This is a genomic window from Ktedonobacterales bacterium (genome assembly GCA_036557285.1).
Taxonomy (GTDB): Bacteria; Chloroflexota; Ktedonobacteria; order Ktedonobacterales; family DATBGS01; genus DATBHW01.
In genome coordinates this window covers 1-115,343 of the sequence record DATBHW010000012.1, presented here as the reverse complement: position 1 = coordinate 115,343, position 115,343 = coordinate 1, and the positions used below count along the sequence as shown (strand labels likewise).

102 protein-coding genes (1 of these 102 running past the window's edge) are annotated in these 115,343 nt (G+C 60.2%); 23 read left to right on the top strand and 79 right to left on the bottom strand.

Annotation, left to right across the window (positions count from 1 at the left end):
• The 5 genes from VH599_04855 to VH599_04835 all read right to left on the bottom strand — a co-directional run.
• Nucleotides 1-710, bottom strand: the 5' portion of a protein-coding gene (locus VH599_04855) for an ArsA family ATPase (protein ID HEY7347627.1). Its footprint begins 316 nt before the window's first position; the window shows 710 of its 1,026 coding nt (coding positions 1-710); its start codon is at nucleotides 708-710; its stop codon lies beyond the left edge, outside the window.
• On the bottom strand, nucleotides 710-1,729 hold the full coding sequence (locus VH599_04850) for an ArsA family ATPase (GenBank protein ID HEY7347626.1): 1,020 nt from the start codon (nucleotides 1,727-1,729) through the stop codon (nucleotides 710-712). The genes VH599_04855 and VH599_04850 overlap by 1 nt, the downstream gene beginning before the upstream one ends.
• Nucleotides 1,730-1,762: 33 nt before the next feature.
• Nucleotides 1,763-2,089, bottom strand: coding sequence for a hypothetical protein (locus VH599_04845; GenBank protein HEY7347625.1), 327 nt, complete (start codon nucleotides 2,087-2,089; stop codon nucleotides 1,763-1,765).
• 88 nt (nucleotides 2,090-2,177) lie between these two features.
• Complete coding sequence (locus VH599_04840) at nucleotides 2,178-3,944, bottom strand: carbon starvation CstA family protein (protein HEY7347624.1); 1,767 nt, start codon at nucleotides 3,942-3,944, stop codon at nucleotides 2,178-2,180.
• Between the two features lie 675 nt (nucleotides 3,945-4,619).
• Nucleotides 4,620-5,078, bottom strand: a complete 459-nt coding sequence (locus VH599_04835) for an NAD-binding protein (GenBank protein HEY7347623.1) — start codon at nucleotides 5,076-5,078, stop codon at nucleotides 4,620-4,622.
• 191 nt (nucleotides 5,079-5,269) lie between these two features.
• On the opposite strand from VH599_04835, the gene VH599_04830 reads away from it, so the two are divergent.
• Nucleotides 5,270-5,965, top strand: coding sequence for a hemolysin III family protein (locus VH599_04830; protein ID HEY7347622.1), 696 nt, complete (start codon nucleotides 5,270-5,272; stop codon nucleotides 5,963-5,965).
• Nucleotides 5,966-6,498: 533 nt separating this feature from the next.
• Here the strand turns inward: VH599_04830 and VH599_04825 are convergent.
• Nucleotides 6,499-6,759 carry a hypothetical protein gene (locus VH599_04825; GenBank protein HEY7347621.1) on the bottom strand — a complete coding sequence of 87 codons (261 nt, stop codon included), beginning with the start codon at nucleotides 6,757-6,759 and terminating at the stop codon, nucleotides 6,499-6,501.
• A gap of 404 nt (nucleotides 6,760-7,163) precedes the next feature.
• On the opposite strand from VH599_04825, the gene VH599_04820 reads away from it, so the two are divergent.
• Nucleotides 7,164-7,457: a hypothetical protein gene (locus tag VH599_04820; GenBank protein ID HEY7347620.1), complete on the top strand. Its 294-nt coding sequence runs from the start codon at nucleotides 7,164-7,166 to the stop codon at nucleotides 7,455-7,457.
• An 80-nt stretch (nucleotides 7,458-7,537) separates the two neighbouring features.
• Here the strand turns inward: VH599_04820 and VH599_04815 are convergent, their stop codons facing one another.
• The 14 genes from VH599_04815 to VH599_04750 form a co-directional block, all read right to left on the bottom strand.
• Nucleotides 7,538-8,008 (bottom strand): nucleoside 2-deoxyribosyltransferase, encoded by a 471-nt coding sequence (locus VH599_04815; GenBank protein HEY7347619.1) that lies wholly within the window; start codon nucleotides 8,006-8,008, stop codon nucleotides 7,538-7,540.
• Between the two features lie 20 nt (nucleotides 8,009-8,028).
• Nucleotides 8,029-8,835, bottom strand: coding sequence for a hypothetical protein (locus VH599_04810; protein HEY7347618.1), 807 nt, complete (start codon nucleotides 8,833-8,835; stop codon nucleotides 8,029-8,031).
• 54 nt (nucleotides 8,836-8,889) lie between these two features.
• Nucleotides 8,890-9,156 (bottom strand): YgiT-type zinc finger protein, encoded by a 267-nt coding sequence (locus tag VH599_04805; protein ID HEY7347617.1) that lies wholly within the window; start codon nucleotides 9,154-9,156, stop codon nucleotides 8,890-8,892.
• 11 nt (nucleotides 9,157-9,167) lie between these two features.
• On the bottom strand, nucleotides 9,168-9,971 hold the full coding sequence (locus VH599_04800) for an enoyl-CoA hydratase-related protein (protein ID HEY7347616.1): 804 nt from the start codon (nucleotides 9,969-9,971) through the stop codon (nucleotides 9,168-9,170).
• Nucleotides 9,972-10,046: 75 nt separating this feature from the next.
• Entirely contained in the window at nucleotides 10,047-11,207 is a 1,161-nt protein-coding gene (locus VH599_04795; protein HEY7347615.1) for a hypothetical protein, read from the bottom strand.
• Between the two features lie 121 nt (nucleotides 11,208-11,328).
• Nucleotides 11,329-11,511, bottom strand: a complete 183-nt coding sequence (locus VH599_04790) for a hypothetical protein (GenBank protein HEY7347614.1) — start codon at nucleotides 11,509-11,511, stop codon at nucleotides 11,329-11,331.
• On the bottom strand, nucleotides 11,498-11,761 hold the full coding sequence (locus tag VH599_04785) for a hypothetical protein (protein ID HEY7347613.1): 264 nt from the start codon (nucleotides 11,759-11,761) through the stop codon (nucleotides 11,498-11,500). Before VH599_04785 ends, VH599_04790 begins: the two co-directional genes overlap by 14 nt.
• 9 nt (nucleotides 11,762-11,770) lie before the next feature.
• The gene (locus VH599_04780; protein ID HEY7347612.1) at nucleotides 11,771-12,067 is read right to left on the bottom strand and encodes a hypothetical protein; all 297 of its coding nucleotides are present in this window, start codon (nucleotides 12,065-12,067) and stop codon (nucleotides 11,771-11,773) included.
• Nucleotides 12,054-12,377 (bottom strand): hypothetical protein, encoded by a 324-nt coding sequence (locus tag VH599_04775; protein ID HEY7347611.1) that lies wholly within the window; start codon nucleotides 12,375-12,377, stop codon nucleotides 12,054-12,056. The genes VH599_04780 and VH599_04775 overlap by 14 nt, the downstream gene beginning before the upstream one ends.
• A gap of 9 nt (nucleotides 12,378-12,386) precedes the next feature.
• The gene (locus VH599_04770) at nucleotides 12,387-12,671 is read right to left on the bottom strand and encodes a hypothetical protein (protein ID HEY7347610.1); all 285 of its coding nucleotides are present in this window, start codon (nucleotides 12,669-12,671) and stop codon (nucleotides 12,387-12,389) included.
• Complete coding sequence (locus tag VH599_04765; GenBank protein ID HEY7347609.1) at nucleotides 12,658-12,948, bottom strand: hypothetical protein; 291 nt, start codon at nucleotides 12,946-12,948, stop codon at nucleotides 12,658-12,660. Before VH599_04765 ends, VH599_04770 begins: the two co-directional genes overlap by 14 nt.
• Nucleotides 12,949-12,991: 43 nt before the next feature.
• Entirely contained in the window at nucleotides 12,992-14,323 is a 1,332-nt protein-coding gene (locus VH599_04760) for an AMP-binding protein (GenBank protein HEY7347608.1), read from the bottom strand.
• A 70-nt stretch (nucleotides 14,324-14,393) separates the two neighbouring features.
• Nucleotides 14,394-14,894: a DinB family protein gene (locus VH599_04755; protein HEY7347607.1), complete on the bottom strand. Its 501-nt coding sequence runs from the start codon at nucleotides 14,892-14,894 to the stop codon at nucleotides 14,394-14,396.
• Nucleotides 14,895-15,047: 153 nt separating this feature from the next.
• Nucleotides 15,048-15,473: an NUDIX domain-containing protein gene (locus VH599_04750; GenBank protein ID HEY7347606.1), complete on the bottom strand. Its 426-nt coding sequence runs from the start codon at nucleotides 15,471-15,473 to the stop codon at nucleotides 15,048-15,050.
• Nucleotides 15,474-15,592: 119 nt separating this feature from the next.
• Between VH599_04750 and VH599_04745 the strand changes: the two genes are divergently transcribed.
• From VH599_04745 to VH599_04735, 3 genes are all read left to right on the top strand, one after another.
• Nucleotides 15,593-16,006: a PPOX class F420-dependent oxidoreductase gene (locus VH599_04745; GenBank protein HEY7347605.1), complete on the top strand. Its 414-nt coding sequence runs from the start codon at nucleotides 15,593-15,595 to the stop codon at nucleotides 16,004-16,006.
• Nucleotides 16,007-16,153: 147 nt separating this feature from the next.
• The gene (locus VH599_04740; GenBank protein ID HEY7347604.1) at nucleotides 16,154-17,488 is read left to right on the top strand and encodes a GH1 family beta-glucosidase; all 1,335 of its coding nucleotides are present in this window, start codon (nucleotides 16,154-16,156) and stop codon (nucleotides 17,486-17,488) included.
• A gap of 811 nt (nucleotides 17,489-18,299) precedes the next feature.
• Nucleotides 18,300-18,896: a hypothetical protein gene (locus tag VH599_04735; GenBank protein ID HEY7347603.1), complete on the top strand. Its 597-nt coding sequence runs from the start codon at nucleotides 18,300-18,302 to the stop codon at nucleotides 18,894-18,896.
• Between the two features lie 74 nt (nucleotides 18,897-18,970).
• On the opposite strand, the gene VH599_04730 is transcribed toward VH599_04735, so the two are convergent.
• On the bottom strand, nucleotides 18,971-20,257 hold the full coding sequence (locus VH599_04730) for a sigma-70 family RNA polymerase sigma factor (GenBank protein HEY7347602.1): 1,287 nt from the start codon (nucleotides 20,255-20,257) through the stop codon (nucleotides 18,971-18,973).
• Nucleotides 20,258-20,515: 258 nt separating this feature from the next.
• On the opposite strand from VH599_04730, the gene VH599_04725 reads away from it, so the two are divergent.
• From VH599_04725 to VH599_04715, 3 genes are all read left to right on the top strand, one after another.
• Nucleotides 20,516-20,956 (top strand): HIT family protein, encoded by a 441-nt coding sequence (locus tag VH599_04725; protein ID HEY7347601.1) that lies wholly within the window; start codon nucleotides 20,516-20,518, stop codon nucleotides 20,954-20,956.
• Nucleotides 20,957-21,047: 91 nt separating this feature from the next.
• The gene (locus VH599_04720; protein ID HEY7347600.1) at nucleotides 21,048-22,166 is read left to right on the top strand and encodes an acyl-CoA dehydrogenase family protein; all 1,119 of its coding nucleotides are present in this window, start codon (nucleotides 21,048-21,050) and stop codon (nucleotides 22,164-22,166) included.
• Nucleotides 22,167-22,285: 119 nt separating this feature from the next.
• Nucleotides 22,286-23,467 carry an acyl-CoA dehydrogenase family protein gene (locus VH599_04715; protein HEY7347599.1) on the top strand — a complete coding sequence of 394 codons (1,182 nt, stop codon included), beginning with the start codon at nucleotides 22,286-22,288 and terminating at the stop codon, nucleotides 23,465-23,467.
• On the opposite strand, the gene VH599_04710 is transcribed toward VH599_04715, so the two are convergent.
• Entirely contained in the window at nucleotides 23,464-24,198 is a 735-nt protein-coding gene (locus tag VH599_04710; protein HEY7347598.1) for a hypothetical protein, read from the bottom strand. The two genes, VH599_04715 and VH599_04710, sit on opposite strands and share 4 nt — an antisense overlap.
• A 195-nt stretch (nucleotides 24,199-24,393) precedes the next feature.
• On the opposite strand from VH599_04710, the gene VH599_04705 reads away from it, so the two are divergent.
• Both VH599_04705 and VH599_04700 read left to right on the top strand, forming a co-directional pair.
• Complete coding sequence (locus tag VH599_04705) at nucleotides 24,394-25,155, top strand: dihydrofolate reductase family protein (GenBank protein ID HEY7347597.1); 762 nt, start codon at nucleotides 24,394-24,396, stop codon at nucleotides 25,153-25,155.
• A 171-nt stretch (nucleotides 25,156-25,326) separates the two neighbouring features.
• Nucleotides 25,327-26,541, top strand: a complete 1,215-nt coding sequence (locus VH599_04700; protein ID HEY7347596.1) for an MFS transporter — start codon at nucleotides 25,327-25,329, stop codon at nucleotides 26,539-26,541.
• Here the strand turns inward: VH599_04700 and odhB are convergent.
• The 3 genes from odhB to VH599_04685 form a co-directional block, all read right to left on the bottom strand.
• Nucleotides 26,495-27,817: a 2-oxoglutarate dehydrogenase complex dihydrolipoyllysine-residue succinyltransferase gene (gene odhB, locus VH599_04695; protein HEY7347595.1), complete on the bottom strand. Its 1,323-nt coding sequence runs from the start codon at nucleotides 27,815-27,817 to the stop codon at nucleotides 26,495-26,497. The two genes, VH599_04700 and odhB, sit on opposite strands and share 47 nt — an antisense overlap.
• Entirely contained in the window at nucleotides 27,807-30,638 is a 2,832-nt protein-coding gene (locus tag VH599_04690; protein HEY7347594.1) for a 2-oxoglutarate dehydrogenase E1 component, read from the bottom strand. Before VH599_04690 ends, odhB begins: the two co-directional genes overlap by 11 nt.
• Before the next feature lie 177 nt (nucleotides 30,639-30,815).
• Nucleotides 30,816-32,027 (bottom strand): zinc-dependent alcohol dehydrogenase, encoded by a 1,212-nt coding sequence (locus tag VH599_04685; protein ID HEY7347593.1) that lies wholly within the window; start codon nucleotides 32,025-32,027, stop codon nucleotides 30,816-30,818.
• Between the two features lie 235 nt (nucleotides 32,028-32,262).
• Between VH599_04685 and VH599_04680 the strand changes: the two genes are divergently transcribed.
• The 3 genes from VH599_04680 to VH599_04670 all read left to right on the top strand — a co-directional run bounded on the left by VH599_04680 (nucleotide 32,263) and on the right by VH599_04670 (nucleotide 35,566).
• Entirely contained in the window at nucleotides 32,263-34,176 is a 1,914-nt protein-coding gene (locus tag VH599_04680; GenBank protein ID HEY7347592.1) for an acyl-CoA dehydrogenase family protein, read from the top strand.
• Between the two features lie 138 nt (nucleotides 34,177-34,314).
• Nucleotides 34,315-34,626 carry a hypothetical protein gene (locus VH599_04675; protein HEY7347591.1) on the top strand — a complete coding sequence of 104 codons (312 nt, stop codon included), beginning with the start codon at nucleotides 34,315-34,317 and terminating at the stop codon, nucleotides 34,624-34,626.
• Between the two features lie 157 nt (nucleotides 34,627-34,783).
• Entirely contained in the window at nucleotides 34,784-35,566 is a 783-nt protein-coding gene (locus tag VH599_04670) for a rhomboid family intramembrane serine protease (GenBank protein ID HEY7347590.1), read from the top strand.
• Between the two features lie 274 nt (nucleotides 35,567-35,840).
• Here VH599_04670 and VH599_04665 read toward each other — a convergent pair whose 3' ends face one another.
• From VH599_04665 to VH599_04550, 24 genes are all read right to left on the bottom strand, one after another.
• On the bottom strand, nucleotides 35,841-39,308 hold the full coding sequence (locus VH599_04665) for a DUF499 domain-containing protein (protein HEY7347589.1): 3,468 nt from the start codon (nucleotides 39,306-39,308) through the stop codon (nucleotides 35,841-35,843).
• A gap of 14 nt (nucleotides 39,309-39,322) precedes the next feature.
• Nucleotides 39,323-42,388, bottom strand: coding sequence for a DUF1156 domain-containing protein (locus VH599_04660; GenBank protein HEY7347588.1), 3,066 nt, complete (start codon nucleotides 42,386-42,388; stop codon nucleotides 39,323-39,325).
• Nucleotides 42,389-42,416: 28 nt separating this feature from the next.
• Nucleotides 42,417-42,590, bottom strand: a complete 174-nt coding sequence (locus VH599_04655; protein ID HEY7347587.1) for a hypothetical protein — start codon at nucleotides 42,588-42,590, stop codon at nucleotides 42,417-42,419.
• On the bottom strand, nucleotides 42,587-43,225 hold the full coding sequence (locus tag VH599_04650; GenBank protein HEY7347586.1) for a transposase: 639 nt from the start codon (nucleotides 43,223-43,225) through the stop codon (nucleotides 42,587-42,589). Before VH599_04650 ends, VH599_04655 begins: the two co-directional genes overlap by 4 nt.
• Nucleotides 43,222-43,410, bottom strand: a complete 189-nt coding sequence (locus VH599_04645) for a hypothetical protein (protein ID HEY7347585.1) — start codon at nucleotides 43,408-43,410, stop codon at nucleotides 43,222-43,224. Before VH599_04645 ends, VH599_04650 begins: the two co-directional genes overlap by 4 nt.
• 141 nt (nucleotides 43,411-43,551) lie before the next feature.
• A complete protein-coding gene (locus VH599_04640) occupies nucleotides 43,552-47,001 on the bottom strand; it encodes a helicase-related protein (GenBank protein HEY7347584.1) in 3,450 nt (1,149 codons plus the stop codon).
• 218 nt (nucleotides 47,002-47,219) lie between these two features.
• Nucleotides 47,220-47,543, bottom strand: a complete 324-nt coding sequence (locus VH599_04635; GenBank protein HEY7347583.1) for a DUF4258 domain-containing protein — start codon at nucleotides 47,541-47,543, stop codon at nucleotides 47,220-47,222.
• Nucleotides 47,544-47,619: 76 nt separating this feature from the next.
• Complete coding sequence (locus VH599_04630; protein HEY7347582.1) at nucleotides 47,620-48,126, bottom strand: DUF4352 domain-containing protein; 507 nt, start codon at nucleotides 48,124-48,126, stop codon at nucleotides 47,620-47,622.
• Between the two features lie 191 nt (nucleotides 48,127-48,317).
• Nucleotides 48,318-52,346, bottom strand: a complete 4,029-nt coding sequence (locus VH599_04625; GenBank protein ID HEY7347581.1) for a UvrD-helicase domain-containing protein — start codon at nucleotides 52,344-52,346, stop codon at nucleotides 48,318-48,320.
• A gap of 15 nt (nucleotides 52,347-52,361) precedes the next feature.
• Complete coding sequence (locus VH599_04620; GenBank protein ID HEY7347580.1) at nucleotides 52,362-53,021, bottom strand: hypothetical protein; 660 nt, start codon at nucleotides 53,019-53,021, stop codon at nucleotides 52,362-52,364.
• The gene (locus tag VH599_04615) at nucleotides 53,014-53,817 is read right to left on the bottom strand and encodes a sigma-70 family RNA polymerase sigma factor (GenBank protein HEY7347579.1); all 804 of its coding nucleotides are present in this window, start codon (nucleotides 53,815-53,817) and stop codon (nucleotides 53,014-53,016) included. The genes VH599_04620 and VH599_04615 overlap by 8 nt, the downstream gene beginning before the upstream one ends.
• 127 nt (nucleotides 53,818-53,944) lie before the next feature.
• Nucleotides 53,945-54,697 carry a hypothetical protein gene (locus tag VH599_04610; protein HEY7347578.1) on the bottom strand — a complete coding sequence of 251 codons (753 nt, stop codon included), beginning with the start codon at nucleotides 54,695-54,697 and terminating at the stop codon, nucleotides 53,945-53,947.
• The gene (locus tag VH599_04605; GenBank protein HEY7347577.1) at nucleotides 54,664-57,729 is read right to left on the bottom strand and encodes a helicase-related protein; all 3,066 of its coding nucleotides are present in this window, start codon (nucleotides 57,727-57,729) and stop codon (nucleotides 54,664-54,666) included. The genes VH599_04610 and VH599_04605 overlap by 34 nt, the downstream gene beginning before the upstream one ends.
• On the bottom strand, nucleotides 57,726-58,538 hold the full coding sequence (locus VH599_04600; GenBank protein HEY7347576.1) for a hypothetical protein: 813 nt from the start codon (nucleotides 58,536-58,538) through the stop codon (nucleotides 57,726-57,728). The genes VH599_04605 and VH599_04600 overlap by 4 nt, the downstream gene beginning before the upstream one ends.
• Nucleotides 58,539-58,558: 20 nt before the next feature.
• The gene (locus VH599_04595) at nucleotides 58,559-60,832 is read right to left on the bottom strand and encodes a hypothetical protein (protein ID HEY7347575.1); all 2,274 of its coding nucleotides are present in this window, start codon (nucleotides 60,830-60,832) and stop codon (nucleotides 58,559-58,561) included.
• A gap of 920 nt (nucleotides 60,833-61,752) precedes the next feature.
• The gene (locus tag VH599_04590; GenBank protein HEY7347574.1) at nucleotides 61,753-62,046 is read right to left on the bottom strand and encodes an antibiotic biosynthesis monooxygenase family protein; all 294 of its coding nucleotides are present in this window, start codon (nucleotides 62,044-62,046) and stop codon (nucleotides 61,753-61,755) included.
• A 118-nt stretch (nucleotides 62,047-62,164) separates the two neighbouring features.
• Entirely contained in the window at nucleotides 62,165-63,181 is a 1,017-nt protein-coding gene (locus tag VH599_04585) for a hypothetical protein (GenBank protein ID HEY7347573.1), read from the bottom strand.
• A 104-nt stretch (nucleotides 63,182-63,285) separates the two neighbouring features.
• A complete protein-coding gene (locus tag VH599_04580) occupies nucleotides 63,286-65,442 on the bottom strand; it encodes a protein kinase (GenBank protein HEY7347572.1) in 2,157 nt (718 codons plus the stop codon).
• Nucleotides 65,443-65,574: 132 nt separating this feature from the next.
• Nucleotides 65,575-67,851, bottom strand: a complete 2,277-nt coding sequence (locus VH599_04575) for a protein kinase (protein HEY7347571.1) — start codon at nucleotides 67,849-67,851, stop codon at nucleotides 65,575-65,577.
• 105 nt (nucleotides 67,852-67,956) lie between these two features.
• Nucleotides 67,957-69,438, bottom strand: coding sequence for an aldehyde dehydrogenase family protein (locus tag VH599_04570; GenBank protein ID HEY7347570.1), 1,482 nt, complete (start codon nucleotides 69,436-69,438; stop codon nucleotides 67,957-67,959).
• Between the two features lie 39 nt (nucleotides 69,439-69,477).
• Complete coding sequence (locus VH599_04565) at nucleotides 69,478-70,374, bottom strand: helix-turn-helix domain-containing protein (GenBank protein ID HEY7347569.1); 897 nt, start codon at nucleotides 70,372-70,374, stop codon at nucleotides 69,478-69,480.
• A 20-nt stretch (nucleotides 70,375-70,394) separates the two neighbouring features.
• A complete protein-coding gene (gene fdhD / locus VH599_04560) occupies nucleotides 70,395-71,312 on the bottom strand; it encodes a formate dehydrogenase accessory sulfurtransferase FdhD (GenBank protein HEY7347568.1) in 918 nt (305 codons plus the stop codon).
• 117 nt (nucleotides 71,313-71,429) lie between these two features.
• A complete protein-coding gene (locus tag VH599_04555; protein ID HEY7347567.1) occupies nucleotides 71,430-71,951 on the bottom strand; it encodes a hypothetical protein in 522 nt (173 codons plus the stop codon).
• Between the two features lie 891 nt (nucleotides 71,952-72,842).
• Complete coding sequence (locus tag VH599_04550; protein ID HEY7347566.1) at nucleotides 72,843-73,343, bottom strand: GNAT family N-acetyltransferase; 501 nt, start codon at nucleotides 73,341-73,343, stop codon at nucleotides 72,843-72,845.
• 141 nt (nucleotides 73,344-73,484) lie between these two features.
• Between VH599_04550 and VH599_04545 the strand changes: the two genes are divergently transcribed.
• Both VH599_04545 and VH599_04540 read left to right on the top strand, forming a co-directional pair.
• Nucleotides 73,485-74,474 carry a beta-ketoacyl-ACP synthase III gene (locus VH599_04545; protein HEY7347565.1) on the top strand — a complete coding sequence of 330 codons (990 nt, stop codon included), beginning with the start codon at nucleotides 73,485-73,487 and terminating at the stop codon, nucleotides 74,472-74,474.
• Between the two features lie 34 nt (nucleotides 74,475-74,508).
• A complete protein-coding gene (locus VH599_04540) occupies nucleotides 74,509-75,045 on the top strand; it encodes a GNAT family protein (protein HEY7347564.1) in 537 nt (178 codons plus the stop codon).
• 47 nt (nucleotides 75,046-75,092) lie between these two features.
• Here the strand turns inward: VH599_04540 and VH599_04535 are convergent, their stop codons facing one another.
• The 12 genes from VH599_04535 to VH599_04480 all read right to left on the bottom strand — a co-directional run bounded on the left by VH599_04535 (nucleotide 75,093) and on the right by VH599_04480 (nucleotide 86,795).
• Nucleotides 75,093-75,836, bottom strand: a complete 744-nt coding sequence (locus VH599_04535) for a DedA family protein (protein HEY7347563.1) — start codon at nucleotides 75,834-75,836, stop codon at nucleotides 75,093-75,095.
• Nucleotides 75,837-76,083: 247 nt separating this feature from the next.
• The gene (locus tag VH599_04530) at nucleotides 76,084-76,905 is read right to left on the bottom strand and encodes a methyltransferase domain-containing protein (GenBank protein HEY7347562.1); all 822 of its coding nucleotides are present in this window, start codon (nucleotides 76,903-76,905) and stop codon (nucleotides 76,084-76,086) included.
• A gap of 69 nt (nucleotides 76,906-76,974) precedes the next feature.
• Nucleotides 76,975-78,210 (bottom strand): acetyl-CoA C-acetyltransferase, encoded by a 1,236-nt coding sequence (locus VH599_04525; GenBank protein HEY7347561.1) that lies wholly within the window; start codon nucleotides 78,208-78,210, stop codon nucleotides 76,975-76,977.
• Nucleotides 78,211-78,329: 119 nt separating this feature from the next.
• A complete protein-coding gene (locus tag VH599_04520) occupies nucleotides 78,330-79,862 on the bottom strand; it encodes an FAD-dependent oxidoreductase (protein HEY7347560.1) in 1,533 nt (510 codons plus the stop codon).
• A 116-nt stretch (nucleotides 79,863-79,978) separates the two neighbouring features.
• Nucleotides 79,979-80,365 (bottom strand): VOC family protein, encoded by a 387-nt coding sequence (locus VH599_04515; protein HEY7347559.1) that lies wholly within the window; start codon nucleotides 80,363-80,365, stop codon nucleotides 79,979-79,981.
• Nucleotides 80,366-80,387: 22 nt separating this feature from the next.
• Entirely contained in the window at nucleotides 80,388-80,855 is a 468-nt protein-coding gene (locus VH599_04510) for a DUF6265 family protein (GenBank protein HEY7347558.1), read from the bottom strand.
• 19 nt (nucleotides 80,856-80,874) lie between these two features.
• Nucleotides 80,875-82,176: a dihydrolipoamide acetyltransferase family protein gene (locus VH599_04505; protein ID HEY7347557.1), complete on the bottom strand. Its 1,302-nt coding sequence runs from the start codon at nucleotides 82,174-82,176 to the stop codon at nucleotides 80,875-80,877.
• 77 nt (nucleotides 82,177-82,253) lie between these two features.
• Nucleotides 82,254-83,231 (bottom strand): alpha-ketoacid dehydrogenase subunit beta, encoded by a 978-nt coding sequence (locus tag VH599_04500; protein ID HEY7347556.1) that lies wholly within the window; start codon nucleotides 83,229-83,231, stop codon nucleotides 82,254-82,256.
• Nucleotides 83,232-83,251: 20 nt separating this feature from the next.
• On the bottom strand, nucleotides 83,252-84,310 hold the full coding sequence (gene pdhA / locus VH599_04495) for a pyruvate dehydrogenase (acetyl-transferring) E1 component subunit alpha (GenBank protein HEY7347555.1): 1,059 nt from the start codon (nucleotides 84,308-84,310) through the stop codon (nucleotides 83,252-83,254).
• Between the two features lie 132 nt (nucleotides 84,311-84,442).
• A complete protein-coding gene (locus VH599_04490; protein HEY7347554.1) occupies nucleotides 84,443-85,912 on the bottom strand; it encodes a HAMP domain-containing sensor histidine kinase in 1,470 nt (489 codons plus the stop codon).
• Between the two features lie 23 nt (nucleotides 85,913-85,935).
• Entirely contained in the window at nucleotides 85,936-86,382 is a 447-nt protein-coding gene (locus VH599_04485; protein HEY7347553.1) for a response regulator, read from the bottom strand.
• 5 nt (nucleotides 86,383-86,387) lie between these two features.
• On the bottom strand, nucleotides 86,388-86,795 hold the full coding sequence (locus VH599_04480) for a response regulator (protein HEY7347552.1): 408 nt from the start codon (nucleotides 86,793-86,795) through the stop codon (nucleotides 86,388-86,390).
• A 439-nt stretch (nucleotides 86,796-87,234) separates the two neighbouring features.
• Between VH599_04480 and VH599_04475 the strand changes: the two genes are divergently transcribed.
• Nucleotides 87,235-87,693, top strand: a complete 459-nt coding sequence (locus tag VH599_04475) for a VOC family protein (GenBank protein HEY7347551.1) — start codon at nucleotides 87,235-87,237, stop codon at nucleotides 87,691-87,693.
• A gap of 200 nt (nucleotides 87,694-87,893) precedes the next feature.
• Here the strand turns inward: VH599_04475 and VH599_04470 are convergent, their stop codons facing one another.
• The gene (locus tag VH599_04470; protein ID HEY7347550.1) at nucleotides 87,894-88,445 is read right to left on the bottom strand and encodes a hypothetical protein; all 552 of its coding nucleotides are present in this window, start codon (nucleotides 88,443-88,445) and stop codon (nucleotides 87,894-87,896) included.
• A 75-nt stretch (nucleotides 88,446-88,520) separates the two neighbouring features.
• Between VH599_04470 and VH599_04465 the strand changes: the two genes are divergently transcribed.
• A complete protein-coding gene (locus VH599_04465) occupies nucleotides 88,521-89,414 on the top strand; it encodes a methyltransferase domain-containing protein (GenBank protein HEY7347549.1) in 894 nt (297 codons plus the stop codon).
• Here the strand turns inward: VH599_04465 and VH599_04460 are convergent.
• Together VH599_04460 and VH599_04455 are read right to left on the bottom strand one after the other, a co-directional pair.
• Nucleotides 89,387-89,641: a hypothetical protein gene (locus tag VH599_04460; GenBank protein HEY7347548.1), complete on the bottom strand. Its 255-nt coding sequence runs from the start codon at nucleotides 89,639-89,641 to the stop codon at nucleotides 89,387-89,389. The two genes, VH599_04465 and VH599_04460, sit on opposite strands and share 28 nt — an antisense overlap.
• Before the next feature lie 21 nt (nucleotides 89,642-89,662).
• The gene (locus VH599_04455) at nucleotides 89,663-90,637 is read right to left on the bottom strand and encodes a GNAT family N-acetyltransferase (GenBank protein HEY7347547.1); all 975 of its coding nucleotides are present in this window, start codon (nucleotides 90,635-90,637) and stop codon (nucleotides 89,663-89,665) included.
• 526 nt (nucleotides 90,638-91,163) lie between these two features.
• Here VH599_04455 and metG point away from each other — a divergent pair.
• Complete coding sequence (gene metG / locus VH599_04450; protein HEY7347546.1) at nucleotides 91,164-92,768, top strand: methionine--tRNA ligase; 1,605 nt, start codon at nucleotides 91,164-91,166, stop codon at nucleotides 92,766-92,768.
• A 174-nt stretch (nucleotides 92,769-92,942) separates the two neighbouring features.
• Here metG and VH599_04445 read toward each other — a convergent pair whose 3' ends face one another.
• From VH599_04445 to pepF, 7 genes are all read right to left on the bottom strand, one after another.
• On the bottom strand, nucleotides 92,943-93,845 hold the full coding sequence (locus tag VH599_04445; protein ID HEY7347545.1) for a HEAT repeat domain-containing protein: 903 nt from the start codon (nucleotides 93,843-93,845) through the stop codon (nucleotides 92,943-92,945).
• A gap of 236 nt (nucleotides 93,846-94,081) precedes the next feature.
• On the bottom strand, nucleotides 94,082-94,705 hold the full coding sequence (locus VH599_04440; GenBank protein ID HEY7347544.1) for a DUF6585 family protein: 624 nt from the start codon (nucleotides 94,703-94,705) through the stop codon (nucleotides 94,082-94,084).
• A 282-nt stretch (nucleotides 94,706-94,987) separates the two neighbouring features.
• The gene (locus tag VH599_04435; protein ID HEY7347543.1) at nucleotides 94,988-95,473 is read right to left on the bottom strand and encodes a VOC family protein; all 486 of its coding nucleotides are present in this window, start codon (nucleotides 95,471-95,473) and stop codon (nucleotides 94,988-94,990) included.
• Nucleotides 95,474-95,658: 185 nt separating this feature from the next.
• A complete protein-coding gene (locus VH599_04430; protein HEY7347542.1) occupies nucleotides 95,659-96,147 on the bottom strand; it encodes an SRPBCC domain-containing protein in 489 nt (162 codons plus the stop codon).
• Between the two features lie 164 nt (nucleotides 96,148-96,311).
• Complete coding sequence (locus VH599_04425; GenBank protein HEY7347541.1) at nucleotides 96,312-98,081, bottom strand: proline--tRNA ligase; 1,770 nt, start codon at nucleotides 98,079-98,081, stop codon at nucleotides 96,312-96,314.
• A gap of 325 nt (nucleotides 98,082-98,406) precedes the next feature.
• Complete coding sequence (locus VH599_04420; GenBank protein ID HEY7347540.1) at nucleotides 98,407-98,634, bottom strand: hypothetical protein; 228 nt, start codon at nucleotides 98,632-98,634, stop codon at nucleotides 98,407-98,409.
• A gap of 148 nt (nucleotides 98,635-98,782) precedes the next feature.
• The gene (gene pepF, locus VH599_04415) at nucleotides 98,783-100,579 is read right to left on the bottom strand and encodes an oligoendopeptidase F (GenBank protein HEY7347539.1); all 1,797 of its coding nucleotides are present in this window, start codon (nucleotides 100,577-100,579) and stop codon (nucleotides 98,783-98,785) included.
• A gap of 383 nt (nucleotides 100,580-100,962) precedes the next feature.
• Here pepF and VH599_04410 point away from each other — a divergent pair, with 383 nt between their 5' ends.
• Nucleotides 100,963-102,159, top strand: a complete 1,197-nt coding sequence (locus VH599_04410) for a transposase (protein ID HEY7347538.1) — start codon at nucleotides 100,963-100,965, stop codon at nucleotides 102,157-102,159.
• 34 nt (nucleotides 102,160-102,193) lie between these two features.
• Here VH599_04410 and VH599_04405 read toward each other — a convergent pair whose 3' ends face one another.
• The 6 genes from VH599_04405 to VH599_04380 all read right to left on the bottom strand — a co-directional run bounded on the left by VH599_04405 (nucleotide 102,194) and on the right by VH599_04380 (nucleotide 109,241).
• Nucleotides 102,194-103,462, bottom strand: a complete 1,269-nt coding sequence (locus VH599_04405) for a M20/M25/M40 family metallo-hydrolase (GenBank protein ID HEY7347537.1) — start codon at nucleotides 103,460-103,462, stop codon at nucleotides 102,194-102,196.
• Nucleotides 103,463-103,493: 31 nt separating this feature from the next.
• On the bottom strand, nucleotides 103,494-104,162 hold the full coding sequence (locus VH599_04400; protein ID HEY7347536.1) for a GrpB family protein: 669 nt from the start codon (nucleotides 104,160-104,162) through the stop codon (nucleotides 103,494-103,496).
• A gap of 39 nt (nucleotides 104,163-104,201) precedes the next feature.
• Complete coding sequence (locus tag VH599_04395; GenBank protein ID HEY7347535.1) at nucleotides 104,202-104,741, bottom strand: alpha/beta hydrolase; 540 nt, start codon at nucleotides 104,739-104,741, stop codon at nucleotides 104,202-104,204.
• 33 nt (nucleotides 104,742-104,774) lie between these two features.
• Complete coding sequence (locus tag VH599_04390) at nucleotides 104,775-105,887, bottom strand: alanine--glyoxylate aminotransferase family protein (protein ID HEY7347534.1); 1,113 nt, start codon at nucleotides 105,885-105,887, stop codon at nucleotides 104,775-104,777.
• Nucleotides 105,888-106,236: 349 nt separating this feature from the next.
• Nucleotides 106,237-107,598 (bottom strand): glutamine synthetase family protein, encoded by a 1,362-nt coding sequence (locus VH599_04385; GenBank protein HEY7347533.1) that lies wholly within the window; start codon nucleotides 107,596-107,598, stop codon nucleotides 106,237-106,239.
• Between the two features lie 107 nt (nucleotides 107,599-107,705).
• Nucleotides 107,706-109,241 (bottom strand): amino acid permease, encoded by a 1,536-nt coding sequence (locus tag VH599_04380; GenBank protein HEY7347532.1) that lies wholly within the window; start codon nucleotides 109,239-109,241, stop codon nucleotides 107,706-107,708.
• A 390-nt stretch (nucleotides 109,242-109,631) separates the two neighbouring features.
• Between VH599_04380 and VH599_04375 the strand changes: the two genes are divergently transcribed.
• From VH599_04375 to VH599_04365, 3 genes are all read left to right on the top strand, one after another.
• Nucleotides 109,632-110,207, top strand: a complete 576-nt coding sequence (locus tag VH599_04375; GenBank protein ID HEY7347531.1) for an AAA family ATPase — start codon at nucleotides 109,632-109,634, stop codon at nucleotides 110,205-110,207.
• 5 nt (nucleotides 110,208-110,212) lie between these two features.
• Entirely contained in the window at nucleotides 110,213-111,778 is a 1,566-nt protein-coding gene (locus tag VH599_04370; protein HEY7347530.1) for an FAD-dependent thymidylate synthase, read from the top strand.
• 131 nt (nucleotides 111,779-111,909) lie between these two features.
• On the top strand, nucleotides 111,910-112,470 hold the full coding sequence (locus VH599_04365; GenBank protein HEY7347529.1) for a hypothetical protein: 561 nt from the start codon (nucleotides 111,910-111,912) through the stop codon (nucleotides 112,468-112,470).
• 22 nt (nucleotides 112,471-112,492) lie between these two features.
• Here the strand turns inward: VH599_04365 and VH599_04360 are convergent, their stop codons facing one another.
• Entirely contained in the window at nucleotides 112,493-113,200 is a 708-nt protein-coding gene (locus VH599_04360; protein ID HEY7347528.1) for a CBS domain-containing protein, read from the bottom strand.
• An 86-nt stretch (nucleotides 113,201-113,286) separates the two neighbouring features.
• Nucleotides 113,287-113,835: a GNAT family protein gene (locus VH599_04355; GenBank protein ID HEY7347527.1), complete on the bottom strand. Its 549-nt coding sequence runs from the start codon at nucleotides 113,833-113,835 to the stop codon at nucleotides 113,287-113,289.
• Nucleotides 113,836-113,943: 108 nt separating this feature from the next.
• On the opposite strand from VH599_04355, the gene fabF reads away from it, so the two are divergent.
• Complete coding sequence (gene fabF, locus VH599_04350) at nucleotides 113,944-115,224, top strand: beta-ketoacyl-ACP synthase II (GenBank protein HEY7347526.1); 1,281 nt, start codon at nucleotides 113,944-113,946, stop codon at nucleotides 115,222-115,224.
• Nucleotides 115,225-115,343 lie beyond the last annotated feature (119 nt).

The following is a 115,343-nucleotide window of genomic DNA, read 5'->3' as shown; positions in this document are numbered from 1 at the left end:
GTCACAAAGAAGAAGGCCGTCTGCTCCGGGTCAATCAGCAAATCCTTCACCTGCAAGAAGCGCTCGTTCATATTGATCAGGTCAGCCATCAGCGGGTCTTTCTTAACCTCATCCATCACACGCTCCTTGCGGAACGAAAGCTGCACCCGCAGCGAAAGAGCTTGCTTGCGGCTCTCGATCATCCGTCCCAGCCAGAGGCCATAAATCTTGCTGAGGCCAATCAGCCGGACCGCGTTGGCGACGGCGGCGGTATCAAAGACGATGACATCATAATTGCCGCGCTCGCCCAACATGATGTCCATCATCTTATCAAACATCGCGCTCTCCTCGAACGCCGGATTCGTCACAGCAATATCCACAAACGGCTTCGCGTCTATGGGAATATCGGCCCACTTCAAGAACTCCCGCACCCGACGCCCAATATTCTCCCGATAGCGACCCACCACTTCATGCGTCTCCACCTCAACCGCGAAGAGGCCAGAAACGCCCTTCACCGGAGCCACCGAGCCACCGGAAAGGGGCTGCCCAAAGACGCTGCTGAGCGAATGCACCGGATTGAGCGACGCCAGCAGCGCGCGCTTGCCTTGTTCGGCAAATCTGATAGCAATCGCGGCGGCGCTCACCGTCTTACCCACCCCACCCTTGCCGCCAGTGAAGATAAACCGCAGCCCTGGTTTCTCGTCGAGCAACTGTGTGAGTGTGTGTTGCATCAGACCGTTCCCCCTGGCGTCTGCTTGCCCATGAGATACCCCGCCACTTCCTCAAGCATCGTCAATCCCTTGGGTTCTCGTGGGAACATCGGCATCGTCGCCACCACCGTATCGCCGAATACCCGCTGAATCTGCTGGACATACTGCTGCTGCATCAGGATACGCTTGCGCGTGAAGTCACTCAGCCCGGCAGTGTCAAGCATCTCCACCGGATAGACCTGATTGACGACCAGGCCGGAAAGCGTAATGCCCAGGTCTCTGAACATCTGGAGCGCCCGCTCAGTATCCAGAATCGCCATCCGCTCAGGAATCAGCACCATGAAAAAGGCCGTTCGCTGGCGATCCGTAATCATATCGGTGAACGTCTTGATTTTGGAGCGGATCGTCGTAAGCTCTTTCAGCACCATATCTTCGGTGGCTTTGGCCCCCTTGAGCGAAGCCGCCACCGCGTCATATTCGGCAACTTTGGTGCGCGCCTCCGTGATCTTATCCACCCAGCGCGAGAGAATGTCGGCCATCGCCACCATGCGCACGCCATGCCCAAAGGGGGGCATATCAAAGACATAGAGATCGCAATCGCGCTGAGCCACCAGTTCCGCCATCGCATCATACGTTGCCGATTCGTACATGGCTGGCTCGGCAGACGTTGAATCAATGTACTCGTCAATCTCTTTGGGTACCGCGTCCAGGCCATACATATCCATGATCTTCCGCCTGACCTGGGCCTGGTAATCGGCAACCCGCCGGTCAGCATCAATCTCCACCACATGCAGCCTGGGCAGGAGTTCAATCACCCCCTTGCCATAAAAGTCATGCTCGAAAATATCGGAGAGCGAAGCCTGCGGATCAGTGCTGAAGCAGAGGGTCCGTTTCCCCTCGCTCTGCGCCATATGATAGGCCAGGCTGGCGCTCGATGTCGTCTTGCCCAGCCCGCCTTTGCCAGCAAAAATCACGATCTCCGGCGTCCCATGCTGCCGGAAAAACTTGCTCAGCCCTCCAGCCCCAATCAACTCGGCCATGAGAGCCTCCTGACTAGCAATGGTGATCAGTCTTTAATAAATGGCGTCCGTGAAGTCTCGCTCACGGAACACCCGCTGCTTCCAACTTTCGACATTGGGGACAGCGTAAGGGAGCAGTTGCAGCGAATAATAGGGGGGCAGCACCGGGATACCCAGCATATCGCCCAGCGTGATGAACATAAAGAGATGTTCCATGTACATGCGCGTGCGCAGGGTAGCCGTCACCTGCCCGTGTGACGCCATGCCATACAGCACCCCCTTGAAGACGCTGCGCCATCCCCCTTTTTGGGGCGCGCTGGCCTCTGGAACCCCCGGTTCCCCCAGACCTTCGTGAATACGACCTTCCTCATCTTCTGGCATAGCAAGACGCTCCTTAGAAGAAGAGGTGGCTGGCGGCTATTGCCAGCCACCTGAACAGCCACTGTCTGATACGGGGAATGCGCCACTTTCAGTCGCCAGTGGCAATGCCTGGGGCCGCCGCCGGAGCCTGCGACGCCGGGCGGGACCGCATGTAGGATTGATACACTAGCCAGGCCATCCGCAGACCCAGCGCAAACAAGACAATACCCACCACGAAGAAGACGCCGTTGAACACCAGCGCCACATTGGTTGCGGTCTGGCTGAGTACCTTGCCGCTGAGTGGGGTGCCTGCGGTGGTGGAAACCAGCGGCTTGCCCTGAATCACCGCGTACAGGAAGTAGTACGCCTCGAAGCCAATCGCCGCCAGCGTTGTAACCGTCATAAACACCGCCGGAATCAGTGTGTACAGGCTGGGCGCGCGCGTGCGCACCAGATGAATGCTGATAAGCCAGAGCGCCAGAGCAGCCATCAACTGGTTCGCGCCGCCGAAGTAGAGCCAGAGATTCCACCAGCTTCCCGTGATCGCAAAGGCCAGGGGAATCACCAGACCGACGCTGGTAGCGATGTGCTTCTGGCCGAAGACGCGGAACCCGCCTTCACCGGTTACCTCTGCCGAGACCAGCCGCCAGAAGCGTGTCACCAGCGATTGTACCGTGATCGCAAACAGAATCAGCGCCACGCCAAAGTAGACTTGCAGGAAACCGGCAGCCGACGCCCCACCCAGGAACGGCTGGGTCAGGCTCACCGCGCCAACTACCCACGATCCCACACTGCCCAGGCTGCCAGCATTGGCAACCACCACATACGCCGCCAGAGAGGCCAGCGCCAGCAGCCCTTCGGAGAGCATCGCCCCCGCGCCGATGGGGTGCGCGTCGGTCTCGATGTCAAGCTGCTTCGACGTGCTGGAACTGCTCACCAGACTATGCCAGCCGGAGATCGCGCCACACGCGATGGCAACAAACAGAATCGGCCAGATGGGGCCAAGCCCGGTGGCATACGCGCCTACCCAGGCGCTCTGATGAATCGTGATGTTTGTCAGCGGCGACACCAGCGCGCCGATCAGAATCAGGATCACCGCGATAAACGTGGGGAAGAAGGAGACATAGTTGATCGGCTGAATGAACCTGGGCAGCGGCAGGATCGAACCCAGGTACAGGACGATGCAGCAGACCACCGCCCAGAACGGAATGGACCAGTCTCCAAGCGACGTGGTGAAGCTGGCGGGAATCTGAAGGTAGTTGCCAGCGACCAGGCTGAGTATAAGCAAGATCAGCGAGATCACGGTCACTACGCCAATGTTCATCTTCGCCCGGTAGAGCAGTTGCCCGGCTATCACCCCCGTGATGAGAACGCCCAGCGTAGCAACAGGTGTGCCGGGGAATATCTTCCAGAACAGCGCGATCAGGAAGATAAACGTAGCCGAAACGATCAGCAGGTACACCAGGATAAAACCAAGCAGAGTTTTGCGGCCACCAGCCCCGGTGAACTCGTAGCTGATCGGCCCGAACGAGCGCCCCTGATTGCGAATGGAGACCATGATCGCGCCATAGTCCTGCAACCAGCCGATGAAGAAATTGCCAACCACAATCCAGATTAATGCGGGGAGCCAACCAAACTGAAGCGCAATGAAGGGGCCAAGGACGGGGCCGAGCGCAGCAACGCTCTTGAATTGATACCCCCACAGGACATACTTGCTGACGGGGAAGAACTCCACGCCATCCGTGTACATATGCGCGGGCGTGGTGCGCTTGCTATCAGGCTTCCAGACCTTGCGGTCATACCACTTGCCATAAAACTGATAGGCGATAAAGTACCCTATCAGCGCCAAAAGGACAAACCAGAAAGGTGACGACATGACTGCATCCCTCCCATGCTTGTGGAAATTGTTCGTACCATAGGGCTATTAGGCACGCACTATGCAGCGCCATACCGTCCTCACGACCATCTATCCCAACCAGATGCTTGTGAAATGATTCACCGTATCCCTTCGCGGTGGCGCACGAGCATGATGATCGCTTACGCAAGAGGAGTAAAACCACCCGCCTGCCGTTTTCTCGGCAAGCAGGAGTGCGCGCGCAAGAGGGGGGGAGATAAGAAGGGAAGGGCAGAAGGTATCAGGGCCGCAGAATCCCCGCGTTGGCCCGCAGCGCGTCCCAGCGCCCGAAAAGAAGCGGCAATATCCTGCTTGTGCAATCTGTACCCCTGGCATGGCTGGCCCCAATATGGTGTATCAAATTGCGCCATCCCGACGGCAGAAAAGAGGGGTTGAAAAGTTACAGAGCATCTCGTGCCTGCTACCTTGCCTCAAGCATACCATACTGGAAGAGGTTTGGCAAGCCAGCCATGCCAGGGTTCTACCAAATCTGAGGTGTTGGCCCGCAGGGCCAACGTACCGACAGGCCAACGTTGAGCCGCCAAGATGGCGGCGCTACAAGTGGCGTTTGCCCTGCGGGCCAATACACCAGCAGGCCAGCGTTGAGCCGCCAGGGTGGGGCGAAGCGGCCTTCAGCCGCCGACCCGCAGCCCTCAATCACTGCGGCAGCACCTTTAGAAAGTGCGGAATCTCAATTTCGATCCGCGTAATGATCGTGAACCCGTGACCTTGAAACGTCTCTTTGAGCAGCGGGTCTTCCAGGCCGCAGAGGACCAGCGGCGTCTGATACATCACCCGCGCCGTCTGACTGATCAGCAGATTCTCAGTATCGTGATTCGTCACGGCTATCAGAACCCTGGCCGTCTTGATCTCCGCCCGCTCCAAAATCTCGGCCTGCGTACCGTCGCCCAGGATCGTCATCCCGCTGAAATCATTACCCAATCGCTCGAAATCCAGAGGGTTGGGGGCGATAACGGTCACGTGATAGCCCTGCTTGTCCAGGAGCGTGGCGAGCCAGGCTCCCAGGTGTCCGGCCCCGACAATTATGACCCGAATCGGTTCCTCGGTGGTCATCCCTTCCTCCATTTCATCTCCTGGCTGGAATGAGTCGTGCATCTGGCTCTTTCAGTGCCATTCGCTCCCGCTGTAACACTGTGGCGCTTTTTCATCTCCTATCTTGCATGGCAGCATACAAGAAAATGCCCAGGCAAGACAAGCTGCGCATTCTGCATAGACTATAGGAAGCAGCGCACAGCGTCTCTATCCGATAGACCTGCTCATACCCTCTATAGAAAGCGAGCATAGAAGTGATTACAGAACAGACCAGCAGCCGCAGCGCAGAAACACATCCTCCTGTGCCGCCCAGGCCGCTGCTGCGCGGCTGGTCACACGCCCTGGCGACAATCGGCGCTGTCTGCCTGACTATCGCCCTCTGCTGGCAGAGTCGCCATGACCCGCCGCGCCTGCTTTCTATGGCCGTGTATGGCATAGCCCTCTGCCAATTATACGCCGTCAGCGCCCTCTATCATATCGGCTCCTGGGATAAGACGCAGCGGCGCAGACTCCGCGCGCTCGACCACGCCAACATCTTCATCTTCATCGCGGGAACCTATACCCCCCTCTGCCTGAACATCCTGTCTGGCTGGCTGCGTGTCGTCCTGCTCGTCGTCATCTGGCTGCTCGCTGCGGCGGGCGTCGGGCTGACGCTTTCCAGGCTCCGCGCGCCGCGCAAAGTCAGCACAGCCCTCTACATCGGCATGGGCTGGGTAGCCGTCTTCGCCCTGCCCGCCTTCCTCAGCCTGTTGGGATGGCAGGCAGTGGGCGCGCTCGTCCTGGGTGGCCTCCTCTATACCATCGGCGGCGTCATCTACGCCCGGCGCTGGCCCAATCCCTTCCCGCGCGTCTTCGGCTATCACGAACTCTTTCACCTCTTCGTCATCGCCGCTGGCCTCGCCTTCACCGTCGTCATCTGGACCCACGCGCTCACCTTCCCACGCGCCTAGCTTGCAGCGCCAGCCGCATCTCCTGGCTCGCTGGGTGGCGCTGGAAGAGGTTAGATTGTAGTTTCCTTGCAGTTAGCTTCCCGTTGGGGATTCGTGTGAGGCCAGGCGGGGAGCCACTTGCGGGGGTGGGATTGCTTAGATTGCTTTGCTTCCCAGCGGCTGGCGCTTCGTCGGTTTGGCTGGCTTGTGAGGATGGAGGTGGATGCTGGCTCTCTCTTTGTTTGCTGCATTGAAACACCTCTATACCACACAGATACTCAGAGAACAGATACCGTCTGTATCAGGCATGGCGCAGCCCCCCAGGCATCCCTCGGAGAAGCCCCCGATGCCAACCCAGGGAATCTAAGCAATCTAAGCAATCCAACCCCGCCAGCCCAGGCAGAGAGCGACCTGGCGGCTGATGGCGTTGGAAAGGAAACCGCAAGGAAACCGCAAGCTAACCCCCCACCTGTACCCGCGCCTTCCGGGCAACCGGCCACTGGTAGCGCCGCCTTCCAGGCGGCCATCGCTGCGCCAGCGCGAGCGTGCGCCCTTCAGGCCAACGTACCAGCAGGCCAGCGTCCAGCCGCCTGAGCGTCACTTGTAGCGCCGCCTTCCAGGCGGCTATCGCTGCGCCAAAGCGAGCGTTCGCCCTTCAGGCCAACGTACCGACAGGCCAACGTCCAGCCGCCAGAGACGGCGGCGCTACAAGTGGCGTGCGCCCTGCAAGCCAACGGACCGGCAGGCCAACGTTGAGCCGCCAGGATGGCGGCGCTACAAGTGACGTTCAGGCGGATGTCGTACTGCTCACCCATAGACTCTGTAGACTCTGTAGACTCTATAGGCGCACGCAGTGGGCTGAACAGTGAAGCGCGTCACACGTTTTCTGTCTGCTCCCTCACAGACAGATCGCCGCCCGCATGGGAAACTAAGCTCATGGATACGCGCTGCGCAGCCGCGAACATTGGCTTTGTAGATACACCGTATTATTGCTTTATCCAATTTTCTTTATGAGTATGAGGAGGATGTTCATGAACATCCCATCGCGCAAGTTCGTCCCCTGCCTCCAGTTTCTGGCCGGAGGCACGCTTATCCTGCTGCTCGCGGCCTGCGGAGTCGCGCAGACCGCCAGTGCTGACAACCCTACGCCAATGCCATCGCCAACAGCGATCCCGACACATACCCCAACGCCCTCAGTGAAGCTGACGCTCACCAACGCATGTCCCGATGGGTTCGGCCCAACGCCGATAACCGCGAGCGGATCTGCATGCGCACGCTGGCGGGGGCATCGCTCAGGATTCACGTCACCTTTTGTCGGGGCAATGTAGACGAGAGCGACGCCCTCAAGGGTACCTTCACCGCCGACCAGATGGGCTACCATGAATGGGACTGGACGCCCAAAGCCGCCTGCGACAATCCTCCAGGGCATAGTGGGTTCTGGCAAGGAACCGCCGAGGTCACTGCCACCCTGGACGGGCAGACCGTCACAGACAGAATAGACTTTCTGGTCTGAGTAGGTATGGGCAAAGCCGCCACCACAGTAACCATCCTGTAGTCACTGTGGTGGCGGCTCATTTTTCGCGCTGCGGCGCATCAACCCCCAGGCAGGCTGCCGCTTTCATAATAGCCCTTCAGCGCCGCCAGCAGCGCCGCCTCATCCCGGGCCACGTAGGTCAGCGCCCCCTGGATCATCGCGTTGAGCTTTGTTCCAGGGAACGCCCCGCGCCGGTCCGTATGCAAGCCAATCAGCAGCTTCTTCACGAGCAGCAGCGCCTGCTGGCCCCAGGCGATACCAAGCTCCACGCACGCGCCCTCATCCGGCACGCGCCCATCCAGCAGAAACAGCAGCACATCGGCGGCCAGCAGCCGCTCCACATCCAGTTGAAAGACCGCCTGGCTCCATTCCTCGCCCGTCATCCGGTCATAGGGTGGTGCGCCGTGTTCCGCGCCATCGCGTTGCGGCAAAAACACCTCATAGCCCAGCGCCTCGATCTTCCGCGTCAACTGCTCGTTGAACGCTCGTTCCCCCACCGAAAACAGCGGGCCAGCAAAATAGACCAGCATCTCTTCATCTCCAATCAGCTTCAGGGTGTGGGCGTCGGCGTTGGCGGAGCGCCAGGCGGAGTCGGCGGGCCAGAAAGCAGCGGGACCAGCGTATCCAGGTCCGTCAACGCCTCAGCCGTCAACTGCTCCATCATCGTCGGGCTGGCAGTGCCGGAGAACAGGACTGTTTCGTGGCTTGTTGTGCGCACCACGACAGAGCTATACGCCCCGTGAGTCGTGAGCCAGCCAGGATGCCCGCCGATCTCCACCGTCGTGGCGTCAGCCGTCGGGCGCAGATCAATCGGGTTCCAGCGATACAGAATGAAGACCGACGCGCCGGAATACCACCACGTATAGGCATAGCGCGACGGGCTGCTGGGGGTGGCGTATTTTCCGCCGTTCCCTGACTGGCAGACCTTGAGGGGAAACGTCAGCGGCCCATAGGCTGAGCCAGGGTCGCCACAATCGCCTCCAGGCAGCGTGGCTCCGCCGCCCGTCCAGGTGTGTGTCTCGGCGTCAACCTCCACCGTCACCAGGTCAAAGAACGTCCCGGCGGGGTCAAGCTGCACGACGGCCATCCCGAAGGCCGGGCCACTCGCCAGCCAGGTCGTGGCCGCCGGAAGCTGCGGAGCGCCTCCATTGTGTATCACCCTCCCCGCCTGAGCGTAAGCATTTGCCAGGTCCACCGATTGACTGATGCCGGTTGGCGCGGACCAGACAAACCTCCAGGGCGGGGGATGATGCCCAAGGAGCATCGGCTGCGCGCCAGGCGCGCAGCCCGCCAGCGCGAGCATGCCGATCAGCGCGCAGAGCGCGTGCTGGAGACGGAAACCAGAGCAGCATCGCATCGCCAGATGTCCTTTCCTGGCATACGCCATTTCAGCCAATCGAGCCGGTCTTGTTCAGGCGACGTGGTAGACCACACCTGTGCGGGTCAGCCCTGCTGCATGATGCTGGCGAACCTTTTCAACAGCCTCGTCCAGCTTCTCCGTAGCCCGCGTATCGAGCAGCCGCTCGCCACAATACGTGCATTCGCCAGCCATCACCGTCACCGTGACCACATCACCACCCACCGGAACGATCTGATCGACCTGGCGCACGACATAGGTATTTTCTCGCCCACAGCGGGGGCAAACGATGCCCTCTAGCATCTCTTCTAAGGTCGCCATTTCATTCTCCTTCATCTGCCTTGGAAGACGGGCGGGCGCTTCTCGCGGAAGGCAAGGGCTGCTTCACGGGCATCGTCCGTCTCAAAGCAGCGCAGAATCCCCTCGATCTCATTCTGGAAGGCGCGCTCCAGGTCCGGCACGAGCGGCAGATTCAGCAGCCGTTTGCTTTCGCGCAGGGCCAGCGGCGCGCGGCTCAGCATCTTATCTATCAGCGCCTGCACAGCGGCATCCAACTCTTCCGGCTCGGCCATGCGATGCGTCAGCCCCATGCTCTGGGCCAGCGCCGCCTCGAAGACATCCGCCATCAGAATAATCTCACGCGCCATCCCCAACCCTACCAGGCGCGGCAGCAGCACCGTCGTCCCGCCTGTCACCACCATCCCCACGCGGGCTTCCACACAGCCAAAGCGCGCGCGCGGCGTAGCAACCCGAAAATCGCAAGCCAGCGCCAGCTCGAAGCCGCCGCCCAGCGCGTAGCCATCCACCGCCGCAATCGTCGGCTTATCGCCCAGGAAGAGCAGGCGTGTCAGCCGTTGCAGGTCCATAATCACCGCCAGAAACGTTTCGGCGGTAATGCGTTCGGCCTCCTTCAGATCATCCCCCGCGCAGAAGTTGCCGCCCGCCCCCGACAGCACAATCACCGACACGTCCGGGTCGTTCTGAGCGCGCTCTAGCGCCTGGCGCAGCCCCGTCACCAGCCCCACGCTCATCGCGTTCATCGCGGCGGGCCGGTTCATCATCACCCGCGCAATCTTATCGGCAACCGTATACAGCACAACGGGTTCTCCGCCTGCCGGTCTGTTCTCTTCGCTCATAAGCCCAACCCTCTCTTTATCTGAATTACTCGCCCAGGCCCGTGTCGCTAGTTCCCCTGGTGTTCGCCCGCGCGCTTATCCAGGCCCGGCGCGGCTTTCGGCTCGTAACCCTACACGCTGCTTCCGGCGGCGCCACAGCGCAGCAAACAGTATTCCCTCAACCAGCAGCACCAGGGCAAAGGCAAAGACAAAAGCATCATGCAAGCTAACGATGGTAAAAAAGTAGTTCGGCGCGTAGCTATAGTACCAGGACAACTCCAGCGCCAATACCGGCAGCCACAGCAGCCAGCGCGACACACGCCAGCGGTCTGCCAGGGCTTCCACACCGAAACACGCGGCGGCGATCACCACCGGAAAGGCATAGATGACGACCCGCTCCACATCCACCGAAACAAACACCTGCGCGCTGGCAAGCGCCAGCAGCGCCCAGTGGGCATGCGTGCGCCAGAAACCGAGCGCGTAGACCGCCAGCGGCAGCAAAATGCCCCACGCGCCGATAGTGGCCTGCGTTAGCCGGAAGAACAGCGTCCCCGTCTGCACAGAAACAACCGCCCAATAGACCAGCATTTGCAGCAGACTGTGTGGCTGATTGCCTGGGATAAGCAGGCGCAGCCCCACGACGACGCTCAACACCCCAACCAGGCTTGCGAGTGACCAGCGGAGCAGGGCGCGATCACGATGCTGCCAACTCCAGATAATAGCAAAGGCCGCGCCAAAGATGGCTGTCTCTTTATCGAAAGCCATCACGACGAGCGAAAGCACCAGCCAGAAGCCGCGCCGATGCACAACGCATCCCAGCGCCAGCGCCAGCAGCGCAAACGCGAGCGGGTCCGCCAGCATATCATTGTAGAGTGTAAAGCCGACGGCAGGCGTCAGGCAGACGAAAGCAAAGCCGCCTGCAACCGCAGCCCCCGCCGGAAGGCCCAGGCCGCGCAAAAACCACATCAGCCCCAGTGTCGCCCCGGCGATGCCCACCACGCTCAGCAGCCAGAAGCCCGTGAGAATTGGGACCGGCAGAAAGTGAACGAGAAGCGGCGTCAGGATGCGCCAGCAAAACGGCGGCTGATGCGCCAGAGGATCGGCTGAGCCAAAGGGCTGTACGGCCATAGCGACATAGCGATAATGGTCCCTAAGCACAGAATGTGGGTCTGGGTAAGGCAGAATACCCTGCCAGGCAACAAAGGCGGCCAACGCAATCAGCGTCAGCAGCGGCCAGCTATAACGAGCGACAGACATACGAACACTTCTAATAAATATCATGCCCACCAATGCGCTCCCAGATGATATGCGCTTCACCAGGGGTACGCTCTTTGCCCAGGTCAAAGAGCGCCCGCTTATCAGGCCCAAAGCGAAACTCCTAGAGTTTCTTGCTTTGATTGCGTTTAATGCCCAGATGCGCGGGGAATTCACGAGGAAAAGCGCGCTTTTCTTTCCAGGCACGGACAAACTCTCGCCTGGCCTTCCTGAACGCATCCTTATCTGCCTGGCTCAAACGCTCGTAAGCCGTCTTGAACGCCTCCTCTTCCTCATGCGTCGGCATTCATCACTTCTTCTCGCTTTACCCGGCGTTTGGGTTGCTTCTCCCAAATCGCTTCATATTCTTCGTGAGAAGTGGCAACATCCAGGGCGTCCAAGAGCGCCTCAAACTCTTCATCGGTATGCGGCCCATAGATGGTAGTATAGCCCGTCTTCTCATCAATCAGGCGCTGGAAGGTTTCGGCCAGTTCGGCTTGCTCCTCTGGAGGAAGGGCTTCAAGCTGGCTCATTACCTGCTGCAAGGCATCTATCATCGCTGCCTCCTAATAAATATCATGCCCATCAATGCGCTCCCAGATGATATGGACTTCGCCAGGCAGAACTTCCTCACCGTAGCGCCACAGCGCCCGCTGGTCCCCTCCAAAGGTGATAGACCAGGCATCCTTGCTTTCGATGAAGTGTAAACGCAGAGGCGCCGGTGGAACAAGGTCAGGCTGCTTCTTTTTTGCAACCAGCCAGGCGACCAGATCGTCACGAGCTTTGAGAAACGCTGCTTTCTTTTGTACGTGCAGACGCTGGTACGCTTGTCTGAAGCGTTCCTCAACCTCAAATGTCGGCATCGGAGGCGTTCTTCTCGCGCTCATAGAGTTCGACAGCTTCTGGCCCGGACCAACTTTCCAGCGCCTCATCAAACTCCTTATCGCTGTAGTAGATGCCGCGATAGTCCGGCGCTAGATACGGCTTGCTCACTTTTCGTTCGGCCAGGAAGGCGTCAAACTCCTCCCTGGACATCCGAGAGACGCGCTGCTGCTCCGCTTGATAGCTTCGATATTTGAGGAAGAGTGCCTGAACATCTTCCGCGAATTTGGCTTGCTCCACCGGGGAAAGGGTCTCAAGCTGGCTCACCACCTGCTGCAATGCGTCTATCATCGCTGCCTCCTAGTAAATATCATGCCCACCAATGCGCTCCCAGATGATATGGACTTCGCCAGGCTTACGCTCTGGCCCATAGCGAAAAAGCGCCCGGCCATCTGGAGCAAAATGGAACTCGTACATTCCTTCGATAGAGAGAAAACGACGAATACCCAAACGGGCTGGCGCTGGCCGGTGAGCCTTGAGGGCTGCCACCCAATCTCTTCGCGCCCGATTGAAAAGAGCCTGCCTGTCGGCTCTCAATCGCTTGTATTCATTGGTAAACCGCTCAGTCTCCTCATGAGTCGGCACGAGTTGGCCCCCCATCAGCCGAATGTGCAACGGCTTCAAGATGGGCGTCGAACTCTTCGTCGCTGTAAATCACCCCGGTGGTTTTCCGGCTGCCTGTGTCTTCTGGCTCTTCGGCCAATTCTCTGGCCCATTCGGCATACAACCGCCGTTCCCATGCCGGTTTTGCCAGCCAATGCTGCAAATCTTCAGCCAGAAGGGCTTGCTCCTCTGGAGGAAGGGCTTCAAGTCGGCTCACCACCTGCTGCAATGCGTCTATCATCGCTGCCTCGCTTCCCATCTTTACTCGTTTTTTCTTCTGGAACCATCATAGCATATTTCACTTACGCTTGATAGGTTTTTAGCACCCGCCGCGCCTTGCCCTCTGTGCGCGGCAGGACGCCATAGGGGATCAGTTCTGGCTCGGCGCGGAAGCTGAGACGCTGGCGCAGCGCCTGCGCGATACGCTGTGGCAAATCTCCGGCCATCTCTGGGGTCAGACCCTCTGCCAGTTCCACCTGCACGCGCAGATATTGATGCGGGGGCGCGTGATCAACGATGATCAGGAACTCGCCTGAAAGCTGGTCCGAAAGACGCGCCAGCACGTTGCCCACGCCGGTAGGGAAGACATTGACGCCGCGCACATGCAGCATATCATCGCTGCGGCCCAGGATACGAAAGCGAAAGCTTGTCCGGCCACAGGCGCATGGCCCCGTCCCCAGGATACGCACCACATCGCGGGCGCGGTAACGCACCAGCGGCTGCGCCTCTTTATAGAGATGGGTATAGACCAGTTCGCCCTCGGCCCCGTCGCTGATGGGCAAGGGCGCGCCGCTCTCCGGCTCAATCAACTCCACCGCCACATAGCCCTGCGCGTGGAAATGCAAGCCCTGGCGCTCCTCGCATTCCGATCCCATGATGCTCAAGACATCAGCCATCCCGAAATTGGCGTCCATTGCCCGCAGGCCCCAGACTTCTTCCATACGGGCGCGCACGCTCGGCTCGCTCATCCCCGGCTCCGCGCCAAAGAAGCCCAGGCGCAGACCCAGCTCGCGCGGCTCCAGCCCCTGCGCCCGCGCCGCCTCGGCCAGCGGCAGCATATAGGACGGCGTGGCGCTGATCGCGTTGATACTCAGTTCGCGGATTGTCTGAATCAACAGGGCTGTTTCGCCCACGCCAAAGGGTACAATGGTGGCCCCCGTCGTCTCCAGGCTGTCGTGATCGGAATAGCCGCCGACCCACAGCCGATAGTTCAGGCAGTGCGCCACCCGATGCCCAGGCCGCAAGCCCGACGCCCAATAGGCCCGCGCGCCGCATTCGGTCATCACGTCGCGGTCACGCCGCGTCAGCGCCACGTACAGCGCCCGGCCCGTCGTACCCGACGTTTTGTGCGCCCGAATCACCTGATCCGACGCAGCCGCCAGATAACTGCCGAACGGCGGCTGCTCTTTCTGGCTGCGTCTGCACTCGTCCTTTTCAGTAAAGGGAGCCAGCGGCAGATCGGCCAGATCGCGGATGGCTTCGCGCCCCACGCCCGCCTCGGCAAACTTCGCCTGATAGAAAGGTGAACGCGCCCAGACCGCATCAAGCTGCGCCTGCAAGCGTTCGTTCTCCAGCCGCCGCAGCGCCGCTGGCTCCATTGTCTCAATCGCCTCATCCCAGAATCGCCGCTCCACCAGGATAGCCCTCCTTCGTGTGCCAGTGTGCCTTTTAGTCTAGCGCATCTGTCCAGAGGATGGCAGGCGATTAGCCCTCATGCGCGCGGCGAATCTGGCGAATCTCCTCGCAGTGCCAGAGCGCGTGATCGGCCTGGCTCTCGATGATCTCGCCAGCAGTCATCTGCTCGGGTTCTGGCTGATAGGGCGCGGCAAAGCGAATCGAACGCTCCCAGGCGTTGGGCAAGTGCCGCACCAGTTGCACAACATGCGCCCGATTCGCCCGAAAAAGCGCGATGGCAGGCGCAATCGCCCGGCCCGCGTAATCCAGCGACGCGGCCCAGGCGTTATCCGGTGTGTACCAGTCATGCCGATAGAGGCAGCCAGAATTAGCCAGGGCTGCCTTCAGCGCCATCGCCCAGAGATCGTCGCCATCGGCGATATGATGCACGATCTGCCGGATGCTCCATTCCCCGGCAGGTTGCTTCAGGTCCAGTTCTTGCTCAGAGATTCCCGCCAGCGCGGCATCCAATTCATCTACGCCACGCGCATAGCGGGCCAGGCTTTCTTCCAACGAATGCTGCTTTTCCATGAATCCTCCCTTTACTCGCTCTTTCCATTACGCTCTGCCGCTTCCGCTTCTTCTCTCAGCGAACGTACCGCATCCTCATAGAGCGAGGCGGAACCATGCGGCTTGAGTGCTGCAAGCGTATCATTCACCTGCTCACCTTCTGGTAGCGCCTGGTTAGTGGCTGGAGTTGAAGATGGCGGCCAGATAATCACCATGCCCAAGGATCAGTGTGACCTCGGTTGGTGAACTCACCCAGAAATAGTGAAAGATCAGGCCGTTGTCTTCGCCCTTGCCGCTCACTACATGGTCCCACTCGTCGGGCGCATCGGCCACCGACAGCCAGAAGAAATGGCGTTCTTGCAGGTGATCCTCATACTGTCGCAGATCGACGGCAAGTTCGCGTTCGACCACACACGCTTTGAGGCCCGTCTCTTCAAGAACTTCGCGCTTCATTCCCTCAAGCGGCGTCTCATCTGGTTCGATACCGCCGCCCGGAACCTGTATCCCCGCCTCTGGATCATCCTCATGAAACACCAGCAGTTGTCTGACGCCATCCTTCTCTCTGATCACATAGATATAGGCTCGCCGTCTCGTTCGCATCGGGCCGCTCCAAATCTGATACACTCATGTCCAACGCTCAACAAGAGAAACGGCTGGCATTATATCCCAGAAAGAAGCCATAATGATAAGAAGATGCCTGGAGAAGAGGAGAAGCACCGATGGAAACCGAAACAAGCGAAGCCGAAGGGCTGGACTCGCTGCAAGGCAATCATCTCTTATTGACCACTTTCCGCAAGAGCGGCGACGCAGTACCTACGCCCGTTTGGTATGGCCGCACAGGCGATCACCTGTACGTCTTCAGCCTCGCCAAAGCCGGAAAAGTGAAGCGCATCCGCAACAGTGGGAACGTGCAGATTGCCGCCTGTACCGGCATTGGCCGAATCACCGGCCCCACGATGGAGGCAAAAGCGCGCGTTCTGCCAAAAGAAGAGGAGATTACTGCCCGGCGGGCGCTGCGGCGCAAGTACCCGGTTGCCTTCCGCTTCAGTGAGGTCTTTTCTAATGGGCTGCTTCGGCGCAAATGGGCGTTTCTGGACATCACGCTTTTCAATACCCTCAGCGGGTCGTCATGAAGTGTCGCTCGCGCCGCGCCAGCCCTGGGAAGTATACTAGCGAATGCCAAAGAGATCAAGGAACTTTGCACTAAGGGGACAAGATGAATGGGGTTGCCTCGCTGCTGGATAAGCAGCATACTCTTTCAAGACAGGCAGGATGAACGCATGACCGAATTGCTTCAGTTTCCCGCAGGCTTTGCCTGGGGCGCGGCTACCGCCGCATACCAGATCGAGGGCGCTGTTCACGAAGATGGCCGGGGGCCATCCATCTGGGACACCTTCGCCCATGCGCCAGGGGCCACGCTGAACGGTGACACGGGCGATGTCGCCTGCGACCATTACCATCGCTGGCCCCAGGATATTGCCCTGATGCGCGAGCTAGGGCTACAAGCCTATCGCTTCTCTATCGCCTGGCCGCGCATCCTGCCCGGTGGGCGAGGCCAGGTCAATGTCGCGGGACTGGATTTCTATGATCGGCTGGTGGATGGCCTGCTGGCCGCTGGCATTGATCCGTATGTGACGCTCTATCACTGGGACTTGCCCCAGCCCCTGCAAGAGCAGGGCGGCTGGCTGAACCGCGACACCAGCAAAGCCTTTGCCGACTACGCGCAGGTCGTGGCGGCGCGGCTAGGTGATCGCGTCCATCATTGGATTACGCATAACGAGCCGCTGGTGGTCGCCTACTTTGGGCATTGGATGGGGTTTCATCCGCCAGGCAGGCACGACCCCGCCGCAGCCACTCAGGCGGCCCATCATCTGCTGCTCTCGCATGGGCTGGCGCTGCCTGCCCTGCGCGCCGCCGGAGACAGCCAGACGCAGGTGGGCATCACGCTTGTGCTGCAACCCGTCTATCCGGCCAGCAGCAGCGAGGCAGACCTGGCCGTCGCTCGCCGCGAAGAGATCATCTGGCTGAAGTGGTTTATGGACCCGCTCTTCAAGGGCGCGTATCCGCTTGAGGAGATGGAGGCGCATGGCCTGCCGCAACCAACTATCGAAGCAGGCGATATGGAACGCATCTCCCAGCCGACGGATTTTCTTGGCGTGAACTACTATACCCGCATTATCGCCAGAGGCTCGACAAACTCCGGCGATATAGAAGAACAGGACGAACATACTACGATGGGCTGGGAAGTCTTTCCCGATGGCCTGCGCGTGCTGTTGGAGCGTGTGCAGCATGACTACGCGCCCAAAGCGGTCTACATCACTGAAAACGGCGCGGCTTTCCAGGATACGCTGCGCGAAGATGGCACAGTTGAGGATGAGCGGCGGCGGCGCTATCTTCAGCAGCATTTCGGCGCGGCCCACCAGGCCATACAAGCGGGTGTGCCTCTGCGCGGCTATTTCGTCTGGTCCTTGCTCGATAATTTCGAGTGGACCTTCGGCTACTCGCAGCGTTTCGGCATCGTCTATACCGACTACGCCACGCAGCAGCGCCACATCAAAAAGAGCGGCTATTTCTACCGCGATGTGATCGCCCGTAACGGCGTGCCTCGCGGCTGAGCGTCCAGGTAGCAGGGCAAAGCTCCCAGGAGTCAAGGATGAATATTTAGGAAAGTATAGAATTAAGATTCCGAGAATGCAGAGATTGATCCAAAAGTCAAGAACTTTTGGATCAATCTCTGCTATATTATTAGCATATGGTTCACAAGCTCTCAGAGCGAATTTCCTGACCACTGAGGTAGCATGTAAAGATCACGGAGGGGTAAATCATGCAAAGAACCTTTTCGCACAGGGCTGCTGTGTTTGGGCGGCTGGCAATCGCGCTGGCAATCGGATTGGTTATGCTCGTGCTTCAAGTACACCCTGCCTCTGCGTATCACCTTTTGGGTGGGCGATGGCCTAATCAGCCTCATTCTGGATGTTGTGCCGACATCTATATCACATACTCTGGTAGTTTTATCTCTTCTGCGGACAGAACTGGTTGGGACAATGGCAGATTTGCCTGGAATAATACCGCTTCAGCTAACATTTTCTTTTTCAAGACGAGCAGTTGTTGCACGATAGTGGCTTATGATACAAACCAGCCCGGCAGGAACATGAATGGCTGGACGGTACTCTCTCCCTGCGACTCCTGCAACTACAACTTTGCAGACCTGTACCTAAACTACGCCTTCACAAAGGACTATCCAGGTCCAGAGATTCAGTCTGTTGCTGCTCATGAGCTAGGTCATCTTGCTGGCTTAGCCCATTCAAGTGGATGCGTCCTCATGAATCCAGATACAGGTATCCGATGGGAGTCATGCGGCATCAACCTACCTCGGACGGATGATGTAAACGGGGTCAATGCTCTCTATTAGATAAGGAGGGTGTGATGAGTAAGACACGATTCTGGCGCGTGCGCGAAAAGGCCGCCCTCAAAAGGTTGGGAGGGCTACTGCTGATCGGCCTTGTAGCGGCGAGCGCAGTTATAGTAAGCGGATGCTCTTCATCCTCCCGACCTGGACAGACGGTGAAGATAAGCGCAAGCTGGGCTGTGACTTATCATGACTTGAAGAGTCTGAAGCAAGGATCAGATATAGCAGCAGTCGGCTCTATCTCTGAAGTAGCAAATGTCACCAGGGAGGGGCCGGGGCGAGGGGATGTGACAACAGACTTTGTGTTTAGCATCAGCAAAGTCATCCTCGATCCAGGGCAGCGCGTAAAGGGTTCGAGCCTCACTATCCATCAGGTGGGTGGCGTTATGGGGGATACACTTTATGAGGTCGAAGATGATCCTCTCTTTCAGGTGGGAGAACACCTCATTCTCTTCTTGCATGAATACAGCCCAGGCCATTACTATGTGGCGGGCGGGCCAACCGGGCGATTCGAGATACGCAATAACATGGTCACGCCGGTGAACGATGAGGGGGTGAAGTTCAGCGCCCCCATGACCGAAGCCGACTTTATCGCGGCTATTCAGAGCGCGTAACACTCACAGCAATCTGCTCTAACAGGCAGCCATACCCTGCGGGCATTGTACATGTAGCACCAGGGACGGCTGCGCTACAAGCAGCGTTCAGCCTGGAAGACCGCGAGAACCGCCAGCGTCTGGCGATGAGCCAGCACCGTCAGGCGCGCGGCGCTGGTGAAGTCAGCTATCTGAAAACGAATCGCAGGCTGCCCCGCGTATTCCACCAGCAGTTCCGGTTCACTCCCCCAGTGGGGGTGGTCCAGCATAAATTGCTGGGTTCGCGCGTCCGACCAATACACCAGATCGCTGGCCGCGAAGACGCCAATATCGTCGTTCGGACCGCTAGAACACTGGGGACACTTCCACCAGACCCAGAACTGATAGGGGTGCCGGGACAACCCATCTGGCAGCGCCGCTCCTCCCGCAATCCCTGCCGCCTGGCTCTTATCCAACAACTGGAGCGAGGCTGGTGTCCCACAATGCGGGCAGAGCCGCTTTCCTGAGAGCAGCGCCTGCGTGAGCCGTCGGGTCATGGTCTGCATCGTGCGCTTCCAGGCCGGGCGAAACGAGTGTAACCCCTCCAGTTGAACCAACCCCTTGCTATGCACATTGTTATTGTCAACATCACACAGGCCATTGAGCCGCTCACAATCAGGGCAGCGCATGTGCAAGTTCGTACCCCCATCCGGTTGTGGCAGAAACATCCCCGCGAGCCGACGCCGACCACACAGCGTACACCATAACCGCGTTTCGCGCCAGCCGCCCGCGCTTTCCTCGTCAAGAGTCAGACCCAACGCTTCCGCATCCTGGCGCAAGGGGCCATTGACCGCCTGACGCAACTGCTGGCGCGCCCGGTGCAGGCGCGCCTCCAGGGCGCTGATTGAAAGCCCCAGCCGCCCGGCGACTTCACGCTGCGGCAGTTCCAGCAGATAACACAGTTCCACCACTTCGCGGGCGCTCCCCGAAAGCAACCCCAGCGCCCGATCAAGCAGCAGCGCCATGTCCTGGCGGCTGAGCGCCTCAAGCGGGTCGGGGGCGTGGGTATCGGGAATATTCATTAAAAAAGCCGCCTCCGTCTCCCCGCTCTCTCCAGCATCATTCTGATCCAGTGCGAGCGGCGCAAACCGGCGCTGCTGATCCCTCCATTCTTTGCGCGCGTAGCGGCGGCAGATGTTGCGGCAAATCTCGTCAAGCCAGGCGTGAAAACCTTCAGGAGTATGGAGGCGATCCAGATGTTTCCACGCTTCCAACAGCGTTTCTTGCACGACATCCTCGATGGCATCAGGAGCAACACCCCGCAGTTGTGCCAGGCGATGCAGGCGAGGGCGAGCCGTCCTCAGCCACTCCTCGATTTCTCCACTGATGGTGTTCTGTAGCATTGCTGTCGTCTCCTTTTCAGTATCTTATCACCAAAAGGGCCGCATTCCTTGCGCATTTTTTTATCGGGCGCTGGCGCTTGCAGCGCCTCCTGGAAGGCGGCCCACCGCTGCGCTCTGGCACGCGCTTCTCGAAAACACGAAAAAACACTACGAAAAAATGCACAAGGGAAGGTGAAGATGAAGTGATAGGGGAGCGGAACAACAGGCCAGGACGTTCCTGGCGAAAGCGAAGAAAGCAAGAGAGCAAAGGAGCAGCATATGGAAGCGTGTCCCATCTGCGCTAAACAGCAGGATTCAGTGATCGGCGGGCCAATCTATGAAGATGATCTGCTGTTCGCCCATCACGTCACCAACGACCAGGGGGAAACGTTCCTGGGCTATGTCAGAGCAGAAACCAAACGACATGTCCCCAGTTTCGCCGAATTAACCCAGACCGAAGCGCAGGCCATCGGCCTGCTCGTCACGCGCCTCAGCCGCGCCCTGAAAAACTGCGCCGGTGCAGACCACGTGTATGTCTTCTTCTACGGAGATCACGTCCCGCACCTGCACCTGCACATCTTCGCGCGGTATCCGGGGACGCCCGAAGAATACTGGCGGGAGCGCGTGGATGAGTGGTCTGGCTCACCCAAAGGGGGCGTCGAAGAGGTCACAGCCTTCTGTGACCGGCTGCGCTCTGCCCTGGCAACTGCCCGCTCCTAAGTGGGGGAGCCTACCAAAAGCGGGACCATGCTGGTATAATGAGGGCAAGAGCAGAACGCTTCAGCAAGATTCTGCCAGCAGAGGAGCCAGCATGATTGATTTTGCCCCCACCGAAGAACAAACGGCCATTCGTGATCTGGCGCATCAGATCGCGGTGGAGCAGTTCCGCCGCCTGGAGCGCGCCGCCGATGAAGCGTGCGAGATGCCCGACGACCTGCGCCGCCTGCTGGCGGATACCGGACTCCTCATCCCCTTTCCAGAGGAGTACGGCGGCGCGGGCGTCCAGAGCGCCGTCACGCACGCGCTGATCGCCGAAGAACTGGCCTATGGTGATGGCGGTCTGGCGCTGTATGTCATCGGCTCGACGCTAGCCGGGCTAGCTGTGTTGATCGCCGGAACCACAGAGCAGCACAACGCGCTGCTGCCGCGCTGCTGTGCCGATGGCGGCGCGGGCGCGCCTGGTGCGCTGGGCTGGAGCGAACCGGCCAGCGGCTTTGTCGTGCGCGAGACAACGACCTTGCTGGGCCAGGGTGCTTCCCCTGGCACACTCGAAGTGTCGGGTACGAAACGCGGCGTTGTGCATGGCAAGACCGATGGCCTGCGCGTCGTCACAGCGCGAGAGATGGCGACGCCCGGCCTCGCGGGGCTGCGCCTGGTCGTGCTGCCCGATAACGCGGAAGGCGTCGCCGCCAAACCTGAGTCTCAGCCGCTTGGCCTGCGCGCCGCGCCACGCGCCAGGCTGCATCTGCATCACGTTGCGCTCACAGCTCATGATGTGCTGGGCGGCCTCGATACAGGCGCGGCTGGTGCAGGCGCGCAGCGGTTTATCGCGCTGGCAAACGTCCTGCTCGGCGGGCTGGCGGTAGGCACAGCCCATGCCGCGCTGGAGTACGCCGCCGACTACGCCAAAGGGCGCGTTCAGTTCGGCAAGCCCATCTCCTCTTTCCAGGCTATTGCCTTCATGGCGGCGGAAATGGCAATGGATACCGACGCCGCGCGGCTGCTCGTCTGGCGGGCCGCTCAGGCCTGGGACACTGGCGAAGACGCGGGCGCGCTGCGGCTGGCCGAGCGAGCGCGGATGCAGGCCGTGAAGGTCGCGCAGCGCGTCACTACCGACGCCGTACAGATTTTGGGCGGCGCGGGCTTTTTGCAAGATCATCCCGTTGAACTCTGGATGCGCGATGCCGAAGCGCTGGCTGCGCTGGGCTAGCATTTCAATACCCTCAGCGGGTCGTCATGAGGCACATCTCTCGCCGCGCCAGCCCTGGGTTATGGTACCAGCGCATGCCGCAAAAGTCAAGAGATGCTGCACTAACAGGAGGTTGCGCCATGATTGACTTTCAACTCAGCAAAGCCGAGCAGGCTGCGCGCGAAGAAGCCCACGAGATCGCCGAAAAAGACTTGCGCCCCTTCTCGCTCGAATGTGATCGCACCGAATCTATCCCCGATGAGTTTTTCTGGCGAATGAAGCGCCGCGCTGCCACGCGCACGCCCACGCCACAAGGCGAAAGCCAGCAGAGCCGCCGCTGGGCAGTGCTGGGCGTGCTGAACAGCGAAGAAACGGCCTGGGGCGATGCCGGGCTGGCAACCGGCATTCCAGGCCCAGGGCTGGCCGCGCCGCCAATTCTGGCCTTTGGCTCCGACGAGCAGCGCAAACGCTTCCTGAGCATCTACGAAGACGAGCAGCCGCGCTGGGGCGCGCTGGCCCTCAGCGAGCCAGGCGTCGGCTCGGATGTCTCTTCGATTGCCACGCTGGCAAAGCAGGATGGCGACGACTGGGTGCTGAACGGCACGAAACACTTCATCACCAACGGAGCGCGCGCCGATCTGGTTGTGGTCTTCGCTACCATCAACCCGGAGTTTGGCCGCGCGGGCATCCGCCCTTTCGTCGTACCCAAAGGCACGCCGGGCTTCACCGTCGGACGCATCGAAAAGAAGATGGGCCTGCGCGCTTCGCAGACCGCCCAGCTTTTCTTTACCGACTGTCGCATCCCCGGTGATCATCTGCTGGCCGGGCGCGCTTTCGAGTCAATGGCGGGCTTCAAGGCCGCAATGGGGACGCTCGACGCCACCCGCCCGATGGTCGGCTCGCTGGCGGTGGGCATCGCCCGCGCCGCGCACGAAGTCGCCACCGCCTGGGTGTGCGACGAACTGCCCCAGGGCTACCCCTTCGCTCGCAAGGACGCCGTTGTCGAGGAACTGGAAGATCTGGGCGCGCGCATTGACGCGGCGCGGCTGCTCTGCTGGCGTGCCGCCTGGATGGCCGATCACAACCTGCCAAACTCCAAAGAAGCCTCGATGGCGAAAGCCTACGCCGGGCAACTGGTCATGCAAGTCACCAGCGCAGCGGCGCGCATCATGGGTCCGGCAGAGGATTGCGAGTGCAAGCAGCTAGTCGAAAAATGGTTCCGCGACGCCAAAGTCTTCGACATCTTCGAGGGGACCGCGCAGGTGCAGCGCCTGGTTATCTCGCGCCGCATGTTTGGCGATGCTGGCCCCAAACGCGATTAGGTGGCAAGACCGTAAAACGTATAGAAGAGGGTAATCGGCGCGTCCGTCACTAAGTTTTGATAAGGGAAACAGCTTGCATAAGCCTCAGCCGTTTGCAGGCGCTCAACTTTTTCCAGAAAACGCGCCGTCACCTCTTCATTCATACGGTTTCCATGACGCAAGAACTGGCCCCATAACTTGCGAGCAAGCAGGTGGGGATGGTCAACCTGTGCCGACGCGCCATATTCAGGTGGGAACAGACGGCAATATTCTTTGCGATTATAGAGCCATGTTCCCCCCTGGACGCGCTCGGCGTCGGGAAGTTCCTGGTGAATATGGTGGAACATAGCCTGTAACTCGCCCATACGCGCCTGCTGGCGGTGGTGGCTGAGTGGACCATAGCCGGAGGCATCCCAGTTGCTAAAGTGCATTCGCGCGACTTTCAGATCAGCGTAGAACTCATAGGAAAAACAGCCCCAATGCGGGGCTGGTTCATGCTCTGGAATCAGTCCTTGAGCAGCACGCTCCATATAGAAACGATAGGCAGCAGCGGTTTCGGCAGAGTCAACCTCGATGGTTTCCAGAAATTGCTGCCAGACCGGATTACTGGTGTCGAGGCTCCAGTCCAGGCCCATGATGCGATACAGCGCCGTCTGGCGCAGGAGCGACTCGTGATATGGCTGTCTGGAAAGCTGTGTCATGTTGCGCGCAAAAGTGAACTGAATGTCGAAGAACGCCTGGGGGTAGGGCATGCTCATTCCATCCTTTCGGTGAGCAAGGCAATACACAAGCTGATTCGTACAAGACAGATAATGTATCACACAAAGCGTAAGGAGTCAAGCGTCAGTCACTTATGGATACTATCCGAACGCTCTTTGAGCGCATGCCACAATCCGCAGCCGCTTTTCCTGCCGCGCTCGCCGCGATGTATGACGGCGGGCTGACATTTGACGCGCGCTGATCGCCCCTTGCTCATCGTCAATTTCGTCAGCACACTCGATGGGGTCGTCTCCTATACTCTGCCGGGGCGTTCGGGCGGCGGCGAGATCGGTGGCTTCAACGAAGCCGATGCCTTCACGATGGGCCTACTGCGGGCGCATGCCGACGCGGTGCTGTGCGGCGCAGGCTCCATGAACGCCGACACCGGACACGTGCGCACGCCCGGCTTTGTCTATCCTCCCGCACGCCAGCTTTATGCCGAACTGCGCCAGCGCCTGGGCAAAAACCGCCCGGAGCCGCTCACCGTCGTTGTCAGCGCCAGCGGCCACGTCAACCTGACCGAAGCCAACTTTCATACGCCCGGCGTCGAAACGTGGATCGTCACCACCGACGCCGGGGCCGAGCGGCTGCGCGCCGACCCCAACGCCCAGGCCGTCACCTCTATTCACAGCCTGGGAAGTGAAGCTCGCCTCGCGCCAGAGGCTATCCTGCGCCTGCTGGGCAATGAGTTTGGCCTGCGCATCGTTCTCAACGAGGGCGGCCCCAACATCCTCAGCAGCTTTCAGAATGCCAACTGCGTTGATGAGCTTTTCCTGACGCTCGCGCCGCAGCTTGCCGGGCGCGACGCCGATCATTCGCGTCCCTCGCTCATTGATCAGCACGCCTTCCTGCCCGAAACCGCGCCCTGGGGACATCTCCTCACTCTCAAACAGGCGGGCGATCATCTTTTCCTGCGCTACGCGTTCAGTCGTTCCGATAAACAGCCCTGAGCGCGCCTGTTTCGGCAAGATAATCGCGCGACGAGGTAATCCCGGCTGGAATTGTCCCAACGAACAGGATAGAATCTGATCTTTTGTCCTGCGCGAGCAAGCCACTCATCAGCTATACTTCTATGAGTGGTTCCATCAGCTTGCGTCACTCTAGTTCAGGAGGGGTTGCGCATGATGCGCCGGTCCGTTTTGCGGATGCGCAGCACATTGGGTGCGCTGCCATCCACGTTCTGGGCATTGTGGGGCGGGACGTTCATCAACCGGATGGGGATGCTGGTCTTGCCTTTTCTCACCATTTACCTCACTTCAGCGCGTCATCTCACCGCAGACCGCGTGGGGCTGCTCGCGGCGCTGCCAGGGGTGGGCGGTGTCATTGCTTCGGTACTGATGAGCGTGCTTGCTGATCGCGTTGATCGCAAGCAGCTTCTGGCGCTGACACTGCTGGCCTCGGCGGCATTGCTGCTCTTCGTGCCGTTTCTCTCATCGCTTTTATGGTTGGCTGCGATTGTGTTTGCCTGGAGCGTTGTCAGCGAGATGCAGCGCCCTCTCTCGAACACTCTGGTGACTGATGTTGTTCCGGCAGATCAGCGCAAGCAGGCGATTTCGCTTCTGCGCATTGCGATCAACATTGGGACAGCCGTAAGCGCGGCGCTGGGTGGGCTGATCGCGGCAATCGCGTATCTCCCGCTGTTCATCGCAGATGCCGCAACGACAGTGATCTTTGCCCTGCTGACGCTGGCCCGATTGCCTGTGTCAAAGCGGCCCGCGCCTGAAGACCACCCGCGCGCTTATTTCATGCAGGCGCTGACGCCTTTTCGAGACGGCGCGTTCCGGCGGCTGTGGCTGGCAGGCTTTTTGGGAGTGGTCGTCTACAGCCAGATCACCACCACGTTTGCGATCTATCTGCTTCATCGAGGCGGCAGCCCTCCCCTCTATGGCGGCCTGATGGCCCTGAACGGGATACTGATTACCCTGGTAGAGTTTCCGCTGGTGACGGCGATTGCTCATCTTCCTGCCGCGCGCGTCATGGCGCTAGGATGCCTGGCCTACGCTGGCGCAGCCGCGCTGTGTGGCCTGATCAGTGTACCTGTATGGCTGGTTCTGCCGGTGCTGGCTTTCACAGGGGGCGAAATGCTCTTTTCGCCAGCATTTGGCGTCGTTGGGGCCGACCTGGCGCCGCTTGAGCAGCGGGGAGCATATATGGGCTGGCTGTGGACCGCCAGCAGCCTGGGCTACGTGGTTGGCCCGATCCTGGGGGGCGAGTTACTGCATCTGTCACCGCTCTTGTGCTGGGGAACTCTCCTGCTCATCGGAGTTATAGGGGCAGTGCTGGCCTGGCTTACCCCTCAAGCAAGAGCGTTTCGGGGTCTTCCAGCAGTTCCTTGATGCGCACCAGGAATTGCACCGCCTCGCGCCCATCAACGATGCGATGATCATACGAGACGGCCAGATACATCATGGGCCTGATAACCACCTGCCCATTGAAGGCAATAGGCCGTTCCTCGATCTTGTGCATGCCCAGGATGCCCACCTGCGGCCCGTTGAGGATTGGCGTGGACATCAGCGAGCCAAAAACTCCGCCGTTCGTAATCGTGAACGTTCCACCCTGAAGATCGGAAAGCGTCAGCGTATTCTCGCGGGCGCGTTTGGCAAGATCAGCGATCTCGCGCTCGATCTCCGCAAAGCTCTTGCAGTCTGCATCGCGCACCACCGGCACGACCAGCCCCTCTTCAGCGCCGACAGCAATGCCAATATCGTAATAATATTTCAGCAGCATCTCATCGCCCTGAATCTCCGCGTTCAGACGCGGGAAGGCTTTGAGCGAGCCAACCACCGCTTTTGTGAAGAACGACATAAAACCCAGCGAGACGCCATGCCGCTCCTTGAAACTGTCCTTGCGCCGCTTGCGTACCTCCATAATCGCGCTCATATCAACCTCGTTAAAGGTCGTTAGCATCGCGGCGTTGTTCTGCGTTTGCACCAGCCGCTGAGCAATCGTCTGGCGGCGGCGCGACATGCGCACCCGCTCCTCGCGGCCACGCGGCGCGGCTGGAGTCGGCACAGCCCCTGCGAGGGCAGGCGCAGAGGGGGCGGATGGAGTCCGCGCAGGCGGACCTGGTGGCGGCACGCCCCCAGGCGCGGTTTCAACCGCCTGCGGGGCAGGGCTGGCGGCGTGCTGCTCCAGATAGCCCAGCACATCCTCTTTGGTCACGCGCCCATGCTCTGGCCTGACCCGCGTCAGATCAATGTTATGCTCGGCAGCGATGCGCCGCGCCAGAGGCGTAGCCGTTCCCGCTTCAGATGGCGCTAGATCAGGCTCAACCGGCGTTTCCGGCTTGCCCGGCGCTGCCTCAGCCTGCGCCGACACACGCTCGCCCGCCGCTGCCGAAGGAGCGGGCTGAGCAGCGGCAGCGCCGTCAGCCGCGCCTTCGGCGATCACCGCTAATACATCGCCGATGCCCACCGTCTCGCCCTCCTGCTTCACAATTTGTTGAAGGACGCCGCTCTGCTCAGCGAAAATCTCTTGATTGACCTTATCGGTTTCCAGTTCCACCAGCACATCTCCCTGGGAGACGCGATCACCTTCCTGCTTGCGCCACGCCGCAACGGTGGCCTCAACAATTGATTCTCCCAGGGCTGGCACGCGAATCTCAACTGACATGGCGGCCTCCACGCTGCCTGACCGGCGCTTTCAATGCTTGCGTGATAATACGCTGCTGCTCAGCCTGGTGCAGTTCCATTAGACCCTCGGCTGGGCTGGCGCGCTCCGGGCGGCTGATAACGCTGACCTTCACGCCACGATTGACGAGAGCTTGCAGCTTCGGCGCGACAAACGTCCACGCGCCCATATTCTCTGGCTCTTCCTGCGTCCAGACCAACTCGCGCAGGCGCGGGTATCCGGCCAGAACCTGCGCCAGTTCTTCCTCCGGGAACGGATAGAGCGATTCCACGCGCACGATTGCCACCTCTTCCGCTTCGGCGCGCTCCTGGCTGGTCAGCAGATCAATCGAGACTTTGCCAGCGCAGGCTACCACGCGCGTGACGCTTTCCACGTGATCGCGCGCCAGTTCGTCATCAATCACTGGCTGAAACTCGCCTTCCGTCAACTCTTCCAGACGCGACGCCGAATGCGGATGGCGCAGCAGGCTCTTGGGCGTCATAATGATCAGCGGGCGCGGATCATAGCTCAGATACGCCGCGTGCAGCCGCAGCAGATGATAATACTGCGCCGAAGTGGAGCAGTTGGCGACCCGCAGGTTATCCTCAGCGGCAAGCTGAAGATAACGCTCCAGCCGCGCGCTGGAATGCTCTGGCCCCTGCCCCTCGTAGCCATGCGGCAGCAGCAGCGTCAGCGACGGCTCCTGCCGCCACTTGGCGCGAGCCGAGGCGATAAACTGATCGATCATCACCTGGCCGGAGTTGGCGAAATCGCCAAACTGCGCTTCCCACAGCACCAGCGCGCCTTCGGGGGCGTGAATGCTGTAGCCATACTCAAAGCCCAGCACGCCCGCCTCAGAAAGCGGGCTGTTATAGATGGCAAACGAGGCACGATCTGTAGAAAGATGCTGAAGCGGGATGTAGGTCTTGCCTGTCTGCTCATCGTGCAGCACCGCATGCCGATGGCTGAACGTACCACGCTCGGTATCCTGCCCCGTCAGCCGAATGGGGATGCCCTCCGCCAGAATGGACGCGAAGGCCAGCGCCTCGGCCTGCCCCCAATCAATGCCGCCCTCCTCCAGCGCGTGGCGATAACGCTGAAGCAGCCGCTCCAACTTGGCGTTCGGCGTGAAGCCTTCCGGGCGCTTCAGCAGTTCTTCGGTCCAGCGCGTCACTTGCTCTGCCGACACAGGTGGCAGCATCTTGAAGCCGCCGTAGCGCCCGTTGGTTTCGGCGGCCCCAACAGTAGTCGCCTCGATATGCCCCTGCTCGGCTTCATGTTTGGCTTTGTCCATGCGGGCCAGGGCCGCCTTCATCATCTCTTCGGCGGCTTCGTGGTCAATGGTGCCTTCCTGCTCCAGCTTCTGCGCATAAAGCGCACGCACCGTCGGATGCGCGCGGATGACCTCATACATCTGCGGCTGCGTAAAAGCCGGTTCGTCGCCTTCGTTATGCCCCCAGCGCCGGTAGCCCACCAGCTCCACCAGAATATCTTTATGGAAGCGGCTCCGCCAGCCATACGCCAGCCGCGCCGCCGTCAGGCAGGCTTCGGGATCATCCGCGTTGACATGCACAATCGGAACCTCAAAGCCCTTGGCAAGATCGCTGGCAAAGTGCGTGGAACGCCCCTCTTCAGCTTCCGTCGTAAACCCAAGCTGGTTATTGGTGATGATATGAATTGTGCCGCCGGTATAATAGCCGGGCAGCCGCCAGAGGTTCAGCGTTTCCGCCACAATACCCTCGCCGGGGAAAGCCGCATCACCGTGAATCAGGATGGGCAGCGCGCGGTCCACATGCTGCGTCGGGAAGCCCGGTTGATCGCGGTCCTCCTGCGCGGCGCGGGCCATCCCCTCCACCACCGGATTCACAAACTCAAGATGGCTGGGGTTAGAGGCCAGCAAAAGCTGAATGCCAGCGGCGCTCTCGCGGTGCAGCCGCTCGGCCCCCAGGTGATACTTCACGTCGCCCGTCCAGCCTCCATCTGCCATCTCCGAAGCAGGCGTGCGCTCCTCGTACCTGGGGTGCATAAACTCCGAGAGAATAGCCATGTAGGGCTTTTCGAGGATATGCGCCAGCACATTGAGGCGGCCCCGATGCGCCATACCCATCGCAACCTCGCGCGTACCCGTGTCCATTGCCTGCCCGATGATCTCATCCAGCATCGGCACAAGCGCGTCCACGCCTTCAATTGAAAAACGCTTCTGGCCGGGAAACGTCTGGTGCAGATAACGCTCAAAGGCTTCGACCTCTGCCAGCCGCTCCAGCAGTTCGCGCTTCGCTGCCGGATCAAGCTCCTGGCGATAGAGCGCCAGCCCCACCGCATCGCGCAGCCAACCGCGCTCGTCGGGGCTTTTGACCTGATCGAACTCGTAACTGATCGTGCCAGAATACATCGCGCGCACCCGATTGATCGCTTCCAGCGCATTGCGCGCGCCCTCAGCGGCATGCCCGCCGACCACATCCGGCGGCAGCGCGGCCAGATTGGCTTCGGTCAGCCCATACGTCTCCAACAGGAGCGCCGGATCGCCCAGAGGCGGCGTACCCAGCGGGTCCAGGTGCGCGCCCAGGTGGCCGCGCGCGCGGATGCCATGCGCCAGCGCCGTTGCTCCGATCACATGTTGAATAGTAAATGCTGGCGGCTCCGAGGGAGCCGCGACAAAAATAGTCGGCGGCGCGGCTGGCGCTTCCGCGCCTTCGGCAGACCAGCCCTCGAAAACCGCTCGCGTCTCCGGGTCCACCGAAGCTGGATCGCGCTGGTAGCGTTCGTAGAGTTCCAGCACATAGCCCGCATTTGGCCCGTAAAACGACGCTAATTCATTAACCATTGGAAAGGTGATGCCCCTCCGCGAGACGTTTCTATTGTCTGTCTCGTCTCGAATGCTCTCTCTTCATTATATTCCAAAGAGGGTAGTACAGACCAGGAGCCGCGTTTCGCACTCTGCTAAAACGCGGCTCCTGATCAGAGCTACTCAACTAGCGCCCTGGTTGGCTGCAACAGGGTATCAGGCGGGCTGAAGCTCCACCTTGACCCATCCCTCTTTATGCTCGTCAAATGCCTTATAGGCTTCAACGGCGGAATGCAGCGGCTTTTGCTGGCTGATGATCTGGCTCGGCTTGATGGTGCCGTTGCGCACCAGATCAACCAGCCTGGGGAGATACTTGCGGTGGTGGCAATTCCCCATATTTACCGTCAGGTTCCGGTTCATCGCCAGACCGATTGGGAAGAAGCGGTCCGTCTGGGGATAGATGCCGATAATCGAAAGCGTACCTGCTTTCGCCAGCCCTTGCACCGCCCACTCCAGCGCCAGCGGGGGCGCGTCGCCGGGTCGCCAGTTGCCGTTGCTGGGGTGAACCACAGGCGCAATCTCCTGTACCTCTTGCTGGAACTCCTGCGCGCGCTGCTGCATCTGTCCGGCAGCGGGGCCGCTGTGCGGGCGGCTCGCGTCCACGCCAACGGCATCTATCGCGCGGTCAACGCCAATGCCAGCGGTGAGATCACGGATGACCTGCACCGGATTTTCCGCATCAAAATTGATGGCCTCGGCCCCCTGCCGACGCGCCACATCGAGCCGAGACGGGTTGTTGTCAATTGCCAGGATACGCCCAGCCCCTAAAAGCCTGGCACTGGCAATGGCGCACTGGCCGACAGGCCCGCAGCCAAAAACCGCTACGCTGTTCCCAGGGGCAATCTCAGCCAATTTGGCCCCAAAGTAGCCGGTAGGAAAGATGTCCGAGAGGATAATCGCATCCTCGTCGCTCACCTCATCCGGCAGCTTGACCAGCCCCACGTTCGCATAGGGAATGCGCGCCCGTTCCGCCTGAAGGCCATTGAACGCCCCCGATTCTTTCGGCCCGCCAAAGAAGGCTCCGCCCGCCTGGGGTCCGTTCGGGTTGGCTTTGTCGCACATGGCAAAGTAGCCCACCCGACAGTACGAGCAAACACCGCAAGCAATTGTCGCGGCAATAACCACCCGCTCGCCGCGCTTGAGGTTACGCACTTCTGGCCCAAAATCCTCGACCACACCTACCCCTTCATGGCCTAGAATCGTGCCAGGGACCATCCCTGGCATTGTCCCGCGCACCATATGCAGATCAGTCCCACAGATGGCGCTCGCAGTCAGGCGAACAATCGCGTCGGTTGGCTCCTTCAATGTAGGTTCAGGGACATCATCCAGGCGAATATCCCCAACTCCATGAAAGACAACGGCTTTCATGTCATGTAAGCTCCTCTTCTCTGTATGGTTCAACCTCTGGTTCAACATGAGCATCTGTACACGACTCTTTCTCGTGCAACTTTTGCGCCAGGAGCGCCCAGCCGCGTTAGCCAGCAACACCCGGAAGCCGCACGCGCTATGCTATACTCGAAGAAAGAACGTATCCCCTGAGTGCAGCGGCCAAGCAGCGCGATGCAAGATAGACTTGCTCAACTGCCAGGAAAGAAGGCTTGCCATGACCGCATCCGGCGCCCCCAGCCGACCAGAGACTATGTTGTCTACCCAGGCGGCTCCAGCCGCCACACCCGGAACGGGTGAGCCGACCATGCCCGATACACGCGGCGTGAACTATTACGATGCCGACCCACATCTGGCCTTCTTGCTGCGCCGGATGCTGCCGCCCGCTGACTTTGCCCGCGCAGAGCCACACCTGCGCGCCCTGGGCAAGCTGGCAGGCGAACGCCTGGACTCGCTCGCCGCCGAGGCCAACAAGCACTTGCCCCAACTCATCAACTTCGACAAGCGCGGCCAGCGGGTGGACGAGATCGTCTTTCACCCGGCCTATCACGAACTGGGGCGCGTCTTCTATGAGCAGTTCGGCATCGCCGCCATGTCCTACCGCGATGGCGTGCTGGGCTGGCCGGAGCGCGCGAGCGACCAACGGGAGCGAGAGTGGCCGAACCCGGAGAGGCCAAGCGCTCCGGGCCGAAGGCCGGAGCGCGGGCCGCATCTGGTAAAGTTCGCGCTCGCCTACATCGGCAATCAGGCCGAAAGTGGTATCTTCTGCCCCCTCTCCATGACCGACACCCTCTCGCGCGTCCTGCTCATGTATGCCCCTCCCGACGTACAGGCGCGCTATCTGCCGCGCCTGACCGCTACCCGCTACGAAGACCTCTTCACGGGCGCGGAGTTCCTGACCGAAAAACACGGCGGCTCCGATGTCGGCGGTGGCACGCGCACCATTGCCCGCGAAACGCCTGATGGCTGGCGGCTGAGCGGCGATAAGTGGTTTTGCAGCAACGCCTGCGCCGATGTCATCCTGACACTGGCCCGTCCAGAGGGCGCGCCCGCCGGAACCAAAGGGCTGGGCCTTTTCCTGGTCCCGCGCGTCCTGCCCGATGGCACACGCAACAGCTACACCATCAACCGGCTAAAAGACAAGCTAGGCACGCGCTCGATGGCTTCCGGCGAAGTCACCTTCAACGACACCTTTGCCCATCTCATCAGCGGCCCTGGCAAAGGCTTCATTCAGATGACCGAGATGCTCAACCTTACCCGCGTCTGGACGGGCCTGGGCGCGCTCTCCTTGATGCGCCGCGCCCTGCTGGAATCGCAGACGCACGCCGCTGGCCGCCTGGCCTGGGGCCAGCCGCTGGACAGCTTCCCGCTGATGCGGCAGATGCTGCTGGACCTGACATTGGAAGTAGAAAGCTGCGCGGCGCTGCAATTCTTCGCCGTCCAGACACTTCAGCGCGTTGATGACGGCGACCAATCAGCGCAGCCTCTGCTGCGTATCCTGACGCCGCTGGTGAAATACTACATCTCCAAGCGTTCGCAGTGGGTCGCGCAGGAAGGCATGGAGGTGCGCGGCGGCAACGGCTATATCGAGGATTGGCCCAACGCCCGCATCGTCCGCGACGCCGATGTCAACGCCATTTGGGAAGGCTCCAGCAATATCGTCGCCCTCGACGTTGCCCGCGCCATGACCCGCGAAGGCGCGGGTAGCTCAGGCGTAACCCTCTTTGCCGCGCTCGATGAGAAACTGGCCGCGCTCCGCGAGCCAGCCGTTGCCCGCGCCGCCGCGCTCACCCGCCGCGCCCTGGACCGCCTGGGAACGAGGTTTGCCAAAACCGCCGCGCTGGACGCCAACGCCCGGCAGCTTCCCTTGCGCGGTCTGGTAGACCGCCTGGGCCAACTGGCTTGTATCACTCTCCTGCTGGACGAGGCCGAGACGCAGGCCGCCCAGGACCACAGCTACCGCCAGCTTTTCCTGGCCGCGCGCTTCCTGCGCCGGGCCATCTATCCACATCCTGATGGCCCCGGCTTCGACACGGACCGCGCCGCCTTCGATTACTTCCGCGCCATCATGGACTGGTCGCCTATCCCTGCCAGCGCCGCAGAAGAGCTTCTGGCCCTGTGTGAATCATAGCCCTTGCAGAGCTTGCGGTATCTGCTGGCACATGACGTGCGACCAAAAAGTTCAACGTCGGTGGGCCGACAAGAACCCACCACTGTGAACAGATGCGAGCGCGCCTTTTGGGTGCGCGCAGGGAAGGAGTTATGTCTTATGAGCGCAACGAGTCCAGCGCAAAGCCAGAACATCGGCTCGCCCATTAGCAACGAGGTGTATAACCTCATCACCGTACTCCAGACCAAAATGCAAGGACTGGAGGCATATCGCAAGTACGCGCAGGACGGCGGGAGCGCCCAACTCTGGCAATATCTGACTCAGGGAGATTCACAGGCGGTGCAATACTTGATGCAAGAACTGGAGCGGATCGTGCAGACAGGGCAGCACCGCCTGCGCCAGCCAGGCCAGATGGGACAACAGCCGCAGATGGGGCAGCAGCCGCAGATGGGCGGCGCTCCCATATCCTGAGGAGTCGGCAAGCGCCGGAATCCCTTAAGGCCAGATGTGCTAGAATTACTCCAGAAATAGTTCCCCCTGTTCATGGCAAGTTATGCCGATGAGCAGGGGGAGTCTTGTCGTCAAATCAGCCGGAGAGCGATGACCACCTCTCCCTCCCAGCAGATTTATGAAACCTCAGGATTTCCTCTCAAAAAAAGAGGCAGCACCTGTTCCAAGAGGAGGGGAGCGGCGCTATCTGCCGCTGCTCACACTCTCCTTCTTGCTCATCACCGCCATTGGAGCCGTTCTCCAACTCCTCTTTCCCGAAGTGTTCCTGGCCCTGCGGCGCGATCCTGCCGCGCTGGAAGCGGGCGAGGGGTGGCGCATTCTATCGCCCCTGCTGGTACTTGATGGAGAGGTCTTCTGGCACTTCGTCTACGATGCCCTGGGCCTTTTCCTCGTAGGCGCTCTGGTCGAGCGGCTGCTGGGGCGAGGCCGCTGGCTCATCCTCTTCTTTGCCGCCGCGCTAGCCGGTAATATCGCTGGTTATGCCTGGAACCCCTACGGCGCTGGCGCGTCCACCGCGCTTTGCGGGCTGATCGGCGGCTTAGTAATCTGGCAAATCAAGCGCAGCGACTTCTACCTGCTCGCCTCCCTGTACGCGCTGGGCCTCGCCTCCGTCCTGGCCCTGGAAGCCATCATCGCTGTGTTCATCGCCAACGCGTTGTTCGGTATCGTCGTCGCTGCGCTGGCCTGCGGGCTGCTCATCAACCTCCTGCTGCGCCTGCTCAGGCGCAAGCCCGACACCTCTGCCAGCGCCTATTTCGTCTTCGCAGTGGTCCTTCTCTCCGCGCTGGCGCTGGTTGTCCTGCGCGACCTGCATGGCGTGGCCCTTCTCACCGGACTTGGCGTGGCTGCCCTACTCCGCTGGCGCAAGCCCATATTCCGCCGCCTGCCTTTTGCAAGGTGAAGGTTTTTTCTGCCGTCTGCTTCCCTCACAGGCGAAAAGATGGCATTGAGCCAGTCAAACACCCTCTGGTGAAACACGGCGCGAGCGCCACACGCGCAATATTCCCACGCGCCCTCTTATGCTATGCTAAAGGCACGTACTCAACAATACATGTACGCGCCCGCTTTGCGTTGTCATCAGAACCATTATGAGAGGATCGTATGCTTCTGGAAGTTGAGGTCTATAAGAAGCTTGTTAATGGCGAGCAGTGGGGAAGGTGGAAGGGCTATCAATCTTAGCTCAGGCGCAACTGCGGGCTGATGCCGACAAGGATGGTATTGAGCTGTTCTACTTGTTCAGGCGTGAGCGCCTCGCCTTCGGCGCTGATGGTGATCCGAAACTCAAAGTTCATGTCTGGGAAGCTGTTTCTGATCTCCTGCGCAGCCTGCGGGAGATCAGCGAGGGCTTTGAGATTGAGCCTGGCTTCGACAGCGATGCGCGTCTTCTTGGGCTGGACGTGCTGCTTGATAATCTCGGTATCGGGCTGTTTTTCAATGCCCTCCGGCAGCAGGATTTTGCCCTCAGATGCCGCCTGCTTTGCCGCGCGGATAAACACCGCGTCTGGAATGGTGACGCCCCGCGCACGTTCAATCGCCGCTTTGATGTCTGCCAGTTTTGCCTGACCGCCTTGCAGCAGGCTCGTGACCGAGGCGTCGATGAAAGCGCCGGTATCAAGCGTCGTGATCTCACGCGGGCGCACCAGGATGGCGGCGCGCTCGGCTGGCGCAGCAGTGACAAGCTGAGCAGTGTCAAGCGAGAAGGTGTTCTGGCGCTCTCCATCCAGCAGCGCGTCGCGCAGGATAGGCCAGGGGACTGGCGTTCCCTCTTTCGCTGTCAGGGCTTCGAGCAGGCGGCCAATCGTAGTGCTGCCAGCGGCCCAGGCTTCTGGCAGGGCTACCGGGCCGAGCGCGCCACCCTTCAGCGCCTGGGGGGCAGGAAGCACTTTCACGCCATCGAGCGCGAGGTCAGGGGGCAGTGATTCGTGATAATAGCTCTCGCCGCTCATCTGGAGCAGGAGCAAACCATCTTTCACGGCGGTACGCAGCGCCTGATCGAGCGTCTGCGTGCTGTCGAGCCTGGGGGCAAGGCGGCCAGCAAAATAAGCGTTGATCTGCTCTGGCGTGAGTCCTCCATTGGGCGGCGTCGGCCAGAGGTCGCCCAGCGCGCCGGGCACGAGCAGGCCAGGGTCCAGGCTGGTGAGCGTGGCATGTTTGATCGGCACAATCTCCAGTTCTTCTCGGTGCAGGTCTTCCTCGGAGGGAGTCTGGCGCCAGATGGTGCGGACGCTGCCATCCGAGCGGACCAGCCGCAAGACCAGCGCGCCGCTCTGCGCGCCTTGCCGCAGCGATTCATCCAGTACCCGGCGTCGCAGCAGCCGGGGCAGGCGGGTAAACTGCCCAAAGGAGCGCGCCAGGTCAATGACCCTCAGTTCCGTTTGCCCGGCGCGCCAGAGATTAAAGTAGCTGTCGGGCAAGAGCAGGTCCGGGTCAATCTTTTCGGGGGCCAGCCGCTCGCTCTCGCGCAGCGTATGGATGATGCGCTCAAAGGGCGCGGCGTTTTGCTTGTCCGGGATGATCTTGAGCAGTTCGCCCCTGATCGTGCCTCCCTCATCGGCGGCCACCAGCACCGACCAGGTAGCCTGGACGGAGCCAGGAATGAGCCTCTCCGCATCTTGTAGCTCTTTTTGCAGCTTCTTTTGCTGGGCCTCGGAGAGCCGCGCGGCATCATCGCTTTTTTGCACCAGTTGCCAGGCCAGCGCCCGTTTGATCTGGTTGCGCAGGCCGCTCAGGCTGGAGCTTTCGGGAGCCAGCGCCACCAGCGCGTTCTTGTAGGTGCGCGGGTTGTTGGGGCCGCTGGTGGTGCCAAAGAAAGCGTTGACCTCTGCCGAGACGGGCTGCTCCGGGGTGACGGCGCATTCCGGGCCAAGGACGAGATAGCGAACATCGGGCCTGTCCTCCACGTCGCGGGGAGAGCGCGGCAAGACATGCGCCGGAATATCATTCGGGCGCTCGGTGAGCGTTTTGGCGTTCGATACCCGCTTGTGAATCTCGTCTTCGATGTCGCTGCCTTTCACCCGGTCCATCGCGGCAGCGTGCATCTGGTTCAGGTTGGGCGTCAGGTCAAGCTGCCAGAAGTGATCGTCACCTTCCACCAGGAACCAGGAGAGGCCGCGCCAGCCCTTGAGTCCTTCGATCAGACTGATCTGATCCACGCCGGAATAGGCCAGCAGACCCAGCAGATCAGGCGTTTCGGCGCGCTTGCCGCGTGGCTGGGAATGCAGAAAGGTGGCAATGACCGCCTGCTCGATCTGCCGCTCATGCAGCGCGGGATATTGCCCCTGCGCAGTGCGCGCCCGCGTGGTCTCGCCTTCCAGAATAGGCCGCCAGTTTTCGCCGTCGTCGGTGGCTTTGACCAGTTCGGCGAGCGCGGGCGAAAGGGTGGTCGGTTCGCCGCGATAGTTGAGAAAGGCGCCGGGAGCGATCAATGGGCTGGAGTCGTGGCCTGCGGCTTCCTTTAAGGCCAACCCCAGCAGACGCAGCGCGCCGCGCGTGCGCTGAAACTTGGAGAGCAGCGTCCATTTCTGGATGAGGACATCCAGCAGTTCAGGATGAAACGGATACGAGTCGCGGAAGCGGCGCTCGGCCTGCTGATCCTTCTGGCTGTCGCGCACAGGGATATTCTGGAGCGCGGCGGAAATGGAATTGGCAATGGTCTGGCGCTCTTCCTCGGAGGGAATCTGCTCGAAAAAGCGGCGGCGCAGCACTTCGGGCAGGTCGTCGCGCCCTACCGGCTCGATATTCTCTTCAACGCGGCCAAAGATATTTTCCAGTTCGCGCAAGATAATGATGCCGGTGGCGTCGTGCTGTTCGGTTTCGGAGGAAACGAGCGATGCCACCAACGCGCACTTCGAGGTGCGTCCTACCGCCTGCGTGAGCCGCTGAAAGAAGTCCTTGAGCGTGCCGAGCGTGCTGGCGCGAGCGTTATACGCATCGCGGCAATACATGAGGGTTTCGTCAATGAGGATCAGCGTGCCGCTGCCGTCGCGCTTCTGGGGCAGGGCCAGCAGTTCAGCCAGCCGCTCCTCGCCAGGGGCGCTGTACTCCTGCGGGTTGTCGTTGACCATCGCATAGCCAGCCGCACCGCCAAGCTGAAAGGCCAGGATGCCCCAGGGCGTGTAGGCGGTGCGACTGTTGCCCTCCGCGTCGTAAACCGTCAGCCCTTCCTGAAAGTTGAACTTATCGAACGGCAGCAGCGCGACCCGCGCGCGCGGCAACTGCGACACGTCGGCAAAGGTGAGGAATGTGGCGACGGTGGGGTGGTCGTGCAGTTTCGCGCCTTCGGCGGCAGGCGCGTGCGGACGCCGGGCGCCCGCACTCTCGCCTGCGGCTCGCGCGCCCTGTTCGGCCAGATGCAGCAGGGCGATGAGGGTATGCGTTTTGCCGCCGCCATAGGCGACCTGCATGCGGATGACCGGCTTGCCATCGGACAGATCGCTCAGCCGCCGCGTGACCTGGCGCACCAGCAGCTTCATCTGGCCGGAGGGATAGGTGCGCGAAAAGAAATCCTGCGGCTGCTGGTAGATGGGCGGCGCGCTGCCCTGGCGCACCAGATTCAGGTCGGCGGCAAACTCGAAAAGTTCCAGCCGCCCGCTGCGCACGTCTTCGCGCAGAATACAGCGTTCATGCCAGGCAGGAATGGACATAGCAGGATTCCTTTCTATTCGGCCAGATCAGTTTCTGGCAAAGTAAGCTGAAGCATCGCTTCGGCGGCCATGACGACAGCACCCTTGCGGCGGCCCCAACTGACCAGCGCCTCCAGCAGGGTGCGTTCGCGGCTCTTGGGGTCGCTCATCTCCAGGATGCTCTGCGCCATCGCCCAGAAGGCTTCGTTGTCCGGCCCCAGGCCGTGCGTGGTGATGTACTGGTTGAGAGCGTCGGTCTGACCAGCCGACCAGAGCGCCATCAGCCGGTGGAGCATATCAACCATAGGCAGCGCGCCGTTGGGCAGCGGTTCGCCCAGGCCAGCCCCGCCCCTGCCGACGGGGACGCCAGAGCTACGCTCCACCCCGGCGCGCTCCTCGAAGGTGAGCAGGCGCAGGTCATTGCCGGACATTTTGGCAGTGCGGGCCTCGCCCTCGTCCTCGCCCGCCTCTTCGTCGCCGGGGGGCGCGGCGCTGGCGTCCCCGCCGACAGGGGCGGGGGAACCGGCTCGCCTGGCGCCGCCTCTGGCGAGGATGCCGCGCTGGCCGCGCAGGTCGTCCAGGTTGAGGCCATAGCCGCCAGCCAGCAGGATACACTCGCCCATCGGGGCCGGACCCAGCCCGAAGCTGTGCCGGTGCATGAGGTAATAGCGCGTGGTTTCGTCGAGCGTGCCGGTACTGGCCCCGTGCAGGATGCGCCCCAGGGCAAAGTCGGTGACGAGCCGCCGCACCTCGCGCAGAAACTCGCCGACGGTGAAGTGGCTGCCGTCCAGGCGGCGCACCTCGCGGTAGCTGCTGTAGCTTTCCAGCGCCGGACCCACCGCCGCCCAGATGAAGTCGGGGCCGGAAATGCCCTGGTCCCAGAAGTAGCGCAGGCGCTCGGTGATGCGCTCCTGCATGCGGCGCATGACATCGCCGTAGCGCCCGGCGCCCGCCTCTTCCGGCCTCTTGCGGCACACCAGCCAGATCGATGACGCCAGCGCCGCCGAGTTCAGGGCGCGGGTGCGATTGCCCATTTCGGTATCAATCGGCCAGGAAGCGGTGACTGTCCAGCCAGCGGCAATCATGGCGCTGACCAGCGTTTCCCACGCCTGTACATCCTTATGGGCGAAGACGACAACCATGATGCCATCGGGTCGCAGGGCTTGCTGGGCGCGGGCAAATGCCTTTGCCATGCCCGATTCATAGTTGAGACGAGCAGCCTGCTCATCTTTCTCAAACAGGCCAGCGTTCTGAACCAATTCGCCTTGCTTGGGTACAACCTCTGCGCCGAAGACGCTACCAAATTGGCCGTTCAGGCTGCGCTTGAGCCAGACATAGAAGAAATCAGAAAGATCAGCATAGGGAACAGCATCATAATAAGGAGGGTCAGTAATGATAGCATCATATGTTTCTCTGTCAGTTAGATCGGTAGCTGAGCCTTGACGTACCTCCGAGGTGCCATCGTTTGCTGCCTCAAGGGCATGCTCAATAAATCTAGCAACCCACTCAAGTTGGCCTGGAAAGCCGCCAGAAGTTCTGGCTGTTGGATTGAGTTCGGCAAAATCCCAACTAATGGTTAACCGAACTCCAGATAACGTATTGGCGATCTTCTGATAACCAACATCCCAGTGGGTAAGAGTGCTTCCACGATCCGCAATGCGATCAATTACCAACGCAAGATATGCCCTAATTGCCTCAACCAAGCCAGTGCTATATCCCGTTTCTTCCATAGCCAAAGAGGCTTGCTCAGTCCAATAAACCAAAGTAAGCAGCATTAATAGGGCACGATCTGTGAATATATCATTGAAGTGATTGAAACCATACCTAACTATAATGACTCCTTGATTCCGTGAGGAAAGATAGGCTAAGCCAATTGATTCTCTTGGACGACCAAGCGGAATGCGCGATTCTGCTAATGGTAATTGTTCAGTTGCCATTCGTGCTGAAGCCAAATCATCTTCGGTAGGTTGGCGATATTCTTTGCTTTGATTGCCTTCTATAACAACTGCTGTCATCTGTGCGCCCATGCGGTGTTGCTGTCCTTGCTGACGTAGATACTCGGTGGGAAGTTGAGTACCGCAGCGCGGGCAAGTAGCTTTTGCTACGGTCATTGTAGGTTGTCCAGGCTCTTCCTTCTCATCAGGTTCCCATATCTCGAAGCGTACTGGGCCTGATTTACCATCAGGGATGAGGCGTAAGGCGGCACGATGTCCCTCTGCTTTACTTAACCAGAGCGTCTTGAGCAGCGGAACCTCTGTCCCGCAGTTGGGGTCAGGGCAGGGAACGGTACGCGCCCAGAGGTAGGTCAGCGGGTTTTTGCCATTGACGGCGGGATAGAATGGCGCAAGCTCCTGGCGGGCGTGGTCCAGCACCCAGCCTCCCCAGGCGCGCAGGTGGTCGGCCAGGTTGCCCAGGCGCTGCATCTCTTGCTCTTGCCAGAGGGTCTGCTCGATGGCGGCGTTGGCCGCCGGGACGGCGGCGCTGCGCTCGGGAGGGCGGCTGCTTTCGGTCAACGGTAACGCTGGCGGGACGGTGGCGCTGCGCTCGGTACGGGCGCGCTTTGTGCTGGGATTCGCGCTTGCCGGGCGAGTGGCCGACTCCAGATATTTCACTACCTCTGGCGGAATAGGCCAGGTCTGGCCCGCCAGCTTCTGCGGATATTCCAGCGTGCAGCGCAAGAGCAGCCAGGCCACCGGGTTATAGTCAATGGCGGTCACGTCGCAGCCCAGCCGCATGGCCTCAAAGGGGATGGCTCCGCCGCCAGCGAACATATCCAGCACTTTGGGGGCGCGCCCGCCAAACGCCCGGCGAATCTCCTCGCGGAACCTGTGGAGTTCCGGCCCGTTCTCCGTTCCCCAGCGGGTGATGCTTTCGATGCGCTTGCAGAGTTCGGCGCGGCTGGCGTCGTCGCCAGGGTCGGGCAGCAGCGAGGCAATCACGCTGGCCCGCGAGGCGGCCAGCGGGCGGCGCGCGGGCCAGATGTGCAGCGTGGAGATATGGCCGTGTCGCACGTTCTTCTCGTGCTTGGAATCTTCGGAGACCTTCTTCAGCGGGAAGGCTTCTTCAATCAGACGGCGGGTTGGCGTGGTTCCCTCGCTCATGGCGGTATGCTCCTTTGGGCTGGCGATTCTATTGGCGCGGCGTTGAGACGCCGGGACGGCGGCGCTCCGCTCGATAGGGTTGCTCCTTAGTGTTGATGGTTACGCTGGCCGGGCGTTGAGTCGGTTTCCAGTCGGGCCGCTGCGAGCGGAGCGCCGCAGTCCCGGCGGCAAAACGCCTGGTTAGGGCGAACGCTGCTGTCATAGCAAAACAGGCGCTTCCACCCAGGGCCAATGCTCCAGGTTGGCTTTCATCGGGTTTTGCACGATATATGTGACAACTTGCCAGAAGTCTCGCTCATCGCGGATCAGACGATCATAGTATTCGCGTTCCCAAAAGACGCCTTTGCTGCCGAGCAGCTTCTGGGCTTTATGTGCTGTATAGGATTTCCAAGAGTGCAGAATATCTGGCAGGCTCGCGTCGCCCAGTTGCTCCATCAGAATGTGTACATGATTGGGCATGATACACCACGCATGGAGACGATAGCGTGTTCCATCGAAGAAGCGTAATGCGCCAGCCACGTACTCGGCAATCACCGCATTGCGTAAAGAACACGCGCCCGCGCCGGTATCGAGAAAGCGCTGGATGCGTGCCCGGCAGAAGGCTTCCAGTCGCTGTTTTTCTCCAGGCGTAACCTGCCGACCCTGTGCCTGTATGCGGGCGAGCAGCGTCTGGCGTTCAGCTTCATAGGCTTCACGGACCTCTCGTGGCAGGGAGTCGGCCAGGCGGAACGTGATGAAGTAAGCTGCCCCGCGCTGTTCCCAATGAGGGATATATCCGCGTGTTCGTTTGTTGATCGCCTCCGGGTCGGGCGGGTCGGCTGGCGCTGTGTCATTCATAGGTCTACTCCTTTGGGTCGGCATTCAGGCTGGCTTAAGGCCGAGACGCTGCGAGCGGAGCGCCGCCGTCCCGGCGGCTCAATGCTGCGCACGCGCGAATGCTGCTCCTCATAGCGTTCCGCTGCGAGCGGAGCGCCGCCGGGCCGCCGACTCAATGCTGCGCTCGCGCGAATGCTGCTCCTCATAGCATTCCGCCGCGAGCGGAGCGCCGCCGTCCCGGCGGCCCGGCGGCGCTCTGCTTAGTAGGATTGCTCCTTTCGGCCAACGGTAACGATAGGCGGGCGTGCTGCCGAGACATCTTTCTTCTTTCTTCGTATTCCGACTTCCTATGCTTCTTTGGGCTGGGCCAGGATGGCGGCGGCGGCGATGGTCACGCCGCCTTTGGCCTGGGCGATGCCCCGCGCTGCCGGGTTCTGAATGACACGCAGTTCTGGCGCGGGCGTTTCGCAGTGAAAGACGACATAGAGCCAGTAACGCTCGCCGTGATTCTGGGCCTGCGCCCACTCGTTGGGCGTCAGTTCCACCTCGCCAGCGCGGGCGCGGCCCTTCACTTCGATCAAGCGCGGCGGCTCGTCGGGGCGCGTGGAGCGCAGATCAAAGCCCAGCTTGAGCGTCGGGTCATGGACATCCTCAACCACGCCGCCGTGTCGCTCCTCGTAATGCTGCGCCGTCTGCATGGCGATGCGCTCCACCTCATCGCTGCGGCGGCGCTCGGCCTCCTCCGGGGCCATCGGCAGCACCAGGGCGCGGGCGTAGACCTGCATCGTACCCATCTCAATGGTGTCCGGCTCGGTCTGCGCGGCGTGCAGCGCGGCGTCCTTCTCCTGTTCCAGCCGGTTCATCTCGTCAACGCAGCGATGGAGCCTGGTGCGCGCCGCTGGCTCGTTGCGGGCCACCGCCTCCTTCAGCCGGGAATAGTGTGTGGAAAGCTCGGCCTCGCGCAGATTATAGGCGGCGGTAAGCTGGCGTTTGCGCTCCGGCACGCGGGCCGCCGCCTCGGCGCGCAACTGCTCCAGCCGGGGCAGCGCCTTCTGGGTATACAGATATTCCTCCACCGGCGTCATGTCTTCGGCGGCCCGCAGCAGGGCTTGCGGCAGTTCGCCGGAATGCGCGTCTTCCGGCGGATTGGCGGGCAACAGCGTCATCAACTGATGGGCAGGCACCTCTTCGCAGCGTCCATCGGCCCAGCGACGGATGCCAATCAGCACCTCGGCCAGGGGTTGATGCTCCGCGCCGTTGGTCGGGCTGGTGTCGGGAGCCGGGCGGGTCTGGATGATGGGCACTTTTGCCAGCGCGAAGAAATAGGGTTCGCTGGCGTCGGGGTCGAAGAAGACCGCGCCCCGCTCCGCTTCTGCCGCGCAGCGGAACATGCACAGGTCCAGCACGGCGTCAAAGACGGCCTCGCCTGGATGCAGATAGGCGGCCTCCGGTCTGGCGGCGGCGGGCGGCATCGCCAGTTCGCGCCGGAAGGTCAGTCTGTCGCGCAGGTCGGCGGGATAGCTGGCCTCCAGCGCGTGCAGCACGCCTTCGTGGGCCTGCTCCAGCCAGAAGATGCCGTTGGGGTCGCCGCCCAGGTTCATGCCCAGCCGGGCGCAGGCCGCCTCGAAAAAGGCGCGCACATAGGCGGGCATCATGCGTTTGATCTCGGCGGCCTCCAGGTCGGCGCGGATGCCATCCAGCAGGGCGCGCACCTCCGAACATTCCACGCGGTTGCGCTCGGCCTCCAGTTCCTGGCGCACGCGGTTGGCATCCAGCGCCGATTCCACCTGCGCCACCGCCTCATCCACTTCGCCCAGCAAGACGGCGCGCTCGATGATCTTTTGCAGCGGCTGGCCGGAGAACTGATTGCTAATCAGGTCAAAGACTTTATCGCTGCCCAGTTCCCTGCGGATATTTTCCAGCTTATCCAGCAGCACCTCCAGCACGCGGCCCTCGCGGGTGTCTTTGGCAATGACGTTGATGAGCAGCACATCATGGGTCTGCTTGTAGCGATGCACGCGGCCCATGCGCTGCTCCAGCCGCGCCGGGTTCCAGGGAATGTCGTAGTTGATGAGCAGCCAGCAGAATTGCAGGTTGATGCCTTCGCCAGCGGCATCGGTTGCCACCAGATAGCGCGCGCCGTTCGGGTCGCGGAAGAACTCCACCTGCTGCTCGCGCTCCTCGAAGTTCAGCCCGCCGTGAATGCTGGCGATGTGGCCTTCGTGGCCCATGCCGCGCAGCCGCTCGATCAGAAAGTCCATCGTGTCGCGGTGTTCGGTGAAGATCAGCACCTTGGTATTGGGATGCGTCTCCAGGGCGCGGCGCAGTTCCTCAAACTTGCTTTCGTGCCTGCCGGTATAGACACCGCGCGCCATCGCGCAGAGCTTTTCGACTTCGGCCAGTTCCAGCCGCAGATCATCCACCGTGCGCGAGGCGGTGGCCCCGGCCACCTCCTGTTCGGCTTGCTCGTTCTCTTCCAGGCCGTCCACCGGCTCTTCTTCGTCGCCCGTCTTGGTATCCAGCGTGCTTTCAACCTGAAGCTGTTCTTGCTGCCTGGCAAATGCCGCAGCGGTCAGTCTGCCAGCTTGCAGTTCGCGCAGTTCCTGGCCCAGCTTTTCGGCGCGGCGCTCCAGCGAGCGCAGAATAGCGTAGCTGGAGCTTGCCAGGCGGCGCTGCAACATGCTCATTGCCAGCCCGGCGGCGGCGCGGTTGGTGTTCCTTGCCAGATTGAAATAGGTCTGGCAGTAGGCGGTGACGGCATCGTAGAGTTCCTGTTCTGGTGGCGTCAGCGGATAGGCCGCCGGTTCTGTCTTGCGGCGCTTGTAGAGCGGCGCGCCATGTTGATCGATCATCTCCTCTTTCATGCGCCGCAGCAGGTGATGCCGCTTTTGCTCCGGCAGCATGCGGTCAAAGGCGGCGCGCGAAGACAGCAGCACCGGCTCCAACAAGCGCCAGAGGAAGTAATAGGGTTCATCCTTTCCCATATGCGGCGTAGCCGACAGCAGCAGCAGATGGCGGCCCTGCCCGGCGATCAACTCGGCCACGTCATAGCGCCTGGATGTATGTATCGTCAGGTCGGCATCGCGCCAGGCCGAGAGCTTATGCGCCTCGTCAAAAACCACCAGATCATAGGGCGGCGCGGCTTCCAGATGGCTGCGCATCGGCTCGCGCCAGAGGGTATCCACGCTGACAATCGCCAGGTTGTTGTGCGGGTCCAGAAAGGGATTTTCCTCGCGGGCATCGGCGCTAGAAAGGATGCGGAAGCGCAGGCGGAAGAGGTTCGTCAGTTCGCGTCGCCAGTTGCCCACCAGTCCGGCGGGCGGCACAATCAGCACGCGGCGCACCAGTCGTCGCAGCAGCATCTCGCGGATATACAACCCGGCCATGATCGTCTTGCCCGCGCCAGCATCGTCTGCCAGCAAGAAACGCAGCCGACTCTCTTTGAGCAAATGGCGATAGACGGCTAGAAATTGATGTGGCAGCAAATCAATCAGCGAGGTTTCGGTCGCAAAGATGGGGTTAAACAGATAGGCGTGTTGCAGGCGATAGCCCTCAGCCACCATGCGCACCAGTTCGGGGTCGGCGCGAAAGACGCTGGAGCCGCTTTCAATGACCTGGAAGCGTTTCTCAGCGTCTGTGAGTGCGTAGATGGATTGCTCAATCGCGCCGGTTTTCTGATCCTTGAACCAGAGCTTGAGGGTATTGCCCATCGGACTCCACTGATGGACTACCCACTCGCGCCCCAGGAGCGTATCAAACAGGCGTGTTCCCTCGTGCAACTGTTCTACGAGCGCCATGAAACCCCTCCTTCACCAACCTGGAAAAGCTCGCGCCTCGGCGTCTTGCCGGGTGTAGCAGCAGAGTGGTGGCAATCCCGCGCCGCTGGGGTCGTAAGAAGGCAACACTGGCCTGCTATGCCGGGCCACCACGAGGCACACATGATAGTGAGGTAACAACTGAGCAAGGCCATTATAATCGTCCTCCCGCTGGAACGCAATAGTCTATCGCAATACGATTAACTGCTCTCCTGTGAGAGACGGTACTTGAGCTTGCGCTGGATGGAGCGTAATGCCTTGCGCTGCCGATAGACCGTGATAAGCTGGCCGTCGTTGCTCATCAGCGCGACGGTGCCTTCCAGCCTGGAAACCCAACTGGCCTGACGATCTGCTGCGGGAAGATCGCGGCGGCCCAGAAAATAGAAAGTCACGCCGGTGCGCTGAATACGCCGACCATAGGTCAGCACATATTCCAGAGCTTCTGGAGCGATATTGCGCCGGGCAGCCTGCCGGGCCGCATGCAGGGAATATTTGCCAGGCGGCTCTAAGGTTTGCTGTGGCATAGATGATCTCCCTGAGCTAACCCTACAGCGCGCTGGTGGGTTTCATCACCTACCAGCGCGCTGTCTTTTTGTTCTGCTAGATGGTCAGATCCCAGGTGGCTGCTGCGTTGCTGAACGGTTCCTCAAAGGTGAACTCGAAGGCTTTGAGGTTCTTGGGCACATCGTACACTGTCTGCCCTCTGGTTGTCTTGCCAGGCTGGACATCACCATCTGGCTCATGGATGCCAGTGAGAACCACGATCTCGGTATCGTACTTCTGACCAGTGCTATCAGAAAGTGCAAACTGGAGGAGGGATGAGATGGTGTGGCTCTGGCTGTCCGTGTTCTGGAAGCTGGCATCGATCACGAGATAGACGCCCTTGGGCACATTGAACTCGCCATCACCTTTATTTGTCTTCACACTGTTGATGGTGACAACCCAATAGCTGACTTTGACGTGTTCACCCACTTTGAATGGCTTGGGCGTCGGCGCGGCGGTCACAGTGCCATTGACAACGGTTGCCGGGGTGGCGGCTTCTCCGCAAGCCAGGATCACCCCTGCTGTCAGAATCAGAGCCAGGATGCCAAGAAATTTTTTGCTCAACTGTTGTGCTCCTTGGAGACGGGGATGAGAACCCCATTCCGCTCTTTGCTTCATAAGAAGTGCTGCACTGGATCCAGTTGGACAGTTCCCTCTGCCCTTATTTGACCTATACAGCAGGAGCGAGCAAAAACGGAAAAGAAAGGCGAGCCAGCACACACATGAGGAGGGTGTCTGATGCCGACAGCGGAGAGTCAGTCAGCATCAGGATCGGCGGGGCAGACATAACAGAATGGGCAGGCGAGGCAGCGTCGCTCTTCGGGGTTGATGGGAAAGGCGCCCGCTTCGATACCGGCGGCAGCTTCATCGAGCTTGTCTAGCCGAGAGCGCCGCCTGCGGGTAGAGTCGAGGTATTTCATCGCATCCTCGCGCGCCTTCTCGGTCATATCAAGCACATCGCTTTGTGGATTGGTTCCAGGCATGGGCGCAACGTCCGCCAAAACATCACCAAGGTAGGCAACCTCAATGCGTACCGGCGCCTGCTGATTCTGCTGCCAATGGGAGAGATAATACAGCGGCAGATGCAAATCCTTCTCATCCTCCGTGCTGGAGCGGCGCGCATGAACGCGCGTCAGTACCGTTGGCACTATTTGAGAGTTAGTAGTCGTCGGGTCGCCAGCCACGCGATCAGCCTTTACCTGCACAATGCAGCGGTTGAGCGTCACGGGCAAATCCTGGGCAAGACTGACGAGGTATAAGGAAGGGGATGCCGACGCAGCAGTAAGCTTCTTCCATTCAGCACGAAGGAGATGGCGCGCGTGCTGCCAGTAGAACTGGTCATAGGCGTGCCCTGCTGCGCCCTCCTCTTCCCAGCAGAGGCGCAAACGCTGTTCTACCTCATCCCAGGCAGCTTGTGGCTGCGCAGTGTGGACTTCGCGGAGTTCGCTTCGCCCCCGGCGAAGATAGCGGTGGAAACGCACGGCAGCATCCTGTGCAGGATCAAGCAAACCATAGCGGCGCGCATATTTATACTGGCGCGGACACTTTTGATAGAGTTCCAAATCATAGAGGGGATACGCCTTTTTAGCAGGAGGGTCTGCTGCCATCGCGGGGATGGTTATCCGCAGTCCGCCATCCTCATCCTCCTCAGCGTCCTCTTGCGCCGAAGTCTCCAATGCAACTTTTTCGGCCAGGGCAGCCAATTCTTCAACCATATAGAGGGGCTGTATCTGCCCTTCCGGCAATGCCCCCTCCACCAGATCAAGCAGATCGGAGGGTTGAGCCACTCTGCCATGATAGCTGGTAGCCCGCGTCAGGACCACCACATCTTGCGCGCGTGTCAGGCCCACGTAGAAGAGGCAGCGTTCCTCTTCTTTCGCCGCTTCCAGGGCATCTTGTTCAAGGAAGCCAGGGGGATTGGCCTCTGATGGAAAGGCGGTGGAGGGGAATTGTCCATGCGCCAGCATAGGCAGATAGACAATAGGAAACTCCAGCCCCTTACTGGCATGAACCGTTAAGATACGGACAGCATCCTCTTCGCCTACAGGGATAGAGAGATGCAGGTCGGTCAGGTGGAGCGCGCGGAGATAATACAGAAAACAGGCAGCAGCAGGAGCGTTTGCAGACGGCGCAGTGGTTGTCTCACTTGCCTGATCAGGGGCAAGTGTTCTTGATGCGGCGGGTTTCTGCGCGCGTGTTACTGCGCGGCTCAGGCGGGCGCGGAAATCTGGCTCGCGTTTCCAGCGGGCATCAAAGCGTGTGACTATGCGTATCAATTCGCCCAGCACGGCCAGCGCGGCCTGAGCGCGCTCCTGGCTTGCTGCTGCGGGCAGGACTGATTCCTCAGACGAGGACGAGATCAGCCCATCGGCTACACGCACAAGCTGCCAGACATAGCCACCAGGTCGAAGAAGTATACTTGCCAGGTTACTGCCAAGATGCGATTCGTCAAGGCTGGATTGGTAGCGCAGCTTGTGCGCCAACTCGCCCAGCCCTGCCAGCGATGTTCGCGTCGTTGGGCTGAGTTGGACAATTTCTGCCAGGAGAGCCGTGTCACTCAGCGCGCCTGGCAATGTCTGGTGCCTGGAAACCAGCGCATGGATCACGGCGGCGATCTCCTGGTTGGTGGGAGCTGGATACCCCAGTCCTGCAATGAGTTCTCGTGCGCGCAAGAGGCCGCGCACATCTGATCCTGTAGCCAGGGAGAGCAGCGCCAGCGCATCTTTCACTTCGGAACGCTCGAAGAAATGCCCCATCTGGCTGACGGGTATGCCCTCTGCCGCCAGCGCAGCCGCCATCCGGTGCGTTTGTTTGTGGGTTCGACAGAGAATGGCCTGGTCTTTGAAGGCAACGTTTTGCTGTCGGTGGCGTCGGATCGTTTCAATAATGCCAGCCTCTTCGTGCGCTTCGTTGATAAAACTGTCGCAGCGGAAAACGGCTGGATAGCTCCCTTCCTGCCGATGCGCTTCCAGAGCGCCAAGATAATCAGCATGCGGCTCCCCAACGTCCCCATCCTTTTGGGGAGATGGCGAGTACGCAGCCATGCGCGCGGCCATTTCTGAGCCAAGCTGGACAATCGCTGGAACCGAGCGATAGCAGCGGCGCAGGGGATAGATACCCAGGGTAGGATAGAATGCTTTGAGCCGGGTGAGGTTGGTGGGCGCCGCGCCCCGCCAACGATAGATAGACTGGTTACGGTCGCCCACCACCCAGAGTCCCCGGCCACTTTCTCCGGCGATGAGCAGCAGCAGCGCAGCCTGAGCGAAGTTGGTATCCTGAAATTCATCCACCAGGATTTCGGGGTAACGCTGGCGGATCTCGGATAGCACATCCGGGTTAGCAGCCAACAATTCTACCGCTCGCTGGATGAGTCCGCCAAAGTCCACCAATCCTCGTTCCCGCAGTGCTCGATCCCAAACGGCATAAGCGTTTGCCCGCTCGCTCGCCCTGGCAATTTGTTCCGGCGTGAAGGTTCCTGGGGGCGGCTGGAGTTTGGCTTTCCCGCTCTTCTTTTTTCTGGATTGGTTCGGCTCTTCTTCGCCTGCTGGTTCGACTGGTGGAGGTGGCATAAGCGGCATTCGCTCCACCAGATCGAGATACTTGTCAGGAGTTATCAGTCTATCGCGCGCCTGGGAGAAATTATCCAGCAGTTCGCCCAGGTGCCGTGTGGGGACACTCAACGAGCGGTAGTAGTGCAGTGGGAGTTCGCCCAGCAAATCTTCCATGAGTAAGAAAGCATCCGTTTTATCAAGGATGCGGAAATCTGGCTCCAGCTTGCGCTCGCCAGGGCCGCAGGGCACGCGAGAAGCGTACCCACGTAAGAGGGCAGCGGCAAACGCATGGATGGTCATTACCGGCATACGCTCGCCCGGCAGATGCGCGCGCTCCAGCCGTTCGCGCATCTCGCCCGCCGCGCGGTTCGAGAAGGTCAAGGCCAGCACGCGCTCTGGAGGGATGCGCTGTTTTTCGATGAGATACGCGACGCGCCCGACCAGTGTAGCCGTTTTGCCAGTCCCTGGCCCGGCTACCACCAGGGCCGGTCCGATAGCCTGAGCGGCTTCCCGCTGAAACTCATCGAGTTGGGCGATAATGTCGGTGGTACTGCTCGCTGCGGGCTGGTTCTCAGCTAGAGCAGGTAATAGCTGGCTAGCGCGCCCGGTCTCCAACCTGAGGCCGGCTGTTAAGACAGCATCTATCAGGCGCTGCTGCGCAAGCAGGGGTGAAATACCAAAGTGCGCGGCAAGCCAGGCAGCATCACATGTTGGGCGTGTCGCAAAGAGGCGTCGTACCTCGGCTCGTGGAGCAAGCAGCTCAGCAGCGAAGGCATTGGCCTCCAGTTCCCGGTAGACGCGCGGTGAATATTCCTCGACCCGGTGGTCGAGGTGGCGAAGATTGCTGGGGTCAGCTTGTTCGTTTACCTCGGCCTCAGTGCAGGCGGGGTGAAAGGTGGTTTGTTCTCCTCGGTGCAGCGTGAAGTGCGCCAGTTCATGAGCAATGGCAAAGGCACGCTTTTCAGGTGTGAGATCGGGATGCAGCCAGATTTCACCGCCAATCTCTGGATTGTTCCATCTCCATAATTGCAACCGCGAGTAGGCCCCACCGAGCATTCTGCGGCAATACATGCCCTCGTTTAATTCGAGACCTAAAAGATCGCAGAGTTGTTCGACTAACCCGTTGGCCTGGGGCGCTTTTGTTTCTCTTCCCTGGGTTATGCTGCCCTCGAATGCGCCAACTCGCTGGCGCAGAGTAATGGCAGCCTGGCAGATGACTTCAATGCGTTCCATACAAGGTTTCTCACTTCAGGCGTCTGATAGGTCTCGCGCAACGATCTCAGCCCATTCTTGTTTTTGTTCAGTTGTGAGCCGGGGGCTTGTCTGGATGGCTTCTAGAAAAGCTTCTTGTTCTTGCTGAGGAGCCTGATCGGCATAGAAAAATCCCCCGGCTTGTGCTGGGGTAGCTCCCTGGAGAAAGCCGATGATCGCTTCGGGAACAACCTGGAGGATTTTGCTCGCTCGCTGAATGAAGGTACGGGGAATGGTACTGGCTGCAACAGCGTGGGCCTCCAGCTTTGCCAGGACATCCCGGCTGATGCCCAGTGCCTCAGCCAATTTTGGTGGCAGATAGCCAACTGAGAGGCCCTGCTGTACTAATCCTTCGATGGCAGCATGTTGGAAGGAGGCGGATTCCGCCTGGATGAGGGCGCGTACTTTTTGCTCGGCAGCAGTGAATTCAGGGGAAGGCACAGGATCAGGTTCTTCTTCTGCTGCTCCTATGGTATGGAAGAAGAGGGCAAACTCCATTAATTCTGTGGCAAACTGTGGGTAACGCTGTATATACTCTGCGATTTTGGGGGATTTTCCTGCGTAGTACTCGTCCTCATATTGGGCAGTAATATGATCCAGTTCATATTGCCGCTGGTAGTCTGCGCCGGTAGGCTGATCGTGTTGTGAGTTAGCCACGTGACTCCTCCTCGCCCCCTAGATATGTGCGCAGTTCGTCCACGATTCTTTTGAGATGCTCACGCACCGTTTTGTCGGTGATGTGAAGCAGATTGGCAATTTCCTGCTGCGTATAACCAGCATAAAAGTATCTGTAGAACATCTGTCGTGATTTAGGATCAAGCTGTGCCAGGAACTCCTCTATATCTATACGTACTTCTTCCTCCCCGAAGGGCTGACTGTGCGAATCAGTCAGACTGAGCAGCCCAGTGGTGCTTTCCTCATCTCGGCTGACGTCTATGCTGTCCTGTTCAGTGATGGGTACGCGCGTCGGGTCTTTAACCCCTTTGCGCTGCCACACTCCTTCTTGTTCTAAGAATGTATGCGCGACATGATGTATGATCCACTTGAGCTTCTTGCGAAAGCCCTTGAGCAAGAAGGTGTCTGGAGCATTGGCAAGTTCTCTCCAGAGCGCGAGATAACACTCTGATGCTAAATCCTTAGCGACTTCTTGATTGATGCCACCAGGGGTCTGGCTGTCGAATATCTTGATCCAGAATTGAATCGTTTTCCGCACGTGGGGGATGATCACATCAAAAATACGTTCTGCGTCTCGTCTGGCCCCCGCGCGCAACCGTTCGCGCAGGCAGCGGCTCAGTACCTCAAGGAGCAACGCGCCTGCCCCGAATGTCTCTACGCGCTGCCAATAGGCGGCTGTGCCAGCGGCTGGCAGTGCCTGAAATTGCTGCTCAAAGTCAGCCTGCCGTGCTGCTAAATAGTCGTCCTGCTCGCCTTCCACGACTCGCTCCTTCATCATTGCTGCCACAGGCTGCCACTCCAGGCGGCGAAGGAAGGTTCCGGGGCTGCTGGAGGCGCGGCCACTGTGCTGTGAGGCAATGTCGAGTATAGGAGGCGAGCAGAACAGTGTCAATAGAACCTCTGTACTAAGTATTTTGTTTCTCGTCAGAGAGCAGCAGGGTGAGCAGGTTCATCTCGCGCGACATCAGGGTATGCCCGGCCTGAAAGGTCTTGGCCCGCAGCGCCTGCAAGTCCTGGCTGGTGATGAGCAGGAACGGGAAGCGGCTATACCAACTTCCAATGGGCAGTAAGGTATCAATGGGATAGCTGTCCCGAACGTAATGAATCAGCGCGCTGCGCAGGAGCGCGGCTTGCTCGTCCTCTTCCCGCTCGGCCAGTTCCTGACAATACGCGGCAATCGGCCCTTTTGCCACAAACATCGCCAGGGGAACGACATGATAACCGCGCTGTATCCCGCCACGATGTTCCAGTCGCTGCGAACGCTCGGCGTCCTCCACTTCCTTGAGCAACTGACGAAATGCTTTCGCACCATCAACCACGCTTTGTGAATACTCACGGGGGTGGTTGAGCACATGACAGAGGGCCTTACGCGTTTGCTCATTGGCAACGGCAGCAATCTCGCGCGAGATGCCCAGATGATGGGTGGTCTCAACCGCCGCATCTACTGGCACTATCAGCAGATTCCCCAGGACATACGCCTCTTCCACCAGCTCATCGCTGAGCATCCACTGCTCCAGGCGTCCCTCGGAGGCCCCCTGATAGAGCGAAAGGTAGGAGCCAGGTCCAGGAGGCAGGCGAATCTCAGCGTGGTCCATCAGGCGGCTGATGGCTTTGTGCAAGGTCGTCAGCGCCCAGTCATTGCTGCGCGCTCCGCGCATCTGCTGGCGCAAAGCGCGCTCGAAGGCAGCAACATCATGGTGGTAGGCTTGCCCGGCGCCAGAGACCGATTTCCCCCGATGGGGATCAGGCTCACTGCTCGATCTCGCAGTGGCGCCGCGCCAGCAATGCGGGTCATCACACACATCTTGAGGAGGCTTAGCATGGTCATCAGGCTCATCAGTCCTTCGCGCAGACAGCTCTCTCGTCGATCTGGATGGATGACCACGCGATCAGACAGGTAGAAGGTCACGTGTTTCTCTCCCAGGTCGTAGGAGCCACCGCGCCCGCGATAGAGAACCTGGATAATCTCCATCAAGTTGGTTTCGATATTGAAACGCGCTACGTCCACCAGGATATGCCTGGCTTTGGAGAAGGTCAGCCCCCGGCTGGCCGAAGACGTCATGAACACGATGGCGAAACGGTCACGGTCCTCCGCTCGCTCGATAAAAGCGCGCTCGCTCTCTGAGCTATCGGCGTGAATCTCGACGTAGTGTTCGTGCCTGGTAAAGGTTTTCCCGACCTGCTCTTGCTGCTTGCGGATAGCTTCAATGATGCCTTGCAGCCGCCCTTTATCCTGGACATACACGATGATTTGCTCTTCGTTGTCCCGCTTCTCCAGGAGTGAGCAAACATCCTGAACGATGCACTGATCGATGCGCCGCTGCGTCCTCCAGCTTGAAAGCAGTTCACGCTGTTCGGTGCGTGTCAGCTCATCCGACAGTTCCAGGGTATCCAGGCAGACCTGATAGCGCAGATGCAGCGTGCTGGCTGGATAGGAGTTGCTGTTGACCAGATAGGCATCGTCCGCGCCCTCCTGCTCGAAGCTGAAGGGAAGCAGCGAAACGGCTTCCGCAGCCTGATCCTGATGGTGGGGCGTTGTGGTCAGGTAGATTTTCCGGGCGTCCGGCTCGCGCTGGTCGAGCGCGAAATGCGCACGCGCCACCTCGACGCCGGTAATGGAGGCATCGGAAACGATGATGGTCGTGCGAAAGCCATACTGCTCCAGGCGCAGCTCCTTCAGCCATTCGGCCACGCGCCGGAAGAACTCGTAGCCAGAGTCATCCCCCGTAATCTCATCAATCATGATAATGATATGCCGGGTCGTCGCTGCCAGCGCGCACATCTGGTCAGGGAGAAAGCGGTTATCCTTACGGCTGTAGGCGCTGCCAAAGATTTCGCGGAGGTGTTCCAGCGTGTCGCGGCCCTGGTCGTCGCGTTTGAGGGCCTGAATAGCCAGTGCAGCGGCAAGGGCATTGGGCTGTGTGGTACTTAGCGCGGCGCCAATGGCAGTACAAATACTCTTCACGACTCCAGCCCCCTGCATGCCTTTGTCGCGCAGCGTATCCTCAGCCACCTGCGCCAATCGCCTCTGCCCACCAGCGGCGGGATTCTGGTTCAGACGCTCGACCGCTTCGCTGGAAAGAAACTGCACCCCACGAGGTTGAAGCGGCAGGCGCGCCGAAGCGCCGACATACTCGACGGTGGGCCGACCACCGGCACTGCGGATCAAAGCGGCGTTGGCGCTCAGCCCAAGAAACTGATCGCTGTAAAATGCTTCTGCGCCATTGCTTGCCTCCTGGGGCGCTGCTTTGAATTTTTCCAGAATATCACGATTGACGGCTTTGCGCGGGCTGGCGTAGAGCAGGAGATAACCTTCCTCGTGGCAGCGTTTTTTCAGATAGGTGGCAATCGTCGTTGTCTTGCCGATGCCGGGGTTGCCAGTCAAGAAGAGGTAGCGGCGTCCAGATTCCAGGGCACGCCAGACCAGTTCGGCATGCGCCGCGCGCGTATCCGGGACGCCGCTTTTGCTGTGTCGCACCAGGTCTGCCGGGGCTAGATCATAGCGGCGCAGGGTTGCCTCTGGGGGGAGCATGGTTGTGTTCTGAAACAATCCGGCCAGAGTCTCGGTGTGTTCGATACCGCCGCTGGCGGGAAGCTGCTCGGTCAGCTTCTGCATAAACGTCTTGCCATCCTGAAAGAGCAGCGCCGTTTTGCGTTGAATGACCTGAAAGACCCGCTTGCGTGCCTCTTCCAGACGTGCTGCTTGCTCCAGTTCAGGCTGGTCATATTTTCCCCGGCGGTAGGTTTCGGCGCATGCCTCCAGCACTTCCTCCTGATCTGGGCGCAGGGTCATACTGCTGATGCCGCGCCCAGAATAGCCAACGACGTGAAAGGAGAGGGGCGCATCAGGTTGCAGCAGGTTGGAACGACGAACAAAGTGATAAAAGCTCTGGGCATAGCTGGCGGCCTGGATCAGCTTGGAGCTTTCCTTATCGCTGCTAGCAAAGGCCGTAAAATACGGCACAAGCTGCCGGGTGAACAGCGGGCCAGTTTCGGCGCCCGTCTCGATGGCAAGCCGGGAAAAGGCTCCTTTTTCCGCGAGATAGCTGACATCGCGTTCCAGCATGCGCAGCAGTTCCCCGCCAATCGTCAGGTCGGTGGCGAGGTGGCGGCTTCCGGCTGTAGCGATAGAGGTGTCTATCACGAGAATATCATGGCGCGTGTTGTGAGCATGCTGCACCCAGAGCAGCAGGTCTGCATTGAGGAAGCCGCCACCCTTCCGCTCCGCCTCCCAGATGGCGCTGAGCGGTACGCCAAGCTGCTCCAACCAGCAGGTATATTGCTCGTCCCGTGCTTGCTCTGAAGGTTCCTCCAACCGATTGCGTCCCTGAAGCGAGCACTGCCAATAGCGCACCTGTAGCTCGCGCCTGGCACGTTCTTGTTTGCGTGTCCCTTCGCCTGCCTGGGCGACCAGCGCATCCAGGTACTCATTCAAGAAAGTCAGGCCAGAGACGTGGCCTTTGAACAGGTAGTAGCGCGCCAGTACCCGCCCGGCATCGCGCACGCTCAGGGATGGCACCCGGCGGACAAAGCGATCAATAACCTGGGGGAGCGGATAGCTCTCTCGCTGTGCCCGATAGAACTCCAGGGCTGGTGGTGGCGTGGGAAGCGTCCCCAGCGCGCGAATGACCCCCAGCATAAATCCGGCCTCAAAAAGACGCCCGGCGTCCTCAACCAGTGGATCAATCATTGCACGCCTCGTTTCTCTGGCGCAGCCAGGATGTCGTTGCGCACCATCGTCAGGAAAGATAGGAAATTAAAGCGCAAGGCGCGATTGGCATGCGGCTGAGCGGCAGCGGCGCCAACCGATTCATCCCCGATGATGGCTTCATAGGGATTGAGCTTGATAGCAATTGGCCCCCGCTCCTGCTTCTCGTAGCGCGAGAGGTGAAAGAGGGTAAGGTAGAGCACCAGCAGGTTTTTCAGGGGATTCTTCCCCCCTTCATCATGGATCAAGGCTGCCCGCAGATCACGCTCGTTGAGAACGCCGCCGTAGATATTGAGCAGGGTCGCGTAGGAGACGACCCCATTGTATTTATCTGCCCTATCCCGGCTGGCGACGTTGGTGTGTCCGCTGAATAGGTTGAGGAACACGACCATTTGCTGCGCCTGGCTGCGGTCATCCACCACCTGGGTGAGTTCGGCCAGATCCTGGATATAGAGGGTATCGGCCCCCAGATCGCGGGCCAGCTTCATTGCGTGGTACTGATCGCGGAAGACGGGATAAATGTGCAGCCCTGGCTTTTCCTGAAGGCAGCGGGTGATGATCTGGCGCGAGAGGAAGAACAGCCTGTCATCATCCTGGCCTGCCACCGCGCGGTCCTGTCCCTTGCGGGTGATGTGCAGGGTGCTGCTGTAGGGCGCTTGCGCCACATACAGGATATGGCGATACCCGGCTTGATAGAGATGATGCATCTGGTCCAGGATGATGGTCGGGTTGGTATAGAGGTCCTGGGCCGGATAGGTTCCGCTGAAGGTAGCGCGCCGCTGCACTCGCATACGGCGCTCATCCAGACGATCTATGCCGACAACCTCGCCATAGACGGTGGAAAGCCGCTCCTGGGTGTCTGGACTGCTCTGGCGCAGGCTGTCGCTTTCGCGGCTGGAAACAACCACCAGCGCGAGGCGCGGCAGGACATCGGGAGGCGCCTGCTGGAGCGTGAACACTTTTGGCAAGGGCGCGTACAAAGAGGTGGCGGCATTGCGGCCTTGTAGATGTCAACCGTTGATTGGAGCAGCCCCTGGGCGCTTGCCAGGTAATCAACGCCGAGCATCTGGGCAAGTACCTTGCTCAGGTCAGCCAGAAAGCTTTCTGGGTCGCCATCTTTGCCTTCTTGCTCGCTGATGCGGTGCATCCGGGCAAGGCTGATGAACAACCGCGTCGGGTCTGGTCCAAAGGAGGCCAGCAGTCGGATGCCCAGATAGGCCAGCAGGGTGACGACGTAGCGATAGACAAACCAATCCGTAGTCGAGGAGGCATGGGCTGACAGGAGCTTTCCATTATGATTGATCTGAGCAGCGCATTGGAGCATCAATCCAGGGCGTGGTGGGCTATTTGGGGTGCTGGTCAAATCTGCTTGGCCCAGTGGCTCCGAAGGGACGGAAAGAAAGACGGGGAGGATGGTCCACCCGTCGGCATCGTATCCAATGTCACAGGTTTCTACCTGACCCTCGGCCTCAAAGCAGTGCAACGCATCAAAAGCGATCTGCGCCCGGAGTGTCAGAAGCGTGTGGCTGGTCACTTGAGGCTCGCCCACTTCCAGATAGGCAAGATACTCTTTGCGATCTGAGGCAAACACCTGCCGCAAGAGCCGCCCTTCGTCCAGAAGCGTAGTCGGAGTGCTTTCCAGGATGCCCTCGCGGACGCTGAGCGCGACATCCCAACGCTGGCTGGTGGCTTGCGTGGTCTGCCTCACCACACCACGCAGGGCAGCCGCCAGCGCATTCACCTCTCCACGCGCTGACAGACAGGTGTTGGCAAGGCTGACAAAGAGGCGCTCAACCGCTGCTTGCCCATCAGGTGAGGCGGTATCACGCTGCAAGACAGGAAGAACTTCTTGCTCCAGCGCCGCGATGGGGTCATAGCTGGAGTCGCCGAAGCGGGAGAAGATGAGGTGGTACAGAATCGCCAGGCGCACCAGATGCTCAGGCTGAGCCTGATAACGTTTTTGCAGCAGCGCCAGGTGGTAGTCAAACGATGATAGGTTGTCATAACGGGCAACCTTTCCGTTCAGCTTGAGCTTCATGCCAAACACGTAGGTATGGGTGCCCTGGTTGGTGATTTCGCCCAGCGATCCATCCACCAGGGGGAACACGGGCAAATCTGAAAACGCCGTGGCCTGGGCAAACACAGAGCGCAGATCCATCGTCTGGCCTCGATACGTCACCTCATAAATCGTGTCCGCTTTATCTTCGCGGCGCAGGTACGCTTGAAGGAGCCGGAGACGGCGCAGCAGTTCGCGCAGCGCGGGCCGCATCCGGTTGCGCTCGTCCATCTGCTCCTCCAGGAAGCCGAGATAGGAGAGGCAGGCTTCTTTTTTTAACTGCCCAACTGTTTCGGTGGCAATGATGCGCACGAGTCTGGTGAGTTCGGAGGTTGGCGAGGCGGCCTGCTCTTTGATGCGCTCGTGCAGTTCTTCGTAATCGGATGGCTCGAGTACCTGTTCCAGCTTGATACGTACCGCCTCGGCCAATTGCTCGATCACATCATCAGGCTCTTGAATCGTCATGGTCAGCTTGTGCCAGGACAACAGCGGGCTGTGCCCTGTTGAAGGAATGGCTCCCTTGCCAGGAAGCAGTTGATGTGCAGTTGTGCCGTCTGCTGGACGGATGAAAGTGAGCCGCTTGCGGCTGGCGCTGAAGGGGCGTTTCAACTCTGCGGGAATCTCCTGGGCAAGGGCGCCAAAAGGAGGAATCTGCTGGAGTGCGCCCATGCGCTGGCGCGCCAGGTCTTGAACCGAGAGGTGCTGAAGGCCCGCCAGTGCTTCCAAATGCTGTGCCAGCCTGCCTTGAATCTGCTGGAGCAGATGGCGCAGCTCATCTCGCGCTTCAGGCGCCATGTGCAGCGTGGAGCTACGCGCACTTCCCTGGGGCGCTGGCGTCAGCAGGTCTGTATCCCGCCAGGGTTTGGCGAGCACTTTCTGCGTGATGCTGTCAACATCGAGCATCAGACGCCCAGCGGTTTTATGCCAGGCAAAGGGATTATGGCTCTCCAGAGCTGCCAGCACAGCCTTGAGGAGAGGCACATGATGGGTTTGTGCGAGATCGTCCATGCGTTGATCCAGAATGTTCAAAGGCTCCTCCTGCCCTGCTTATCAGGCGTGCTCTTATACCAAATCATGATCTGAGGAATGGCTCCCTCTATTTCTCTCATACAGCACAGCAAGGGAAAAACAGAAATACGCCGATGAGGGCTGTGTTAGAGAGGGATTATCACATTACAGGGTCTCAGGCCACCCAACGCTTGTACTGATCTAGAATGGGACGATGGATGGCTCCCACGGTGAAGAGCACCTGCCGACCGTCAGGCAAGGGCGGTGCTGCTTGGCTCACGCGTGCGCAGAGCCTCGTCACGTCTTCGGTGAGGCGGCGATCAGTGAACGGGCGCAAGGTGACTCGCACCGCCTGCTGGTCAATCGTCACCAGACTGGGCAACTGGAAGAACGGCCAGAGCCGCTGCCAGGTCGCCTGGGCGTAGATCGGCGGAAAATAGCGGTCCCGTGTCTACATGACCAGATTGGTCAGCGCCAGCTTACGGACGGTCATGTGGTGATCTTTGCAGGATCCAATTCATACATGGTCCGCTCCGTGGCGTTCAGGTCTTCTAATGTGCGCCACAGGTCACAGTGTTGGTGGGGCATAGCAGGAGTTCAGGCCACCTGTTACTGTGCCTCCAGCCACCGTCTCTGCTGCACCCGCAGTTGGGATTGGACGCGCAGCAGGTCCACCAGGGCGTTCCAGTGCCCTTGGTTCCTGGCCTCTGCGATAATAGGCGGTATCATAACACGTCAGCGAGGCAAAGGACAGCCCAAAATTCCGAGTCAAGCTACGAGTTTTCTACGACTTTTAGTGGTCCGGGCCATTCACACTCATTCCCACGCAACTGCCGCGCACCGAATGGGAGCAGCACAGTCCCGCAGAAGTACGCGACCTGATGGCCCCGCCACGCTAACCCGCTTAGGCGCGCCATGCCGCCTGGGAAGCTCCCATCTGGTTACACCAGCGTCTCGCCCGTGTAATACTCTACCTGGCCCGCGCCTGGCCCCTGAGCGCCAGCGCCCGTTTCCCGCCCGTGATGCGCCTGGAACATGCCGCTCTTGCTGTAGGCTTCCATCGCCTCCCGCGACTCCCAGCGCGAAACCGCCTCCAGAGTGTCCTCATTAGTCCACAGTTCCAGGCCCAGGAAACCAGGGAACCCCTTCAGATCAGGCGCGTTCCTCCTGAAACCCTCTGCCATCCGCTGCATTGGCTCCTTCGGGAGCTTGACTCGTGTCACCGCAATAAACATGCGCTTTTATCCCTTCTGGTGCAGATCGTTCTGCTTTACGGACGCGCCGCCGACGCCTGAGCAAGACACTGGCACATGCGGCGGCCATTATAGCCCTGCACCTATCGTACCATCTCGGCTAGGGCAGCGGCTCGATGCTGACGAGCCTCTTGCTGTGCGGCAGATAGTACAGGCGATAGCGCACCCCTGCGGCCAGCGCCTTGTAGGCAGTTCCGCTCACCATAAACCGTTGTCTACCCAGCACATAATGGTACGTGACGCCTTCACCGTCGGAGTCTTCTACCGCCTCCACATATCCCTCCAGCAGCGCCACGCGGCCTTCCAGCAGGTCCAACCAGCGTTGATAGGTCATAACAAGGAATAGAACCAGGAACCCGCCCAGCACTAAAAAGCTCCACGGGGCAGTGTGCAGCAGCGAATCAAGCTGCCAGATCGAGCCGACCACGATAAGCCCCATCACCACCAATAAGACTACCAGCCTGCCCACCAGCCGGACCCGCTGCCGATTCGATGCCCGCCCCTGGCGATTGGTGTCCAATTCATCCAGGCTGAAGTTATTCGTCTGCGACAGCGCCAGCAGCAGACCCGCCTGGGGGCCGCCTGACTCGAAGAGCATCTGTCGCTCGGCAGAAAGGACACGGCGCGAGCGCGGCAGATAGTAGAAGCGATACATCCCCGGCGTCAGGCGAACCACCTTGCCGCCGTCAATACCGCGCAGGGTGCGCCCGGAGGCTCGCGCGACATACCCGCCCCTGGCGGAAAAGGCGATCTGGCCGTCTTCCTGCACAATGTACCCTTCCGTCAGATCGCGCCGCAGGCGAAGCTTGCGCAGCAGATCGCGCACGGGAACCAGCAGGAACGCTGACGCAGCCGCGAGCAAGAAGAGGAGCAATACCAGGAGTATCAGACGTTCGATCAGCGTGGTATCGCTGCGCAGCAGTTCCCCGCCGATATTCACCAGAATGGACAGGTCCAGCGGCACAACCACCGCGCCGACCACCGCCAGCGCAATCAGCGAACCCACCAGCGACGGCGGCTTCAGGTACCCGCGCTGCCAGGGGGTCATCTGCCCATAGCGATTGGCGTCTATGGATGCCTGATCGCTGAGCAGACCGATCCAATCGCCAGATGCCATCTTTCGGCCCCCTCCCCCTGAATATCGGCGGCTGCCACTTGTAGCGCCGCCTTCCAGGCGGCCAGCCGCTCGCCAGCGCGCACGCCGCTGCACCGAAGCTACCGCTAGGGCTGCTGATACGCAACGACATTCTTTCCGGTCAGGGCATCCCAAATCATCACCGCTCCATCATAACTTGCCGAAGCGACACGCTCGCTATTAGACGACCAGGCTACTGCGCGGATAACGCTTGTATGCCCAGTGTAGGTGAAGAGCGGCTTATTGTTGCCCATCGCCCATACCTGTACAGTATAACTTTCATTCCCCGAAGCCAGATAGCGGCCATTGGGCGACCAGGCAATCGCATCGACCACACCGTCGGAACTTGTGTAGGTAAAGTGATTGCCGCCTGTCAGAGCATCCCAGACCTGAACTTGACGGGAGGAATCGGACGATGCAATTCGCTTGCTATTGGGGGACCAGGCGATGACTTCTATCACCCCCTTGTCGTCATGATAGACATGGGCAGCTTTCTTCGTCTTGCTGTCCCAGACCTGCACCGTTTGATCGCCTCTGGAGGAGGCGATATACTTGCCATCTGGCGACCACGCCACCATCCTTACTGGATCGCCACCCGACTGGTAGACAACGGGATCGCCTCCAGTCAGCGCATCAACAACCTGCATTGTCCCATCCTGGCTCGCCAGGGCAAGGTGTTTACTATCGGAGGCCCAGGAGAGCGCGTTAATATGAGCAGAGGAGGCACTGAAGCTTTTGACAAGGTTTCCGCTCGCTCGCCAGATTTGCACCTTACCTGCATCGCCCGCTACGGCGATATACTGACCATCTGGCGACCAATCCAGAGTGATGACCGCAGCGAGGTTCGTGCTAAAATTAGTCGGCTGATTGCAGGAGTGGGCTATTTGACAGATGGCAATCTTGCCATCGGCTCCACCGGAGGCGATCTGGTGGCCGTCGGGCGACCAGGACAGCGCGTAGACTGGTACGAAATCAGAGGTAACTGGCGTGTAAGTGTTGGGGGTATAATCGTACCCGTCCCCGTTCGGGAACGGGTCTGATGGATATGTAGACGTATATGTATTGGTATGATTTATGAGGCCAAACAAGGCCGGGCAAAGAACACAGCTTGCCAGCACGATAATCATCACCCACCCCCAGTTCTTGCTTTTCTGCTTAGTTGGGGGCGGTTGCAGCACTGGCCCGCCCTGAACAGGCTGGAAGGCGTTCTGGCCCTGCCAGGAAGGGGGCGCAGGGGCCAGGCGCGGATAGCCGCCTGTAGCTTGCGCGCTCGCAGGCGTGATATACACACCCGACTGAGCCAGGCCAGCGTCTTCAGTGCGCCAGGGCGCCTGATCGCTCGCCATACGCTCCAGGTCATGCCGGACAAGCTCCATCGTGGCCGGGCGTCTGGCCGTATCCAGATCAACCATGCGCTGGATCAGGGTTGAAAGCCCGGCGGGACGGGGCATGGTCAGCGGCTTGAAGCGAAAGGGCGTTTCGGACGGGTCGTTGCCGGTAAGCAGATGATGCAGCAGCGCGCCCAGGCTGAAGACATCCGAGCGCGGCGTCGTCTGCGCCTTGCCATATTGCTCCGGCGCGGCATACCCTGGCGATCCAAAGGCCATCGTATCTTTCTGCTGCCCTGGCTTGAACAGGCGCGCAATCCCAAAGTCAATCAGGTACACCTGCCCGTCAGGTGTGCGCATCACGTTGGATGGCTTCAGGTCACGAAAGACAATCGGCGGCTGGCGGCTATGCAGATAGCCCAGCACCTTCGTCAGTTGCAGGCCAATCTGGAGCGCCTCGGCTACTGGCAGGCGTCCGCCCTGCTGCGCCAGATAGTCATCCAACGACTGGCCCTCGATGAACTCCATCACCAGACACCAGCGCCCGGCTTCCTCGAACTGCTCGTAGATGCGCGGCAGGTTGGGATGCGACAGCCGGGCCAGCAGCAAAGCTTCCTGGTGGACCGCTTCGGTGGCCTCGCGCTGTTCCTCCGAGGTCAGGCCGCCCGCGCTCATCTCTTTGACGGCGACCAGCCGGTTCCCTAACGCGGTATCTTCAGCCTTATAGACCGCGCCAAAACCCCCCACGCCAATCTGGCGCAGCAGCCGATAACGCTGCCGGATCAGGCGCTGCCCCATTGGCGCACTCATCGCTGCGGGCGTGGGATCAGCGAGGGAATGTCCACAGGCGAAACAGGTTTTCTCTTCCGGCGGATTCATCGCCCCACACTGGGGGCAAAACAGAGAAGCGGCCATGATCTTCCATGCTCCTTGGAAACCTACTCAGCCCTGATCGGCTACAACCGATCTGCCAATCAATATTGTAGGGCTATCGAGCAAGCCTGTCAAACGAGCAGAAGAGATGGACGCTCGCAAAAAGCGACGACGCTATATCGCTTGCCAGACCTGCACAGTGGTCGGCTGGCCGCCAGAGGCGATATACTTCCCATCAGGCGACCAGGCCAGCGCCGAGCCGTCTCCCTGATAGGTGAAAAGCTGCGCTCCCGTCGCGGGATTCAGCAGAGAGGCACTGCCGCCGCCCGCAGCCAGCCGCTTCCCATCGGGCGACCACGCCAGCGAAGTTGCAGGCGTTTCCATCTTTGCGCTCCAGAGCCGCGCTCCGTTCAAGCGATTCCAGTATTGCACCGTCGTATCGGGAAGGTCTGCGCCAGATGCAATCTGATTGCCAACGGGCGCCCAGGCCACAGCAAGGACAGCGGCGGTGTGGCGTCGGTATGTGAGAATCTTGCCGCCTGTGGAAATATTCCAGACGACAGCCACTTTCGCGCCGTCGCCAGAGACAAGGTGGATGTTATCCGAGGACCACGCCAGCGCGTTGACCCATCCGGGCGCGTTGAGGTTGTGGACGCGCTTCCAGGTCGTTGTATTCCACACCTGCACCGTATAATCCCAGCTTCCGGCTGCCAGATGCTTGCCGTCAGGCGACCAGGCCAGGGCCATGACCCAGTGTCCAAAATCAAAGCTGTGCAGGGTCTTGCCGGTAATCGCGTCCCAAACCTTCAGCGTTTGATCCTTGCCCCCTGAAGCGATCAATTTGCCGGAGGGCGACCAGGCGACAGCCATTACCTCGCGGCTGTGGCCCTTGTAGGTCAGCGGCTGCTCCCCACTGAAGGCATCCCAAACCTGGGCGGTGTGGTCATCGCTTGCCGAGGCGATACGTTTGCCATCGGGCGACCAGGAAACGCCGCGCAGAAAGCCGGAATGGCCGTGATAGGTGAAAAGCGTCGTGCCCAGGGAAGCAGGCTTCGGCGTCGGGGTGCGGGCAGGCTTTGGCGTCACCCTGGGCGTGTTGGTGGTGGCCGGGCCGACCGAGCCAGGCGCAGCGCCACGCGGCTGGCTGATCTGCATCCAGGTCAGCGCGCCAGCAATCACCGTCAGGCCCGCCACGCCTCCAATGAGGATAGTGCGCCGCGAAATAAGCGGGCGAGGCTCCTCCAGCGGCTGGAACAGCGGCGCTGGATCACGTGTGGCGGGCGGCATCCAGTTGACTTCGCGCCAGGAGGCTCCCCGCGTTACCTTGTCGAACGGGGGCGGAGGCTCGCCAGCAGGAGGAGCGCCAGGGCCAGAGAACGACGGCTTCGGCGTGACCACGATAGGTTCCGGGTTCATGGGCCATCTTGCTGGATTCGCCGAAGGCGAAACCGCGCTGGAAGGCGGCGGGGCCAGTATAATCGGCAGAACCGGCGCGGCTGGCACATCCAACACAGCAGGCGCGTCTGGCTCGTCTGGCGCGGCTTGCATAGCGGACATGGTTTGTGTGGATTCAGCCAGTTCCTCATCCTCTGGCTCAGGCGGTTCAATCACTCGTGGGGCCATAAACAGCAGCACCGGCACCGCCTGGCAGGCTTCATCAAAAGCAGCGGCAAACGACTGGGCGCTGGGGAACCGATCCGCCGGGTCTTTGGAGAGCGCCCCCATGATGACCGCTTCTATCGCCGGGGAGATCGTTCGCACACGTCCATGCAGGGAAAGCGGCTCGGTAAAGAGATGCTTTGCCATCACTTCCTTGGCTGACCCCTCGAAGGGAGGCACGCCGCACAGCCACTCGTAAATAATAGCCGCCAGGGCATATTGATCGCTGGCCGGGCGGGCCTGCCCTTCAATCTGTTCCGGGGCCATGTAGGTTGCCGTCCCAACAATTTCCTGGGCCATCTGATAGCTCGAACTCTGCAAGGCCGCCCCAATGCCAAAGTCGCTGAGCAAGACCTCGTTGCGCGCGTCAAGCAGCATATTTTCTGGTCTGACATCTCGATGAACCAGATGCTGGCCGTGAGCATAGTGCAGGGCATCGGCCACCTGCCACACGTAGGGCAGAATCGCGCCCGGAGCCTGGGGATCGCCCCTGGGAAACCGGCTGCGCAGGGCGCCGTTGGGGGCGTAGTCCATCGCCAGAAACGGCACGCCCTCCTCAACGGCATACCCGAAGATGCGCGCGATATGCGGATGATTCAGGCGCGCCACGCGGAGGGCCTCCTCTTGAAAACGCTCCGCATCCTCGCCCTCCAGGCGTTTATGAAATACCTTGACGGCGGCCTGCGTGCCTTCTTGCGCGTGTTCGCCTAGATAGACTTCCGCCAAAGCGCCCTTGCCTATCAAACGAATCAACCGATAATCACCAAGCTGTTGCCCGATACGATCAGCCATGCTGAAGCCGCTCCCACAGCGCAGATTCCCCCGACACCCATCTACCGCTTGCGCCGCGTATTGTAGCGCGGCCCAACTGACCCGTCAAGCCGCATGGCCTTTTCGTCAGGCATCAATCTGTGCGCGTTGCAGCTTGCCGCTGTAGTCAATATAGATGCTCTTCCATTCGGTGAACGTCTCGATAGCGCCCAGCCCAGCCTCGCGGTGGCCGTTGCCGGTGCCGCGCGTCCCGCCGAAGGGCAGTTGAATCTCCGCGCCGATGGTTCCGGCGTTGATGTAGAGAATGCCGCTGGTCACATCGCGCATCGCCCGCTGCACAGCGTTGATGTCCTGGGTATAGAGCGAACTGGACAGGCCATAGGCCACACCGTTATTGACCTGAATGGCTTCTTCCAGGCTGGCAACCTCGATTATCGAGGTGCAGGGACCGAAAATCTCTTCCTGGGCCACGCGCATCTCTGGCCGGACATTGCTGTACAGCGTGGGGCGATAGAAGCTGCCTTTCGCCAATTCGCCCTCGCGGGCAATCGCGCCGCCAACCAGGACCGCTGCGCCCTCCTGACGAGCAATCTGAGTATAGCTATCAATGCGCTTGATCGCCGCCTCGTTAATCACCGGGCCAACATCCGTCGTTGGCAGCAGGCCATCGCCCAGCCGCAGCGCCGAAGCGCGGGCGACCAGCCGCTCCTCCAGTTCACGGCGGACGCCCCTATGCGCGATGACGCGGCTGGCGGCGGTGCAGCGTTGGCCGCTGGTGCCAAAGGCGCTCCAGAGGATGCCATCAACCGCCAGGTCCAGGTCGGCGTCGTCCATCACCATGATCGCGTTCTTGCCGCCAAGCTCCAGCGAAACGCGCTTGATGCGTCTGGCCGCCTCGACGTTCACCTCGCGCCCCGTCTCGTTGGAGCCGGTGAAGGTAATCACATCCACGTCAGGGTGCTGCACAATAGGCATCCCGACGTTCGGGCCAGAGCCATGCACCAGATTGACCACGCCCTCCGGCACGCCCGCCTCGGTTAAAAGCTCGACAAACTTTGTCGCGCACAACGGCGTATCTTTGGCAGGCTTAAAGACGATGGTATTGCCGCAGATCAGCGCCGCCAGCATCTTCCACGAAGGAATAGCGATGGGAAAGTTCCAGGGAGTGATCACGCCGACCACGCCAATTGGATCGCGCACAGCCATGCCCGATTTATTGGGGAGTTCCACAGGCGTCACGAAGCCAAAGAGCCGCCGACCCTCGCCGCCCATGTAAAAGGCCATGTCAATGCCCTCTTGCACGTCGCCGCCCGCCTCTTTCAAGACCTTGCCCATCTCCATTGTCATCAGCCGGGCGATCTCGTCTTTGTGCGCCGCCAGCAATTGGCCGAAGCGAAAGAGGATTTCGCCCCGCTTGGGCGCGGGATACACGCGCCAGGAAGTGAAAGCGGCGCGCGCAGCGGCAGCGGCGTCATTCACGTCTTCCGCGCCGCTGTCGGGGAAGAGTCCCAGCAGTTCGCCGTTGGCCGGATTGCGGTTCTCAAAGGTGCGCCCGGAGCGCGCCTCCACCCAGCGGCCCTTGATATAGTTTTTGTAGGTATCAGGCATGGCTCGTATCCTCACTCGTCAGATTGCTGTGTATACATCTCATGGCTCGTCGTCCCTGGCTGGCGCGAGCGGCGCGTTCGGCTGCTCTGCTTCCACCACTGGCGCAGGAAGCGCAGGCTCGATGATCGGCGGGGAGACTGGCTCGTCGTTCTGATCGGAACGCTGGACCGCAATGATGCGCACTGGCTCGTCAAAGCCCTTGAGTTCGGCCTGTCCCCAGGGGCGATAGCGCAGGCCATCAACCCGGCGGGCCAGATGCGTGATAATTTCGCTGACCAGAATCTCGCCCGGACCGGCCAGGCTGCACAACCGCGCCGCCAGATTAAGCGCCGCGCCCCGATAGCCGTTCTCGACTGGCACCGCTTCGCCAGCGTCCAGGCCAATGCCGACAGGCAGCGGAAACAGCGGGTCGGCTCTGGTTGCCTGGATAAAATGTTCCTGCATCTCCATCGCCGCTTGAAGCGCCTGACGGACAGAGCTAAAGCAGGCCAGCGCCTCATCTCCACGTAATTCAATCAAATGGCCGTGTCGGAGCATGACCCCTTCGCGCACCAGGGTGGCAAAGCGGGTGGTTAGCCGCGCGGCGGCCTCATCGCCATGCTCCAGAGTGAAGCGAGTATAGCCGCGCACATCAGCAATCAGAAAGATCAGGATGGCGGGCAGCCCCTTGGCTGTGGGCGCATGTCCGGCGGGCGCAGACGCGGCCAGCGGCGCAGCGGCAAAAAACTTCGCGCGTTCACGGTCATCAAGCCCTAGAAAATCAGCCAGGCGCTCAATCTCCTGGGGAGTCACCTGGATATTCACCCCGGACTCCAGCCGCGCAAGAGCATCGGCGGTGGTTCTGGCCCACTTCGCCAGCTTTTCTGAAGTCAGCCCACTGGTCAGGCGATATTGGCGAAACAAATCCCCGAAGTTCTGCTTGGGCGGTGTACTCATCGCTCGCTCCTCTACGGCCCTCAATGATCTGTTATGCTGACGCGCCAGGGATGGGTGTAGACGTTGAAGCTGGAGCCGCGCAAGAAACCCACCAGCGTGATGTTGCTCGCCAGTGCCAGATCAACGGCCAGGCTGCTGGGCGCGGAAACAGCGGCAACCAGCGGAATACCCGCCGCCAGCGCCTTCAAGACAATCTCAAACGAAAGTCGCCCGCTGACCAGCAAGACATGCTCGGCCAGAGGCAGCGCGGCATCCAGCAGCGCGCGGCCCACCAGTTTATCAACAGCGTTATGGCGGCCCACATCCTCGCGCAGCGCCAGTAAATTGCCAGCGGCATCGAAGAGTCCGGCGGCGTGCAGCCCGCCCGTATGCTCGAAGACCTGTTGCCCGGCGCGCAGGCGATCAGACAGCGTGCAGAGAACAGCCGGTTCCATGCGCAGCGGGCCATCAGGCAGCGGCGGCAGTGCCGCGCAGGCAGCGGCGACGCTGTTCTTGCCGCAAACGCCGCAGCTCGCGTTGACCGCAAACTGGCGCGTGTAGCCTTCCTCCTGGACGCGGCGCTGAAGATCAACGCCTGGCGCGGCGAGAACTTCTAGAACGTTATCGGAGGGCAGGCCATCCGGGTCGCTGCCAGGCGCAAAGCCAGCCAATTCACGCGGGCCGCGAATCAGCCCTTCGCTGTAGAGGAAACCGGCGGCCAGCTCCTCATCGTGTCCTGGCGTGCGCATAATGACCGCCAGCGTCGCCCCTGGCTGGTCGGGTGCGCCTTCGACGGGGGGCGCTTGAATGTCGAGCGGCTCTTCGGCAGTGACCTCATCATGGGTCAGGTTGGAGGCTGTGCCTGACCAGCGAACCACCTCGACGCTCACCTGACGCAGCGGGTCAAGTGGCGAACGGATGGGAGCGGTCAGCGCCTCATCAGACATCATATCGGTCATGGGCGCACCTGTCTTCGATGTGATGAAAGCGAATCTTTCTGTGTAGTATAGCACAAGCGCCTGTACCCGGCAGCTTGTCCGAGTACAGGCGCTTGTGAAGGACACAAGAAAACCTTTTTACGATTGTTTTGTCGCATCGCTGGCGCAGATAATCTGAAGCTGCTTGAGGATGCGGGGGTGCTGCGCCAGACGCTCGCGCACCATCGCGCGCTCTGAAAAGCGGAATGAGCGGCAGCCATCGGCGCAAGTAACCATGTTCCTGGAAGGGTCGGCCTGACAGCGGCCAATCACGTACAGCCCGCTCCGTACCTCATAGAAGCGACAGCAGCCGCAGTGCTTTTTAACACCTCTTAGCCTGCTGGCAAGCCTCCGGCCTAATGCAAAGAACAGCGAAAAGCCGCCCAGGCCGAGCAGCGCGCTGGCGAGCAAGAAGAACAGGCCAGCCTCACTTGATCTACCAGAGATCAATTCCAAAATATAGCCAGCGCCCAGGGCCAGCCCAAAGCCAATGATGATGAGATTCGTGCGCAGATTCACAGGTTCAGGCGCGTTCCAGCGGCCCTTGCTTGGCAGATAGCGAGGGAGCCGGTCAGAAGCGCGACGTTGCGGAGAATGTTTGAGAAAGCGCCACCCGGTCATACTATGCCTCCTGCTCTCTAGGAGCATTACGTGATGGTCAGCTCGTCATTGGTCTTTAGTTATATAACATGCTTTATTGAAAAAGTCAATAGTTCTATTCAGAATATTGATATGATGCTCAAGTTTCAGAAACCAACCCATGAAGGCGATGGCTCTACCGCATATTTTGATCCAGGGGGGGATGCCTGGCGCGCTGCCAACTGGACAGGCCAGGGGGTTTGTAGGTGACGCTTGGTGGCGCAGCGCGCCAGGCGAGGGAACTGTGAGAGGGAACTGTCCAGTCTGATGCGAGAATAGAATATTTGTTCTACCTTGTCAAGAGACGAGCGGCGTTACATCAAAATACTGGCCCTTGTTCGCCTGCTAACCATGCCTATGCTGGCTTTCCTCGACGGTTGCAAGCGCCGAGGCGTCCTCCGATGGTGGGTTTGTTTCCCATTTCCTTCACATTAGTTTCCCGCTGATGATTCGCATGAGGCCAGGTGTAGAGCCACCTGCGGAATTAGTTTGATTTGCTTCATTAGTTTCCCAGCAGGTGGCTCTGCGCTGCCTTTTGGTGGAGGTGGATGATGATGACATCCTTGTATGAGCTATTGAAACAATTCTCTGCTACCCAGAGAACAGGAGATAGGACAACAACAACACAGACCACAGCAGAGGAGAGTGAGCCTATCTCAGATACGACTCTTTCTCCTGTGGCATCCTCAGAGGCAGCAACGGCAGACGCCGCCTCTGGGAAACTAATGAAGCAAATCAAACTAATTCCCTCAGCCCAGGCAGGGAGCGGCCTCGCGGCTGATGACGTTGTGAAGGAAATGGGAAGAAAATGGGAAACAAATCCCTGGCTTCGCTGGCATCGGGCGCGAGGCTTTGCACTCGCTCACTCCTCACTCATGACCGCATCTGCTGATCTCGTTCCTTTCCAAAATGCGCGGCTTCCAGGTCCAGAGCCAGATGCGTCAGCCCATCGGTCTGCTCATACTCTCGGAAACCGCAGTGCTGATAAAACCCTATCGCATCGTCCCAGCCGATATTCGTTTCCAGCACCAGCCGCCGAAACCCTCGCTCGCGCGCAATCTGCACCAGCCGCGCCATCAGAGCCAGGGCGATGCCTTTTCTTCTCAATTCACGGACAACAGACATGCGCACGATGCGCCCCGTCTGCCCGCCCTCGCTCAGAAGCGCCCCGGTCCCAATCACCTGCCCATCCATTTCTGCAACGATGAAGGTCTGGCCTGAAGCGATATAGTGCGTCAGGATGTCATCAATGTCCGGGTTGCGCGTTTCGTCAATGAAGCCGAAATGGGCGCCAAGGCCGTCGAGAATCGTCCGGCGCGCAGCTTCCTGGTCGGCTGCGATAAAGGGTCGGATACGTAGTCTGGTATCACGCATGTAGATAGTATATCGTGTCCTGGCACGACGCGGAAAGCCCCGCCTGCTTTCCTTAACAACGCCAGGCTGCAAGTGGTGTGGTACAATAGGCGAAAAGCAAGCGCGTACCCAACCGGAGCGCGAGAAAGCCAGGCGCCAGCGATGCCACACCTTTCTGCCCACATCAGCGGCTGGGGCTACTATGTCCCCGAACGCATCCTGACCAACGCCGATCTGGAGAAGATGGTCAATACCAGCGATGAGTGGATCATCACCCGCACCGGCATCCGCGAGCGGCATATCGCCGCGCCTGGCGAAACGTCCTCGATAATGGCAGCGCACGCGGCGCGCAAGGCGCTTGCCCAGGCGGGTCTGGAAGCGACAGACCTCGATCTGATTCTGCTGGGTACCTGCACCGCCGATTATCGCACACCCTCCACAGCTTGCCTGGTTCAGCATGCCCTCGGCGCTCGCTGTGGCGCGCTTGATCTTCAGGCGGGCTGCCCCGGCTTTCTCTACGCGCTCTCCATCGGCGATCAGTTTATTCGCGCCGGTTCCTCGCGCCATGTGCTGGTGATCGGTGTCGAGCATCTGACGCCCTACGTTGATTATACTGACCGCTCGATGTGCGCCCTCTTTGGCGACGGCGCGGGCGCGGTGATTCTTTCGGCCAGCAACGAGCCTGGCGGGATTCGTGGCTTCACGCTCGGCTCGGATGGCGCGCGCCCCGAAGTCCTGTGGGCGCCTGCGGGCGGTGGCGCGCGCCCCATCGGCCACGAAGAACTTGATCTCGGCTTGCAGTACGTGCGCATGCAGGGCCAGGAAGTCTTTAAGTTCGCCACACAGATCAGCGGCCCGGCGATAGAAACGGTGCTGGCCCAGGCCGGGTTATGCCTGGAGGATATTGACCTCTTCATCCCCCACCAGGCTAACCTGCGCATCATCGAAGCCATCGCCAGGCGGCTGCATATCCCTATAGAGAAAATGGTCGTCACGGTAGATCGCTTCGGTAACAATTCAGCGGCATCAATTCCCATCGCGCTCTGCGAAGCCGCTGCCGATGGACGCATCAAGACTGGCTCGCGGCTGATGCTGATCAGCTTTGGCGCGGGCCTCACCTGGAGCGCCGTACTGGTCGAATGGACCGCCTGAATGTCATCTATCCTCTTGTTAGAAACAGGGAACCATGATTCGTGTCACCACACGCCTGATATTGCGAGAATTTGTGCCAGAGGACTGGCCTGCTGTCCTGGCCTATCAGTCCGAGCCAGCCTATTTGCGCTATAATAGCTGGGCTGAACGCGCCGCCGCCGACGTACAGGCGTTTGTCCAGAGGTTCATTGACTGGCAGCGCGAAGAGCCGCGCTATCGCTATCAATTCGCCGTCACCCTTCCAGAGATGGGGGAGCTTATCGGCAATTGTGGGCTGCGGCTGGAGTATCCTGGCGCGCAGGAGGGCGCCATCGGCTATGAACTCGCGCCCCAGCACTGGGGTCAGGGCTACGCCACTGAAGCCGCCCGATCCATGCTGACCCTCGGATTTGGAGAATTAAGGCTGCACCGCATCTCGGCCAGCTGTGTTGCTGATAACGTTGGCTCTGTCCACGTGCTGGAGAAGCTGGGTATGCGGCGCGAGGGCCATTTTCGGGACAAAGAATGGTTCAAAGGCCGCTGGTGGGACGCCTATACCTATGCCATCCTGGCGCACGAGTGGCAGCCGTGATGGCTATACACCCAGGCTGCGTGCTTCAGGCTCGGGGGGTTGACCGCTCATGTGAGCGGCGAGACCTGTTCCGGCTCCTCACTGGTCGCGGCAGACGCAGAGCCTGCCCGTTTTGCTTTGCGCGCCCTGAGCTTGTGCCGTACAATCAAGTAGATCACCGGCCCAACGACAACGGCCAGCGCAGCGAAGCCAAGCCATCTGCCGATACCTTCGACCTCACTGAAATCTTTGAGGAAATGGCCCGCGTAATAGGCCAGCAGCCCCATCAGCGTTGCCCAGCAGATGCCGCCCGCGGCATTATAGAGAAGGAACTTGGGCCAGGTCATCTTATTGACGCCCGCCAGGAACGCTGCCCAGGCGCGCAAGACGGCAACGAAGCGCCCGAAGAAGACCGTCTTATCGCCATGTTTGACAAAAAACTGCTCGGCGGAGTCCAGATGATGCTCTTTTAAGAAGAAATACTTGCCAAAGCGCAGCGCGAAGGGACGCCCGCCATAGCGCCCGGCCAGATAGCCCAGGTTATCGCCGATGATCGCGCCACTGGCGGCGGCCACCAGCACCCAGAAGATGAGAAGATGGCTGCCAGGCAGGCCAGCAGTGAACGAGGCGAACAGCAGCATCGTCTCGCCAGGGAAAGGGATGCCGGAACTCTCGATCATAATGAACAGGACCACCGCCGCGTAGCCAAAATAGCCCAGCGCGTGTTGTATAGTCTCCAGCACATCTATCGCGCCCAGCACACTGCCGTGAGCGCCCACGAGAGAAAGCTGCGCGAGTAAGAAAGCGAACACAAATCCCCCTTTTGCTACGACCCCTGGCGTCTCCCACTGACAGGACCACTTGTATTCTACGGGCCATCGTTCAGAAGCGCAAGCGCCTGAGCGTGAACTTCACCACATTTATACGCTCCAGCGGGCATACAAGTTCCCACGGGATGCGCAAGGAGGTAGTAACAAGGAACTGACATGAAACATCCCTCAATGTTTCTTAGCAATCCGATCATATGCCGCCAACTCCTTTGAGGGAACGTCTGCCTGCTCATTTCTTTCCTATCGTGGCAAGCCAGCTGCGCCAGGCAACTTTTTGCTGCCTCTCCACCTGCAATCCTGCCTGATTGAAAAGCGCCTGCAAGCGAGCGCGGCTGTGAACCCGCTTCTGACGAAACATGCGTACTATCCAGTCTGGAAAGGACATATCCACCAGGATCAAGTACCCCCCTGGTCGGAGCACTCGTGCTATCTCACGTATGCCTGCTGCCTGATCCTGCCAGTGGTGGAAAGAGATGGTGCTCAAGGCCAGGTCTACCGAGGCGTCCTGGAGCGGCAACGCTTCCGCCATGCCTGGAAAGAAGGTAGCGTTGGGAGTCAGGCGTTTTGCCAGCTCTATCATGCCGTTTGCCGGGTCTACTCCAATCAAGTGCGCCTCCGGCCAGCAGGTTCTGGCCTGACGCAACAGCTTTCCTGTTCCGCAGCCCACGTCAAGGACGCTGGCAGGCTGATGAACGATACCGGCTGCCAGAGCAAGCGTTGCGTGATGCGCCGGATCAAAAAAGGCTCGTTGCATCCAGGACTGTTCATAGGTGCTTGACCAATGATCGAAATGCTCGATGTCTTTTTCACGCGACATTGTTGTCATAGGTGTGCCTCCTTTCTCCTCTGTACGGTTTGTGCCGTCCTCCTGTTGCAGCAATGTTCCCACCACTTGTAGCGCCAGCTTCAAGCGGATAACGGCCTGCCAGGGTGTTTCCCCAGGCAGAACCCCGCCGCCGGGCAGATTCCACCTGTCAATATCGCGTCTATGACAGAGCAGGACGCGCCGCTGCGCATCCTGAATGATAGCGAATGCGCCGATAGTGAACATAGCCGCTGCTTTCCAGAAGGGGCTGTATCCCTGGCGCCAGGGATACAGCCCCTTCGCAGAAACGCGCAATTAGACGCGCTCGATAATCGTAGCGACACCCTGCCCGCCGCCGATGCAGAGCGTGATAAGCGCGGTGCTGAGGTTGCGCCGCTCAAGCTCATCGAGGACGGCCCCAAACAGCATCGCCCCCGTCGCGCCCAGCGGATGGCCCAGGGCGATAGCGCCGCCGTTAACGTTCACCTTCTCGTGGTCAATTTCCAGCTTGCGCATCGTCTGCAAGGGGACCGTTGCAAACGCCTCGTTGATCTCCCACAAATCAATGTCGTGTGCGGTCATCTTCGCCAGCGCCAACGCCTTCTTTGACGCCGGGGTTGGCGCGGTCAGCATGATGATCGGCTCGCTGCCAGCCGTCGCCATAGCGATAATCTTGCCGCGCGGCTTCAGGCCATGCGCCTTCACGTAATCCTCTGAGGCCAGCAATACGGCTGCCGCACCGTCCACAATGCCGCTGGAATTACCTGCCGTGTGAACATGATTGATCTTTCCAGCCTGCGGATAACGCTGCAAAGCAATCTCGTCCATCGTCTCGCCGTTGAAGCCATACGGCGTAGCTCCTAACATCGCAAACGATGGCTCAAGCTGCGCCAGACCTTCCAGCGTGGTATTCGCGCGTGGATGCTCATCAACCGCCAGCGCCACCACGCCGCTGTCAGGGTCCGTAACCGGGAAGAGGCTCCGCTTGAAATATCCCTCCTGCTGGGCGCGCGCGGCGCGGCGCTGCGATTCCAGCGCAAAGCTATCTACATCGTCGCGGCTAAAGCCTTCGAGCGTAGCGATCAGATCGGCGCTGATGCCCTGTGGCACCTGGAAATGCTTGCGGCGCAAGCGCAGGTTATTGCCATCAATGCCCGCGCCATCGGACCCCATCGGGTTGCGCGACATGCTCTCCACGCCGCCGCCCACCACCAACTGCTGCATGCCCGCCATAATGCCCATCGCCGCAAAGTTGATCGCCTGAAGGCCAGAGCCGCAGAAGCGATTGAGCGTGACGCCGGTTGTTTCCAGCGGCCAATCGGCGGCCAGCACAGCGGCACGCGCAATATCGGCCCCTTGCTCGTTCGCCTGGGAGACGCAGCCCATCACTACATCGTCAATATCGTTTTTGTCAATACGAGCCAGTTCTGCCACGCGGTTCAAGGTCTGCGCCAGCAGTTCCTGGGGATGAATGCCGCTCAGCGCGCCTTTGCCTGGCTTGCCACGTCCACGCGGCGTGCGAGCGGTATCAAGAATGTAAGCGGTTCCCATTGGTTGCGCCTCCTTCATTCAGTGCAACGAACGTATTCGGCGGCGACAATGCCACCTGGGCGGCGAACGATACTACTTATTATTATAAGCCATGATGGAGAAGCCTGGGCCAGGCATTGTTACGCGCCCGCCTTTGCCAGTGCTGCCCCAAGCACATGAATTGCCCGGCCCAGCGCCGCTTCCGCCCCTTCCAGCAGCGTCTCGCTCAGCGTCGGGTGGGCATAGAGAATCTCGGTGAGGTCGGTGAGTGTCGCGCCCATCTCGATTGCCAGGGTGGCCTGGCCGATCAGATCGGAGGCGCGCGGCCCCACCAGCGTCACGCCCAGCAGCGCCTCGTTTTCCGCGTCGGCAGTCACCAGCGCCAGGCCCGCGTTCGTTCCCAGCGTGAGCGCCCGGCCATTGGCCGCCAGCGGAAAGCGCCCTGTCATCGTCCGATAGCCCGCCTCCTGCGCCGCCTGGGGCGAGAGGCCGACGCTGGCAATCTCCGGCACAGTCAGCGCCACCAGCGGCGTGACCATCGGCGCGTACTGCACACGCGCGCCATTCATAGCCTCGGCGGCAATTTTGGCCTGCTTGATTGCCACCGAAGCCAGCGCCGGTTGTACCGCCGATAGGGGGAGAGAGGCGTGTACCGCCAGCGTCTCTGCTGGCGGGGGCGGGGAGGCGTGTACCGCCAGCGTCCCTGCTGGCAGGGGCAGGGAAGAGCGCACGTCGCCAGCAGCATATACCCGCTCATTGGTCGTGCGACCAGAGCTATCCACAACAGGGTCGCCAGCCTGCTCGCACTCTATGCCAGCAGCGCGCAGATGCAGTTCATCGCCGGGCAGCGGCTCCACGCCCAGCGAGACGACCAGCGGCAGCGGCGCGCGCTGCTCCTCTGGCTTCTCGCCAGTCGTATAGACGAAGGCATCCTCGCGTGAACCAACCGGGCGCGCATTGGCGACAATCTGCACACCCAGCCCGCGCAGCCCGGCCTGTACCAGACGCAGCGCCGCCGGGTCCACGCCATCCAGCAGCGCCTCGCCCGGCAGCAGCAGCGTGACCCTCGTTCCCAGGCGCGCAAAGAGCGTGGCAAGCTCCAGCGCGATATAATCGTTGCCAATGATGCTCAGTGTCGCCGGAAACTCTGCCAGGGCCAGCGCCTGCTCTGGCGAGAGTATCTTCACGCCATCGCTGGGCAGCGCGGCTGGCAAGCGATGCTTTGCGCCAGTAGCGATCAGGCAGTGCTCGAAGATAAAGCGATGCGAGCCGTATTCGCCCTCGACGCGCATCTCCTTGTCATTGATAAACCAGCCCCGGCCCGACACCATCTCGACCTTGTTGCCCGCCAGCAGCCGCGCCACGCCTTCGCTCAGCCGATCAACCACGCCCTGCTTCCAGGCGGCCATCTGCGCCCAATCGAAGCTCACCGGCCCGGCGCTGATGCCCATCTCTTCCAGGCTCGCTCGCGTCTGATGATAGCGTTCGGAAGCCGCCAGCAGCGCCTTGAGCGGGATGCAGCCGCGATGCAGGCAAACGCCACCCGGCGGCCCTGGGTCTACTAACGTGACGCGCCGCCCCAACTGCGCGGCGCGAATCGCCCCGACATAGCCCGCCGGGCCAGCGCCCAACACCAGCACATCCACAGCCGTAGCAACATCTCCGACAACCATAAGCTCGACACTTTCTGCTCTCAAGTCTCTCACAATGCCTGCCGTCATGATAGCATCTGCGAGGCGTTTGCACAAAATGTGGCTTCAATCAAGCTAAGAGAGACGAGAGGGCAGGCTTACCCTCTGCTCAGTGGCTCGAACAGTTCGATGGGGTTCCCTGAAGGGTCATCCAGCAGAATCTGTTTGCCGCCAACGCCGTTCACGATGTCGTTGCGAAAGTGAACGCCTTCCTGGCGCAGCGCCTCGACAATGGCAGCCAGATCGGAGACTTGAAGCGAGATGCGGTTCCAGCCCCCAGGTTCGGGCTTCGTGCCATCTGGCATGGCCTGCCCGCCGCCACCTATCTCACTGGGCGCGCTGAGCAAGAGACGCAGATCGCCTCTGGAGAGTATGGCGAAGGTAGGGGCAGGGTGCATCTCTTCCTGGAAGTCGAGATGCTGAGAGTAAAACGCGATGGCGGCGTCAACGTCGTGTACAATGTAGCGAACGCTTACTGTAGACATAGCGAATCCTTTCAATCGAGCATTACATCGCCCAGCCCGCGTGCCGGGTGAAGATAAACTGATCGTCAGCCGTGACCGCCGCTCCCTCATGCTCGAAGTAAACAACCAGGGCATCCTCACCTTCCCGGCGATAAATCAGCCAGCGGGGATCAGGCACATTGCGCTCAAAAAACACCGCTTCCCCATCCGCATAGTGCACCAGCACAAACTCCAACGACGAGTCTTTTTCTTCCCAGCCGATCAGATCAGCGTGGAAGTGCTTGAAGCGCATAACCAGGAACGCTCCTTCGGGGGCCAGCGTGATAAGCTCGTAAAAGCCTATCTGGTTGTCTCGCAGCAAGCGAAACATGCCCATGAGTGTTCCCCCGGCCAGCGTACTCCAGTATTCTTCAATAGAAGCATTGCCGTGATAGCCGGACCAGCTACCGGGCAGCCAGGCCAGGTCAGCAGCCGTCGCGCCCGTAAGGCCAGCAGTTGGATAACGACTCATAACCTCTCCCCTGGCCGACTTAATAGCTGTTCAGCAGCAGCAGTGACGGATGCTCCACCAGTTCCTGGAAGCGCGCCATGAAGGCGGAAGAGCCAGCCCCATCAATCAAACGATGATCGAACGAGAGCGACAGCGGCAGCGTGGGTCGCGCAATGATCGCTCCTTGCCGGGCGACGGGCCGCTCGCGCAGCGCGCCCACCGCCAGGATAGCTGCCTCCGGTGGATTGATGATCGGCACGCCTGTGCCGCCGCTGCCACCAAAGCTGCCCACATTGTTCAGCGTGAACGTGCTGCCGCTCGACTCCTGAAGTGTCAGCTTGCGATTGCGCCCGGCCTCCACCAGCCGATTGATCTCGCGGGCCAGGTCCAGCAGCGTGCGCCGGTCTGCGTCGCGCACAACCGAGATGAGCAGACCATCCGGCGTATCTGTTGCCAGTCCGATGTGGTAGAAACGCTTGTAAACGATCTCGCGGCGCTGCTCGTCCAGGCTGGCGTTGAAGATCGGGAACTCTTTCAGCGCCTGCACCACGATCTTGACCAGCAGCGGCAGATAGGTCAGGCGGATGCCCTGTTTCTCGGCCTGCGGCTTCAGTTCTTCGCGCAGCGCCATCAGCGCCTCGCCATCAGCCTCGCCAAAAGCGGTAGCGTGCGGAATCGTTCGCCAGGCAAGCTCCATGCGCTCCGCTATGCGACGGCGCAGCCCAACCAGCGGTTCGCGCTGCTCGCCACCCGGCTCAGCCAGCGCGGGGGGCAGCGCAGGCGCAGCAGGCGCGCCAGCGGCAGCCGGAGCGGTGACCCCGTTCGTCGCGGCGGGTGCAGGCGCAGAGGCAGCAGCGCCTCGCGCAGCAAACTGGCGTACATCCTCCATCGTCACGCGCCCGCCAGGGCCGGTGCCCTGCACCTGATCAATGTCAATGCCCATCTCAAAGGCCATCTTGCGCGCGGCAGGCGCAGCCAATGCGTGGCGTTTGGCGGTCGAAACCGCCTCTACGGGCGTGCCGCCGCTAAGTTGGCTCAGGCCAACTTCCCCAGCCTCTGCCCCGTTGTTACGCGGCGCGCGCTCGGCTTTTGGGCCTGCCTGCGCCCCCTGCGGCTCCAGTGTAATCAGCACTTCGCCCACGTGGGCAATCGCGCCAGGCTGGAAAAGAATCTCCAGCACCTTGCCAGTGACCGGCGCGCCAATTTCCGCGACGGATTTATCCGTCTGAATCTCCACCATCGGCTGGTCCAGCTTCACCTGATCGCCGGGCTTGACCATCCAGCGCAGGATTTCTGCTTCGTGAATACCCTCAGCCACATCTGGAAGCTTGAACTCTATCATGGCTTATAGCTCCGTTGCTCGCTCATCATCAATGGCGCCACCCGCCAGTTGCGTGTACCGTTGCGTCCCTGGCGGCGTCAGTCGGCCAGCGCCCGCTCCAGCGCATCGGTGACACGCGCAACGTTCGGGACATAGAAATCTTCATGCCCAGGCACAGGATAAGGTACGTCGTAGCCTGTCACGCGCTCAACCGGCTTGAGCAGCGAATACAGGCAACGCTCGTTAATGATCGCCGTCAGTTCCGCGCCGATACCGCCCGCGCGCGGCGCTTCGTGGACGATAACAGCCCGCCCTGTCTTCTCGACAGAAGCCGTAATCGTCGCCTCGTCCAGCGGCCAGATCGTGCGCAGATCAATCACCTCAACACTCTTGCCGCTGCGCTCTTCAATCTGCTTTGCCGCTTCCAGCGCCACCGTCACCATCGCGCCATAGGCAATCACCGAAGCGTCACTGCCCTCGCGCACCACATTCGCCTGACCCAGCGGAAGCGTGTAGCGTTCTTCGGGCACCTCCTGGCGGAAGGAGCGATACAGCTTCATATGCTCCAGAAAGATGACCGGATCAGGATCGTCTATGGCCGAGGCCAGCAGCCCCTTGGCATCATAGGGACTGGAGGGCAGCACGACCTTGATCCCTGGCGTCTGCAAGAACACGCCTTCCAGGCTGTCCGGGTGCAGTTCCGGTGTGCGCACGCCCCCGCCAAAGGGCGAGCGCACAACCAGCGGACAGCCAAACGCGCCCGCGCTGCGAAAGCGCATGCGCGCCGCCTGGGTCACAAGCTGGCTCATGCTCAGGAAGAGGAAACCGGCAAATTGAATCTCGGCCACCGGGCGCAGGCCATAGGCCGCCATGCCCACCGAACTGCCGATGATTGCCGATTCCGAAAGCGGCGTATCAAAGACGCGCCGCTCGCCAAAACGCTTTTGCAACTGATCGGTGACGCGAAAGACGCCACCGTTTGGGCCAATATCCTGTCCCAGCAGGACCACCCGCTCATCGCGCTCCAGTTCGAGCGCCAGCGCCTGATTCAGCGCCTCAACCATTGTTGATTGCATGGCTCTTTATGCTCCGCTCGTTACTTCGCCAGATAATGCTGTAGCATAGCGCGCTCTTCTTCCAGGCGCGGGAAGGGCTTGGCATACGCCCAGTTGAACATCTCTTCGGGCGAGGGCAAAGGCATCGCCTCGGCCTCGTCAACCGCAGCGTTAATCTCCGCTTCGACCTCTTCCACCAGCGCGCTCTCCTTCTTGTCATCCATCAGCTTGCGCCCGACCAGATAGCGTTTGAAGCGCGCGATGGGGTCTTTCGCCTTCCAGACTTCGATCTCGGCGGGATCGCGGTAGCGCGTCGGATCATCGGCAGTCGTATGCGCACCGATGCGATAGGTCAGCAGTTCGATCAGCGTCGGGCCGTCGCCTGCGCGGGCGCGGTCAACAGACTCGCTCATCGCGCTGTAGACCGCCAGAACATCGTTACCATCCACCAGACGCGACGGCACACCAAAGCCAGCGCCGCGCGCCGCGATAGTTGGAGCGGCGGTCTGCTTGTGGCGTGGCACGCTGATAGCCCAACCGTTATTTTGCACCACCAGCACCACCGGCGCTTTATACACGCCTGCCCAGTTCAGCGCCTCGTTGAAATCGCCCTCCGAGGTTGCGCCATCGCCGCACGCGCCAACCGCCACGATGGGATCGCCCTTGATTTTGGCGGCCATCGCAATCCCCACGGCATGCAAGAGCTGCGTACCGATAACGATCTGGATGGGCAGGCAGTGCGTCTCAACCGGATAGCTCGGATGCGTGCAGCCCCGGAAAGAAAAAATCTTCGTGGCAAGCGGCACGCCCTTCACCAGATGCGAAGCAATCTCTCGATACGATGTAACCAGCCAGTCCTCTGGCCGCAGCGGCGCAGCCAGCCCAATGGCTGACGCTTCCTGCCCGACGAGCGAGCCAAACGTCGTCGCCCGGCCCTGGCGCTGAAGCGCGATAATCTTATCGGAAAGCTTGCGCGCCAGCCACATCCAGCGGAACATAGCCAGCAATCGCTCATTGGAAAGATCGGGAACAGGGCCAACAATCTTCCCTTCAGGGTCAAGGATTTGGAAAGCGGTTTCCTGTGAATAGGTTGTGACCACAGCAACCTCCTTGTGAATATGCGCGCAACACGGCGGCACGAAGCGATTGATAAGCAGAGGAGTCCTCTCTTACCCGCAGTCTAGCCCCCGAAGCGCCCCTCTGTCAATGCGCTGGTTTAGCAGTTGAAGCCATCAGGAAAAGGCCGCTGAACCCGACGCCGCTGGGTGGGGTTCGTGCGCCACTTGCGCTGGCGAAAGCGGCAAACGGACAACGAAAGTCGAGCCTTCACCCTCCACACCGCTGCTCTCTACCCGGATAGTCCCCTCCATGCTCTCAGTCATCACCCGGCACAGATACAACCCCAGCCCGCTGCCGACTACTGACGAAGCCAGGTCACGCGGCAAGCGCACAAACCGATTGAAAAGCAGTGGAACTTGCTCTGGTGGAATCCCCAGGCCGAAGTCGCGCACCCGAATCTCCACCAGAAATCGCGCGCGCCTGTTCCCATGCCGCCGACGCGAGCCAGGCCCGGTCTGAGCCAGAACCCGCGCCGCTACCTGGACCGGCGACCCTGGCGGCGAATACTTGAGCGCGTTAGAGAGTAAGTTCGTCAATATCTGCTGGAAGCGCACCGGCTCCCCCCAGATAGCGATCCCTTCTGGAATCGCCACCTGTATATCCTGCCCCCCACGATGCGTCTCGCGCGGGTCAATCAGCGTCAGGGCCGTGTCCAGAGCCTCGCGTACCGGCACTGCCGTTGGTGTGTATGAATCGGTTTTGCCATCAATCCGGCGCACCTCCAGAATACTGGACAGCAGCGCGACCAGCGAAGAACCTGTGCGGCTAGCCTTTTCCAGGGCCAGCGCCAGTTCCGCATCCGACAACTGCGGCTGCGCCTCCCGCAGATATTCCACATAGCCGTGAAGCGCCATGATCGGCGTGCGCAGTTCATGATTGACATGCGTAATAAATTGATCTTTCAGTTCATCCAGCCGCTCGGCTTGATAGACCCGTTCGTAAGCCGCGCCCAGTGTTCGCAGCGTCTGGCGATACGTCAGCCAGTTTGCAATCAAGAACGCCGCAATCAACCATTCAAGGATGAGCGCGGCCACGATGATGCTCACGAGTTGCTCTTCGATGATCGCTTCCAGCCCCGCGTGGCGCGGCGCCTGGTAAAGCATGAACACCGTCAAAATGTTGACCAGCAGCGTCGCTCCCACTACCGTCCACAGGTTGCCCAGCACTCCGACAAGGACAATCACACACCCAAAGATCATCAACTCACTCAAGGTATAGGGGTCTAAACCCTCCTCGACAAACACCTGAAACAGAACAAGGAAGAGAATCCCCACACTACCTGTCGTGATCATCATCATGGTAGCAAGCGTCGTTCGCCCCCGCCGCAAGGCTATTGTCCCCAAAAGAAAGAAAAGCGTTATCACCAGTGTCGCGCCATAGAGTACCCACGCTGGCGTGGTGAACCCGAAATCCTCGAAGACCAGCCGCAAAGTGAAAACAACGCTGGTAAGCCCAAATACCACCGTCGAAAGAGGCAGCATAGCCCCTAAAAGGCGCTGGCGGCGCTGGCGCTCGTAGGTCTGGTAGACTGTAAACTCTGCGGCAGAAAGGGGGAGAAACCGACGCGAAGCGAGATTCTTCATGGTATCCGCTCCTTGGGGGATTTTTATGATTCGGGCAGTTCTTCTTCCAGCAGCGCCTGCATGCGCTGGAGCCGATCTGCTTCGCTGAAGGTAATGGCTTGCTGAATCGCCGCCACAAGTTCCTGCGGAGTAACGGGCTTAATTACATACAGATCAGCGCCCGCCGCCAGCCCGGCAAACTGGTCCTTTTGCTGGGCCAGCGCCGTCAGCACAATGAGCGGAGTAGCCGCCGTCTCCGGGTCGCCGCGCAGCGCCCGCACCAGTTGGTAGCCATCCAGTCCAGGCATCTTAATGTCAATCACCACACACTGCGGGCGCAGCGCGTAGAACTGCTCCAGCCCTGATATGCCATCGGAGACGCCAACGACCCTGAACGATCCAAGGCGCGGCAGAGCCATGAGCAGGAGATCGAGCAGATCACGATTATCCTCGACAATGAGAACAGTGGGCAGTCCGTGCGAAGCAGCCATCTCTATCACCTCACCGAAACGTTGCGCGCAATGTATCCGGTGCGGCGCAGCAGGAGCATCTGCCCGTGGAAAAGCGTGGTTGACACTGGCTTGACGATATAGTCATCAGCACCCACCCGGAAGGCGCGCACCTTGTCGGCGACAGAAGCGCGCGTGGTCACACAGGCAATCAGGATCGCTTTCAGCGCGCTATCCCGTTGCAGATAGTGGATGAAGGAGAACGCATCACCATCTGGCTGATCGAGTTCCAGGATAATCAGGCCCGGCTGATAGCGCAGAATCATCTGAAAGGCTGCGCTCAGGGTCGCCGCCGGAATACACTGAAAACTCTCCTGAAGAAGATACGCGATCTGCCGTTGATAAAGCGGGTCAGGGTCAATTACTACGATGGGTGAGAGGGGGTACTTGGACATGAAGCGTCTCCTTAAGAAACCAATGCAGCCTCTTGGAGTACATGCGTGCAGCGCAATACTCCAGGCATTGCCCTTTTGATAGCGCCAGCATGCGGTCTCCCTCTCCCTTCACACGGGCAGCCTTCTCAAAGGGGGTGAGCTTTGTTCCCCCCTTACTGTATCGCTGCTGTCAAGGGGTCATTATTTCTGGCGCCCTGGGGATGAGCGGCGCTGGTGGTAAATGCCCTACCATGTGAGCAGCTTTGGCCCTGAAACATGAGCATTTGCCTCCAATCATGAGCACCAGGAGGAAAGTAGCTGGGCAAGTCGCTCCACACCTGGGGTATTGACATGCAATAGTGTAAATGGGGTAGCGCTACGAAACGTGTCGCTGGCCGCAAAGGAGCAGGAAAGAAACTATTTGCAGAAGAGCTTTTCCATCCTGGAAAGGATTGAAATTATGGCAACCTCTCAGATGACCCCGAGCATTTCGGTGATTACCTTGGGAGTCAACGATCTAGAACAATCACTCGCTTTTTATCGTGATGGCCTGGGCTTGCCAACCAGTGGGATGATCGGCACTGAATTCAAAGGCGATGAAACGCATCCGTCAGGGGCAATCGTCCTGTTTCAACTCCAACATGGAGTCATTCTGGCGCTTTATCCCCAGACTGAATTAGCGAAAGATGCCAAAGAGCCTGTTGGAGCAGCAAGTTCCACCGAGTTCAGTATTGGGCATCTCGTGCGAGGCAAAGAAGAGGTCGATACTCTGCTGAAACAAGCAGAAGCTGCTGGGGCGACGGTAACTGACGAACCACATGAGCGACCCTGGGGTATCTACTCAGGGTATTTCAAAGATGTCGATGGGCATCTCTGGGAAATTATCTGGAACCCGCAGATGGTGCCAGAGGAGAGGTAAAACTCAGATCCTGACGAATCACCGCAGTTCTTCCAGACCTGGCTCATATCCGAACACTCGGCTTGAACCTGGCCGACTCTGGAAAGGTGTCCGAGCATTCAACATCAGACGTGCGACAAATAATGCGCGCTGAATTTACAAAAACGGCATGCGACAATCCGCATGAGAGCGGATTCTCAACCTGTCACTGGTCGTCTTGCTCAAGATTGAGGGCAATTTCCCATGTTTGAGGACCAGACCTGCTCACTTCGTGGGGCATTTACCGGCTGGCTCATTACGGCTTGAGACCACTCCTCAAGCGAACGCTGAACAGCTTCGGGGAGGCCACTCATACAGTCATCCAGGCGAAACTCAGCGATCATGACACTGCCCAACTGCTTATTGAGCATACCCGCTGAATGTAGCCCTTGTTCTTGTAAAATAAGGACAGGGAGGCCAGCCTGATACGCCATTGCCGCCTCGATATGATTCCAGATAGTGCTGTTGCGGCGATCAATATAGCTCATCGCGTCGGCGCTGTCGGGGTATTCAACGCCAGAAGCCCAGCGAAAACGCTCCAGAGCGATAATGAGCGCCCCCTGGCAGCTACGCATCCGTTGTCGTATCTCTGGTAAGGGGTCGTAACCCTCCTGGCTATTGTGGACGGTGACAGGCGCCAGAGCCAGGTCGTGAAGGGCGGCAAACACGCAATCCAGCATCAATTGCTGGGGCGCGCTGCGGGTTGTTTGGATGCTGATAAACACTCGCCTCATATCACGGGCGCCTTCCACAAATCTTCAGAATAGGCTGAATATATAACGATTTATTTCAGTAGGGAGGCATAATCAATGGCTGAGACCATCCAGGACCAGTGGGCGCAATGGCTGCTGCAACGGCGGCATGGCGGCGACCCTGAGCAGCAGCAAACCATGCTGCAAAGATTGTTCGCTGTTCGAGACCAGGTACTCCAGCATGCCGACATTGCGGCGGGCGAAACGATGCTCGATGTCGGCACAGGCGACGGACTGATTGCCTTTGGCGGGCTGCCGCAGGTCGGCGAGCAAGGACAGGTTATTTTCAGCGATATTTCCCAGGATTTGCTCGATCACTCCCAGGCGCTGGCCGGGCAAATGAGTGTACTTGATCGCTGCCAGTTTGTTCGCGCCTCGGCGGATGATCTGACTCCGCTGGCAGATGCTTCGGTGGATGTCGTCACAACTCGTTCTGTCCTGATCTACGTCGCCGCCAAACAGCAAGCCTTCCACGAGTTCTACCGTGTCCTGAAGCCCGGTGGGCGCATCTCGCTTTTCGAGCCAATCAACCGCTTCGCCTATCCAGAGCCAGGGAACCGCTTCTTTGGGTACAACGTGACGCCTGTGCAGGGCATTGCCGACAAAGTGAAGGCCGGATATGGGCTGCTTATCAAAAACGAGACAGAGGCATATGGCCCGATGATGGACTTCGGCGAGTACGATCTGTTTCGCTTTGCCGAAAAAGCTGGTTTCGGCGAGATTCATCTGCACGTACAGGTGGATATGAAACCAATGGAACCAGCGAAGTGGGACACTTTTCGACAAAGCGCCCCCAATCCGCTGGCCCCAACGCTGGAAGAAGTGCTGCAAGCAGCATTGACACCCGCCGAGGCAGAACAATTTGCGAACCATCTCAGCCCACTCGTTGAGCGAGGACAGGGAACAACTCGCATGGCCGTCGCCTATCTGTGGGCGATCAAGGGCGTGTAGCGCCGCCCCTGGCGGCCACTTGTAGCGCCGCCTTCCAGGCGGCAGGGGAGGCGAGGGGACTTGTGGCGCCGCCGTCCCTGGCGGCCAACGCTGCGCTGCTGCGAACGCTGCTCCTTTAGGGACGTGGCTGCGGCACGCCAACGTCGAGCCGCCTGGAAGGCGGCGCTACAAGTCCCCTCCACACCGCCAGCCAACGTCGGCCTGGGCAGACCCAGATACAAGGTCAAACTTCATCAATCGCCAGCCGCCTACAACTCGTCCATGAGATCTCTTCCCGGACGCAGTTCCTTCTCATAGCAGGCAATGCGCGCCGTGACGCGCATCCCCGCCCGCTCATAGAGCCGCTGCGCACCGGTCAGACTCTGCCCATCAACCCCTAACCCGACGCGCCGAATTTCCCGCTGATCGAAAACCGTGAAGGCATGGCGCAGCAGCGCCAACCCCAGGCCGCGCTTGCGCCAGGGACGCAGTACCGCGAGCTGCTCGATCCAGCCAGAGCCATCGTCGCGCCTCCGGCAGAGCGCCGCTCCCGCCACCTTGTCGCCCTCCTGCGCCAGAAACCACAGCGAAGCGTCAAAGGATTCGCGGACCATATGCCGCTGCCATTCCTCGAAGCTGCGGGGGATATGCGCCCAGGAGTCCCTGAAGCCCTCCTCAACGGTTTCATAGGCTCGCTGAATATCCTCCAGGCTGCCGTCACAGGTTCGCACGCTGATGCCTTCCGGCCACGCCGGGGCTGGCCGCGTCCCTTCCAGATCGATCCGCATGCGGAAGTAGACTCGCGTCAGTTCATAGCCGCGCGTCTCCAACAAGTCTCGCGCGGCGGCGCTCTCGGCAACAACATTGTTGACCAGCACCCGGCGTGTCCCGTCTGGCTCTGCCGCGATAATAGCCGCCGCCCGCCGCTCCATCTCCTCAACCAGCGTTTTCCCAATCCCTCGCCTGTTGTGGTCAGGATGAACATAGCCATCGCCATAGAAACGGCCCGCGCCGTAGTCCATCAGAGTAGCGTAGCCGCAAAGCAGCCCATCCGACGCCAGAACCATCCAGGCATCCTGAGTGGGGTCCAGTTCTTCCCAGTCGCCAATAATGGTGTCGGGGGTCAGGGGATCGGCTTCGCCCATCTCGGCAGTGTCGAAGACCCGCAAGAGGGCCAGAATCGCCGGAATGTCTTCCATCGTCGGGGAGCGCACGATGTAGCCAGGAGTTAAATAGGGATACATATCGTCCTCTTTCGTGTGTCGCGCAGGCAGGGAGCGGCTGCTTGAGGGCGCACGTGGGGACGGAAAGAGAGAACACGTTTGCCAGCCACGGAGCATATCTCAGAGACGCCACTCGATACCCGCGCAAAGTCAACAAGACTCGCCCCCACCAGATCGCGGGGAGAGTACAGGTGATTTCGCTTGCGTTGTTATCAGTAGCGTAGAGACATGTTCTGGCTCATCCTCTCTTCAATGAAGCTGCCAGCAGTATACTCGCTGCGCTTGAGAAATGCAAGCGCGCTGTTGATGGTTGTTCGCGTATTGTGCCTGCATGTGATATAATCAAAGCATCCTGAAACTGAGGTGGCAGCATGTGTATCTTTTCCTCCACAATTCGCATGGTGATGCGGATGCGCGGGCTACCGCGCGATCCAAAGTCCATGCTGCCTGCTGCCTGACTCAAGCATACGAACCGTCTTATTCAGGGCTACCCAGCATGGGCAGCCCTTTCTGTTTGCCCGGCGCCCCCCTTGAGAAGGAGACTACCATGACCAACCCTACATTAGATGAGCGACACCCACCCTGGTATGTCACCACTGCCATACCCTACGTCAACGCAAAGCCCCATATCGGCTTCGCGCTGGAGATCATCCTGACCGACGCGCTGGCGCGCTATCACCGCCTCAAAGGCGAAGACGTGCGCTTCCTCACCGGCGCGGATGAGAACAGCCTGAAGAATGTCCAGGCGGCGGAAAAAGAAGGTATCACCACCCAGGCGCTGGTGGACCGCAACGCCGCGCAGTACCAGGCGCTGCGAGAACCGTTGAACCTGTCGTTCGATGATTTCATTCGCACCAGCAACGACCCGCGCCATCTGGCGGGCGTGCGCAAGCTCTGGCAGGCGTGCACAGAGAACGCTGACATCTACAAGCGCCCCTATCAAGGGCTTTACTGTGTCGGCTGCGAACAGTTCTACACCCCGGACGAACTCATTGACGGCCTCTGCCCGGAACATCTGACGCCGCCGGAAGTCGTCGAGGAGGAGAACTACTTCTTTCGCCTTTCGCGCTACGCTGACCGACTATACGAACTGATCGAATCCGACCAACTGCGCATCGTCCCCCAGACACGTAAGAACGAGGCGCTGAGCTTCATCCGCCAGGGTCTGGAAGACTTCAGCATCTCGCGTTCGCGGGCGCGCGCCCACGACTGGGGCATCTCTGTCCCCGGTGATCCAGATCAGGTGATGTACGTCTGGTTCGACGCGCTAGGCAACTACATTACCGCGCTGGGCTACGCCAGCGAAGCGCCGCTCTATCAGCATTACTGGGCACACAACCCGCAGCGAGTTCACGTCATCGGCAAGGGCATTTTGCGCTTCCATACCATCTATTGGCCGGCAATGCTCCTTTCAGCCGGAGTGCTGCCGCCCAGCGAAGTCTTCGTACATGGCTACGTCACTATCGAGGGCGCAAAGATCAGCAAATCGCTGGGCAACGTCATTGATCCAGTTGAGTTTGCCGGGCGCTATGGCACAGACGCGCTGCGCTACTACCTGCTGCGCGAGATTCGCGCCACTGACGACGGCGATTTCAGCCTGGAGCGATTCATTCGCACGCACAACGTCGATCTCGCCGATCAGCTAGGCAACCTGCTCAATCGGGTCGTCAATATGGTCACTCGCTACTACAGCGGCGTCGTGCCTGCGCCCGGCGAGCCGGAGGAAATTGATCGGCGGCTCATCAGCGTCGCCGAAGAACTGCCCGAACGGGTAGATGCCGCGCTGGCCCAGTTCGCCCCACATGAAGCCCTGGCCGCCATCTGGGAACTTGTGGGCGCGGCCAACAAATACGTTGCCGATGTCGAACCCTGGACACTGGCAAAGCAGCGCAAGGGGCCAGATAGCGCGGCAGCCGAAGCGCGGCTGGCGACCTCGTTGTACAACCTGGCCGAAGCCTTGCGCCTGATCGCGCACTACTGCGCGCCGTTCATTCCGGCCACCGCCGAAGCCATCGCCAGCCAGCTTGGCATCGCCCTGGACACCGGCAGCGATTGGGCGCAGGTCTCCCGTTGGGGCGGCTATCTGGCGGGGACCAGCGTCCAGCCCGGCGGCGTCCTGTTCCCCAAGCTGGAACTGCCCGTCGAGGTGTAGAAGGGCGTTTGCCCCCACCCCGCCGTCCCTGGCGGCGAACGGCGGGGTGGGGGCCGCCTGTACCGCCGTCCCTGGCGGCGCAACGGTGCGCCAGGGCGAGCGTTCGCCCTCCAGGCCACCGGACCAGCAGCCCAATGGTTCGCCGCCAGGGACGGCGGTACAGGCAACAACGCTTCAAGTAGCCCTATCCTCAGATACACCTTTTTGGCGGCGCAGTGCCCGGTAGGCGTGCCGTAGGATAGCCGGATCGGTTTCCTTCGCGCTCAGAACCTCCAGGGCCAGGCCCACGCGCGGGTCAGCGCAGAAGTTACCGAGGGCTGTCGTGGCATGGCGACGGACGTTGATGCTTGGGTCTGTCAGCGCGTGAGCCACCACGCGGGCAACTATATCCTCTTCTACTTGCAGGGGATGTAACTTGCAGGCGTCACAACTGAGGACATGCAGCGCCATACGCCGCACGCGCGGTACCGTATCATCCAGCAGCCGACGCAGCGGCTCGGCACAGCGATCATCTGCCATATGGTCCAGCGTGTGCGTGCAATCGTAGCGCACCCTCGGACTTGCGTGGAGCAGCCCTTCCAGCAGCGTCTCCACCAGCGCCGAGTGGTTGCCTTGCTCCACGACCACCTCGCGCGCCGCCAGAATATCTCGCAGCGGCATGCGCGAAAAGCGCCGCGCCAGTCCCACAGCATCTCGCTGCATCGCCAGATCAGCAAGCTGCCGCGCCAGTTCGCGCACAGATGGCCGCTGCGCAGCAGACTTTTTACCCTCGGCGGCCATATCCTCTGATGGCTTGCTTGTCTCTCTCTCCAACGGCTTCTCCTGGCCCATCGCCTCAATGTGCGCTTTCAGCTTCGGCCAGCTTGAAAAGCCCGCCTCGCGCGCAACGACCAGCAGGGCATCGGCCAGCGCAAAGTTCCTTATATTGCGAACAGTGGGCGCTGATTGAGTGAAACGAGGAAGATGCGCCTCGACACGCTGACGCGCTTGTGGATCAGCGGCGCGAAACGCCTTGAGCAGGGCTTTCGCCTGGTTCTTGAGGTATTCCAGATTGGGCAAGCCAGACAGCAGGGACATAAAGAACCTCCCCTCACAAGGAAGCCTGTTGTCCGTCGCGCCAGGCGAGAAGAAGGTTCATTACATGTCAGGACCAGTAGACTAAGCCCTTTCCACGGACAGGGGGCGACTGAATCGCGCAGCTCAAAGTATACTCGCTGAGTCAGCCATCGTCAAGCAAAGTGTTAGATGAAATCCTTCCCGCTCTTGCATTCTGCCAGCCCAGCCGGTAGGCGCTGCTGTCTCGCTGCGCTGCTTCATGGGCGCGCGCCTCTCCCCTGATTCCAGCGGGCCACCTCGACCTGCAACGTCTCGCCCAGTTTCTGGACTTTTCCACCAAAGAGGGCGCTGTCGAAGAGGATTTTTCTCCCGTCATGGCAATGCACCGTGTACCTGTGGCGCACGCTGGTTGAGGTGGACGTGACGCCAGACGCAGACTGGTGGGTGCTTCTGCTGACTTTGACGTTGTGGGTCACGGTGATCGCGTCCTGCCAACGAAAGGCGTCAGCCCTTCTGGATGTGACCAGAGCAGCGCCATGCGTGCAAACAACCGCGCGGGCGCCACTGTTCCCGATGGCCTTCACGATTTGCCAGAGGCTGTACACTATCCCCAGCAGCCCAACCAGCGGGAAAAGAATCTGGACCACCTGAAAGATCGGCTCGGAGGTAGACAGAGGCGAACTATCAAACAGGTGGAGGTCGTTTGGAAGGAGGGGACTGTTGGTGATAGCGGCGGTGAACAGGGTCCAGGCGGCAAAAAACGCCGCCAGGAACAGGAATCCGATGATCTTCAAGACAGTGTTCGGTTGGTACACCGCTGTAGAGGCGCCAAGGCGATATTTGCTGATAAGCTGTTGCGCTTCTGGGGTCAGGGATGCCATAACTGATGAATCCCCTTTCTGGATGCGTCTGATGCGAGAGGATGCGCTCACTCTTTACGCAGAAGCCCCCGCTGCGTTTTCTGCTGGCGAAATCCGCCAATGTCCTGCCTCAAGTGTACCAGATGCCCATCTTCCAAACGTTACGGCCATCGTTACGGAGTTTGCTTTTTCTGCGGCTTCCATTCTTGATACAAGGGGTTGCCCTGTCTTCAGAAGCTGATAGCCTCTCCAGGCGAAGGTAATAGAGGATCGGCAGCAGCTAGCAGAGAGCAAGAAAATCGCTCATCCCTGCTGCGCCTCGCTGGAAGACGATGCGCTTTCCTGTCTGGCGACGGTAGCCCCCCACTCCGAAGGCTCAACGTCAGCTATTGATTGAGAGAACGTCCAGCAGTGGCCGCCCAGGTCTTCGGTGCTGTACTGTCTCTCCCCGAATGGGTAGTCGGTCGGAGGGTGCAGGATTCGTGCGCCGCGCGCCCTGGCTCGCTCGTAGTGGCGGTCCACGTCTTCCACGCGCACAAGTACCGAATGGCTGACCGCGTTCGTCGGCGTCTTGGAACCCTGGTCTGGGTGTCCCTCGCTCACAACGACCGCGCCATCGCCAACGACAAGCTGGGCGCGGTGAGTGCCTATTCGCAAACGCTCGGTGAATCCAAAGGCGCTGCACAGCCAGTCCACCGCCCGACCTACATCCTCATAAGCAAGCACAGGGATGACGGTACATGCTGGTACCGAGCGATTCGCCATTAGTTTGTTCCCCGAAAGACTCATAACCGTTCCTCTCTCTATTGAATACTGGCTGCCGAAGAAGACGCACACCCAGGCAAGGCTATAGCGATCATGCCCGACTAACGACGCCAACCACAGCATATCTTCGCTGTGGTTGGCGTCGCTCGCGTCGCCGCCAATGGGGTTCCGCTCGCGGAAAAGAAAGTGAGAAAATATCCGCTTCTATCTCAGGCCGACTCCTCGCTCAGCAGCAGACCTTGCAGCCTGCCCAGGAAATGTGTCCAGCCTTCGAGATGGCCCATACGCTCCTCTTGATCGTCCCTGGATTCAGCATAGGGGCCATGAATAATAGTAATCTGCGTGCCACCCTCTGCCAGCGTCTCAAACGTCACGATCACATGCCTGATCGGCGCGAGGTCCGGCTCACTATCCCACTTCCAGGTGAACGACAGCATCTTCCCTGGCTCAAAAGCCGTATAATAGCCGCGCAGATTCCGGCCCCTGCCGGGCCAGGAAAAATGATACCCCCCATCCACGCGCGCCACGTTCTCCACTTCTGGCGGCCACCACCGCCGCAGCAGCGCCGGTATCGTCCAGTAATCAAAGAGCGCCCTGGGAGCCGTCGTCGGAAACTCCGCCGCAGCAACCAGCCAATCGTTCGCTGAGGGGAGCTGCCATAAAGGAGAAGGAGAAACCATCATGTGATCGCTAATCATAGATTACCCCATTGCATAGGTTTATTATCCAGCCCTGGCTTGCTGCCGGTTCGCTCTACGCCACGCCTGACATCCAGGCTGCCCCTCCATAAATGCACGTACCTTGCCATGATAGACATGAGGAACCTTTGGCATAACAAGTATACTAGAAAATACGTTCTAAGTCAAGACCTCCGTAGCTCATCGGGCAAACCTTCATCGTTCTGCCCCAGCGCCTGGCGAGCCGCCTCAACCACATCCGCCAGCGCGACCATCCGGCTCTCCTGCTCCGCGCGCCGCTTGAACTCAACCGCTCCTCGCGCCAGCGTGCGCCTGCTCACCACCAGACGAACCGGCAGCCCAATCAGATCAGCGTCATTGAACGTGATGCCCGCCGACTCGGCCCGATCATCGTACAGCACTTCTACGCCAGCCTGGCAGAGCGCCGCGTACAGATCATCGGCGGCGCGTGTCACGTCTGCATCGCCAGCGCCCAGCGCACACAGCGCCACCTGATACGGCGCAATCGCCGTCGGCCAGCAGATGCCGCGCGCGTCATGGCGCTGCTCCACCGCCATTGCCATGACACGCCCCAGGCCCAGGCCATAGCAGCCCATGAGCATCACATGCTCCTGCCCATCTTCGCCCAGAAACGTGGCGTTGAACAGTTCGCTGTACTTCCGCCCCACCTTAAAAGCATGCCCAAGCTCAGACCCTCGCTTCACCCCCAGCGTCCCGCCGCAGCGCGCACAGATCGCGCCCGCAAAAGCCGAAGCAATATCCTCCCAGGCATCCACCCGGAAATCGCGCCCCGCGTTCACGTTGCGCAGGTGATAATCTTCCCGATTCGCCCCAGCCACCAGATTCTTGCTGCCCTGAAGCGACGTATCGGCAAGAATCAGCGCGTCCTCGCCCTGGCCGATTGGCGACATAGAGCCTGCTACTACCGTCCCAGCCTGCTGCAACTCCTCTGGCGACGCCAGGTGCAGCGTCGTCGCGTTCAGCCCCGCGCGAGCGACGGCGTTGAACAGCTTCACCTCGTTGACCTCCAGATCGCCGCGCGCCAGCGCAAAGATCAGCCGACCATCGGCCATATAGCAGACTGACTTGAGCGTCTTTGCCGCCGAGATATGCAAAAAAGCAGCCAGATCGGCAATTGTCTTCTGTCCTGGCGTATAGACCTCCTCCAGTGCCGCCTCGACTTCATCCGGCGGCGCAGCGCGCGCAAACTCGGCCTTTTCGCGGTTTGCCGCGTAGCCACACTGCGGGCAAAAGATGGCCTCGTCCTCGCCAGCCTCGCCCAGCGCCAGAAACTCCTGCGAATCCTTGCCACCAATCGCGCCGCTGTCGGCCTCCACCAGTAGCACATCCAGCCCGCAGCGCCCGAAAATGCGCTTGTACGCCTCGATCATCGCCCGATAGCTCGCATCCAATCCCGCCTCATCGGCATCGAAGCTGTACAGGTCTTTCATCCAGAACTCCCGCACCCGCAGCAGCCCGCCGCGCGGGCGCGCCTCATCCCGAAACTTCGTCTGAATCTGATAGAGCCGCTGCGGCAGATCGCGGTAGCTCTGCGCCATCTCTTTCGCCAGCAACGTAATCACTTCCTCGTGTGTCGGCCCCAGAGCCAGATCACGCCCTCGCCGGTCCTTCAGTCGAAACAGCACCTCGCCCAGCATATCGGCGCGGCTGACTCCCCGCGCTGGCTGCGCCGCCCACAGTTCCAGCGGCTGCAAGACCGGCAGGGTACACTCCTGGCCTCCGGCAGCGTTCATCTCCTCGCGGACAATGTTCGCAATCTTCAGCAAGACGCGCTGTCCCAGCGGCAGAAAGCTATAGACCCCGGAGGTAAGCTGGCGCACAAAGCCTCCGCGCACCAGCAATTGATGGCTGATCGTTTCCGCATCAGTCGGCGGCTCGCGCAGTGTGCGCAAAAAGAGTCGAGAATAACGCATCGGCGCCCCTCCTTGCAGATTAGAAAGACAAACCAAACAAAAATGCCCCGTCCCTAAAAGGACGAGGCATTGCTCGCGGTACCACCTTCGTTTGCTGCCGTCTCCAGCAGCCCCTCAGCCGACACGGAACCTGTTGGCTCGATGTCGCTCCTCATGATAACGGGAGGAAACCGGCAGAGTTTCCAGAGGGCGCGCCCTCATTCACTCGCGCTCACAGGTGGGTTTCGGAAACGGCCCGGATGCCAGCTTTCACGCTCCTGGCTCGCTGCTCTCCTGCTCTGTTCTCCTACTGGCCTGCTCAGCGTTTTTCGCCCTATGTACTTGTTTAGCGTTTCGCCGGGTAGAGTACACGAATAGGCGGATAGCTAGAATGCGATAGGGCCAGCGGGTCTGAAACGTTCGGGCGTCGGACCCGCTCCGGCAGCGCGCGCGCCGTCAATTTCAGGCGATGGGTCAGTCGCAGCGCCTCAAAAGCCACAACCAGGGCGCGCAAGCTCACCACAATCAGGGCAACAGCAACCAGTAAGACCAACACGAATACCAGCGTTGCCATAGGAGGCCCTCGTTTTCAGTACCAATCCCTCAGTTGGAGCTTCGTGAACATCTACTACTTCATAGTATACCGCATTACAGGTCAAGTAACTATGAACCCGTTCACTATTACATACGCTGCAACGTCACGAAAAACATCCTCTCCCCGGCTATGCCATCTTCTCCATCTCGCCAATATAGCGCCCAAACAGATCAAGCGCCTGCTGCACAGGCGCGGGCGAAGTCATATCCACCCCCGCATCCCGCAGTAGATCGATGCTGTAATCAGAAGACCCCCGCGTCAGGAAGCGCCGATAACGCTCCACTGCGGGCGCGCCCTCGCTCAAAATCTGCTGGGCCAGCGCCGCCGAAGCCGAAATGCCCGTTGCGTACTGATACACGTAGAAATCGTAATAGAAGTGCGGAATGCGCGCCCACTCGATGCTAATCAGATCATCAACATTGACCTCCGGCCCATAGTAGGCATCGTTGAGTTCTTTGTATATCTGCGAAAGCGAATCAGCCGTCAGCGCCTCCCCTGCCTCAGCCACTGTATGAATCTGGCGCTCGAAGGCGGCAAACATCGTCTGGCGATACAGCGTCGTGCGGAAGCCCTCCAGATAGTGGTTAATGATATACATCCGTAGCGCCCGGTCTGTCGTCTTCTCCAGCAGATGGTGCGTCAGCAGTGCCTCGTTCAGCGTCGAAGCCACCTCCGCTACAAAGATCGTATAACTGCCATAGGGATAGGGCTGCGTGCGCCGGGTGTAAAACGAGTGCATCGAATGGCCGAACTCGTGCGCCAGCGTAAACATATTATCCAGATTTTCCTGGTAGTTCAGCAGCACAAACGGATTCGTGCCATACGTCCCGCTGCTATACGCCCCGCCGCGCTTGCCTTCGTTCTCCAGCACATCAATCCAGCGTGAATGGAAGCCTCGCGTCATATCCGCCACATAATCCGGTCCCAGTGGAGCCAGGGCTTTGGCAACCGTTTCTTTCGCCTGCTCAAACGAAACCTTGTATTCCACCTCTGCCACCATCGGCACATACAGATCATACATATGCAGTTCATCCAGGCCCAGCAGCTTCTTGCGCAGCCGCAGATAGCGATGCAGCACACCTAGATTGTCATGTACTGTATCAACCAGATTCTCATAGACGCTCACCGGAATATTATTCGCATCCAGCGCCGCCTCCAGCGCCGTGTCATAGTGGCGCGCCCTGGCCCCGAAGATTTGCCCTTTTACCTGCCCGTTCAGCGTCGCCGCCAGCGTATTGCGCTGCTTGAAGAACGTGCGGTGCATCCCCTCAAACGCCGCCTTGCGCACATCCCGATTGCGTTCCTCCAGAAAGAGGATATAGTTGCCCTTCGTCAGTTCCACATCCTGCCCCGCCGCGTCCTTGATCGTCGGCAGCTTCAGATCGGCATTGTTGAGCATATTAAACACCTGCGATGGCGCATCCAACGGCTCGCTCACCTCGGCCAGCAGCGCCTCCACCTCAGCAGAGCGCACATGGGGCTTGCGCCGCAGCAGTTCATCCAGCAGATGCCGATACAATTCCAGGCGCGTATCCTCGCGCAAAAAGCCCTCGATACGATCCTGCGGAATCTCAAGAATCTCTGGCGTCATGAACGCGCTGGCCGCCCCAACTTTCGTCGCCAATGTCGTCACGCGGCTCAAGCGCGCCAGATTCGTGCTGTTGGAAGTATCTTCGTCTGAACGCATCGAAGCATAGACATACAACTTGCCCAGCGCCTCAGAAAGTGTACTATCAAGGTGGAGCGCCTCATACAACGTCTGGGCGCTGTTGCCCAGCGCCCCCTGAAAGGCGCTCAATTTGGGCAGTTCATCGTTCACCCGGATAAACGCCTGCTCCCAGGATTCCGGCGTCTCAAAAATACTTTCCAGATTCCAGGTCAGTTCAACCGGAACCTCACTCCGTTTGGGAAGCGTCGTCTGCAAGATGATTCTCCTCATCTATTTCTCAACATATAGGCTGTCTTCATTGGTCATCCCAACGTGTGCCGCCGCCGTCCCTGGCGGCGAATCGTTTCGCTGGTAAGATGTGCTATGAGATATACGAACTGAATAGACAGTTCTCACAGAGTTTTGCGCGGCCAGTGAGCCAGGCGCTTTTCAGCCGGGGAAGAATGGCCGTACCCTCCTTTCGCTCCTGACTATGTATTGCACTACGCTGTATAATATCCATATGAGAAAAGCCGCTACCTTTCGTCTAACAGGCCATGCCCAGCGCCTTCTCAACGCAATGGCAGAAGCCGACGGTATCTCGCATACCGCCATGTTAGAAATTGCCATCCGAGAAGCCGCCCGCAAACGGGGTATCCATGCTGATACTGGAATACAAACTCAGAACCAATCAGGCACAACGCACCGCGATTAACGAAGCCATTAGAACGGTCCAGTTTATCCGCAACAAGGCGCTGCGCCTGTGGGTAGATGGGCGCGGTGTCGGTTGGGCAGAACAGCAGCGCCTCTGTGCTCAGCTTGCCAAAGAGTTCCCCTTTGCGGCGAAACTGCACTCCAATGCGCGCCAGGCATCGGCAGATCGAGCGTGGGCCAGTATCAGCCGGTTCTACAAGAATTGCCGGGAACACAAACCGGGCAAGAAGGGCTATCCCCGTTTTCAGCATGATAACCGCTCGGTAGAGTACAAGGTGGGCGGGTGGAAATTGGAGTCGGATGGGCAACACCTGACCTTTATCGATGGCACGGGCATAGGCACGCTGCGCCTGATTGGAACCAGGAGCATTGCCACCTTCCCCACGAGAGGGATCAAGCGCGTGCGGTTGCTGAAGCGGGCCGACGGGTACTATGTCCAATTTGCAGTGCAAGCAGATCGCCAGATAGCACACGAACCCACCGGCCATCAAGTCGGCATTGATATGGGGCTGAAGAGTTTCTATACCGACTCGGAAGGCGTCGCCGTTCCTAACCCTCGCTTTCTGCGCAAGAGCGAGCGCACGTTGAAGCGCTTGCACCGGCGCGTCTCCAAGAAACAGAAACGCTCCAAGAATCGCAGGAAAGCGATTCAGCGCCTGGCGAAAGGCTATCTGAGAGTGAGTAGGCAGCGTAAAGACTTCGCCTGCAAAGCAGCGAGGGCGCTGGTCCAGTCTAGCGACTTGGTCGCCTACGAAAACCTCCAGATTGCCAATCTCGTGAAGAACCATCATCTCGCCAAGAGCATCAGCGATGCGGCGTGGGGCCAGTTCCTCTCCTGGCTGCGCTACTATGGGCAGATAACGAGCGTGCCTGTTGTGGCCGTTTCGCCCCGCTTTACCAGCCAGGATTGCTCCGGCTGTGGCGAACGGGCCTACAAGTCGCTCAGCATGCGAACCCATGTCTGCCCTGGTTGTGGCTTGGTCCTTGATCGAGATCATAACGCCGCCCTTAATATCCTAGACTCAGCCCTCCGTACCGCCGGGCAGGCGGGAACGGGTCTCTGCTTGCAGGGACAAAACGCTTCTGGACAGGGAACCTCTGGCAGTCGCACGCGATTGCGGTCTGTTAAGTTCGCTGGCTGAAGGAAGAATCTCCTGGCTTTTAAGCGGGGGAGTGTCAACGTTTCTCTGCATCCGCCAATCCAGCCGCCATCAGACTCAGCAAGAGCAGCAGTTGCGGCCCCTGAAAACTATTCGTCGCATCATACCACTCCGTCAGCGCGTGCGTATCGCCGCCGTCGCCACCGCCGCCGATCACTACCCCTGGCACACCCAGCGAAAGCGGGATATTCACATCGCAGCTTCCTGGCTCGCCCAGATGCGCGCCGCCCGTCACATGACGCGCCGCAGCCAGCGCCGCCAGCACCAGCGGCGCATCCGGCGTCATCCGCCCAGCGGGCCGCTCTCCCAAAACCGTAAACGTCAGCGCCAGCGTTTCTGCCACGTTTCCCGACTGATCGAACGCGCCGCGCCCATGCTCGGTGCGCACTGCCAATTCCACAGCGGCGCGATACGCCTGATGCACCTCTATCAACTTCTGCGTATCAGCGGCGCGCAGATCGATCTCGAACCAGGCTTCTTCCGGCAGCGCATTGATTGACGTACCACCGCCAATGCGCGTCACGCTGCATGTCGCTTTAGGCAAACTTGCCCCGCCAGAGGCCGCGCGCGGCGGAGCCAGCTTTTCAGCGATCCTGGCGATCTCGGCCAGCGCCCGGCCCAGCGCGTAAATCGGGTTCGCCCGCCCAAAATGGACATAGCTATGCCCCCCAGGCCCGCGACAGGTCACGCGCTCCCGAATCACTCCCTGCCCGCTCGCTGTGATATAGCCCGCGTGCAAACCATCAACCACCAGAAACGCGCCGATGCTTTCAGGCGCAAGCTCCTTCTTCAGCAAATGGCGCACGCCGCGCAGATTCCCCGCGCCCTCTTCGCCCACCGTACCCACCAGAAAAAGGGGGCGTTGTGGCTTCAGCCCAAACTGGCGCAGCGCCCGCGCCAGCATCAACATGCTCGTCAGTCCGCGCGCGTTATCGCCAATGCCCGGCGCGCGCAAAATCTGGCCCTGGCGCTGCACCCTGGGCTGAACCTCAGCCGGAAAAACGCTGTCCAGATGCGCGGCCACCACCACCGATGGCCCCTCTTCCTGAGAAAGTACCCGCGCAATCACATTGCCCTCAGCGTCCCGGCGTACATCATCCAATCCCTCGGCGCGCAGCCGGGCCATCAGATGCTCGCCGCGCGCCTCCTCGCCAAAGGGCGGCGCAGGAACCTCGCAGAAGGCAATCTGCTCAGCCAGCGCCTCCTCGCTCTGCTCGCGCAGCCAGCCCAGCGCCGCCGCCACACGCCCCTCGCGCGCAAGTTGTTCTGGTTCCTGGGTTATCATGCGGCGCCTCACTTCCCAGATTGTCCGCGTCTCAGGCGTGCTTGCGCGCCTCTTCCTCTGCGTTTCCCTGCGCTCGCGCCAGAATCTCTTCGACCACCGCCGTCTTGGCATCGGCGTAGTTCTGTCCGTATTTCCACTTCTTACGCGCAAGCTCCCGCTTGGTCTGCTCGTAGAGCCGCCGATCATCCGCATTGCAGCGCAGCCAGTCGCGGAAGAGCCGCATGCGCTCGATCTCCAGGCAGCCCAGCGAGAAGACATGCAGATTAACGGCGGTATCCGGCCCCTTGAACAGACGATGCTCGTACCAGTCCGGCTCTCGAATGTGCAGCTTATAGCCAGCCCCCTCCATAGCCGGAACGTAGGCCGACTCGTCTGCCGTATCTGCCAACACAAGCAGCATATCAATTCTCGGCTTGGCAGCCAGACCGGGTACCGACGTTGAGCCGACATGTTCAAGCATCAGAACCCGCGCGCCCAGCGCGGCCCGCACCCGCTCGGCCTCGCGCTCGAAAAGCCGGGGCCACTGGGGATCGTAGTCAACAATCTGAATCAGCCCCACCAGCGGCGTAAGCTCCCCAATATGGGCAGCCCGTATCTGCTCCTCCGTCAGGGGTAGATGCCCGGCTGCCCCGGCTTGCCCCGCTGGCGCGCTGTTTTCCCCTGCCGACGTGGCGCTGGCTGTACTGTGGGTCTCAGACATAGGTCCATCCTCTCGATGCTGCCCAGCACTCATCATGCTTTACTCTCCTGCCTGGCAGAGTTCCGCCAGCAGTTCTTCGCCAAAAGGCCAGGGGCCAAAGCCTGCCGCCGAGTTAATATGCCCGCCTGGCCCAATCGAGACACACAGGCTCCCCCACGCCCTGGCAAAATATCCAGCCCGCTCCAGGCTCACATACGGATCGTTCGTGCTCGCCACCACAATGCTTGGGAACGGCAGCGCCCCCAGCGGAACAGGCGCAAAGCCGCCGCTGTCAGCGGCAAAATCCGGGTCTTCCGCATCGGGAGGCGCAACCAGCAGCGCCCCCCGAATCGCTCCCTCGTGCTGCGCGGCCCAATGCGCCACTACCAGACAGCCCAGGCTGTGCGCCACCAGCGCCACCGGATACTCTGCCTGAGCCACCGCCGCGTCTAGCGCGCACACCCACGCATCACGCTCCGGGCGCTCCCAGTCCCGCTGCAACACCCGTCGGTATTCAGGGTGCGCGCATTCCCACAGGCTCTGCCAATGTTCCGGGCCAGAGTTCCCGTACCCCGGAACGATCAACACGCTGGTCCTCATGCCTGCTCTATCCCCTTGCCTGGCACAAACGTGTTACGCCCGCGCGCTGCTCAGCGACGCCTCAATCGCCGCAGCCAGGCGATTCATCATCACCTCATTGGCCGACGATCCAAGATGCCCAACGCGAATCACCTTCCCCGAAAGCCGCTGAAGACCGCCGCCTACGATCATGCCATACTCCTGCCGCAGCATGCTCAACAGCCACGCCGCGTCAACTCCTTCTGGCGGGAAAGCCACCGTCACGGTTGGCGAAGCCGCGTCATCATCCGCCAGCAGCCGGAAATCGAGCGCGCGCAAGGCCGAGCGCAGATGCGCCGCAACGCGCCGATGCCGCTCGAAGCGCGCCTCCAGCCCTTCCTCAAGCACGCGCCGCGCCGACACATCCAGCGCCATCAAATTATTCGTCGCTATCGTCACCGGATAGGGATGCCACTCCGTGTTCTCCTCCGCGTATTGCCGCCAGTTGCGCAAATTGAGATAAAACCCCGGCGCCGGGCGCTTTACACTATCGGCCAACTTCCAGCCAACCTCCGACAACGCCACCAGCCCCAATCCTGGCGGCGCTTCCAGGCACTTTTGCGAAGCCGTCGCGCAGGCGGCAATACCCCAATCATCCAGGCAGAATGGCACGCCACCTATCGAGCCAACCCCATCCACCATCAGAGCCACATCGCGCTCGCGCGCCACCTCCGCCAGTTCCTTGACACGATTCAGCGTCCCGGTTGAAGTCTCCGAATGCACCACCGCCAGCACATCCACATGATGCTTATCGAGCAGCGCGCCTATCTCGGCAGGGTCAGCCACTTTGCCCCACTCAATATCAATCGCCAGTGCTTCAGGGTCATACGAGCGCGCAATTGCCAGCAGGCGCTCGCCAAACGTTCCATTCAGCACCACCGCCGCGTGTTTCTCAACTCCAAGCAGCGTCCCCATTGCTGCGTCCACAGCCGCCGTACCGGACCCACTGAGCGTAAAAACGCGGCTGCTTGTCCCAAAAATCGGCTTCAGGCGCTCAATCAGTTCATTATAAAAGGGTACGAAGGTAGGTCCATAATGCACAGGGACAGGTCGCCCCATAGCTGCCAGCACCTCCGGCGAAACCGGCACCGGCCCAGGAACCAGAACATCAAGCTGAAAAGTATCCACTGAAGTCTCCTGCTCTACGTATTGTTTCCGCCCCCTCAACCTCTTCATCGCGTGTCGCTACCCTCATATGATACCCCAGTGGCCTCAACCCTGCCACACCTTTTGCCTGTCGGCACGCCCTGTACCAAATCCGCCTGAATAGCATTGTAGCGCCGCCTGTACTGCCGCCGTCCGTGGCGGCGAAACGATGCGCCCGCGCGCCCGCTGCCCTTCCAGACGAACGCTACTTGTAGCGCCGCCTTCCAGGCGGCTCAACGTCGGCCTGCTGGTACGTGGCTCACGAGGACAAACGCTCGCGCTGGCGAACGGCTGGCCGCCAGGGACGGCGGCGCTACACGCGCGGCGTTTCCTAATATTTATAGAAATGCTGGCGTGTCTCCTCTTCAGGCGACTTATCCGCAAAATAACTGCTTTCCAGCCGCTTCACCGCCAGATACGAAGCCGTTAACGTCGGACCCAGCGCCTCCGTCAAAACCGCATCTGCCTGAAGCGCATCCAGCGCAGCATCCAGCGTTTCCGGCAGCCGCTTGATGCCCCGTCGCTCGCGCTCCTCATCGCTCAAGTTGCCAGGGTCCACATCCACCGGCTCGCCTGGGTCCAGATTGCGACGAATGCCATCCAATCCGGCGGCGATCAGTCCCCCCATCGCCAGATAGGGGTTGCCGCTGTGATCGGCTGGCTTTAGCTCCAGGTTCGTAGATTCTGCCTCGCGCCCCCAGAAGGGCGAAGGAATGCGAATCGCCCCTTCGCGGTTATCGAACCCATAGGCCGTATAAGCCGAACTCCAGAAATGCGGCAGAAGCCGACGATACGAATTGGGGCTGGCGCAGGTCAGCGCCAGCAGCCCTGGCAGATGCGCCATAACACCACCAATAAACTGATAGCCAGTCTGGCTGATCCCCCCTCGGCCATTGGGATCGTAGAGCAGGTTGTGCCCCTGTGTAGGCGTACCGGGCGCGCCCCACAGACTGAAATGGATATGCGCGCCGCTCCCAGCCTGATCCAGAAATGGTTTGGCGGCGAAGCTGGCAAGCACTCCATGCTGGCGGGCAACGCCGCGCACCGTTTCGCGCACGATCAGCACCGTATCCGCCGCGCGCAGCGCATCAGCGTGACGAACAGAAATCTCCTGCTGGCCGGGGCCAAGCTCAGGCATGAACTGCTCCACCTGAATCCCCTGAAGCTCCAGCGTCGCAACAATCTGATCAATGATCTGCGCCGACGAATCGAAGCCGATACTGCTGTAACACAGGCTGCGGTCAAACGGTTCGTAGCCCGTAGGCGTTTCGCGGGCCAGATAAAACTCATGCTCCACTGTCGCCTGCACCGATATACCCATCTGCCCCGCCTCAGCAAGCACCCGCTTGAGGAACGTGCGAGGGCAGGCCGCCCAGGGCTGCCGATCCTGCGCAATCATATCGCACAGCATCATCCCACCATGCGGCACAAAAGGCAGCACCGTAAACGTATTGGGATCAGGTACCAGGCGAAACTCGCCAACCGGCCCCATCCCCTCAACCGACGCCAGCGCATCTACACCGGCAAACGCCTGCATGGCAAGCGTTTGCCCAATCCCCTCAAACATCCGGTGGGCCAGACCATTGATATGCGTCGCTTTGCCGCGAATAATCCCACCATTGTCACAATACAGAAAGCGCACCAGGCGCAAATGGGCTTCCTGGGAACGCTGAAGCACGGCTTGTGCGTCCATAACGCCTCCTAAAAACAAGAGCAGTGGTTTTCTAACGCAGAGGGAGAGGCGAAGCAGCCTGGCTTTCACCTCTCCTCGCAAAACACTGGCGCTTCAACTCCAAACCATCAGTCCGACGCTGCCGGAGCGGCTCCACCTTCTCCGGTTGCTATCGGTGGTGAACTTTTGGCAACCGTCACCTCGCCAATAAAGTAGACCACTGCTCCCACAATCAGCGAAACGACAGCAATCACCGCAAGGAGTAATGACCAATCGCCCTCTCCCACCAACTGTGGTATCCAGGGGTATCGGAATGTCACGAAGATGCCCACCGCGCTCGCAAAAAGACCAATCAGCGCGCAGACGTAGAAAACCCAGGGCGCGGTCAGTTGCTTTGCGTCAAACTGCTGTCGATACTTGAAGCGGATGATAACCACATCTACGAAGAGGATCACCATCGAGACACACCAGATCACCGTCACTGCCGCTTGCAGGACATTATACACCTTGGCGGAAAGGGCACTGGCATTGTCACTGCTGCCACCGAAGGCATAAGGCACAATGAAAGCAAGGATGGCAACCAGCGCAGCGATCAGCGTCTGCACCAGCACAGCCACCCAGGGAACCCGATTCTGATTCACCTTACTCATCGCAGCGGGCAACCGCTGATCTAGCCCGGAGACAAAGAGCAACCGCCCGAAGGAGTAGTTATACACGGCGGTGTTGAACAAGAAGAACCCGATAAAGATGACGATCACCAAATCGCTCAGGACAGTGCCTGCGCTCCCAAAGCCTATCTGCACCGCTTGAGCCACACCAGACGGGATGCCTTGCGCGCTGGCTGGCACCGTCATCTGAACCCCAAAGGTTGCGATCAGATATGCCGCCATGACGACGATTGACCCCCAGAAGAGGTATTTCGTGATGGCCCGCATATCGGTAATCTCAACGCCCATATTCAGGGGTACTTCAATGCCCAGCAGCGCCAGAATGACCAGGCCGTAGAACGTCCACTTCGTATTCACATCGAAGGGGCTGCCCACTGACCAGCTTGCGCTGGAGAAATCCGCGCTGGGAGCATTCCCCCCCAACAGCCAGAACACCCCAGCCAGCCCGATGAGCAGGATAGCGCCGCCATAGGCGATAAAGACAACGTTGACCCAGTTCTGGGTCACCCGAAAGCGCAGCCAGGACAGAATCATCGAAAAAGCCAGCACCACCAGAATCACCAGACCCTGCTGCCAGGGTTGCGTCAGCCAGTTAAATCCATGATTGCTGCCCAGCAACTGAATGAACGAAACCACCGCAACGCCCGTTGCCACCATCACCAGCACACCTGGCCACCAGGCGCAGAACCCCGCAAAAAAGCCCCAGAACTTGCCGAAGGCTTTATGCGTCCACACATAGATGGACCCCTCGCCGGGGAACATCAAACCTAACTGGCCGGTCACAATCGCGCCTGGAATAAGGAAGGTAAGAAAGCCTAGTATCCAGAAAATGTAGGAGGCAGCGCCTGCCCCGGTAACAACTGCCGAGTTCGTGATGAACAGGACAATGGCGACAAAGATTGCCACCATATCGAACGAATTGAGCACCCTGGGCAGGATACCGCCCGCCACACGCTCGGAGATGAGGACATCTGTTTCGCCTGCTGTTGTTGCCATTGCATGTCTCCTGGTACAAAAATGAGCGCGTACTGTACGAACAATGTTCAATCCTTTGGAGTTGAAGCGCCATGCAGTAGGAGATCATGTGGGAACGCGAAAAATACGAGCGGCCTGCCTCCTCTCTTTCTGTGAAAAAAACACCCCTGTTGCACAAGCATCAATACCGATACCACTCCACGTTCGCTTCATTGCTGCGAGAGGGTTACAGATATGTGGGGCTTACCCGTATTATTTACTATGCTTCCTACCCTGTCAAGTCGCTGGTTGTGTTATTATATCTGTCCGGCAAACGATAATTTCAAGTCATATATTCAGAAGAACGATGACCATGATTTCTTTCTGGACACCCTTGGCGCCATCCCTCAGAACACAATGATAGATACGCATATGCTGAAATCCCCTCAGAACGAGCGCCTGTTTGTGCTGCTGCTGGCCGGCCCGGCGGGCGCGGGCAAAACAACAACAGCGCGAGCCTGGGCCAGCGCCCAGCAGCGTCCAACAGCGCACATCTCGCTCGATGACGTGCGCGACTTTGTGAAGTCGGGCTACGCCGATCCTTCGGACGGATGGGAAACAGCGATACAGCAGCAATATCATCTGGCGCGGCAGGGCTGCGCAACCCTGGCCCTCAATTATGTAAACGCCGGTTTCCTCTGCATCATTGACGACGCCATCTTCCCCCAGTGGGCCGAGGTTAGCTACCAGGGTTGGCATGAACTGCTGCGAGAAGTGCCGCATTATCTGGTTGTGCTGCTGCCCAAATTCGAGTATCTTGTAGAGAGAAACCAGAGCCGCAGCGGCCATCGCCTGCTCAGCGAAGCCATGCTTCGCACAATTTACGACATGATGCTGCCCTGGCATGACCAGCATGCCTTTCCAATCATAGACAACTCGGAACTTTCGATTGAAGAGACGGTTGCCAGCCTCCAGAGCGAGGTGGACAAACTCATAAAGAATGGCTAGGCTCTATGAACATCTACGCCGTCATCGGCGCGCCGCCAGAGATTCAGGCATACGCGCTTGCCAAATATAGCCGCTCAGCGCAGCAATTGAGCGAAAGCATTGACGAGCTTTCCACTCAGCGCGCCGAACAGTTCCTCAACACCTTCTATTTCCAGTACGGCCATCGCTCCATTGCCGACCTCGCCCACGTCGCCCTCGCCATCGAAAACATCTCCATGCTGGCTGCCTTCCACGTCGTTGACGAACCCCTGTGGGACGGGCAGGAACGCTCCTCGCGCTATCAAGATTTCCGCAAAAGCGGCTTCTACATCCCGCCCCAGCTTCCCGAAGACGCTCCTGAACGCGCCACCTATGCCCGCGCCCTCGACGCTCTGCTGGATCGCTACGAATACTTCTCCACCGAACTCACCGACGTACTGAAGCAGGTCCAGCCATGCCCCGACGACATGGCCCCTGGCGTCTACAACCGCACGCTCCGCGCACGCGCCTTCGACGTAGCGCGCGCTTTCTTACCACTCGCCACACGCACCAGCGTAGGCCAGATCACCAGTGCCCGCGTCCTCGAACAGCAGATCAGCCGCCTCACCGGCCACTCCAGCGCCGAACTGCGCGACATTGGCGAAGCCATTCGCCAGGCATGCCAGACGCCCGCTCATAACTTTATCGAAAGCAAACTGCGCGCCGCCTGGGAAGCCGCCGCCCTCAGCCCGGAACAGATCGAGCAGCAGCAGCGCGCCCTGGAAGAAGCCGGTATTCTTGGCCTCAGCGCCGCACCCACCCTCGTCAAATACACCACACCAGAAGTCTACGGCCCCCGCGCGCTCGCAGAGGCGCGCGCGCGCCTGGAGCCATACCTGCACGCGCAGCCAGCCGCGCCCGACCTCTCCGCAGGTATCGCGCTCATCGAGCCAGAAACCGACCTGCTGGAAGCTTACGCCGCCAGCCTGCTCTATCTCACCGACCACCAGGGCCGCGCCTATCGCCAGCTTCAGCCGCTCGCCCGCGCGCTCCCCGAAGAAGAAAAACGCGCCCTCTTCACACACACGCTTGCGCAGCGCGGCCCACATGACGACTGGCTGCGCCTGCATCGCCTCGGCTATCTGCTCGCCTTTGACCTGCTCGTAGATTTCGGGGCACTGCGTGACCTGCACCGCCACCGCCGCTGTGTCCAGATTATCCCCGACCTCAAGCTGCATCTCGGCTTTGACGACCCAACAACCATCTTCCACGCCGGACTGGGACCAGACGGCGCAGCCCTGGCCGAACAAAAGGGGTTGATCTCCGCCTACCGCCAGGCAATGCAGCAAGCCATCGCTGCTGCCCAGGCGTTCCCACTTCCCGAATACGCACCCTATCTCTTACCGCTCGGCGTTCGCCAGCGCGCCCTCTTCAAGATGGACCTGGCCGAAGCCGCCTACATCATCGAACTGCGCTCCGGCGTCACCGGCCACTTCTCCTACCGGCGCGTCGCCTACGACATGTACCGCCAGCTTTCTCAGCGCCATCCCTATCTTGCTCCGGTCATTCGCGCCACCAACCCTGATGAAGTCGTTGATTTGCTCAAACGCTAAACGAACCGCTGTCCCGTTCTGCTTGTACCGCCGCAAAAGATACCGACCCTCCCAAAAGAGACAGCATCAGTTACAATAGAGGGAAATAATGGGAAACCAAATAAGGCCGGAAGAGAGGGGCACATAGCCGTATGGCAGCATTTGACATCGAAGAAGCCGCGCTTCAGGGGCGCGGCGAAGCCATCCCCCCTGTATGGGCCAGATTCGCCGTCTCGCGCAGCGCAATCTGGACAAACTTCACCATCTATACCGTCGGCGCTGTCCTGACCTTTGGGCTGGCTGCTTACCTTTTCATCGCTGGCTCTCTGCCAGGCGGCTCCAACGGTGATGACGGCCTCGCCCCAATTGAGTTCGTCGCCCTTCTCGCCTGCGGATGCCTCTTCCTCTCAGTTGGTCTGCGCCTCATCCCGCCTCTTAGAAAGAGCAGCCAATATTTCTTCCTGGTCACGCCTGACGGCTTCGTCTTCGTCGCGGGCAAGAAGCTCATCGGCTCGCCCTTCACCAAGATCACCAGCGCCTATCGCCAGCCAGGCTTGCTGGGAGGAAAGCTGGTCGTACTGCGCGAAGCCGATAGATCACTCGCTCTCCGCATCGGACACTTCTACTCAGTGCAAACAATCCGCGAGATTGAAGAAGCTCTGGTCGCCAACCTCAAACCAGTCAGCCGGAGCAAGCCCGCAAAGCGAACGTAAAGCCACGCGCAAGCCTTCGCCATTACTGCTGCTTTCCCTCGGCGGGCTGCTCCACCTCGATGCCTGCCGCCTCCAGATCGTGCAGCAGCGGCCCAGGGTAAATCGTCCGCACCCGCAGCGTCACCGGCCAGCGCCCCTGCGCATCCACCGGCTCAGCCAGCACGCCCGCCAGCCGCCCCTCGTGTTGGGCCACAATCATCAACGCGCTCGCCAGATGCGCCGGATCGCCCCCTCGCAGCATCAGACGCAAGCGCGTGCTGGGTTCTTGCGCGCCCACCAGCCGCACCAGCGCGTGAAACAGATCGCTCTCCGTAATAATGCCCACCAATCGCCCTTGCGCCGCGTCATCCACCACCGGCAGGCACCCGATAGCATTATCAGCCATCAACTGCGCCGCGTACTCAACCGGCGTCTCTGGACTCGCCGTAATCACCGGACGACGCATCACCTCATGCGCCTGCCGTCCCCGCAGTTCCTCCAACGGAGCCGCGCCAACCCTGCCGCCGGGCATATCGCGGTCCGAAAGGATGCCCACCACCGCTACAGGCGGCTTCGGCGGTGGATACTGGAAGTGCTTCAGCGCAGGCTCCAGCGTTGGCGCCTGCGGCAGCAGTTGAGCCACCGGCAAATGGCGAAAGCGCCCCCGCTCCAACAGAATCGCCGCGTGTTCCAGCGTATCCGTCTCCATCACCGTCGCCACGTCGCGCACCATGATGTCTTTGATAAGCATCGCGCGCCTCACCTTCTCGCCAGCACAGAGCCTGGCGCTCAACACAGCCGCCCGCGTGCAGGCTGGCGCTACAAGCAACCCCAACATTATTGCCCTGAAGTGCGCCCTTGCGCCCACTCGCTGCGCAAAATACCCATATGCACCTCATCCACATACTGCCCATCGCCCCAGGTATGCTCGCGCAAACGCCCCTCCTCGACAAAGCCGCACGCCCGATACGCGCGTATAGCCCGTTCGTTCACCGCGTTCACCCGCAGCCAGACTTTATGAAAATTACGCAGCCGAAACGCATAATCCAGCAGCAGCCGCAGCGCCTCGCGCCCATAGCCATGTCCCCAATAGTCCTTATCGCCAATCCCAATCCCCAACTCGCAGGTACGCGCCGTCTGATCGACATGAAACAGCCCGCACGTCCCAATACACTTCCCGTCCGCCTCAATAGCAAAATTCATCCCATCGTGTTCTCTTTCTCGGCTCCGCTCCTCAAAGTGCGCTTGCAGGCGCGCCAACGACATCGGCTCCCACGGATCGCCGCCGATCACCAACTCAAACGCTACATCATTATAGAACGTCCACAATCGCGGCAAATCTTGCTGCTCCAGCGCGCGCAAGATCACCTTCTCACCTCTCAGCATCCTCACATCCTCCTTGTCTTGGATACTCGACCTGCTGCATGATACAATATCCCTGCAACCAGGCAAGGCGGCGCCATGCTGCCACAACGCGAAAGGGGAACAGACAACATGACAACACGTGTGGCAGTTACCGGCATCGGCATGGTAACACCGCTTGGCAACGACACCGCAGCAAGCTGGGAGGCGCTGAAAAAGGGCGTCTCCGGCGCTGGCCCCATCACCCACTTTGACGCCAGCGCCTACGAAACTCGTATCGCCGCCGAAGTCAAGGGCTTCGACCCGCTTCCCTATATGGACCGCAAAGAAGTGCGCCGCAATGACCGCTTTGCTCACTTCGCCCTCGCAGCAACCATCCAGGCTCTCAAAGACGCCGCCCTCCCGTTCGGCCTCGCGGACCGCCAGCCCCAGGCTTCCGACCAGGACACCGCCGACATTGCCGAAGACACCGGCATCATCATCGGCAGCGGTATTGGCGGCCTCACCACCATGCACGAACAGTTCAAGCTCCTCTTTGATCGCGGCCCGGACCGCATCAGCCCCTTCTTCAGCACCATGACACCCATAGACCTGGCGGCTGGTTTCATCTCCATCACCCTTGGCCTAGGAGGGCCAAACTTTGCCATCGTCTCCGCCTGCTCTACCGGCGCGCACGCCATCGGCGAAGCCTACGAAACCATCCGGCGCGGCGATGCCCGCATCATGATCGCCGGAGGCGCAGAAGCCGCCATCCAGCCAGTCTCCATCGCCTCCTTCGGCAACATGCACGCCCTCTCGCGCCGCAACGACGACCCCCAACACGCCAGCCGTCCCTTTGACGCCGGGCGCGACGGCTTTGTCATGGGCGAAGGCGCGGGCATTCTCATCCTCGAAGACATGGAACACGCCCAATCGCGCGGCGCGCGCATCTACGCCGAGCTTGCTGGCTATGGCGCAACCGCCGACGCCTTCCATATCACCGAGCCTGCTCCACAGGGGCGCGGCCTCGTTCGCGCCATGCGCCGGGCGCTGCAAAAAAGCGGCATTGCCCCCGAAGAAGTCAACTATATCAACGCTCACGGCACCAGCACCCTCTACAATGACCGCAGCGAAACCGGCGGCATCAAAAGCCTTTTTGGCGCTCACGCCTACAAGCTGGCCGTCAGTTCCACCAAATCCATGATCGGCCACATGATGGGCGCGGCAGGCGGCGTCGAAGCAGCTATCAGCGCCCTCAGCGTCTATCACAACATCCTGCCGCCTACCATCAACTATACCCAGCCCGACCCTGAATGCGACCTGGACTACGTTCCCAACGAATCGCGCCATGCCGACGTTCGCGTCGCGCTCTCCAACTCAATGGGCTTCGGCGGCCATAACGCCGTCCTTGCCTTCCGTCGCTACGAAAACTAAGCGCCCCACTTGTACCGCCGCCTCCCAGGCGGCAAGAGGGGCTGAGGGGGCGTACCGCCGCCTCCCAGGCGGCCACCCCGCCCCGCCAGGCCGCCGAGACGGCGGCCTGGCGGGGCGGG

Coding starts and splice junctions, on each gene's coding strand:
- VH599_04850 (HEY7347626.1), bottom strand. CDS start 1,729: ATGGCCGAGTTGATTGGGGCTGGAGGGCTGAGCAAGTTTTTCCGGCAG.
- VH599_04845 (HEY7347625.1), bottom strand. CDS start 2,089: ATGCCAGAAGATGAGGAAGGTCGTATTCACGAAGGTCTGGGGGAACCG.
- VH599_04840 (HEY7347624.1), bottom strand. CDS start 3,944: ATGTCGTCACCTTTCTGGTTTGTCCTTTTGGCGCTGATAGGGTACTTT.
- VH599_04835 (HEY7347623.1), bottom strand. CDS start 5,078: ATGCACGACTCATTCCAGCCAGGAGATGAAATGGAGGAAGGGATGACC.
- VH599_04825 (HEY7347621.1), bottom strand. CDS start 6,759: ATGGGTGAGCAGTACGACATCCGCCTGAACGTCACTTGTAGCGCCGCC.
- VH599_04820 (HEY7347620.1), top strand. CDS start 7,164: ATGTCCCGATGGGTTCGGCCCAACGCCGATAACCGCGAGCGGATCTGC.
- VH599_04815 (HEY7347619.1), bottom strand. CDS start 8,008: ATGCTGGTCTATTTTGCTGGCCCGCTGTTTTCGGTGGGGGAACGAGCG.
- VH599_04810 (HEY7347618.1), bottom strand. CDS start 8,835: ATGCGATGCTGCTCTGGTTTCCGTCTCCAGCACGCGCTCTGCGCGCTG.
- VH599_04805 (HEY7347617.1), bottom strand. CDS start 9,156: ATGGCGACCTTAGAAGAGATGCTAGAGGGCATCGTTTGCCCCCGCTGT.
- VH599_04800 (HEY7347616.1), bottom strand. CDS start 9,971: ATGAGCGAAGAGAACAGACCGGCAGGCGGAGAACCCGTTGTGCTGTAT.
- VH599_04795 (HEY7347615.1), bottom strand. CDS start 11,207: ATGTCTGTCGCTCGTTATAGCTGGCCGCTGCTGACGCTGATTGCGTTG.
- VH599_04790 (HEY7347614.1), bottom strand. CDS start 11,511: ATGCCGACGCATGAGGAAGAGGAGGCGTTCAAGACGGCTTACGAGCGT.
- VH599_04785 (HEY7347613.1), bottom strand. CDS start 11,761: ATGATAGATGCCTTGCAGCAGGTAATGAGCCAGCTTGAAGCCCTTCCT.
- VH599_04780 (HEY7347612.1), bottom strand. CDS start 12,067: ATGCCGACATTTGAGGTTGAGGAACGCTTCAGACAAGCGTACCAGCGT.
- VH599_04775 (HEY7347611.1), bottom strand. CDS start 12,377: ATGATAGACGCATTGCAGCAGGTGGTGAGCCAGCTTGAGACCCTTTCC.
- VH599_04765 (HEY7347609.1), bottom strand. CDS start 12,948: ATGGGAAGCGAGGCAGCGATGATAGACGCATTGCAGCAGGTGGTGAGC.
- VH599_04755 (HEY7347607.1), bottom strand. CDS start 14,894: ATGGAAAAGCAGCATTCGTTGGAAGAAAGCCTGGCCCGCTATGCGCGT.
- VH599_04750 (HEY7347606.1), bottom strand. CDS start 15,473: ATGCGAACGAGACGGCGAGCCTATATCTATGTGATCAGAGAGAAGGAT.
- VH599_04745 (HEY7347605.1), top strand. CDS start 15,593: ATGGAAACCGAAACAAGCGAAGCCGAAGGGCTGGACTCGCTGCAAGGC.
- VH599_04740 (HEY7347604.1), top strand. CDS start 16,154: ATGACCGAATTGCTTCAGTTTCCCGCAGGCTTTGCCTGGGGCGCGGCT.
- VH599_04735 (HEY7347603.1), top strand. CDS start 18,300: ATGAGTAAGACACGATTCTGGCGCGTGCGCGAAAAGGCCGCCCTCAAA.
- VH599_04730 (HEY7347602.1), bottom strand. CDS start 20,257: ATGCTACAGAACACCATCAGTGGAGAAATCGAGGAGTGGCTGAGGACG.
- VH599_04725 (HEY7347601.1), top strand. CDS start 20,516: ATGGAAGCGTGTCCCATCTGCGCTAAACAGCAGGATTCAGTGATCGGC.
- VH599_04720 (HEY7347600.1), top strand. CDS start 21,048: ATGATTGATTTTGCCCCCACCGAAGAACAAACGGCCATTCGTGATCTG.
- VH599_04715 (HEY7347599.1), top strand. CDS start 22,286: ATGATTGACTTTCAACTCAGCAAAGCCGAGCAGGCTGCGCGCGAAGAA.
- VH599_04710 (HEY7347598.1), bottom strand. CDS start 24,198: ATGCCCTACCCCCAGGCGTTCTTCGACATTCAGTTCACTTTTGCGCGC.
- VH599_04700 (HEY7347596.1), top strand. CDS start 25,327: ATGATGCGCCGGTCCGTTTTGCGGATGCGCAGCACATTGGGTGCGCTG.
- odhB (HEY7347595.1), bottom strand. CDS start 27,817: ATGTCAGTTGAGATTCGCGTGCCAGCCCTGGGAGAATCAATTGTTGAG.
- VH599_04690 (HEY7347594.1), bottom strand. CDS start 30,638: ATGGTTAATGAATTAGCGTCGTTTTACGGGCCAAATGCGGGCTATGTG.
- VH599_04685 (HEY7347593.1), bottom strand. CDS start 32,027: ATGAAAGCCGTTGTCTTTCATGGAGTTGGGGATATTCGCCTGGATGAT.
- VH599_04680 (HEY7347592.1), top strand. CDS start 32,263: ATGACCGCATCCGGCGCCCCCAGCCGACCAGAGACTATGTTGTCTACC.
- VH599_04675 (HEY7347591.1), top strand. CDS start 34,315: ATGAGCGCAACGAGTCCAGCGCAAAGCCAGAACATCGGCTCGCCCATT.
- VH599_04670 (HEY7347590.1), top strand. CDS start 34,784: ATGAAACCTCAGGATTTCCTCTCAAAAAAAGAGGCAGCACCTGTTCCA.
- VH599_04665 (HEY7347589.1), bottom strand. CDS start 39,308: ATGTCCATTCCTGCCTGGCATGAACGCTGTATTCTGCGCGAAGACGTG.
- VH599_04660 (HEY7347588.1), bottom strand. CDS start 42,388: ATGAGCGAGGGAACCACGCCAACCCGCCGTCTGATTGAAGAAGCCTTC.
- VH599_04655 (HEY7347587.1), bottom strand. CDS start 42,590: ATGACAGCAGCGTTCGCCCTAACCAGGCGTTTTGCCGCCGGGACTGCG.
- VH599_04650 (HEY7347586.1), bottom strand. CDS start 43,225: ATGAATGACACAGCGCCAGCCGACCCGCCCGACCCGGAGGCGATCAAC.
- VH599_04645 (HEY7347585.1), bottom strand. CDS start 43,410: ATGAGGAGCAGCATTCGCGCGAGCGCAGCATTGAGTCGGCGGCCCGGC.
- VH599_04640 (HEY7347584.1), bottom strand. CDS start 47,001: ATGGCGCTCGTAGAACAGTTGCACGAGGGAACACGCCTGTTTGATACG.
- VH599_04635 (HEY7347583.1), bottom strand. CDS start 47,543: ATGCCACAGCAAACCTTAGAGCCGCCTGGCAAATATTCCCTGCATGCG.
- VH599_04625 (HEY7347581.1), bottom strand. CDS start 52,346: ATGGAACGCATTGAAGTCATCTGCCAGGCTGCCATTACTCTGCGCCAG.
- VH599_04615 (HEY7347579.1), bottom strand. CDS start 53,817: ATGATGAAGGAGCGAGTCGTGGAAGGCGAGCAGGACGACTATTTAGCA.
- VH599_04610 (HEY7347578.1), bottom strand. CDS start 54,697: ATGCGCGGAGCGCGCAGCAATGACTGGGCGCTGACGACCTTGCACAAA.
- VH599_04605 (HEY7347577.1), bottom strand. CDS start 57,729: ATGATTGATCCACTGGTTGAGGACGCCGGGCGTCTTTTTGAGGCCGGA.
- VH599_04600 (HEY7347576.1), bottom strand. CDS start 58,538: ATGCGAGTGCAGCGGCGCGCTACCTTCAGCGGAACCTATCCGGCCCAG.
- VH599_04590 (HEY7347574.1), bottom strand. CDS start 62,046: ATGTTTATTGCGGTGACACGAGTCAAGCTCCCGAAGGAGCCAATGCAG.
- VH599_04585 (HEY7347573.1), bottom strand. CDS start 63,181: ATGGCATCTGGCGATTGGATCGGTCTGCTCAGCGATCAGGCATCCATA.
- VH599_04580 (HEY7347572.1), bottom strand. CDS start 65,442: ATGGCCGCTTCTCTGTTTTGCCCCCAGTGTGGGGCGATGAATCCGCCG.
- VH599_04575 (HEY7347571.1), bottom strand. CDS start 67,851: ATGGCTGATCGTATCGGGCAACAGCTTGGTGATTATCGGTTGATTCGT.
- VH599_04570 (HEY7347570.1), bottom strand. CDS start 69,438: ATGCCTGATACCTACAAAAACTATATCAAGGGCCGCTGGGTGGAGGCG.
- VH599_04565 (HEY7347569.1), bottom strand. CDS start 70,374: ATGAGTACACCGCCCAAGCAGAACTTCGGGGATTTGTTTCGCCAATAT.
- fdhD (HEY7347568.1), bottom strand. CDS start 71,312: ATGACCGATATGATGTCTGATGAGGCGCTGACCGCTCCCATCCGTTCG.
- VH599_04555 (HEY7347567.1), bottom strand. CDS start 71,951: ATGACCGGGTGGCGCTTTCTCAAACATTCTCCGCAACGTCGCGCTTCT.
- VH599_04550 (HEY7347566.1), bottom strand. CDS start 73,343: ATGCGTGATACCAGACTACGTATCCGACCCTTTATCGCAGCCGACCAG.
- VH599_04545 (HEY7347565.1), top strand. CDS start 73,485: ATGCCACACCTTTCTGCCCACATCAGCGGCTGGGGCTACTATGTCCCC.
- VH599_04540 (HEY7347564.1), top strand. CDS start 74,509: ATGATTCGTGTCACCACACGCCTGATATTGCGAGAATTTGTGCCAGAG.
- VH599_04530 (HEY7347562.1), bottom strand. CDS start 76,905: ATGTTCACTATCGGCGCATTCGCTATCATTCAGGATGCGCAGCGGCGC.
- VH599_04525 (HEY7347561.1), bottom strand. CDS start 78,210: ATGGGAACCGCTTACATTCTTGATACCGCTCGCACGCCGCGTGGACGT.
- VH599_04520 (HEY7347560.1), bottom strand. CDS start 79,862: ATGGTTGTCGGAGATGTTGCTACGGCTGTGGATGTGCTGGTGTTGGGC.
- VH599_04515 (HEY7347559.1), bottom strand. CDS start 80,365: ATGTCTACAGTAAGCGTTCGCTACATTGTACACGACGTTGACGCCGCC.
- VH599_04510 (HEY7347558.1), bottom strand. CDS start 80,855: ATGAGTCGTTATCCAACTGCTGGCCTTACGGGCGCGACGGCTGCTGAC.
- VH599_04505 (HEY7347557.1), bottom strand. CDS start 82,176: ATGATAGAGTTCAAGCTTCCAGATGTGGCTGAGGGTATTCACGAAGCA.
- VH599_04500 (HEY7347556.1), bottom strand. CDS start 83,231: ATGCAATCAACAATGGTTGAGGCGCTGAATCAGGCGCTGGCGCTCGAA.
- VH599_04490 (HEY7347554.1), bottom strand. CDS start 85,912: ATGAAGAATCTCGCTTCGCGTCGGTTTCTCCCCCTTTCTGCCGCAGAG.
- VH599_04485 (HEY7347553.1), bottom strand. CDS start 86,382: ATGGCTGCTTCGCACGGACTGCCCACTGTTCTCATTGTCGAGGATAAT.
- VH599_04480 (HEY7347552.1), bottom strand. CDS start 86,795: ATGTCCAAGTACCCCCTCTCACCCATCGTAGTAATTGACCCTGACCCG.
- VH599_04475 (HEY7347551.1), top strand. CDS start 87,235: ATGGCAACCTCTCAGATGACCCCGAGCATTTCGGTGATTACCTTGGGA.
- VH599_04470 (HEY7347550.1), bottom strand. CDS start 88,445: ATGAGGCGAGTGTTTATCAGCATCCAAACAACCCGCAGCGCGCCCCAG.
- VH599_04465 (HEY7347549.1), top strand. CDS start 88,521: ATGGCTGAGACCATCCAGGACCAGTGGGCGCAATGGCTGCTGCAACGG.
- VH599_04455 (HEY7347547.1), bottom strand. CDS start 90,637: ATGTATCCCTATTTAACTCCTGGCTACATCGTGCGCTCCCCGACGATG.
- metG (HEY7347546.1), top strand. CDS start 91,164: ATGACCAACCCTACATTAGATGAGCGACACCCACCCTGGTATGTCACC.
- VH599_04445 (HEY7347545.1), bottom strand. CDS start 93,845: ATGTCCCTGCTGTCTGGCTTGCCCAATCTGGAATACCTCAAGAACCAG.
- VH599_04440 (HEY7347544.1), bottom strand. CDS start 94,705: ATGGCATCCCTGACCCCAGAAGCGCAACAGCTTATCAGCAAATATCGC.
- VH599_04435 (HEY7347543.1), bottom strand. CDS start 95,473: ATGAGTCTTTCGGGGAACAAACTAATGGCGAATCGCTCGGTACCAGCA.
- VH599_04430 (HEY7347542.1), bottom strand. CDS start 96,147: ATGATTAGCGATCACATGATGGTTTCTCCTTCTCCTTTATGGCAGCTC.
- VH599_04425 (HEY7347541.1), bottom strand. CDS start 98,081: ATGCGTTATTCTCGACTCTTTTTGCGCACACTGCGCGAGCCGCCGACT.
- VH599_04420 (HEY7347540.1), bottom strand. CDS start 98,634: ATGGCAACGCTGGTATTCGTGTTGGTCTTACTGGTTGCTGTTGCCCTG.
- VH599_04410 (HEY7347538.1), top strand. CDS start 100,963: ATGCTGATACTGGAATACAAACTCAGAACCAATCAGGCACAACGCACC.
- VH599_04405 (HEY7347537.1), bottom strand. CDS start 103,462: ATGATAACCCAGGAACCAGAACAACTTGCGCGCGAGGGGCGTGTGGCG.
- VH599_04400 (HEY7347536.1), bottom strand. CDS start 104,162: ATGTCTGAGACCCACAGTACAGCCAGCGCCACGTCGGCAGGGGAAAAC.
- VH599_04395 (HEY7347535.1), bottom strand. CDS start 104,741: ATGAGGACCAGCGTGTTGATCGTTCCGGGGTACGGGAACTCTGGCCCG.
- VH599_04385 (HEY7347533.1), bottom strand. CDS start 107,598: ATGGACGCACAAGCCGTGCTTCAGCGTTCCCAGGAAGCCCATTTGCGC.
- VH599_04380 (HEY7347532.1), bottom strand. CDS start 109,241: ATGGCAACAACAGCAGGCGAAACAGATGTCCTCATCTCCGAGCGTGTG.
- VH599_04375 (HEY7347531.1), top strand. CDS start 109,632: ATGCTGAAATCCCCTCAGAACGAGCGCCTGTTTGTGCTGCTGCTGGCC.
- VH599_04370 (HEY7347530.1), top strand. CDS start 110,213: ATGAACATCTACGCCGTCATCGGCGCGCCGCCAGAGATTCAGGCATAC.
- VH599_04365 (HEY7347529.1), top strand. CDS start 111,910: ATGGCAGCATTTGACATCGAAGAAGCCGCGCTTCAGGGGCGCGGCGAA.
- VH599_04360 (HEY7347528.1), bottom strand. CDS start 113,200: ATGCTTATCAAAGACATCATGGTGCGCGACGTGGCGACGGTGATGGAG.
- VH599_04355 (HEY7347527.1), bottom strand. CDS start 113,835: ATGCTGAGAGGTGAGAAGGTGATCTTGCGCGCGCTGGAGCAGCAAGAT.
- fabF (HEY7347526.1), top strand. CDS start 113,944: ATGACAACACGTGTGGCAGTTACCGGCATCGGCATGGTAACACCGCTT.